The organism is Streptomyces sp. NPDC102259, from assembly GCF_044766465.1.
In the GTDB taxonomy this organism is placed as follows: domain Bacteria; phylum Actinomycetota; class Actinomycetes; order Streptomycetales; family Streptomycetaceae; genus Streptomyces.
This window is the reverse complement of sequence record NZ_JBIWMA010000002.1, coordinates 435,936-549,885: the sequence shown is the minus strand read 5'-3', so window position 1 is coordinate 549,885 and position 113,950 is coordinate 435,936. Positions and strand designations below refer to the sequence as shown.

General features: G+C 73.2%; 93 protein-coding genes and 3 pseudogenes. 53 read left to right on the top strand and 43 right to left on the bottom strand.

Annotated features, from left to right (window positions below; translation table 11 throughout):
* Positions 1-9: 9 nt before the first annotated feature.
* Both ACIRPU_RS06980 and ACIRPU_RS06975 read right to left on the bottom strand, forming a co-directional pair.
* Positions 10-1,254 carry an ROK family protein gene (locus tag ACIRPU_RS06980; RefSeq protein ID WP_403862707.1) on the bottom strand — a complete coding sequence of 415 codons (1,245 nt, stop codon included), beginning with the start codon at positions 1,252-1,254 and terminating at the stop codon, positions 10-12.
* 27 nt (positions 1,255-1,281) lie between these two features.
* Positions 1,282-1,944, bottom strand: coding sequence for an alpha-ketoglutarate-dependent dioxygenase AlkB family protein (locus ACIRPU_RS06975; RefSeq protein ID WP_403862704.1), 663 nt, complete (start codon positions 1,942-1,944; stop codon positions 1,282-1,284).
* Positions 1,945-2,022: 78 nt separating this feature from the next.
* On the opposite strand from ACIRPU_RS06975, the gene ACIRPU_RS06970 reads away from it, so the two are divergent.
* A complete protein-coding gene (locus ACIRPU_RS06970; RefSeq protein WP_384116101.1) occupies positions 2,023-3,162 on the top strand; it encodes a methyltransferase in 1,140 nt (379 codons plus the stop codon).
* Here ACIRPU_RS06970 and ACIRPU_RS06965 read toward each other — a convergent pair.
* Both ACIRPU_RS06965 and ACIRPU_RS06960 read right to left on the bottom strand, forming a co-directional pair.
* Positions 3,149-3,991: a ketose-bisphosphate aldolase gene (locus tag ACIRPU_RS06965; protein WP_403862701.1), complete on the bottom strand. Its 843-nt coding sequence runs from the start codon at positions 3,989-3,991 to the stop codon at positions 3,149-3,151. The genes ACIRPU_RS06970 and ACIRPU_RS06965 overlap by 14 nt on opposite strands.
* Positions 3,992-4,017: 26 nt before the next feature.
* On the bottom strand, positions 4,018-4,899 hold the full coding sequence (locus ACIRPU_RS06960) for an SIS domain-containing protein (protein WP_403862698.1): 882 nt from the start codon (positions 4,897-4,899) through the stop codon (positions 4,018-4,020).
* 94 nt (positions 4,900-4,993) lie between these two features.
* Here ACIRPU_RS06960 and ACIRPU_RS06955 point away from each other — a divergent pair, with 94 nt between their 5' ends.
* Positions 4,994-5,773, top strand: coding sequence for a DeoR/GlpR family DNA-binding transcription regulator (locus tag ACIRPU_RS06955; RefSeq protein ID WP_403862695.1), 780 nt, complete (start codon positions 4,994-4,996; stop codon positions 5,771-5,773).
* A 66-nt stretch (positions 5,774-5,839) separates the two neighbouring features.
* On the opposite strand, the gene ACIRPU_RS06950 is transcribed toward ACIRPU_RS06955, so the two are convergent.
* The 4 genes from ACIRPU_RS06950 to ACIRPU_RS06935 all read right to left on the bottom strand — a co-directional run bounded on the left by ACIRPU_RS06950 (position 5,840) and on the right by ACIRPU_RS06935 (position 12,241).
* Positions 5,840-8,257, bottom strand: coding sequence for an MFS transporter (locus ACIRPU_RS06950; RefSeq protein ID WP_403862692.1), 2,418 nt, complete (start codon positions 8,255-8,257; stop codon positions 5,840-5,842).
* A 294-nt stretch (positions 8,258-8,551) separates the two neighbouring features.
* A complete protein-coding gene (gene htpG / locus ACIRPU_RS06945; protein WP_403862689.1) occupies positions 8,552-10,486 on the bottom strand; it encodes a molecular chaperone HtpG in 1,935 nt (644 codons plus the stop codon).
* Between the two features lie 265 nt (positions 10,487-10,751).
* Positions 10,752-11,390: a hypothetical protein gene (locus ACIRPU_RS06940; protein WP_403862686.1), complete on the bottom strand. Its 639-nt coding sequence runs from the start codon at positions 11,388-11,390 to the stop codon at positions 10,752-10,754.
* A 74-nt stretch (positions 11,391-11,464) separates the two neighbouring features.
* Positions 11,465-12,241 (bottom strand): class I SAM-dependent methyltransferase, encoded by a 777-nt coding sequence (locus ACIRPU_RS06935; RefSeq protein WP_403862684.1) that lies wholly within the window; start codon positions 12,239-12,241, stop codon positions 11,465-11,467.
* A 255-nt stretch (positions 12,242-12,496) separates the two neighbouring features.
* Here ACIRPU_RS06935 and ACIRPU_RS06930 point away from each other — a divergent pair, with 255 nt between their 5' ends.
* The 4 genes from ACIRPU_RS06930 to ACIRPU_RS06915 all read left to right on the top strand — a co-directional run bounded on the left by ACIRPU_RS06930 (position 12,497) and on the right by ACIRPU_RS06915 (position 16,612).
* Positions 12,497-13,759: a sensor histidine kinase gene (locus ACIRPU_RS06930; RefSeq protein ID WP_403862681.1), complete on the top strand. Its 1,263-nt coding sequence runs from the start codon at positions 12,497-12,499 to the stop codon at positions 13,757-13,759.
* Between the two features lie 74 nt (positions 13,760-13,833).
* On the top strand, positions 13,834-14,448 hold the full coding sequence (locus tag ACIRPU_RS06925; protein ID WP_403863569.1) for a response regulator: 615 nt from the start codon (positions 13,834-13,836) through the stop codon (positions 14,446-14,448).
* Positions 14,449-14,639: 191 nt separating this feature from the next.
* Entirely contained in the window at positions 14,640-15,815 is a 1,176-nt protein-coding gene (locus ACIRPU_RS06920; protein ID WP_403862678.1) for an MFS transporter, read from the top strand.
* 50 nt (positions 15,816-15,865) lie between these two features.
* Positions 15,866-16,612 carry a maleylpyruvate isomerase family mycothiol-dependent enzyme gene (locus ACIRPU_RS06915; RefSeq protein WP_403862675.1) on the top strand — a complete coding sequence of 249 codons (747 nt, stop codon included), beginning with the start codon at positions 15,866-15,868 and terminating at the stop codon, positions 16,610-16,612.
* A 13-nt stretch (positions 16,613-16,625) separates the two neighbouring features.
* On the opposite strand, the gene ACIRPU_RS06910 is transcribed toward ACIRPU_RS06915, so the two are convergent.
* Positions 16,626-17,030, bottom strand: coding sequence for a MarR family winged helix-turn-helix transcriptional regulator (locus tag ACIRPU_RS06910; RefSeq protein ID WP_057605349.1), 405 nt, complete (start codon positions 17,028-17,030; stop codon positions 16,626-16,628).
* An 86-nt stretch (positions 17,031-17,116) separates the two neighbouring features.
* Between ACIRPU_RS06910 and ACIRPU_RS06905 the strand changes: the two genes are divergently transcribed.
* The gene (locus tag ACIRPU_RS06905) at positions 17,117-18,607 is read left to right on the top strand and encodes an MFS transporter (protein ID WP_403862672.1); all 1,491 of its coding nucleotides are present in this window, start codon (positions 17,117-17,119) and stop codon (positions 18,605-18,607) included.
* A gap of 180 nt (positions 18,608-18,787) precedes the next feature.
* Positions 18,788-19,078: a DUF6332 family protein gene (locus ACIRPU_RS06900; protein WP_403862669.1), complete on the top strand. Its 291-nt coding sequence runs from the start codon at positions 18,788-18,790 to the stop codon at positions 19,076-19,078.
* Here the strand turns inward: ACIRPU_RS06900 and ACIRPU_RS06895 are convergent.
* The 3 genes from ACIRPU_RS06895 to ACIRPU_RS06885 form a co-directional block, all read right to left on the bottom strand.
* On the bottom strand, positions 19,039-19,704 hold the full coding sequence (locus ACIRPU_RS06895; protein ID WP_403863566.1) for a response regulator: 666 nt from the start codon (positions 19,702-19,704) through the stop codon (positions 19,039-19,041). The genes ACIRPU_RS06900 and ACIRPU_RS06895 overlap by 40 nt on opposite strands.
* An 86-nt stretch (positions 19,705-19,790) precedes the next feature.
* On the bottom strand, positions 19,791-21,041 hold the full coding sequence (locus tag ACIRPU_RS06890; protein WP_403862666.1) for a sensor histidine kinase: 1,251 nt from the start codon (positions 21,039-21,041) through the stop codon (positions 19,791-19,793).
* Between the two features lie 184 nt (positions 21,042-21,225).
* Positions 21,226-21,915 (bottom strand): TetR/AcrR family transcriptional regulator, encoded by a 690-nt coding sequence (locus ACIRPU_RS06885; protein ID WP_355701899.1) that lies wholly within the window; start codon positions 21,913-21,915, stop codon positions 21,226-21,228.
* A gap of 152 nt (positions 21,916-22,067) precedes the next feature.
* Between ACIRPU_RS06885 and ACIRPU_RS06880 the strand changes: the two genes are divergently transcribed.
* The gene (locus tag ACIRPU_RS06880; RefSeq protein ID WP_355701900.1) at positions 22,068-22,526 is read left to right on the top strand and encodes a nitroreductase family deazaflavin-dependent oxidoreductase; all 459 of its coding nucleotides are present in this window, start codon (positions 22,068-22,070) and stop codon (positions 22,524-22,526) included.
* A gap of 15 nt (positions 22,527-22,541) precedes the next feature.
* Here ACIRPU_RS06880 and ACIRPU_RS06875 read toward each other — a convergent pair whose 3' ends face one another.
* Positions 22,542-23,837 carry a geranylgeranyl reductase family protein gene (locus ACIRPU_RS06875; protein ID WP_403862661.1) on the bottom strand — a complete coding sequence of 432 codons (1,296 nt, stop codon included), beginning with the start codon at positions 23,835-23,837 and terminating at the stop codon, positions 22,542-22,544.
* Between the two features lie 193 nt (positions 23,838-24,030).
* Here ACIRPU_RS06875 and ACIRPU_RS06870 point away from each other — a divergent pair, with 193 nt between their 5' ends.
* Positions 24,031-25,386, top strand: coding sequence for a dipeptidase (locus tag ACIRPU_RS06870; RefSeq protein WP_403862658.1), 1,356 nt, complete (start codon positions 24,031-24,033; stop codon positions 25,384-25,386).
* A 61-nt stretch (positions 25,387-25,447) separates the two neighbouring features.
* Positions 25,448-26,164, top strand: a complete 717-nt coding sequence (locus tag ACIRPU_RS06865; RefSeq protein ID WP_403862655.1) for an MBL fold metallo-hydrolase — start codon at positions 25,448-25,450, stop codon at positions 26,162-26,164.
* Between the two features lie 233 nt (positions 26,165-26,397).
* On the opposite strand, the gene ACIRPU_RS06860 is transcribed toward ACIRPU_RS06865, so the two are convergent.
* Both ACIRPU_RS06860 and ACIRPU_RS06855 read right to left on the bottom strand, forming a co-directional pair.
* A complete protein-coding gene (locus ACIRPU_RS06860; RefSeq protein WP_403862651.1) occupies positions 26,398-27,441 on the bottom strand; it encodes an NUDIX domain-containing protein in 1,044 nt (347 codons plus the stop codon).
* Between the two features lie 149 nt (positions 27,442-27,590).
* On the bottom strand, positions 27,591-27,785 hold the full coding sequence (locus ACIRPU_RS06855; RefSeq protein ID WP_403862648.1) for a hypothetical protein: 195 nt from the start codon (positions 27,783-27,785) through the stop codon (positions 27,591-27,593).
* Between the two features lie 118 nt (positions 27,786-27,903).
* On the opposite strand from ACIRPU_RS06855, the pseudogene ACIRPU_RS06850 reads away from it, so the two are divergent.
* Positions 27,904-28,860, top strand: a pseudogene (locus ACIRPU_RS06850) (ADP-ribosylglycohydrolase family protein).
* Between the two features lie 176 nt (positions 28,861-29,036).
* On the opposite strand, the gene ACIRPU_RS06845 reads toward ACIRPU_RS06850, so the two are convergent.
* On the bottom strand, positions 29,037-30,008 hold the full coding sequence (locus ACIRPU_RS06845; RefSeq protein WP_403862645.1) for an ROK family protein: 972 nt from the start codon (positions 30,006-30,008) through the stop codon (positions 29,037-29,039).
* Between the two features lie 233 nt (positions 30,009-30,241).
* On the opposite strand from ACIRPU_RS06845, the gene ACIRPU_RS06840 reads away from it, so the two are divergent.
* The 3 genes from ACIRPU_RS06840 to ACIRPU_RS06830 all read left to right on the top strand — a co-directional run bounded on the left by ACIRPU_RS06840 (position 30,242) and on the right by ACIRPU_RS06830 (position 32,500).
* Positions 30,242-31,279, top strand: coding sequence for a LacI family DNA-binding transcriptional regulator (locus ACIRPU_RS06840; protein WP_403862643.1), 1,038 nt, complete (start codon positions 30,242-30,244; stop codon positions 31,277-31,279).
* Positions 31,280-31,286: 7 nt separating this feature from the next.
* Positions 31,287-32,024 carry a hypothetical protein gene (locus tag ACIRPU_RS06835; RefSeq protein WP_403862640.1) on the top strand — a complete coding sequence of 246 codons (738 nt, stop codon included), beginning with the start codon at positions 31,287-31,289 and terminating at the stop codon, positions 32,022-32,024.
* 86 nt (positions 32,025-32,110) lie between these two features.
* Positions 32,111-32,500 (top strand): VOC family protein, encoded by a 390-nt coding sequence (locus ACIRPU_RS06830; RefSeq protein ID WP_403862637.1) that lies wholly within the window; start codon positions 32,111-32,113, stop codon positions 32,498-32,500.
* A gap of 139 nt (positions 32,501-32,639) precedes the next feature.
* Here the strand turns inward: ACIRPU_RS06830 and ACIRPU_RS06825 are convergent, their stop codons facing one another.
* Entirely contained in the window at positions 32,640-33,944 is a 1,305-nt protein-coding gene (locus ACIRPU_RS06825) for a DUF6986 family protein (protein WP_403862634.1), read from the bottom strand.
* 179 nt (positions 33,945-34,123) lie between these two features.
* On the opposite strand from ACIRPU_RS06825, the gene ACIRPU_RS06820 reads away from it, so the two are divergent.
* Positions 34,124-35,041: an endonuclease/exonuclease/phosphatase family protein gene (locus ACIRPU_RS06820; RefSeq protein WP_403862631.1), complete on the top strand. Its 918-nt coding sequence runs from the start codon at positions 34,124-34,126 to the stop codon at positions 35,039-35,041.
* 63 nt (positions 35,042-35,104) lie between these two features.
* On the opposite strand, the gene ACIRPU_RS06815 is transcribed toward ACIRPU_RS06820, so the two are convergent.
* The 4 genes from ACIRPU_RS06815 to ACIRPU_RS06800 all read right to left on the bottom strand — a co-directional run bounded on the left by ACIRPU_RS06815 (position 35,105) and on the right by ACIRPU_RS06800 (position 38,256).
* Positions 35,105-36,067 carry an electron transfer flavoprotein subunit alpha/FixB family protein gene (locus tag ACIRPU_RS06815; protein WP_355701911.1) on the bottom strand — a complete coding sequence of 321 codons (963 nt, stop codon included), beginning with the start codon at positions 36,065-36,067 and terminating at the stop codon, positions 35,105-35,107.
* A gap of 50 nt (positions 36,068-36,117) precedes the next feature.
* The gene (locus ACIRPU_RS06810) at positions 36,118-36,906 is read right to left on the bottom strand and encodes an electron transfer flavoprotein subunit beta/FixA family protein (protein ID WP_355701912.1); all 789 of its coding nucleotides are present in this window, start codon (positions 36,904-36,906) and stop codon (positions 36,118-36,120) included.
* Positions 36,907-37,124: 218 nt separating this feature from the next.
* Positions 37,125-37,634: a flavin reductase family protein gene (locus ACIRPU_RS06805; protein ID WP_403862628.1), complete on the bottom strand. Its 510-nt coding sequence runs from the start codon at positions 37,632-37,634 to the stop codon at positions 37,125-37,127.
* A 208-nt stretch (positions 37,635-37,842) separates the two neighbouring features.
* Positions 37,843-38,256 (bottom strand): thioredoxin family protein, encoded by a 414-nt coding sequence (locus tag ACIRPU_RS06800; RefSeq protein ID WP_403862625.1) that lies wholly within the window; start codon positions 38,254-38,256, stop codon positions 37,843-37,845.
* A 75-nt stretch (positions 38,257-38,331) separates the two neighbouring features.
* On the opposite strand from ACIRPU_RS06800, the gene ACIRPU_RS06795 reads away from it, so the two are divergent.
* Together ACIRPU_RS06795 and ACIRPU_RS06790 are read left to right on the top strand one after the other, a co-directional pair.
* A complete protein-coding gene (locus ACIRPU_RS06795) occupies positions 38,332-38,748 on the top strand; it encodes a DUF4395 domain-containing protein (protein ID WP_403862622.1) in 417 nt (138 codons plus the stop codon).
* A gap of 189 nt (positions 38,749-38,937) precedes the next feature.
* A complete protein-coding gene (locus ACIRPU_RS06790) occupies positions 38,938-39,666 on the top strand; it encodes a lysophospholipid acyltransferase family protein (protein WP_355701916.1) in 729 nt (242 codons plus the stop codon).
* 94 nt (positions 39,667-39,760) lie between these two features.
* Here the strand turns inward: ACIRPU_RS06790 and ACIRPU_RS06785 are convergent, their stop codons facing one another.
* The 4 genes from ACIRPU_RS06785 to ACIRPU_RS06770 all read right to left on the bottom strand — a co-directional run bounded on the left by ACIRPU_RS06785 (position 39,761) and on the right by ACIRPU_RS06770 (position 43,691).
* The gene (locus tag ACIRPU_RS06785) at positions 39,761-40,354 is read right to left on the bottom strand and encodes a transglutaminase domain-containing protein (protein ID WP_403862619.1); all 594 of its coding nucleotides are present in this window, start codon (positions 40,352-40,354) and stop codon (positions 39,761-39,763) included.
* A gap of 81 nt (positions 40,355-40,435) precedes the next feature.
* Positions 40,436-41,506, bottom strand: a complete 1,071-nt coding sequence (locus ACIRPU_RS06780; RefSeq protein WP_403862616.1) for a threonine aldolase family protein — start codon at positions 41,504-41,506, stop codon at positions 40,436-40,438.
* Positions 41,503-42,249 (bottom strand): SDR family NAD(P)-dependent oxidoreductase, encoded by a 747-nt coding sequence (locus ACIRPU_RS06775; RefSeq protein ID WP_403863563.1) that lies wholly within the window; start codon positions 42,247-42,249, stop codon positions 41,503-41,505. The genes ACIRPU_RS06780 and ACIRPU_RS06775 overlap by 4 nt, the downstream gene beginning before the upstream one ends.
* A gap of 44 nt (positions 42,250-42,293) precedes the next feature.
* Positions 42,294-43,691: a DUF6421 family protein gene (locus tag ACIRPU_RS06770; RefSeq protein ID WP_384120786.1), complete on the bottom strand. Its 1,398-nt coding sequence runs from the start codon at positions 43,689-43,691 to the stop codon at positions 42,294-42,296.
* A gap of 287 nt (positions 43,692-43,978) precedes the next feature.
* On the opposite strand from ACIRPU_RS06770, the gene ACIRPU_RS06765 reads away from it, so the two are divergent.
* Positions 43,979-44,662 carry a glycerophosphodiester phosphodiesterase family protein gene (locus ACIRPU_RS06765; protein ID WP_355701922.1) on the top strand — a complete coding sequence of 228 codons (684 nt, stop codon included), beginning with the start codon at positions 43,979-43,981 and terminating at the stop codon, positions 44,660-44,662.
* Positions 44,663-44,676: 14 nt separating this feature from the next.
* Here ACIRPU_RS06765 and ACIRPU_RS06760 read toward each other — a convergent pair whose 3' ends face one another.
* The gene (locus ACIRPU_RS06760) at positions 44,677-45,216 is read right to left on the bottom strand and encodes a GNAT family N-acetyltransferase (RefSeq protein WP_403863560.1); all 540 of its coding nucleotides are present in this window, start codon (positions 45,214-45,216) and stop codon (positions 44,677-44,679) included.
* A 74-nt stretch (positions 45,217-45,290) separates the two neighbouring features.
* On the opposite strand from ACIRPU_RS06760, the gene ACIRPU_RS06755 reads away from it, so the two are divergent.
* A complete protein-coding gene (locus ACIRPU_RS06755) occupies positions 45,291-45,683 on the top strand; it encodes a VOC family protein (RefSeq protein ID WP_403862612.1) in 393 nt (130 codons plus the stop codon).
* Positions 45,684-45,849: 166 nt separating this feature from the next.
* Entirely contained in the window at positions 45,850-46,614 is a 765-nt protein-coding gene (locus ACIRPU_RS06750; protein ID WP_403862609.1) for a VOC family protein, read from the top strand.
* 43 nt (positions 46,615-46,657) lie between these two features.
* Here the strand turns inward: ACIRPU_RS06750 and ACIRPU_RS06745 are convergent, their stop codons facing one another.
* Together ACIRPU_RS06745 and ACIRPU_RS06740 are read right to left on the bottom strand one after the other, a co-directional pair.
* Complete coding sequence (locus ACIRPU_RS06745; RefSeq protein ID WP_355701926.1) at positions 46,658-47,173, bottom strand: MarR family winged helix-turn-helix transcriptional regulator; 516 nt, start codon at positions 47,171-47,173, stop codon at positions 46,658-46,660.
* A 236-nt stretch (positions 47,174-47,409) separates the two neighbouring features.
* The gene (locus ACIRPU_RS06740; RefSeq protein WP_403863557.1) at positions 47,410-49,080 is read right to left on the bottom strand and encodes an FUSC family protein; all 1,671 of its coding nucleotides are present in this window, start codon (positions 49,078-49,080) and stop codon (positions 47,410-47,412) included.
* 240 nt (positions 49,081-49,320) lie between these two features.
* On the opposite strand from ACIRPU_RS06740, the gene ACIRPU_RS06735 reads away from it, so the two are divergent.
* The 5 genes and pseudogenes from ACIRPU_RS06735 to ACIRPU_RS06715 all read left to right on the top strand — a co-directional run bounded on the left by ACIRPU_RS06735 (position 49,321) and on the right by ACIRPU_RS06715 (position 53,214).
* Positions 49,321-49,866 (top strand): DUF5134 domain-containing protein, encoded by a 546-nt coding sequence (locus tag ACIRPU_RS06735; RefSeq protein ID WP_403862606.1) that lies wholly within the window; start codon positions 49,321-49,323, stop codon positions 49,864-49,866.
* 81 nt (positions 49,867-49,947) lie between these two features.
* Positions 49,948-50,883, top strand: a complete 936-nt coding sequence (locus ACIRPU_RS06730; RefSeq protein ID WP_403862603.1) for a M56 family metallopeptidase — start codon at positions 49,948-49,950, stop codon at positions 50,881-50,883.
* A gap of 187 nt (positions 50,884-51,070) precedes the next feature.
* Positions 51,071-51,742, top strand: a complete 672-nt coding sequence (locus ACIRPU_RS06725) for a phosphatase PAP2 family protein (protein WP_403862600.1) — start codon at positions 51,071-51,073, stop codon at positions 51,740-51,742.
* Between the two features lie 428 nt (positions 51,743-52,170).
* A pseudogene (locus ACIRPU_RS06720) lies at positions 52,171-52,314 on the top strand (hydrolase); the annotation flags it as partial.
* Between the two features lie 216 nt (positions 52,315-52,530).
* A complete protein-coding gene (locus ACIRPU_RS06715) occupies positions 52,531-53,214 on the top strand; it encodes a TetR/AcrR family transcriptional regulator (RefSeq protein WP_403862597.1) in 684 nt (227 codons plus the stop codon).
* Here ACIRPU_RS06715 and ACIRPU_RS06710 read toward each other — a convergent pair.
* Complete coding sequence (locus tag ACIRPU_RS06710; protein ID WP_403862594.1) at positions 53,202-54,704, bottom strand: LVIVD repeat-containing protein; 1,503 nt, start codon at positions 54,702-54,704, stop codon at positions 53,202-53,204. The genes ACIRPU_RS06715 and ACIRPU_RS06710 overlap by 13 nt on opposite strands.
* A 191-nt stretch (positions 54,705-54,895) precedes the next feature.
* Here ACIRPU_RS06710 and ACIRPU_RS06705 point away from each other — a divergent pair, with 191 nt between their 5' ends.
* The gene (locus ACIRPU_RS06705; protein WP_403862591.1) at positions 54,896-55,534 is read left to right on the top strand and encodes a DUF305 domain-containing protein; all 639 of its coding nucleotides are present in this window, start codon (positions 54,896-54,898) and stop codon (positions 55,532-55,534) included.
* A 36-nt stretch (positions 55,535-55,570) separates the two neighbouring features.
* Here the strand turns inward: ACIRPU_RS06705 and ACIRPU_RS06700 are convergent, their stop codons facing one another.
* Positions 55,571-56,203, bottom strand: coding sequence for a DUF6214 family protein (locus tag ACIRPU_RS06700; protein ID WP_403863554.1), 633 nt, complete (start codon positions 56,201-56,203; stop codon positions 55,571-55,573).
* 259 nt (positions 56,204-56,462) lie between these two features.
* Between ACIRPU_RS06700 and ACIRPU_RS06695 the strand changes: the two genes are divergently transcribed.
* Entirely contained in the window at positions 56,463-57,839 is a 1,377-nt protein-coding gene (locus ACIRPU_RS06695; RefSeq protein WP_403862588.1) for an FAD-dependent oxidoreductase, read from the top strand.
* Positions 57,840-57,967: 128 nt separating this feature from the next.
* Entirely contained in the window at positions 57,968-59,374 is a 1,407-nt protein-coding gene (locus ACIRPU_RS06690; RefSeq protein ID WP_403862585.1) for a nucleobase:cation symporter-2 family protein, read from the top strand.
* 40 nt (positions 59,375-59,414) lie between these two features.
* Here the strand turns inward: ACIRPU_RS06690 and ACIRPU_RS06685 are convergent, their stop codons facing one another.
* Positions 59,415-60,716, bottom strand: a complete 1,302-nt coding sequence (locus tag ACIRPU_RS06685) for a PHB depolymerase family esterase (RefSeq protein WP_403862582.1) — start codon at positions 60,714-60,716, stop codon at positions 59,415-59,417.
* 589 nt (positions 60,717-61,305) lie between these two features.
* On the opposite strand from ACIRPU_RS06685, the gene ACIRPU_RS06680 reads away from it, so the two are divergent.
* Entirely contained in the window at positions 61,306-62,109 is an 804-nt protein-coding gene (locus ACIRPU_RS06680) for a pectate lyase (RefSeq protein WP_384123991.1), read from the top strand.
* Between the two features lie 81 nt (positions 62,110-62,190).
* Here ACIRPU_RS06680 and ACIRPU_RS06675 read toward each other — a convergent pair whose 3' ends face one another.
* A complete protein-coding gene (locus ACIRPU_RS06675) occupies positions 62,191-62,943 on the bottom strand; it encodes a PaaX family transcriptional regulator C-terminal domain-containing protein (RefSeq protein WP_403862579.1) in 753 nt (250 codons plus the stop codon).
* Between the two features lie 72 nt (positions 62,944-63,015).
* Between ACIRPU_RS06675 and ACIRPU_RS06670 the strand changes: the two genes are divergently transcribed.
* A complete protein-coding gene (locus tag ACIRPU_RS06670; protein WP_403862576.1) occupies positions 63,016-64,719 on the top strand; it encodes an acyl-CoA dehydrogenase family protein in 1,704 nt (567 codons plus the stop codon).
* A gap of 33 nt (positions 64,720-64,752) precedes the next feature.
* On the opposite strand, the gene ACIRPU_RS06665 is transcribed toward ACIRPU_RS06670, so the two are convergent.
* Entirely contained in the window at positions 64,753-65,334 is a 582-nt protein-coding gene (locus ACIRPU_RS06665) for a hypothetical protein (RefSeq protein ID WP_384123985.1), read from the bottom strand.
* 288 nt (positions 65,335-65,622) lie between these two features.
* On the opposite strand from ACIRPU_RS06665, the gene ACIRPU_RS06660 reads away from it, so the two are divergent.
* The 4 genes from ACIRPU_RS06660 to ACIRPU_RS06645 all read left to right on the top strand — a co-directional run bounded on the left by ACIRPU_RS06660 (position 65,623) and on the right by ACIRPU_RS06645 (position 69,610).
* Positions 65,623-66,708 carry a WD40/YVTN/BNR-like repeat-containing protein gene (locus ACIRPU_RS06660; RefSeq protein WP_403862573.1) on the top strand — a complete coding sequence of 362 codons (1,086 nt, stop codon included), beginning with the start codon at positions 65,623-65,625 and terminating at the stop codon, positions 66,706-66,708.
* An 81-nt stretch (positions 66,709-66,789) separates the two neighbouring features.
* A complete protein-coding gene (locus ACIRPU_RS06655; RefSeq protein ID WP_403862570.1) occupies positions 66,790-67,467 on the top strand; it encodes a uracil-DNA glycosylase in 678 nt (225 codons plus the stop codon).
* Entirely contained in the window at positions 67,464-68,498 is a 1,035-nt protein-coding gene (locus ACIRPU_RS06650) for an N-acetylglucosamine kinase (RefSeq protein WP_403862567.1), read from the top strand. The genes ACIRPU_RS06655 and ACIRPU_RS06650 overlap by 4 nt, the downstream gene beginning before the upstream one ends.
* 188 nt (positions 68,499-68,686) lie before the next feature.
* Positions 68,687-69,610: a hypothetical protein gene (locus ACIRPU_RS06645; RefSeq protein ID WP_355701944.1), complete on the top strand. Its 924-nt coding sequence runs from the start codon at positions 68,687-68,689 to the stop codon at positions 69,608-69,610.
* 221 nt (positions 69,611-69,831) lie between these two features.
* On the opposite strand, the gene ACIRPU_RS06640 is transcribed toward ACIRPU_RS06645, so the two are convergent.
* The gene (locus ACIRPU_RS06640) at positions 69,832-70,872 is read right to left on the bottom strand and encodes a lactonase family protein (RefSeq protein ID WP_403862563.1); all 1,041 of its coding nucleotides are present in this window, start codon (positions 70,870-70,872) and stop codon (positions 69,832-69,834) included.
* Positions 70,873-71,065: 193 nt separating this feature from the next.
* Positions 71,066-72,577 carry an FUSC family protein gene (locus ACIRPU_RS06635; protein ID WP_403862560.1) on the bottom strand — a complete coding sequence of 504 codons (1,512 nt, stop codon included), beginning with the start codon at positions 72,575-72,577 and terminating at the stop codon, positions 71,066-71,068.
* A 254-nt stretch (positions 72,578-72,831) separates the two neighbouring features.
* On the opposite strand from ACIRPU_RS06635, the gene ACIRPU_RS06630 reads away from it, so the two are divergent.
* Entirely contained in the window at positions 72,832-73,308 is a 477-nt protein-coding gene (locus ACIRPU_RS06630) for an Lrp/AsnC family transcriptional regulator (protein WP_384123971.1), read from the top strand.
* 136 nt (positions 73,309-73,444) lie between these two features.
* Positions 73,445-76,231, top strand: a complete 2,787-nt coding sequence (locus ACIRPU_RS06625) for a beta-L-arabinofuranosidase domain-containing protein (protein WP_403862557.1) — start codon at positions 73,445-73,447, stop codon at positions 76,229-76,231.
* Positions 76,232-76,246: 15 nt separating this feature from the next.
* Here ACIRPU_RS06625 and ACIRPU_RS06620 read toward each other — a convergent pair whose 3' ends face one another.
* Positions 76,247-77,053 (bottom strand): LysR family substrate-binding domain-containing protein, encoded by an 807-nt coding sequence (locus ACIRPU_RS06620; RefSeq protein ID WP_403862554.1) that lies wholly within the window; start codon positions 77,051-77,053, stop codon positions 76,247-76,249.
* 58 nt (positions 77,054-77,111) lie between these two features.
* On the opposite strand from ACIRPU_RS06620, the gene ACIRPU_RS06615 reads away from it, so the two are divergent.
* A complete protein-coding gene (locus tag ACIRPU_RS06615; protein ID WP_355701950.1) occupies positions 77,112-77,498 on the top strand; it encodes a DUF5997 family protein in 387 nt (128 codons plus the stop codon).
* A 6-nt stretch (positions 77,499-77,504) separates the two neighbouring features.
* Here ACIRPU_RS06615 and ACIRPU_RS06610 read toward each other — a convergent pair whose 3' ends face one another.
* Complete coding sequence (locus ACIRPU_RS06610) at positions 77,505-78,434, bottom strand: EamA family transporter (RefSeq protein ID WP_403862551.1); 930 nt, start codon at positions 78,432-78,434, stop codon at positions 77,505-77,507.
* Between the two features lie 68 nt (positions 78,435-78,502).
* Between ACIRPU_RS06610 and ACIRPU_RS06605 the strand changes: the two genes are divergently transcribed.
* The 8 genes from ACIRPU_RS06605 to ACIRPU_RS06570 all read left to right on the top strand — a co-directional run bounded on the left by ACIRPU_RS06605 (position 78,503) and on the right by ACIRPU_RS06570 (position 93,273).
* Positions 78,503-79,378: a LysR family transcriptional regulator gene (locus ACIRPU_RS06605; RefSeq protein ID WP_403862548.1), complete on the top strand. Its 876-nt coding sequence runs from the start codon at positions 78,503-78,505 to the stop codon at positions 79,376-79,378.
* An 87-nt stretch (positions 79,379-79,465) separates the two neighbouring features.
* Positions 79,466-79,855, top strand: a complete 390-nt coding sequence (locus ACIRPU_RS06600; protein WP_355701952.1) for a cold shock domain-containing protein — start codon at positions 79,466-79,468, stop codon at positions 79,853-79,855.
* 180 nt (positions 79,856-80,035) lie between these two features.
* Positions 80,036-80,890 carry a DUF4132 domain-containing protein gene (locus ACIRPU_RS06595; RefSeq protein WP_403862543.1) on the top strand — a complete coding sequence of 285 codons (855 nt, stop codon included), beginning with the start codon at positions 80,036-80,038 and terminating at the stop codon, positions 80,888-80,890.
* A complete protein-coding gene (locus ACIRPU_RS06590) occupies positions 80,887-85,902 on the top strand; it encodes a hypothetical protein (protein WP_403862540.1) in 5,016 nt (1,671 codons plus the stop codon). The genes ACIRPU_RS06595 and ACIRPU_RS06590 overlap by 4 nt, the downstream gene beginning before the upstream one ends.
* Positions 85,903-85,937: 35 nt before the next feature.
* Positions 85,938-87,143 (top strand): AAA family ATPase, encoded by a 1,206-nt coding sequence (locus tag ACIRPU_RS06585; protein ID WP_403863551.1) that lies wholly within the window; start codon positions 85,938-85,940, stop codon positions 87,141-87,143.
* A gap of 5 nt (positions 87,144-87,148) precedes the next feature.
* Positions 87,149-90,877, top strand: a complete 3,729-nt coding sequence (locus ACIRPU_RS06580; protein WP_403862537.1) for a DUF5682 family protein — start codon at positions 87,149-87,151, stop codon at positions 90,875-90,877.
* Positions 90,874-92,631 (top strand): hypothetical protein, encoded by a 1,758-nt coding sequence (locus ACIRPU_RS06575; RefSeq protein WP_403862534.1) that lies wholly within the window; start codon positions 90,874-90,876, stop codon positions 92,629-92,631. The genes ACIRPU_RS06580 and ACIRPU_RS06575 overlap by 4 nt, the downstream gene beginning before the upstream one ends.
* An 87-nt stretch (positions 92,632-92,718) precedes the next feature.
* Positions 92,719-93,273 (top strand): DinB family protein, encoded by a 555-nt coding sequence (locus ACIRPU_RS06570; RefSeq protein WP_403862531.1) that lies wholly within the window; start codon positions 92,719-92,721, stop codon positions 93,271-93,273.
* Between the two features lie 23 nt (positions 93,274-93,296).
* Here the strand turns inward: ACIRPU_RS06570 and ACIRPU_RS06565 are convergent, their stop codons facing one another.
* Entirely contained in the window at positions 93,297-93,881 is a 585-nt protein-coding gene (locus tag ACIRPU_RS06565) for a hypothetical protein (protein ID WP_403862528.1), read from the bottom strand.
* Positions 93,882-93,940: 59 nt separating this feature from the next.
* Positions 93,941-94,552: pseudogene (locus ACIRPU_RS06560) on the bottom strand (glucosidase); the annotation flags it as partial.
* A 383-nt stretch (positions 94,553-94,935) separates the two neighbouring features.
* On the opposite strand from ACIRPU_RS06560, the gene ACIRPU_RS06555 reads away from it, so the two are divergent.
* Positions 94,936-97,413 carry a cellulosome protein gene (locus tag ACIRPU_RS06555; protein ID WP_403862525.1) on the top strand — a complete coding sequence of 826 codons (2,478 nt, stop codon included), beginning with the start codon at positions 94,936-94,938 and terminating at the stop codon, positions 97,411-97,413.
* Positions 97,414-97,438: 25 nt separating this feature from the next.
* Here ACIRPU_RS06555 and ACIRPU_RS06550 read toward each other — a convergent pair whose 3' ends face one another.
* Complete coding sequence (locus tag ACIRPU_RS06550) at positions 97,439-98,839, bottom strand: cytochrome P450 (protein ID WP_403862522.1); 1,401 nt, start codon at positions 98,837-98,839, stop codon at positions 97,439-97,441.
* Positions 98,840-99,323: 484 nt separating this feature from the next.
* On the opposite strand from ACIRPU_RS06550, the gene ACIRPU_RS06545 reads away from it, so the two are divergent.
* The 6 genes from ACIRPU_RS06545 (at position 99,324) to ACIRPU_RS06520 (ending at position 109,879) form a co-directional block, all read left to right on the top strand.
* The gene (locus tag ACIRPU_RS06545; RefSeq protein ID WP_403863548.1) at positions 99,324-100,817 is read left to right on the top strand and encodes an acyl-CoA carboxylase subunit beta; all 1,494 of its coding nucleotides are present in this window, start codon (positions 99,324-99,326) and stop codon (positions 100,815-100,817) included.
* A gap of 47 nt (positions 100,818-100,864) precedes the next feature.
* Positions 100,865-102,637: a fatty acyl-AMP ligase gene (locus ACIRPU_RS06540; RefSeq protein WP_403862519.1), complete on the top strand. Its 1,773-nt coding sequence runs from the start codon at positions 100,865-100,867 to the stop codon at positions 102,635-102,637.
* Positions 102,634-106,794 (top strand): acyltransferase domain-containing protein, encoded by a 4,161-nt coding sequence (locus ACIRPU_RS06535; RefSeq protein ID WP_403862517.1) that lies wholly within the window; start codon positions 102,634-102,636, stop codon positions 106,792-106,794. The genes ACIRPU_RS06540 and ACIRPU_RS06535 overlap by 4 nt, the downstream gene beginning before the upstream one ends.
* 9 nt (positions 106,795-106,803) lie before the next feature.
* Positions 106,804-107,748, top strand: a complete 945-nt coding sequence (locus ACIRPU_RS06530) for an alpha/beta hydrolase (RefSeq protein WP_403862514.1) — start codon at positions 106,804-106,806, stop codon at positions 107,746-107,748.
* Between the two features lie 122 nt (positions 107,749-107,870).
* On the top strand, positions 107,871-109,079 hold the full coding sequence (locus tag ACIRPU_RS06525) for a PucR family transcriptional regulator (protein ID WP_403862511.1): 1,209 nt from the start codon (positions 107,871-107,873) through the stop codon (positions 109,077-109,079).
* A 158-nt stretch (positions 109,080-109,237) separates the two neighbouring features.
* The gene (locus ACIRPU_RS06520) at positions 109,238-109,879 is read left to right on the top strand and encodes a cutinase family protein (protein ID WP_403862508.1); all 642 of its coding nucleotides are present in this window, start codon (positions 109,238-109,240) and stop codon (positions 109,877-109,879) included.
* A gap of 90 nt (positions 109,880-109,969) precedes the next feature.
* Here ACIRPU_RS06520 and ACIRPU_RS06515 read toward each other — a convergent pair whose 3' ends face one another.
* The 3 genes from ACIRPU_RS06515 to ACIRPU_RS06505 all read right to left on the bottom strand — a co-directional run bounded on the left by ACIRPU_RS06515 (position 109,970) and on the right by ACIRPU_RS06505 (position 113,936).
* Positions 109,970-111,691: a hypothetical protein gene (locus tag ACIRPU_RS06515; RefSeq protein ID WP_403862505.1), complete on the bottom strand. Its 1,722-nt coding sequence runs from the start codon at positions 111,689-111,691 to the stop codon at positions 109,970-109,972.
* 169 nt (positions 111,692-111,860) lie between these two features.
* The gene (locus ACIRPU_RS06510; protein WP_403862502.1) at positions 111,861-112,301 is read right to left on the bottom strand and encodes an OsmC family protein; all 441 of its coding nucleotides are present in this window, start codon (positions 112,299-112,301) and stop codon (positions 111,861-111,863) included.
* Positions 112,302-112,412: 111 nt separating this feature from the next.
* Complete coding sequence (locus tag ACIRPU_RS06505) at positions 112,413-113,936, bottom strand: DEAD/DEAH box helicase (protein WP_403862499.1); 1,524 nt, start codon at positions 113,934-113,936, stop codon at positions 112,413-112,415.
* Positions 113,937-113,950 lie beyond the last annotated feature (14 nt).

Below are 113,950 nucleotides of genomic sequence, written 5' to 3'. Positions count from 1 at the left end.
CGCCGCGTCTCACACGGGGCCCAGCGCCCTCAGCGGGTCGTCCAGCACCGGCTGCCAGGCCAACTCGGCCGCGCCGACCAGGCTGTTGTGATCGAGGGAGCAGGCGAGGATGGGGACGCTGCCGCTGCGGCCCCACAGGCTCCGGTCCGCGACGACGGCACGCAGCCGGTCGGGGTCGGCGTCGAGCAGGGTTCCGTGCAGGCCGCCGAGGATGATGCGGTCGGGGTTGAGGATGTTCACCAGACCCGCCAGGCCCAGGCCGAGCCGGTCGATCAGGGCTTCGGCGGCCATGCGGACCACCGGATCGCCGTACTCCTCGCCGATCAGCTCGTTGGCCTGCTGGAGCAGGGAGCCTTCGGGGCCGGGTGCACGGCCCGCGGCGTTGAGGAGGGCGAGCGGATCGGCCTCGACGTCGAGACAGCCCCGGCTGCCGCAGTAGCAGGGGCGGCCCTCGGGGTTGACGGTGAGATGGCCGACCTCCAGGGCGAGGCCCGAACTGCCCGTGTGCAGACGGCCGTCCAGCACCAGCGCGCCGCCGACGCCCCGGTGCCCGGTGGCCACGCACAGCAGGTCGCGGGCGCCGCGTCCGGCGCCGTGCCGGTGTTCCGCGAGGGCGGCGAGGTTGACGTCGTTGCCCACGAATCCGGGGCCGGTGAGACCGGCGGCGCGGACCCGCTCGGCGAAGATCTCCCGCACGGGCGCGCCCACCGGCCACGCCAGGTGCAGGGGGTTCAGCGCCAGCCCCTCGGGTTCGGTGACCGCGGACGGTACGGCGAGTCCGGCGCCCACACAGGGCCGGCCCGTCCGGCGCAGCAGTTCGGCGCCGGCGTCGACCGCGGCGCCGAGCACCTTGGCGGGGTCGGCGTCGACGGTCTCGCAGCTGGGCGTGGTGGCGACGATCCGCCCGCCGAGACCGACCAGCGCGGCCCGGAACCCGTCGGCGTGGACCTGCGCGGCGAGGGCGACCGGGCCTTCCTCCGCGACCTCGAGCCGGTGCGAGGGGCGGCCCTGCGAACCGGCGGCGGCGCCCGGCCGCGCGTCGACCCTGATCAGGCCCAGGGCCTCCAGCTCCGCGGCGACCGCGCCGGCCGTCGCGCGGGTGACGCCGAGTTCCGCGGTGAGTACCGCGCGCGTGGGCGCCCGCCCGGTGTGCACGAGCTCCAACGCGGGCCCGAGCGCACCGCGCCCCCGGTCCAACCGCGCTCTCGAGGTGGTCCCATCCCCCGCCGGCCGGGGGTCCGCCTTGCCGCTCATGAGGGCGAGTCTCCCATGATCCGTTCCTCAGGTGGCGTCGGGGAAGCCGCTCACCCGCAGCGTGATGTTCAGCCGTCCCGTCAGGCCGAGGCCGGCCGGCGCCGTGCCCGGCAGGACCCGCGGCACCCCGTGGTACGCGAGCCGCGACGGCCCCCCGAACACGAACAGGTCGCCGCTGCGCAGCTCGACGTCGGTGTAGGGCCGGGTCCGGGTCTCGGGGTTGCCGAACCGGAAGACGCAGGTGTCGCCGAGGCTGAGGGAGACCACGGGCGCGTCGGACCTCTCCTCGGCGTCACGGTGCATGCCCATGCGGGCGTCGCCGTCGTAGAAGTTGATCAGTGCGATGTCGTACGCGGCTCCCCGGGCCCGCGCCGGTCCCAGCGCGTCGGAGACCGCGCGCCGGCCGAGCTCGCCCAGCCAGGCGGGGAAGGGCTTGACGGGCGTGCCGTCGCCGTCGCTGACCGTGCGGGCGTAGGCGTACGGGTACCAGTGCCAGCCCAGGCAGACCTGGCGGGCGGTCATCGTGCCGCCGCCGGGTGTACGGACCGTGCGCAGACCGGCCGGCGGACGGGCCCAGTCCCGGCAGGCCCGGAGCAGCTCACGCTGGTGTGCCGGATCCACCCAGTCGGGCACGTGCACCGCGCCCGGCGCGACCTGCGCACGTTCGCGCGGAAACAGCTCGGAGTCCATGGGCCCATCCTCCGCCATGGGCCCGACACCGGGCCTGAGCTGCTGCTCGGTTAGCCTTGACGCACGATGAACGACCGTATGACGACGCCGTGGGGCGAGGTCACGCTGGCCCGCCACCCCGAGGATCCGCGCGAGACGCTGCGCGCCTGGGACGCATCCGACGCGTACCTGCTCAGACACCTCGCGGAGCAGGAGGTGCCGCTGACCGGCACGGTGGTGGTGCTGGGCGACCGGTGGGGCGCGCTGGTCACGGCGCTCGCCGCGCACCGCCCGACGCAGATCACCGACTCCTGGCTCGGGCAGGAGGCGACCCGGGCGAACCTGGCGCGGGCCGGCGTCGAGACCGGCGCGGTCCGGCTGCTCACCACCCAGGACCCGGTGCCGGAGCGGATCGACGTGCTCCTGGTCCGGGTGCCCAAGAGCCTGGCATTGCTGGAGGACCAGCTGCTGCGGCTGGCCCCCGCCGTGCACGCGGGCACGGTCGTCGTCGGCACCGGCATGGTGAAGGAGATCCACACCTCGACGCTGAGGCTGTTCGAGCGGATCCTGGGGCCGACCCGGACCTCGCTGGCCGAGCAGAAGGCCCGGCTCATCCTCTGCGCACCGGCCCCGTCGCCGCGACGCCCCGCCAACCCGTGGCCGTACGCCTACGACCTTCCCGACGACGTCGGCGGCGCCCTCTCGGGCCGTCCGGTCGTCAACCACGCGGGCGTGTTCTGCGCCGACCGGCTCGACCTCGGCACCCGGTTCCTTCTCCAGCACCTGCCGACGACCAGCGGCACCCGCCGGGTCGTCGACCTGGGCTGCGGCAACGGGATCGTCGGTACGGCCGTCGCGCTGGCCAACCCGGAGGCCGAGGTGCTGTTCACGGACGAGTCGTTCCAGGCGGTGGCGTCGGCGGAGGCCACGTACAAGGCGAACGGGGTGCCGGGGCACGCCGAGTTCCGGGTCGGGGACGGGCTGGCGGGGGTGGCGGACGGCAGTGTGGACGTCGTGCTGAACAACCCGCCGTTCCACTCCCACCAGGCGACGACGGACGCCACGGCCTGGCGGATGTTCACCGGGGCTCGGCGCGCGCTGCGGCCGGGCGGCGAGCTGTGGGTGGTGGGCAACCGGCACCTGGGCTACCACGTGAAGCTGAAGCGGCTGTTCGGCAACAGTGAACTGGTCGCCGGTGACCGGAAGTTCGTGGTGTTGAAGGCGGTCAGGCAAGGGTGAGTCCGACACCGGTGACGATCCGCTCGACGGTGCGCGCCATGGCCTCCCGGCCCGCGCTCAGATAGGTCCGGGCGTCGACCGCGTCCGGATGCGCGCCCAGGTGCTCGCGGATCGCGCCGGTCATGGCCTGGTTGAGCGCGGTGCCGATGTTGACCTTGGCGATGCCGCCCGTGACGGCGGCCGTCAGCTCGCGGTCCGGGACTCCGGAGGAGCCGTGCAGGACGAGGGGCAGGTCGAGGGCCGCGCGGAGCCGCGCGAGCAGGCCGTGGTCCAGGGCCGCGGTGCGGGTGGTCATCGCGTGGACGCTGCCGATGGCGACGGCGAGGGCGTCCACGCCCGAGTCGGCCACGAACGCGCGGGCCTCGTCCGGGTCGGTGCGGGCCCCCGGCGTGTGCGCGCCCTTGCCGCCTATCTCCCCCAACTCGGCCTCGATCCACAGCCCTTGGGCATGCGCCAGCTCGACGGCGGCACATGTCGCGGCGAGGTTCTCCTCGTACGGCAGGCGGGAGGCGTCGTACATGACCGAACTGAAGCCCGCGTCGGCCGCCCGGCGCAGCAGCGGGTCGCTCCGGACGTGGTCGAGGTGCAACGCGACCGGCACGGCGGCTCGTTCGGCCGCGACGGCGGCGGCGCGCGCGAGCGGAAGCAGCTGCCCCCGGCGGTAGGCGACGGCGTTCTCGCTGACCTGGAGGACGACGGGCGCGCCGGCGGACTCCGCGCCGGCGATGACGGCCTCGACGTGTTCCAGCGTGATGATGTTGAAGGCGGCGACGGCGGTACGGGCCGCCTGCGCCCGGGTGACCAGTTCGCCGGTGGTGGTGAGCGGCACGGCAACTCCTCTTCGCGAGTCGGGGCTCAGGGGGTGAGGATCACCGAGCGGGTGAGGTGGCGCGGGCGGTCCGGATCGAGGCCGCGGGCGGCGGCGACGGCCACGGCGAGGCGCTGGGCGCGGACCAGTTCGGCGAGCGGGTCCAGCTCGCCCGGCACCCACAACGCGCCGGTGGCGCCCACCTGCCGGGCCAGCCCGTCGGGCGCCTCGCCGAACATCCAGGTCGCCGTGGCGGCGGTGGCGATGCTGATGGGGCCGTGCCGGTACTCCATCGCGGGATAGGCCTCGGTCCAGGACAACGACGCCTCGCGCATCTTCAGCGCGGCCTCGTTCGCCAGTCCGACGGTCCAGCCGCGCCCGAGGAAGGTGAACTGCCCGCAGTCCACGAGTCCTCGCGGAAGCGGCTCGGCGAGCGCGGTGCGGGCGTCGGTGACCACGCTGTCGCCGTGCAGGCCGAGATGGGCGCGGAGCAGGGTGAGCGCGGTGGTGGCGAACCGGGTCTGCACGACGGAGCGTTCGTCGGCGTAGTCCAGGACCACGACATCGTCGGCCGAGTCCATGACCGGGGTGTGCGGGTCGGCGGTGATCGCGGTCGTGCGGGTGTGTCCGCGCAGACGGCCGAGCAGGTCGAGGACCTCGCTGGTGGTGCCGGACCGGGTCAGGGCGACGACCCGGTCGTAGGAGCGGGCGTGGGGGAACTCCGAGGCGGCGAAGGCGTCGGTCTCGCCGTGCCCCGCTCCCTCGCGCAGAGCGGCCGCGGCCTGGGCCATGAAGTACGAGGTGCCGCAGCCGACGATCGCGACCCGCTCCCCGGACCCCGGCAACTCACTGGCGTATCGGGATACTTCGGCCGCGGCACGGGTCCAGCACGCGGGCTGGTCGGTCAGTTCGTCCTCGACGTGGGTCATGCCCCACCTCTTCCCGACGGTGACTGTTCATGAGTGTTCATGCAAGATAGAGCCACCATTCGAGCAACTTCAAGCATCCGAACGGAGATCGTCGATGTCGCGTGACGCCCGCTGGAAGGCGCTGCTGGAGCTCCTCGTCGAGCGCGGCCGGCTGGACGTCGAGGCGGCGGCGGCCGAGCTCGCCGTGTCGGCGGCGACGATCCGCCGTGACTTCGACCAGCTCGCCGAGCAGCAGATGCTGCTGCGCACGCGGGGCGGGGCGGTGGTGCACGGGGTGTCGTACGAGCTGCCGTTGCGGTACAAGACGGCCCGGCAGGCTTCCGAGAAACAGCGGATCGCGAGGGCGGTGGCCGATCTGGTCGCGCCCGGCGAGGCGGTCGGGCTGACCGGCGGCACGACGACCACGGAGGTGGCGCGCGCGCTGGCCGTGCGGGACGATCTGACGTCCGGCTCCCCCGCGCTGACCGTGGTCACGAACGCGCTGAACATCGCGGCGGAGCTGGCGGTGCGACCCCAGTTCAAGATCGTGGTGACCGGCGGGGTGGCACGGGCGCAGTCGTACGAGCTGGTCGGACCGCTCGCGGACGGGGTGCTGGGTCAGATCACCCTCGACGTGGCGGTGCTCGGTGTCGTGTCCTTCGACGCGACGCACGGCGCCGCCGCGCACGACGAGGCCGAGGCCGCGGTCGACCGGCTGCTGTGCGAGCGCGCCGAACGGGTGGTGGTGGCCGCCGACTCCAGCAAGCTGGGGCGGCGGGCGTTCGCCCGGATCTGCGCGGCCGACGCGGTGGACACACTGGTCACGGACACGGCGGCCGACGCGGCGGCGGTGGAACGGTTCGAGGAGGCGGGCATCAGGGTTCTCCTCGCCTGAACCCGCAGGCCGCCCGCCCCCGCCCGCCACCCGCGTCCTTGCCGCCGTGTCGCGGCCGGCCATGAACTAGTCCCCGGCGTGGGCGAGTTCGACGTCGTGGTCGTCCACGTCACCGCCGCCGAGGCTCACGCCGGTCGCGCGGGGCGGGTAGCCGGTCGCGATGACCGTGTACCGGCCGTCGTCCAGGTCGGCGAAGGCGTACGCCCCGTCGCTGCCGGTCGTGGCGGTCGCCACGACGTTCCCGGCGGCGTCCACCAGGGTCACCCGCGCGTCGCCCAGCGGTGCGCCCGCGCCGCGTACCGTGCCCCGCACCAGCGCGCCGGTCCGCAACGCGACGTCGACCCGGGTGACACCGGTGACGCCGATCTCCACGGGCAGTGCCAGCGGCCGGTGCTTGGGCGAGCTGACCGCGAGGGTCACCGGACCCGGCACCAGTTCGGCGACGGAGAACTCGCCCGTGCCGTCGGTCTGCGTGGTGACCAGCACATCGCCGCGCACGTCGGTGAGGACGACCACCGCCCCGGCGACCGGCGCCCCGCCGTCCACGGAACGTACCGTGCCGACGAGCCCGCTGGTGCCGCCGAGCAGCACGTCGTACGTCACCGGCGCCGCCCCGACCACCACGGTCGTCGCCTGCGGCTGGTGCCCGTCGGCGGCGGCGATGAGCACGTAGGTGCCCTCTCCCGGCGCCTCGACGGCGTAGGAGCCGTCCGTCTCGGCGACCGTCCGGCTCAACTGCCGCCCGTCCAGCGAGATCAGGGTGAGCGCGGCACCGTCCACCGGCGCGCGCTCCGCGCCCCGCACATGCCCGCGTATCGGATGCCCGCCGCCGGCCGGACCGCCGTCGCTCAGCCCGGGGACGACCGCGACCAGGTCCGCGACCGCGCGGGCCAGCGGCACGGCGACCGCGGCGCCCACGACCTGCTCGTCCGGTACGGCGACAGCCGCTACGGCGACGGCCGGTACCGCGACGCCCGGTACGGCGACGGCCTGTTCGGCTCCTGCGGGCCCGGCCTCGGCGGGTACCGGGGAGACAGGTTGGGTGGCCGACGCGGCCGTGCCCGCCGGCCGCTGCCGCGGGATGAACGCGGCGACGACGAGGGCCAGGAGCGCCGCTCCGGAGCCGATGGCCATGACCACCTTGAAGCCGTTCTCCGAGGGCAGTGCGGCGCCGCCGAAGGTGGTGGTCATGCGGGCCAGGATCACGCCGGCGACGGCGCCGGCGGTGGAGGTTCCGATGGACCGCATCAGCGTGTTGAGGCTGTTCGCGGCGGCCGTCTCGGAGGGGTCCACGGCGCCCATGATGAGCGCGGGCATGGCCCCGTAGGCGAAGCCGATGCCGGCGCCGATGACGCAGGAGGCCAGGACGAGTTCCCACACCGCGTCCATCAGCACGAGAGTGAGGCCGTACCCGGCGGCGACGATGACGGCGCCGAGCATGAGGGTCACCTTCGGGCCCCGCACCCTGGAGACCAGCGCGGAGAGCGGCGCGGTGGCCATCATCACCAGGCCCGTGGGCGCCATCACCAGGCCGGCGGCCAGCAGCGACCTGCCCAGACCGTAGCCCGTGGCCTCAGGCAACTGGAGCAGCTGAGGAAGGACCAGGGACATCGCGAACATGGAGAAGCCGAAGGCCATCGAGGCGAGGTTGGTCACCAGCACCTGGCGGCGGGCGGTGGTCCTCAGATCCACCAGGGGTTCCCTGACGCGCAGTTCGAACACGCCCCACAGCAGCAGGACGACGACCGCGGCGGCGAAGAGCCCGAGGGTGGTGCCGCTCCCCCAGCCCCAGTCGGCGCCCTTGGAGATCGCGAGCAGCAGACACACCAGCCCGGCCGCCATACCGAGGGCGCCGACCAGGTCGAAGCGTCCGCCGGTGCGCACCTTCGACTCGGGCACGAAGACCGGGACGAGCACGGCGGCGACGACGCCGAGGGCGGCCGACGTCCAGAACAGCGCGTGCCAGTCGAAGTGGTCCGCGATGAGCGCGGCGGCGGGCAGTCCGAGGGCGCCGCCGATGCCGAGGGAGGCGCTCATGAGGGCGGTGGCCGAGCCGAGCCGCTCGGCGGGCAGTTCGTCCCGCATGATGCTGATGCCGAGCGGGACGACCCCGGAGGCGAGTCCCTGGAGGGCCCGGCCGACGATCACCGGGACGAGCCCTTCGCTGAGGGCGGTCGTGACCGATCCCGCGATCAGCATGAGAAGGCTGACGAGCAGCATGCGGCGCTTGCCGTACATGTCGCCGAGCCTGCCCATGACGGGGGTGGCGACGGCGGCCGCGAGGAGGGTGGCGGTGACCGCCCAGGCGGTGTCGGAGGCCGGGGCGTCGAGCAGCTTCGGCAGCTCGGGGACGATCGGGATGACCAGGGTCTGCATCAGCGAGACCACGATCCCGCCGAAGGCCAGCACCGCCACGACGAGGTCGGCCCGCGGCGCGGCGGATCCCTCCCCCGCCTCCGGGGACCTGGGTTGCGCATGGGACATGGCCGAGCCTCCGTGGGGGGATGCGGTTCTGCACGACTGCGCAGCATCGTAAGCCCGCTTGATTGACTCAAGCAACGAGTACTTTCGGTGTGCGGCAGGTGAAGAAACCGAGCAGAGGGCTCCGGGCGGAGGGCCCAAGGCGGAAGGCGCGGGGCGGAGGGTTGGAGGGCGCAGGGCGCAGGGCGGAGGGCGGAGGGCGGAGGGCTCAAGCGGAGGGCAACGGGGAAGGCGCGGGGCGGAAGGCCTGGCAGCGGGACCGGGCAGCGGGCTCTGCCCGGTCCCCCGCGGCGTCGGCTACAGCGCGCGCTCCAGCTGGTCCGCCACCAGCTTCACGAACCGTCCGGGCTCCTTCGGCCGCCCGCCCTCGGCGAGGACCGCCAGTCCGTGCAGCAGTTCGGCGGTCTCGGCGAGCCCCGCACGGTCCTCCCGCTCCTTGTACGCCTGGTTCAGGCCCTTCACGAGCGCGTGATCGGGGTTCAGTTCGAGGATCCGCAGAGCGCGCGGCACCTCCTGCCCCATCGCGCGATACATGTTCTCCAGCGCCGGGGTGAGGTCGTGCGCGTCGGAGACGATGCAGGCCGGGGACACGGTGAGGCGGGACGACAGCCGCACCTCCTTGACGTCCTCCCCCAGCCGCTCCTTCATCCAGTCGAGCAGACCGGCGTACTCCTCGCCCTGCTTCTCGCGCTCGCCTTCGGCCTTCTCGTCGTCCGCCCCGTCGAGGTCGACCTCGCCCTTGGCGACGGACCGCAGCGGCTTGCCCTCGAACTCGCCCACCGCGTCGACCCACACCTCGTCGACCGGGTCGGTGAGCAGCAGGACCTCGATGCCCTTCGCCCGGAACGCCTCCATGTGCGGGGAGTTCTCGATGCTCTGCCGGGACTCGCCGGTCAGGTAGTAGACGGCGTCCTGTCCGTCCTTCATCCGCTCCACGTAACTCTTCAGCGTGGTCGGCTCGTCCGCGCTGTGCGTGGTCGCGAACGAGGAGACGGCGAGGAGGGTGTCGCGGTTGTCGGAGTCGGACAGCAGTCCTTCCTTCAGGACGGCGCCGAACTCCCGCCAGAAGGTGGCGTAGCGGTCGGGGGCCGCGGTCATCATGTCCTTGACCGTGGAGACGACCTTCTTGGTGAGCCGGCGCTGCATCATCCGAATGTGCCGGTCCTGCTGGAGGATCTCGCGGGAGACGTTCAGCGAGAGGTCCGCCGCGTCGACCACGCCCTTGACGAAGCGCAGGTAGGGCGGCAGCAGCGCCTCGCAGTCGTCCATGATGAAGACGCGCTTCACGTACAGCTGCACACCGCGCTGGTAGTTCTGGTTGTACAGGTCGTGCGGGGCGTGCGAGGGGACGAACAGCAGCGCCTGGTACTCGAAGGTGCCCTCCGCCTGGAGCCGCACGGTCTCCAGCGGTTCGCGCCAGTCGTGGCTGATGTGCTTGTACAGCTCGTGGTACTCGTCGTCGGACACCTCGTCGCGCGAGCGCGCCCACAGGGCCTTCATCGAGTTCAGCGTCTCGGGTTCGGGCGCGGTGGCGGCGGTCCCCTCGGCGTCGGTGGTGTCGGCGGTGGCGCCGTCCACCGCCTTCGGGACGAGCCTGATGGGCCAGGTGATGAAGTCCGAGTAGCGCTTGACGATCTCCTTGATCGTCCGGTCCGCGGTGTAGTCGTGCAGCTGGTCGTCGGCGTCGGCCGGCTTCAGGTGCAGCGTGACCGTGGTGCCCTGCGGCGCGTCGTCCACCCTCGCCAGCGTGTAGGTGCCCTCACCGCGCGACGACCAGCGGGTGCCGTGGCTCTCGCCGGCCCGCCGGGTCAGCAGCGTCATCTCGTCGGCCACCATGAAGCCGGAGTAGAAGCCGACTCCGAACTGCCCGATGAGCCCCTCGGCCCCGGCCTCCTCCTGGGCCTCGCGCAGCTCCTGCGCGAACTTCGCAGTGCCCGAGTTGGCGATCGTGCCGATGAGCCGGCCGACCTCCTCGTACGACATCCCGATGCCGTTGTCCCGCACGGTCAGGGTGCGGGAGTCCGCGTCGATCTCGATCTCGATGTGCGGGTCGGAGACGTCGGCGTCGAGCGTGTCGTCCCGCAGCGCGGCGAGACGTAGCTTGTCCAGCGCGTCGGAGGCGTTGGAGACGAGTTCGCGGAGAAAGACGTCCTTGTTCGAGTAGACCGAGTGGATCATCAGCTGCAACAGCTGACGGGCCTCTACCTGGAACTCAAACGTTTCGGTCGACATGATGAGCGTGTACCTCACAGGTTCGGGAGTCTCCTGGACTGGCTTGAGCCACTGTAAAACACCAAGTCAGCCTGCGACGCTCGCTGTTCGTGATCGCCCGGATGCGAGCGCCCGGGACAGGCGATCGGGGCGGTCCCCTCCGGCGGGGGCGGGCGATCGGGGCGGGCGATCGGGCGGGGAGACCGAGGCGGGAGATCAGCGCGGAAGGTCGACGCGCGAGATCCCGCGGAAGATCAGCGCGGGCGCGGGAGATCAGCGCTGGAGTTCAGCGACGACTCTCCTCCGGCTTCGCGAATCCGTCCGTAGCGCTCCACCGGAGCCGGGTCAGCCACTCGGTGGAGCTGCGGGTGAAGACCAGGTCCCCCGAGCCGCCCACGGAGGCGACCTTCGACCAGCCGTCGAAGCCTCTGGTGAGATTCGTGTCCCACCGGGTGAGATCCCCCTTACCGACGGCGGCGAGCGACTCCATGGGCGGCTCGCCGTCGTAGCAGTAGCTTCCCCAGTCGGCGATGACCGCGACCGTCCCACCGAACACCTTGAGCGTGAGGCTCTGGCACCGGTCGGTCGCGGTCGAGTGCACCACGCGCGGCGCGCTCCACCCGCTGGAGTCCGCGTCCCGGTGCCGTTCCACGAGCCCGCGCCCCTCGACGTACGCCATGCCCACCCGTCGGCCGTCGGGCAACCCGACCTCCGCGTCGAACCGAGGGGCCGGCGCCGTCGGCGAGGCATGGGCACCTGTACCCGTACCTGTACCCGTGCCCGTGCCGTGAGCTGTGGTGGGCGCGGTGGTCGTGACGGTCGCCGGCGTCGCGCCGTCGTCCCCCTGCCCGCCGCATGCCACCGCGACACTCACCACCAACACCGCCCCCGCCAGGGCCCGCAGCCGCTCTCCGTACATCCGCATGCCCCCCATGGTCCCCTCTCCCCGGGGCGAGTCGGGTCAGGCCGGTTCAGGTCAGCCCGGCGGTTCAGGCCGGTTCAGGTCCCATGGGTGACGCGGATCTTGCACTGACCGTGCGGGAGTTCCTCCCAGTCGTCCATGAAGCCGGCTCGCAGGCCGTGCTTCTCGGCCAGGGCCACCAGGGTGTCGGTGCGGTAGTAGAAGTCCTCGCGCAGTACGTGGTGTTCCTCGCCCTCGGTGCGGTCGAAGGTGAAGTCGAACCAGCCGCCGGGCGCGAGCACCCGCCCCACGTTGGCCAGGCACTCCTCGATGACCGGGAGCGGCGAGTGGGAGAAGACGCTGTGCGCGTGCACCACGTCGAAGTGGGCGTCGGGCAGGAACCGCAGCGTCAGGTCGCGCACCGGTGTCAGCGCCGGCAGCCGCTGCTGCAGCCCCATCTCCACGATCGTGTCCTGGGCGGCCACGAGGATGTCGGGTGAGATGTCTATGCCGTGGTAGTGGCCGGGTTCGAGGTGCCGGATGAACCGCCAGCCACCCCGCAGGTTGCCGCAGCCGATCTCCAGCATGCGGTGCTCCGGACGCAGACCGTGTCCGAGCAGGTAGTCGAACTGCATGGCGCCGAGGGCGAGCCACCGTTCACGGCTGCGGCTGCCGACCGCCGCGTCCGGATCGGCCCGGGTGTCGGAGCGCATCACCGCGCGGTAGTAGGAGACGTGATCCTGGTGACAGCGGCTCAGCCACAGATCCCGGGCGGCGCGGGCGACATGGCGGGGCACCTTGTCGGGGTGGCGCAGGGCGTACCCGAGGCGGTGACCGAGGGCCGCGCGGTTGACGGTGAGCTTCTTGGCGGGCATGCGATTCCCGGCCTTTCCGAGCGATGTTCCCGAGGTTCGTGACGTTCGCGAAGTCCCCGTCGATCGCACGGTTCCCGGCGATCACGAAGTTCCCGAACGGCGCCTCCCGCGTGGTGCGGGATCCGGTTCCAGCCTCGGGGGCGCGGGGGCCCGACCACGTCGTTCGACCGTCTCGGCCCGCCGGTCGGTTCGGGCGACCGGGATGTCAGCCGATCGGTTGATGCGTCCGGGCGTCCGTCGCGTTAGACACGGAGGATGGGACACACCGATCCGGACGAGCGCTGGCTGGGCACCGTCGTGCACCTCGCGTTCTTCGTGCTGCTCGGCTCCTCGTTCGTCCGCTTCCTGAGCCGCGACCGGGGCGCAACGCACACCGGATGGGTGGTGGCGCTGTACGCGGCCTTCTGTCTGTTCTACGTCCTCGGACGGTTCCTGGCTCCGGCGCCCCGGCCCGGTTCCGCGCCCACCTCGCGCCATCTGGCCTGGCTGGGCTCGGTCTCGGCCGTCTGGGTGGCGCTCCTGGTGCTCGCGCCGAGCGCGACCTGGTGCGCCATGCCGCTGCTGTTCGCCGGCCTGCACGCGCTGCCGCCCCGGATCGCGGTACCGCTCGCGGCCGTGCTCACCGCGCTGGTCGTGGTCTCGGAGGTGCGCGTGGCCGACGGCGCGCTCAATCCCAACATGGTCGTGGCCCCGCCGGCCGTCGCCGCGGTGGCCACCGCCGTGATGGTTCATCTGCAGCGCCAGGGGGCCCGGCAGCGCGTGCTGATCGACGATCTGGTCCGTACCCGTCGCGACCTCGCGGCCTTTGAGCGGCAGGCGGGTGTCCTCGCGGAGCGTCAGCGGCTGTCCACGGAGATCCACGACACCCTCGCCCAGGGCCTGTCCAGTCAGCGGATGCTGCTGCACGCGGCCGAGCGCGTCTGGGAGTCGGACCCGGACACGGCCCGGGAGCATCTTCGCGAGGCCGCCGAGATCTCCTCCCGGAGCCTCGCCGAGGCCCGCCGGTTCGTGCACGACCTGGCGCCGGCCGACCTCGCCGCGCACTCGCTCCCCGAAGCGCTCACCGCGCTCGCCGCGCGAGAGAGCAGGCCGGGCCTGGCCGTGGAGTTCCGGCTCGACGGTGACCCGGGCCCGCTGCCCGAACGCGTCGAGGCGGCGCTCCTGCGCATCGCCCAGGGGGCACTGGCGAACGTACGCGAACACGCCGCGGCGACCCGCGGTGTCCTCACCCTGACCTGCCTGGACGACCTGGTCTCCCTGGACGTCGCCGACAACGGCCGCGGATTCGCTCCGGGGCCGGGGCCGGAGTCGGGCGGACCGGCTCGCTTGCGCGGTGTCGCCCCGACGCCGGAACAGGACCGCACCCGCGGGCACGGGCTGCCGGCCATGCGGATCAGGGCCCGGCAGGCGGGCGGCACGCTCAGCGTCGAGTCCGTTCCGGGCGAGGGCACCGTCGTCACCGTCGCGGTGCCCCTGACCTCGTTCGTCCCCGATCCTCTCGAGGAGTCCGTCGCGTGAACACGTCCGTACCCCCGCCGCCCGGACCCCCGCCGTCCGCACCCTCACCGCCCGTAGCCTCACCGCCCGTCCGGCTGCTGCTCTGCGACGACCACGCCGTCGTCCGGGCCGGACTGCGGGCCCTGCTGTCCAGTGCCGACGGCATCGACGTGGTCGGCGAGGCGGGCACCGGCGAGGAGGCGCTCGCCCTGGCCGCCCGGCTGCGCCCCGACGTGGTGCTGATGGATCTTCAGCTCGACGGCGGCATGGACGGCGTGACGGCCACGCGGCAGCTGACCGGCGGTCCGGCGGCGGGTCCCCGGGTGCTGGTGCTCACGATGTTCGACACCGACGCCGACATCACCCGGGCCATCGAGGCGGGCGCCACCGGCTACCTCCTCAAGGCCGAACGGCCGGACGAACTCTTCGCGGCGATCCGCGCCGCGGCGGCCGGCCGCACCGCGCTGTCGGCCCCCGTCGCCGACCGGCTGCTGACCAGGCTGCGCAGTCCGCGTCCCGCCCTGTCGGCCCGTGAGCACGAGATCCTCGCTCAGCTGGCCCGTGGTCTGGGCAACCGGGAGATCGCCCGGGCGCTGTTCATCAGCGAGGCGACGGTGAAGACCCATCTCGGGCGCATCTACGGCAAGTTGGGGGTGGAGACGCGGTCGGGCGCGGTGGCGGTCGCCAAGGAGAGACGACTGCTGCCGTGACGACGCGGTACGCGGACGGCGGGTGCCGTCACCTGGCCCGCGCCATCGGTCACGCGGCACCGGGCGACCTCGTCCGCCCGACGCAGACCCCACGGCGGCCTGGTGCGGGCTCGGGCGGCCTTGTTCAGCCCCGGACAAGCACCTAGCCTGAATTTGTGCCGCTAATAAACAAAACCCGAACACGCGACGCGGTGCCGGGTCACGGCAACGACCTCACCCGGCTCCGTATCGCCCTGACCACGTTCTTCGCCCTCGACGGCTTCGTCTTCGCCGGATGGGTCGTCCGGATCCCCGCCATCAAGGAACAGACCGGCGCCTCCCCGAGCAGCCTCGGTCTCGCGCTCCTCGGCGTCTCCGCGGGCGCGGTGATCACGATGATGTTCACCGGCCGCCTGTGCAGCCGCTACGGCGCTCACCCGGTCACCGTGGTCTGCGCGGTCCTGCTCTGCCTCAGCGTCACGCTACCCCCGCTCACCCACTCCGCCGCCGCGCTCGGCGCCGTCCTGCTGCTGTTCGGGGCGGCGTACGGCAGTATCAACGTCGCCTTCAACAGCGCCGCCGTCGATCTGGTCGCGGCACTGCGCCGGCCGGTCATGCCCACCTTCCACGCGGCCTTCAGCCTGGGCGGCATGATCGGCGCCGGTCTCGGCGGGCTGGTCGCGGGATCCCTGTCCCCCACGCGCCATCTGCTGGGCCTCGGGATCATCGGCCTGCTCGTCACCGCGCTCACGGCGCCCACGCTGCTGCGGCAGGAGCCGCCTCGGCCGCCCGAGCCCCGGGATCAGGCGTCCGCGAAGGCGGCAGCGCACCGACCGGCGCCCCGCACCCGTCGTCTCGTCGTCGTCTTCGGTCTGATCGCCCTGTGCACGGCCTACGGCGAAGGAGCCCTCGCCGACTGGGGCGCCCTGCATCTGCGTCAGGACCTGGGGTCCTCCGCCGGGGTCGCCGCGGCCGGGTACGCGTGTTTCGCGCTCGCCATGACCCTCGGCCGGCTCACCGGCACCACCCTCCTCGAACGGCTCGGCCGCACCCGTACGGTGGTGACGGGCGGCGGCGTCGCGGCGGCGGGGATGCTGCTCGGCGCCCTCGCCCCGGCTCTGTGGGCGGCGCTCCTCGGCTACGCCATCGCGGGGCTCGGACTGGCCAACCTCTTCCCGGTGGCCGTCGAACGCGCGGGCGCCCTGGCCGGCCCGAGCGGCGTCGCCACCGCCTCGACGCTCGGTTACGGCGGCATGCTCCTGGGCCCGCCCGCCATCGGCTTCATGGCCGACTGGTTCTCCCTGGCCGCCGCCCTCACCAGCGTGGCCGTGCTGGCCGGGGTGGCCGCGGCGATCGGCTTCGCCACCCGCCGGGCGACGGCCGGCTGAAGACCGCCGCCCCTCCCCTCGACCGCGCTCCATCCGGCACACTCCCCCACATGGATATTGCCGAGTTAATCCGCTCGCTCGACCAGGAGGGCCGGTCGCTGGCCGCCGCGGCGGCGGAAGCGGGCCCCGACGCGAAGGTGCCGACCTGCCCGGACTGGCAGGTCAGGGACCTGCTGCGGCACACGGGCTCCGTGCACCGCTGGGCGACGTCGTTCGTGGCCGAGGGCAGCCCTTCGTTCCGCCCCTTGGAAGAACCACCGGGGCTGGACGGCGACGCGCTGCTGGAGTGGTTCCGCGAGGGTCACCTGCGGCTCGTCGACACCCTGTCCGCCGCCCCGCCCGACCTGCGGTGCTGGCACTTCCTGCCCGCGCCGTCGGCGCTCGCCTTCTGGGCGAGGCGGCAGGCGCACGAGACGGCGGTGCACCGCGTGGACGCGGAGTCGGCCCGTGGCCGCGCACCCGAGGAGCTCGCCAGGGACATCGGCGTCGACTTCGCGGCGGACGGCATCGACGAGCTGCTGCGCGGTTTCCACGCCCGCGAGAAGAGCCGGGTGCGGACCGACGGGCCCCGGGTCCTGCGGGTGCGGGCGACGGACACGTCCGACGCCGTGTGGACCGTACGTCTGTCGTCGGAGTCGCCCGTGACCGAGCGGAACGGCGAAGGGGACGCCGACTGCGAGGTGTCCGGTCCCGCGGCGCCGCTCTATCTGTCGTTGTGGAACCGGCTGCCGCTTCCGGCGGTGACCGGGGACGCCGCACTGGCGACGCTGTGGCGGGAGAAGTCCGCCGTCAACTGACAGTCGACCGTGGTCAGTCCGTCAGCATCCGGGTCAACACCGCGCGCTGCACCGGCCGTACGTCGCCGTGCAGCGCGCGTCCCTTCCCGGTGAGCGCGACCCGGACGCCTCTGCGGTCCTCCGCGCACATGCCGCGCTCGACCAGACCGTCCTTCTCCAGACGGGCGACGAGCCGCGACAGCGCGCTCTGACTGAGATGGACCCGCTCGGCGATCTCCTGGACGCGATAGCTGCACGAGCCGTCCGGGGCCGCGGACTCCGCGAGGACGTCGAGCACCTCGAAGTCGCTGCCGCACAGGCCGTGTTGATGCAGCGCCCGGTCGAGTTCGCACTGGGTCCGCGCATGCAGCGCCAGCATGTCCCGCCACTGTTCCACGAGCGCCTGCTCGGCCTCGGCCTCGCCCTTCTTCGCCGCCATGGGGCGCACCGTAGCAGAGAACGCCAATCATTGCATCGGAATTAAATGCGCTTGCATTCGATGCATGCGCATGTAGTGTCTGCGTCATGACCTCTCCGCTCCCCTCCCCCGCGCCGTCTCTCCCCGAGGGCCGCTGGACCTCGCGGCTGTGGGGCACCCTGCTGGTGCTGTGCGCCGCGATGTTCCTGGACGCGCTGGACGTGTCGATGGTCGGCGTCGCCCTGCCGTCCATCGGCTCCGACCTCGGCCTCACCACCTCGACCCTGCAATGGATCGTCAGCGGCTACATCCTGGGATACGGCGGCCTGCTCCTGCTCGGCGGTCGCGCGGCCGACCTGCTCGGCCGCCGCCAGGTCTTCCTGATCGCCCTCGGCGTCTTCGCGCTGGCCTCGCTGCTCGGCGGGCTGGTCGACTCGGGTCCGCTGCTGATCGCGAGCCGGTTCATCAAGGGCCTGAGCGCCGCCTTCACGGCCCCGGCCGGCCTGTCCATCATCACCACGACGTTCCCGGAGGGCCCGCTGCGCAACCGGGCGCTCTCCATCTACACCACCTGCGCCGCCACCGGCTTCTCGATGGGCCTGGTCCTCTCCGGCCTGCTCACCGAGGCGAGTTGGCGCCTCACCATGCTGCTGCCCGCGCCGATCGCCCTGATCGCGCTGGCGGCCGGTCTGAAGCTGCTGCCGCGCAGCGAACGCGAGAAGGACCACAACGGCTACGACGTGCCCGGCGCCGTCCTCGGCACCGCGTCGATGCTGCTGCTGGTGTTCACCGTGGTGCAGGCGCCGGAGTCCGGCTGGACCTCCGCCCGCACGCTGCTGTCGTTCCTCGCCGTCGCCGTCCTGCTGACCGCCTTCGTGCTCGTCGAGCGCCGCTCGGCCGGCCCGCTGATCCGGCTCGGCGTCCTGCGCTCCGGCAGCCAGGTCCGTGCCCAGCTCGGCGCGATGGCCTTCTTCGGCTCGTACGTCGGCTTCCAGTTCCTGGCCACCCTCTACATGCAGACGCTGCTCGGCTGGTCGGCGCTGCACACCGCACTCGCCTTCCTGCCGGCCGGCGCGCTGGTCGCGGTGTCCTCGACCAAGATGGGCGCGATCGTCGACCGGTTCGGCACTCCACGGCTGATCGCGGCGGGCTTCGCCTTCATGGTCACCGGATACGCGCTGTTCCTGCGCGTCGATCTCGACCCGGTGTACGCGGCGGTGATCCTGCCCACCATGCTGCTGATCGGCGCGGCCTGCGCGCTGGTCTTCCCTTCGCTCAACATCCAGGCCACCAACGGCGTGGCGGACCATGAGCAGGGCATGGTCTCGGGGCTGCTCAACACCTCCGTACAGGTGGGCGGCGCGATCTTCCTCGCGGTGGTGACGGCGGTGGTGACCGCGGGCGCCCCGGCCGACCCCACCCCGCAGGCCGTCCTCGACAGCTACCGGCCCGGTCTGGCGGTGGTGACGGCCGTCGCCGCCGCCGGCCTGCTCATCACCCTCCCCGGACTGCGCACCCGGCGCGCCCGGAACTCGGTCGTGATCGCCAGGTCCACCGTGCCGGAGGCGGAAGCGGAGCCGGTGGGGGCCCGCGACTAGGGTCTGCCGTTTGGATCAGGTCGGCCTGACCCACGGTGCCCTGTCGGCCCTAGGGTCTGTCCGGCGGGTCGGGTCCCCGGGTGATGTCCGGACGGACAGGACCTGAGGAGGAGCCGTCTCCAGGAGTGCGCCCGGCGGGGCCGATTGCCTCGCCGGGCGTACACCTGTGAGACTCGTCGTATGAGCGGTTACGGGGGAGGCCGGCGCACGCAGGCCGAGCGGGACGTGATCACCGTCGAGATCGGATACGCGCTGTTCAGTGCGGTGTTCGCGGCTGCGGTGCTCTTCGGGGCGGTCGCCGGTCCGGCGCTGCTGTTCGAACTGCCGGACCTGGCGGAGAAGTCGCTGCTGCGGGCGGGCCTGGCGCTCGCTCCCGTGGTGTTGTTGGTCCGGGTGGTCTCCGTGCTCGTCCGCCTCCGCGGCGGCGGCGCTCAGCCCAGCCAGCCCGGCCGGACCAGCCCCGACTCGTAGGCCAGGACGACCAGTTGGGCGCGGTCCCGGGCGCCCAGCTTCACCATCGTCCGACTCACATGCGTCTTGGCGGTGAGCGGGCTGACCACCAGCCGGCGGGCGATCTCCTCGTTGGACAGGCCGATCCCGACCAGCGCCATCACCTCCCGCTCCCGCTCGGTGAGCCGGTTCAGCGCGTCGGCCGCCGCGGGCTCCTTGGAACGGGCGGCGAACTCGGCGATGAGGCGACGGGTGACCCCCGGTGAGAGAAGCGCGTCGCCGGCGACCACCGCCCTTACGGCACGCAGGAGTTCCTCCGGTTCGGTGTCCTTGACCAGGAAGCCGGAGGCGCCCGAGCGAATCGCCTCGAAGACGTACTCGTCGAGTTCGAAGGTGGTGAGCATGATGACCTTGACCTGGGAGAGCTCCGCGTCGTCGGTGACCCGGCGGGTGGCGGCCAGACCGTCGAGGCGGGGCATCCGGATGTCCATCAGCACGACGTCGGGCCGCAGTTCACGCACCGCGCGCACCGCTTCCTCCCCGTCGGCGGCCTCGGCCGCCACCTCGATGTCCGGCTGCGCGTCCAGCAGGGCCCGGAACCCCGCGCGGACCAACGACTGGTCGTCGGCGAGCAGTACGCGGATCACCGCGCCTCCCTCGTCCACCCATCCTCCCTCGTCCACCCGTCCTGCCCCGTTCGCCCGCCCTGCCCTGTTGGCCGGTCCCGCCGCGTTCACCGGTTCTCCCCGGCCCTCGTGGGCAGTACGGCCAGCACCCTGAAGCCGCCTTCAGGCCGCGGTCCCGCCTCGATCGTGCCACCGAGGGCCGCGGCCCGCTCCCGCATCCCGGCGAGACCGTTGCCGCTGCCGCCCGCGTCGGCACCGGTCGCCGGACCGTCGTCGTCGATACGCAGCCGCAGCGTTCCACCGCCGTGATCGAGCCGCACGCGCGCGTGGCGCGAGCCCGAGTGGCGTACGACGTTGGTGAGGGCCTCCTGGACGATACGGAAGGCGGCGAGATCCGTGTGCGGCGGCAACCGGGGCGGCCGGCCTGCGACATCGACCGTGAGGCCCGCGCGCGCCGCCTGCTCCACCAGTTCGGGCAGCCGGTCCAGGCCGGGTGCGGGGGCGCGCGGCGCGTCCCCCGGCGTGCGGAGGCTGTCGAGCACCTGGCGCACCTCGTCCAGCGCTTCCTTGCTGGCGGACTTGATGGTGGTGAGCGCGATGCGCGCCTGCTCCGGGTCGGAGTCGAGGAGCGCGAGGCCCACGCCCGACTGCACGTTGATCACCGAGAGGCTGTGCGCGAGGACGTCGTGCAGCTCGCGGGCGATGCGCAGCCGTTCCTCGTCGGCGCGCCGCCGGGTGGCCTGGGCGCGCTCGGCCCGCTCACGGGCCCACTGCTCGCGCCGGATCCGGACCAGCGCCGCGATCGCCACGATCGCCACGGCCCATCCCGCGACGACGATCTCCTGCCCGTAGGAGGCCTGCTCGTCGCCGGCGGGCGGCAGCCACCGGTAGAGCCAGTGCGCGACCAGCAGGTGGACCGCCCACAGCAGGCCCAGCGCCGTCCAGGCGGCCCGCCGGTGCCCGGCGACGACGGCGGTGAAGCAGGCCACGGCGACGGTCACGAAGACCGGTCCGTACGGGTAGCCGGCGCCCAGGTAGAGCGCGGCGGCGCAGGCCGTGCCGAACACGACGGCCACCGGGTGTCGCTGCCGCCACAGCAGCAGCCCGGAGGCGAGCACCAGCAGCACGCGCGCGAAGGCGTCGAGCGGCGCCCGCTGACCCTCCTGCGCGTGGGCCGCGAAGTTCGAGCCGACGAGGACCAGGGCGGTGAGCAGCACGGTGGATCGCCAGGGCCACCGTGCGGCCCGCGACTGCGGGTCCGGCCCGTCCTGACCCTCGCGAGGGTGCAGCCAGGGCAGCGGCCGGTGCGACCACCGCTGCCCCGGGCCGTCGGGCCCGTGCGTCCGCTCTTCTTCCATGTCCGTCACGCTAGACGCCGCCGACCGCGCCGGACGTCCGCCGGGCGAGGTGGTCAGCCGTACTCCCCTGGAAGTACGCCGCCGCCCCTGGGGACGGTCGGCTGCCTTCGTCGACGGCCCCTTCATCGGCCTTCGCCGGCCGCGTGGTCGCCGCGGGGAACTTCCCCACGCCCAGCGGCGTGCTCTAGCGGAGTCCCACCTCACGGGCGAGGCGCGTGACGGCGTACCGGAAGAACGGCTCGCGCTCCTCGACGACGCGGTTGAACTGCCCGAACAGCTCGAACCCGACCAGTCCGTACAGCTGGGCCCACGCCGCCACGAGTGCCGCGACCGCCCCCGGCGGTAGGTCGGGCGCCAGGTCGCCCGCCAGCCGGGCCGCCTCGGGGACCAGCTCGTCCGTGAGGAGCGGCGCCTCCAGCGCGTGGCCGCGGTGTGCGTCTCGCACGATGCCGATGAGGAGCAGGCCGACGCGGGCGGCTGCCGGGACGGTCGTTCGGGGCGCGCTGTAGCCGGGCACCGGCGAGCCGTAGATCAGCGCGTACTCCTGCGGATGCGCCAGCGCCCAGCCGCGCACCGCCTCGCCGACCGCGACCCAGCGCTCGACGGGAGGGGCGTCGGTGACGGCCGCGTGCGCGGTTTCCGCGGCCTCGCCGAGGGAGTCGTAGGCGTCGATGATGAGTGCGGTGAGCAGGTCGTCGCGGCTCGGGAAGTAGCGGTACACGGCGGAGGAGACCATGCCGAGCTCACGGGCCACGGCTCGCAGCGAGAGCTTGGCCGCACCCTCGGACGCGAGCTGTCTGCCGGCCTCCTCCTTGATGGCGGCGGTGACTTCGATCCTGGCGCGGGCGCGGGCCCCTCGAACGGTGCTGCTCATGTGTTCAGTCTGCCACGGAAGCGGAGCACCGCACCCAATATGGATCGGTGCACAAAATAGAGAGCACCGCTCTTGCTCCAGGGCGCCGACCTACGGCAGACTCGACTCGAGCGAGAGCAGTGCTCACACTTTCCGTCCAGGAGGCAGCAGCCATGTCCACCACCCACGTGCAGAAGCCCGGCTGGTTCACCGTCAACGTCTTCAACCGCGCCGTGTCCTGGCTGACCCGCCGGGGTCTGAGCGTGTGGGGCTCACGGGTCCTGGCGGTCCGCGGCCGCAAGAGTGGCGAATGGCGGACGACCCCCGTCAACCTGCTGACCGTGGACGGGCAGCAGTACCTGATCGCGCCGCGCGGTCACGTCCAGTGGACGCACAACATGCGGGCGGCGGGCGGCGGTGAGCTGCGCCTCGGCAAGAACGTGGACGAGTTCACGGCGGTCGAGGTCGCCGACGACGACAAGACGCCGTTGCTGCGCGCCTACCTCAAGCGCTGGAAGGCCGAGGTCGGCGTCTTCTTCAACGGGGTGGGACCCGACTCTCCCGACGCCGAGATGCGCCGTATCGCCCCTGACCACCCGGTGTTCCGGATCACCGTCACGAACCGACGGTGATCCGCGCCCTTCGGGTCAGGAGCCGCTCTCCTCGGCCACCGGCTCGGACACCGGCTCGGACACAGGGCCGGCCGTCGCCGCCTGCCGCCGGTCCACCGCGGTCAGGGCCCGCTGGGCCATCGGGTGCGAGCGGATGAGCTCGCCCAGGGTCGTCCGGCCGCGGGTGATGTCGGTGAACGACCGCCAGGCCGGGCGGAAACCGGTGAGGGCGGCGTGGAAGAGCCCGGGACGGCGCTCGAAGAGCGTGAGCAGCCGCTTGCCGACGCTCATCTCCACGCCGAGGCCGGCCTTGATCGCGAAGGCGTAGTTCAGCGCCTGCCGGCGGGCGTCCACCGCGTCGTGCGCCTCGGCGATACGGACCGCCCACTCGCCCGCGAGCCGGCCCGAGCGCAGCGCGAAGGAGATGCCCTCACGGGTCCACGGCTCCAGCAGCCCCGCCGCGTCGCCGCAGACGAGCACCCGCCCGCGCGAGAGCGGGGAGTCGTCGGCCCGGCAGCGGGTCAGGTGGCCGGAGGAGATGCTCGGCTCGAACCCGGCGAGGCCGAGCCGTCCGATGAAGTCCTCGAGATAGCGCTTGGTCGCCGCGCCCTCGCCGCGCGCCGAGATGACGCCGACCGTCAGCGTGTCCCCCTTGGGGAACACCCAGCCGTAGCTGCCGGGCATCGGACCCCAGTCGATGAGGACACGGCCCTTCCAGTCCTCGGCGACCGTCTCCGGCACCGGGATCTCCGCCTCCAGGCCGAGATCCACCTGGTCGAGCTTCACTCCGACGTGAGCCCCTATGCGGCTCGCACTGCCGTCCGCGCCGACCACCACGCGCGCCAGCAGCGTCTCGCCGCCCTGGAGGACGACCGCGACCGTGCGCCGGTCCGGCACCGTCGAGCCGTGCTGCTCGACCCGCTGCACGGTGACGCCCGTGCGCAGCTCGGCGCCCGCCTTCTGGGCGTGCTCGACGAGCTGCTGGTCGAACTCGGGCCGGTTGATCAGCCCGAACAGCATCTGCCGGGAGCGGCGGGTACGGGTGAAGCGCCCGTTGTTCGAGAAGGTCACCGCGTGCACCCGGTCGCGGAAGGGCAACTCGAAGCCGGGTGGCAGCGCGTCGCGGGAGGGGCCGATGATGCCGCCGCCGCACGTCTTGTAGCGGGGCAGCTCCGCCTTCTCCAGCAAGAGCACCCGCCGTCCTGTGACCGCCGCCGCGTAGGCGGCCGAAGCCCCTGCGGGGCCCGCGCCCACCACGACGACGTCCCACACCTGCCGCGCGTCGTCCGCCGAAGAGTTCTCGTCGTCCGCCGGAGAGTTCTCGCTGCTCACGATGGTCTACTGCTCCTGATCAAGCCGCTTGCCGCACCTGTCCCCCGCATCCTACGGCGGAGATCGCCACGGTCCGCTGTGGGAGGACCGGCGGCGTGGGCGCCCCACATCCCGGCAGGCGCGTACGCTCACACGGTCACCCGTACGGACCAGTACACACCAGTACAACGTCGCACCCACAAGGAGCGTGCCCATGTCGTCGAATCCGGTCGCCGAGACCGTCGCCTCGCTGCTGCCCAGGGCACGGGCGGAGCTCACCGAACTGGTGGCCTTCAAGTCGGTGGCGGACTTCGACCGGTTCCCCAGGAGCGAGAGCGAGGCCGCCGCGAACTGGATCGCGGACGCGCTGCGCGCCGAGGGCTTCCAGGACGTGGCCCTGCTCGACACCCCGGACGGCACCCAGTCGGTGTACGGCTGTCTGCCGGGCCCCGCCGGCGCCAGGACCGTTCTCCTCTACGCCCACTACGACGTGCAGCCGCCGCTGGACGAGGCCGCCTGGACCACCCCGCCCTTCGAGCTGACGGAGCGCGACGGCCGCTGGTACGGCCGCGGCAGCGCCGACTGCAAGGGCGGCGTCATCATGCACCTGCTCGCGCTGCGCGCCCTGAAGGCGAACGGGGGCGTCCCGGTCACCGTGAAGGTGATCGTGGAGGGCTCCGAGGAGCAGGGCACCGGCGGTCTGGAGCGGTACGCCGAGCAGCACCCCGAGCTGCTGACGGCCGACACCATCGTCATCGGCGACGCGGGCAACTTCCGCGTGGGTCTGCCGACCGTCACCTCCACGCTGCGCGGGATGACGATGATGCGGCTGCGGGTCGACACCCTCGAGGGCAATCTGCACTCCGGCCAGTTCGGCGGGGCGGCGCCGGACGCGCTGAGCGCGCTGATCCGCGTCCTGGACTCGCTGCGCGCCGAGGACGGCTCCACGACCGTCGACGGCCTGACCGACGACGCGCGCTGGGAAGGCCTCCAGTACGACGAGGCGCAGTTCCGCCAGGACGCCAAGGTCCTGGACGGCGTCGGCCTGATCGGCTCCGGCACCGTCGCCGACCGCATCTGGGCCCGCCCCGCCGTGACCGTGCTGGGCATCGACTGCCCGCCGGTCGTCGGCGCCACCCCGTCCGTGCAGGCGGGCGCCCGCGCGCTGATCAGCCTCCGGGTGCCGCCGGGCGTGGACGCGGCCGAGGCGACGAAGCTGCTCCAGGCCCATCTGGAGGCCCACACGCCGTGGGGCGCGCGCGTGAGCACCGAACAGATCGGCCAGGGCCAGGCGTTCAGCGCCGACACCGCGAGCCCGGCGTACGCGGCGATGGCGGACGCGATGTCGATCGCCTATCCCGGCCAGAAGATGCAGTACGCGGGGCAGGGCGGTTCCATCCCGCTCTGCAACACCCTGGCCGGCCTCTATCCGAAGGCGGAGATCCTCCTCATCGGCCTGAGCGAGCCGGAGGCGCGGATCCACGCGGTCGACGAGAGCGTGTCGCCCGAGGAGCTGGAGCGGCTTTCGGTGGCGGAGGCCCTGTTCCTGCGCAACTACGCGGCCGGCTGAGCCGCTCTGCCGTCGGCAGAGGGCCTCGCCCGCCGGGCGGGTCCCTCTCTACGGTCGTCCCATGGACGTCATCGAGCTCCTCCCCCGGCTGCACCTCCTGCGCTTCCCGGTCGGCCAGGCCTATCTCTGGCGTGACGGCGACGAGTTGACCCTCGTCGACGCGGGGCCGGCCGGCTCCGGCGCGATCATCGCGGAGGCCGTCACGGCCCTCGGGCACGCCCCCGGGGCCGTACGCCGGATCGTCCTCACGCACTTCCACGCGGATCACGCGGGCGGCGCGGCCGAGTTCGCGGCGCTCGCGGGGTCGGAGATCCTGGCGCACGCGGCGGACGCGGTCGTCCTGCGCGGCGAAGTCCCCGGGCCGCCGCCGGTGTTGGAGGACTGGGAGCGGCCCCTGCACGCTGCCGCACAACAGCGCCTGCCCCCAGGAGAGTTCGCTCGGCCGACCCGGATCACCGAGGTGGCCGACGGAGAAGTCCTGGAGTTCGGTGACGGGGCCCGGGTGGCGCATGCGCCCGGGCACACGGACGGCAGCATCGCCGTCCAACTCCCCGGGCACGGTGTGCTGTTCACCGGGGACTGCGCCGCCGCCTCGCCCGTCGACGGCGCGGTGCTGCCGGGCGTCTTCCACCTCGACCGGCCGCGGGCCCTCGCCTCCTTCCGCCGACTGGCCGACCTGGACACGGACATGGCCTGCTTCGGGCACGGCGATCCGGTGACCGCACGCGCGTCCGCGGTGCTACGGAAGGCGGCGGACGACCTCCCTGCCCCGCAGTGAGGTCGGGGATCACCGACCTGTACGGATACGGGGGTGCGGAGCGCGCGGCCTTCGTGCGTGCGTGCGTCGGAGGTCTGCGGCCCGAGGGCATCCCGGACGGGGCCGCCGCGCTCGTCAGCCGGCACGCTCCGGTCGCCGAGGTGGTGGAAGGGTTCCAGCGGCGGTTCCGGGAGGAGGGCCGGGCGGCTCCGTTTCCGGTGGAGGCGCTGCGGCGCGTCTCCCCGTGGCGGCGCTCACCCGGTCGGCACGCCCGCCTCGAGATACAGCGCCGCCCCGCGCTCGCGGGCGCGCAGCGCCCAGCGCAGGCGCTCGTAGCGGACCGGCGGCAGGAGGTCGGCCGCCTCCTCCTCCGTGACGAAGCGCCAGGCCCGCAGTTCGGGGCCGGGCAGCAGCAGCCCCGCCACGGCGGCGGCGTCGAGCCGGCCGCCGTCGAAGAGGAGGCGCAGCCCACCGTAGGCGGGCGGCGTCGGCCGTTCCCAGTCGACGACCAGCAGCCGGGGTAGGTCGTCCAGCCGGATCCCGGTCTCCTCCTCGACCTCGCGCACGCCCGCGCGCGCGGGCGCCTCGCCGGGCTCCACCACCCCGCCGGGAAACTCCCAGCCGGGCTTGTACGTCGGGTCCACGAGCAGCACCCGGTCCTGCTCGTCGAAGAGGAGGACCCCGGCGGCGACCGTCTCGGCGGTGGGCTCGGGGGTCTGCACGATGTCGCACGCGGCCACGGCGCCGCTGCCCACGGCCTCGGCTATCCGCGCGGCCGTCTCCTGCGGAGTGAGGACTCCGTTGTCGACGGGATGGGCGTCGGCGGTGAGCCAGGAGGCGAGGGCGGCCCGGTACGTCTCGATGTGGTCGTACGACCACTGACGGATCCGTATCTCGCCGTCGGGGAGGTCCGGGGGGACCTCGCGGGCGGCTATTCGCTCGCGCAGGATCGTTTCCCCCGGAGCGAGGAGGACATGCCGGACGGAGATCCGGCGAGCGGCGAGACCGCCGAAGATCTCGTCGCGGTACTCCTGGCGGAGCAGGGTCATGGGGACGACGAGGGTGCCGCCCAGCTCGGCGAGCAGCGCGGCCGCCGTGTCGATCACGAGCCGTCGCCAGATCGGCAGGTCCTGGAAGTCGCCGACCTCGGCGAGACGTTTGGGCGGCAGCAGGTGCGGGAGCGCTCCGCCGATGACCTCGGGGTCGAAGAGCGTGCTGTTCGGGATCAGGTCGATCAATTCCCGTGCGGTGGTGGTCTTCCCCGCACCGAACGCGCCGTTGATCCAGACGACGGTCACAGGTCCCCCTCTTCTGTTGGCCCCCTGTGGCTTGCCCGCTCCACCCTGCCACGGAAACCAGTTCCCGTTGAGGGCGCACGAACGCCGTGGCGCCGGCCCCCTCCCGGTGGGTGCCCGCGCCACGGCGTTCGTGGTCCTGGCCCGGTCCGTCAGTCGTTCTGCCCCAGCGCCTCGTCGTCGATGGCCAGGCTGTCGCCGGCGATGGTGTGGTCGAGCGTGCTGAGCGTGTCGCCCACGTTCAGTCCGTCGAGATCCGCGCCTCCCAGGCTGTGCGAGGGGGTGATCGCCGCCACGACGAAGCCGGTGGCGAGGGAGGCGATGGCGAGCATGCTGCGCTTCTTCATGCGGGGATCAACGGCGACGACGGGCACGGGGTCACGCGTCTTCCGCTGATCCACGCGCACGATCGGCCGGCCCTCGGGGAGAATGCCGGGGTCACCGACGGTTCTGAGGAGTTTCGCCATGATCGGCCCACAGCATGCCCATGCCGCCTTGGACGGCCTTGTGACGGGCGACGCCTTCGGCGACAGCTGGTTCATCCGCTCCGACGAGCCGGCCGAGGAGTTGTGGGCTGCACGCGAGCCGCGTCCCGCGCCGTGGCCGTGGACGGACGACTCGGCGATGGCGTTCGTCCTGTTCGCCCATCTGACGGAGCACGGGGAGGTCCGTCCGGGCGACCTGGCACGGCAGTTCGCCGCCGAGTACCGCCGCGACCCGGGCCGTCAGTACGGCCCGTCCATGCACAGCGTGCTGCGGCGCGTCGGCGAGGGCGAGGACTGGCGGGCGGTGACGACGGGACAGTTCGGCGGACAGGGTTCGTACGGCAACGGCGCCGCGATGCGGGTCGCCCCGCTGGGCGCCTGGTTCATGGACGACCTCGCCGCGGCCCGCGAGCAGGCCCGGCTGTCCGCGCTGGCCACCCATGCCCACCCCGAGGCGGTCGCGGGCGCGGTGGCCGTGGCGGTCGCCGCCGCGCTGGCGGCCGCTGGTGCGGGTGGGGACGTCCCTCCGCGTGCCTCGTTCCTGCGAGAGGTCGCTGACTACCTGCCGGTCAGCGACGTCCGCTCCGGACTGCTGGTGGCCGCGGGATTCCCCGAACGCACCTCGGTGCGCCACGCGGCGTCCGTGCTGGGCTCGGGGACGCTGATCTCGGCCCCGGACACGGTGCCGTTCGCCCTCTGGTCCGCCGCGGGACACCTGGACGACCTGCCCGAGGCGCTATAGCAGACCGTCGGCGGGTGGGGCGACCGCGACACGACCTGCGCCATCGTGGGAGGCGTCGTCGCGTCCCGGACCGGCACGGACGGCGTCCCCGCCGACTGGCGGCAGGCACGCGAGGCCATCCCCGCCTGGAGCGGCTGGACCCCCGTCACGGCAGCCGGCACACCGGTCCGCCACGCCCGCCACGTCACCGAGTAACGCCACCCGGCCGACCGCCACGCAGACGCCCGTCCGCGCCGCCCCCGGTCACCCACGGCGAACACCGACACGAGCACCGGCAGGAGCACCTACACGAACACTGGCAAGCCGGTCCGCCACCGCCCCACACTCCGCCTCGACGCCGGAACGTTCCTTCAGGGGGTCGCCCGTCGGCGTCAGACTCCCGCCGCCGTGGCGCCCGCCGCCGCCCCGGCCTCCGCGCTCCTCGACAGCGCTGCCGCCGCCGCTCCCACCAGGCCCGCGTCCGTGCCCATCTGCGCGGGCGTGACGGTCAGGCGCTGGACGAAGGAGAGGGTGGCGTAGTCGCGGAGCGCCCGGCGCAGGGGGGCGAAGAGCACCTCGCCCGCCTTGCCCACGCCCCCGCCGACCACCGCGATGTCGATCTCGACGAGGGTCGCCGTGGCCGCGATTCCGGCGGCCAGGGCCTGGGCGGCCCGTTCGAAGGAGGCCACGGCGACCGGGTCGCCCGCGCGGGCGGCGGCGGCCACCGCGGCCGCGGAGGTGTCGCCGTCGGGGCCGGGCAGCCAGCCGTTCTCCAGGGCCCGCCGGGCGATGTTGGGGCCGCTCGCGATGCGTTCCACGCAGCCGCGTGCGCCGCACGGGCACACGTCGCCGTCGAGTTCGACGCTGATGTGGCCGATGTGGCCGGCGTTGCCGGTGGGGCCGGGGTGCAGCCGGCCGCCCAGCACCAGGCCGCCGCCGACGCCGGTGGAGACCACCATGCACAGCGCGTTGTCGTGCCCGCGGGCGGCGCCCTGCCAGTGTTCGGCCGCCGTGATCGCCACGCCGTCGCCGATGAGCTCGACCGGGAGGTTCCCCGTCGCCGCCCGGACCCGGTCGACCAGCGGAAAGTCGCGCCAGCCGGGCACGTTCACCGGGCTGACCGTGCCCGCCGAGGCGTCCACCGGGCCCGCGCTGCCGATGCCGACGGCTCGGACGCGCCCCCACAGCGGGGACACGGTCAGCTCCGCCAGCGCCTCCTCGACGGCCCGCATCACGGTGTCGCCGTCCTCCTGAGCGGGCGTGGGGCGCTGCGCGCGGGCCAGGATCGTGCCGTCGCCGTCCACCAGCGCTCCGGCGATCTTGGTGCCGCCGATGTCGAGCGCGGCCACGAGGTCGGTGTACATCAGTCTGGTTTCTCCCGGTCCACCATGGAAAGGGCTGGCCGGTCCAGCGGTTGGGGAACGCGGGCCGGAGATTGCGGTGGACAGTGTCTCCCGCATCTGACAACGTTGTCCAGGCTCTATGCTCGACGCCACATCCTCATACAAACCCCGGGACCTCGCATCCCCGTGCGCAACATTTTGTGGACGGCGTGCATATCCGACCTCCCGTGGACGACAGGACAGGACACAGCATCGTGCCCGAGACGCAGCGCCGGCCCGAGAGCCGCTACGGCAACCGTCCCACCATGAAGGACGTCGCCGCTCGCGCCGGAGTCGGCCTCAAGACGGTCTCGCGGGTGGTGAACGGCGAACCGGGCGTCACGCCCGAGACGGAGCGCCGGGTCCAGGAGGCCATCGACGCGCTCGGCTTCCGCCGCAACGACAGCGCCCGGGTGCTGCGCAAGGGCAGCACCGCCAGTATCGGCCTGGTCCTGGAGGATCTCGCCGACCCGTTCTACGGGCCGCTCAGCCGCGCGGTGGAGGAGGTGGCCCGCGCCCACGGCGCGCTGCTCATCAACGGCTCCAGCGCCGAGGACCCGGACCGGGAGCAGGAGCTGGCCCTGGCGCTGTGCGCGCGCCGGGTGGACGGCCTGGTGGTCATCCCCGCCGGTGACGACCACCGGTACCTGGAGCCCGAGATCAAGGCGGGCGTCGCCACGGTGTTCGTGGACCGGCCGGCCGGGCAGATCGACGCCGACTGCGTCCTGTCGGACAACTTCGGCGGCGCCCACGAGGGCGTGACCCATCTGGTGGCGCACGGGCACCGCCGGATCGGCTTCATCGGCGACATGCCCCGCATCCACACCGCCGCCGAGCGGCTGCGCGGTTACCGGACGGCGATGGAGGACGCGGGCATACCGGTCGAGGACGCCTGGATGTCGCTGGGCGCGACCGATCCCCTGCGGGTGCGCCGCGCGGCCGAGGAGATGCTGTCCGGGCCCGCGCCGGTCACGGCGATCTTCTCGGGCAACAACCGGGTGACGGTCACCGTGATCCGGGTGCTCGCCGAGCGGAGCCGCCCGGTCGCCCTGGTGGCCTTCGACGACCTGGAGCTCGCCGACCTGCTCCAGCCGGGGGTCACCGTGATCGCCCAGGACGCGGCCACGCTCGGCCGGACCGCCGCGGAGCGCCTGTTCGGGCAGCTGGACGGCACGCTGATCACCCCCGAGCGCATCGAACTGCCGACCCGGCTCGTCACGCGCGGCTCGGGCGAGCTGCCGCCGGCCGACTGAGACGGCCATGGACGCCCACGACGAGCACCGCACCCTTCGGGCGCTGGGCCTGGCCGACGCGCCGCGCGACCACCCGCTGAGCTATCCCGGCGCCTGGCCGGCCGCGTCCGGGCTGCTCCGCGGGGACGAGCTGCTGCCGCTGGACCGGCTGACGCATCCCGGCCGTACTCCGGTCGTGGCCGTCGGCTCCAACGCCAGTCCCGCCCAACTGCGGTACAAGATGGCCGAGTTCGCGGTCACCTCACCCGTCCCCATGGTGAGGGCCCGGGTCACGGGGATCGACATCGGCGTCTCGGCGCATGTCAGCCGCCTCGGCTACATCTCCGCGTCCCCGGTCGACGCCCCCGGCGTCACAGCGGAGTTGTTCGTCATCTGGCTCGACCCGGAACAACTCGCCCTCATCGACGCGACGGAGCCGAACTACGACCGGGTCCTGCTGCCCGCGCCGGGCTTCCGGGTCGAGCTGGAGAACGGCGAGGCACTCCTCGACGCGTTCGCGTACGTGAACCATCACGGTGTCCTGCACGACGGCGACGGCGTCCCGCGCAGGCATCCCGGGCAGCGCGTCCTGATCACCGAACTCCTCACGCGGTCACCGGCGTTGCGGCAGCTGTTCGGGACGACGCCGGAGGAGTTCTGCGCCCGCGCGCGGGCCGACGCCGGGCGGTGCGCGGAAGGCACCCGTCTGTTCGCGGAGGAGAAGTTGGTGATCGCGTCCGGCCTGGAACACCTGCGCGTCCGTTAAAGTGATCGAACGGCGTCGCGTGTCGGTCACCGACCGGGTGAGGCATGGAGGCGCCCGTGAGTTTGCCTTACGGAGGCATTCCACACATGTCAGTCGAGTTGAACCACACCATCATCCACTCCCGTGACAACCGGGAGTCCGCCGAGTTCCTCGCCCACGTCCTGGGACTCGAAGTCGGGGCCGAGTGGGGCCCGTTCGTCCCGGTGAGCACCAGCAACGGCGTCACCCTGGACTTCGCCGCCATCCCGGTGGAGTCGATCGTCATGCAGCACTACGCGTTCCTCGTCTCGGACGAGGAGTTCGACGCGGCCTTCGAACGGATCGAGCGGGCGGGGATCACGTACTTCGCCGACCCGCACGGAAAGCAGCCGGGCGAGATCAACCGTCACCACGGCGGCCGGGGCGTGTACTTCATGGATCCGGCCGGGCACGGCATGGAGATCATCACGCGTCCGTACGAACTCCCGCAGCAGTAGTCACCGCTGAACGAAGGCCGGTGGAGCAGGGGTTGCACGACGCCGTCGAACGGTGCCGGTCCTCAACGAGGACGCCTTGCTCCTCCGGCCGGCCACCGCGGGAGCAGGCCTGGCGGCCGCCCCGCGCCGGCCGCCGCCTCTACTGCCCGGAGACCGTAAGATCGCCTCGGCGCGGCGTCGCGAAGCCCTCCAGGGCCGCCCTGGTGAGCCCGGTCGCGTCGGTCACCTCGGCGAGGTCGAGCGCGCCGCAGTCAAGGCCGCGCAGCAGGTAGCCGCTGAGGGCCTTGGCGGTCGCGGGCTCGTCCATCACGTCACCGCCGGCCCGGTTGGCGTACCGCGAGAGCCGCTCGGCGGCCTGGGCGAAGCCCTCCTGGTAGAAGGCGAAGACGGCCGCGTAGCGGGTGGGGATGTGGCCGGGGTGCATGTCCCAGCCCTGGTAGTAGGCGCGGGCCAGGGCGCGGCGGGTGAGGCCGTAGTGCAGTCGCCAGGCGTCGTGGACCTGTTCGGTCGGGCCGACCGGCAGCACGTTCGTGGAGCCGTCCGAGACGCGTACCCCGGTACCGGCCGCCGCGACCTGCATGATCGCCTTGGCGTGGTCGGCGGCGGGGTGGTCGCTGGCCTGGTAGGCGGCGGAGACGCCGAGGCAGGCGCTGTAGTCGAAGGTGCCGTAGTGCAGACCGGTGGCGCGACCCCGGGCCGCCTGGATCATGCGGGCGACCGTCGCGGTGCCGTCGGTGGCGAGGATGGACTGGCTGGTCTCGATCTGGATCTCGAAGCCGAGCCGTCCGGCGTCGAGGCCCCGGGCCCGCTCGAAGGCCTCCAGGAGCCGGACCATCGCGGTGACCTGCTCCGGATACGTCACCTTGGGGAGGGTCAGGACCAGGCCGTCGGGGAGGCCACCGTTCTCCATCAGGCCGGTGAGGAAGATGTCGAGGGTGCGGATGCCCCGGTCGCGTACCGCTGCCTCCATGCACTTCATGCGGATGCCCATGTACGGGGCCGCGGCGCCCTTGGCGTTCGCCTCCGCGATCAGCCGGGCCGCGCGGGCGGCCGTCTCGTCCTCCTCTGCGTCCGGGCGGGGGCCGTAGCCGTCCTCGAAGTCGACGCGCAGGTCCTCGACGGGCTCGCGCTCCAGTTTGGCCCGCACGCGCGCGTACACGGGCTCGGCGAGGTCCCGGGAGAGGCCGAGACAGGCGGCGAAGGAGGCCGCGTCGGGGGCGTGCTCGTCGAGGGCGGCGAGGGCCCGGTCGCCCCAGGAGCGAATCGTGTCGGCGTCGAAGGCGTCGCCGGGGACGTAGACGGTGTGGACGGGCTGACGGGTGCCGGGGTCGCCGGGGTAACGGCGGTCGAGTTCGGCGTCGACCGGGGCGAGGGAGGCGCTGATCTCCTCGCTGACGGCGCCCGCGAGGCTCGTCGCGACCGTCTCCTGCTGGCCCTGACCCATTCCACACCCTCCGACTTTCCGCTGTACGGAATCAACAATCCGTAGAGCGAAGTTATCCGTGCGAGTTCCGGCCGGTCAACACCCTGTCCACGGCGTGGTCCCCGCGCTCACCGCCCCACCGACCCCCCTTCCGCACAACCGTTCTCACCTTCATCCTGTCTCACAAGGGGAGGGGATACATGACCGGCATCACGGGGCCTACCCGGCGGGCGGGGCTGCGCACGGCGTTGGCCGCCCTGGCGACCTTGCCCGTGCTGGGCACGGCGGGGTCTGCCGCCACCCGGCACGAGAGGGCGCGCGGGGCGCTTCAGCCCGCGACCGTGCCGCCGTTGAAGGTCATGACCTTCAATCTGCGTTACCCGGGCGCCAAGGACGCCCATACCTGGGCGGTCCGCCGTCCGGTGATGCGCGCTCTGCTGCGCCGGGCGGCTCCGCACGTCATCGGCACCCAGGAGGGTCTGCCGGCCCAGTTGCGCGACATCGAGGCCGACCTCGGCCCGCACTACGCCTGGATCGGCAAGGGCCGCAGCGTGGAGGACCCGGAGGCGGTGGCGGTGTTCTACGACACCCGTCGGCTCGCCCCGGTCGAGCACGGGCACTTCTGGCTCTCCGACACGCCCGAGGTGCTCGGCTCCAACACCTGGGGGGCGGAGTACCCCCGCATGGTCACCTGGGTGCGCTTCCGTGATCTGCGCGGGCGGCGGGAGTTCTACGTCTTCAACACCCATCTCGACAACGGCAGTCAGTACGCGCGCGTGCGCTCCGCCGACCTGATCGCCGCGCGGATCGCCCGCTCGGACCGCTCCCTGCCGCTGCTGCTGACCGGCGACTTCAACGCCGTCGCGCACGTCAATCCGGTCTACGACAGGCTGCTGGCCGCCGGGCTGGTCGACACCTGGGACACCGCACGCGCGCGTGGCGGGGCCTATGCGACGTACCACGGGTACAAGCCGCTCACGCCGAACGGCGACCGCATCGACTGGATCCTGGCGACTCCGGGCGCCACCGTCCACCGTGAGTGGACCGACACCTTCCGCCTGGACGGCCAGTACCCGAGCGACCACCTGCCGGTGCAGGCCTCGGTGACCCTGGGATGAGCCGAGGCCCCCGTGACCTGTGCGGTCACGGGGGCCTCGGACAGTGCCGCGCCTACCGGGTGATCAGCCCTTGCGGGTGTTGATCTCCTCGGTGAGCTGCGGGACGACGTCGAACAGGTCACCGACGACGCCGTAGTCGACCAGGTCGAAGATCGGGGCCTCGGCGTCCTTGTTGACGGCCACGATGGTCTTCGAGGTCTGCATGCCGGCGCGGTGCTGGATGGCGCCGGAGATGCCGTTGGCGATGTAGAGCTGCGGCGAGACGGACTTGCCGGTCTGGCCGACCTGGTTGGTGTGCGGGTACCAGCCGGCGTCCACCGCGGCGCGGGAGGCGCCCACGGCCGCGCCGAGGGAGTCGGCGAGGGACTCGATGAGGGCGAAGTTCTCGGCGCCGTTGACGCCGCGGCCGCCGGAGACCACGATCGCGGCCTCGGTCAGGTCCGGGCGGCCGGTCGACTCGCGCGGCGTGCGGCCGGTGACCTTGGTGCCGGTGGCCTGGGCGGAGAAGGTCACCGCGAGGGCCTCGACGGCGCCGGCGGCCGGGGCGGCCTCGACGGCGGCCGAGTTCGGCTTCACGGTGATGACCGGGGTGCCCTTGGAGACACGGGACTTGGTGGTGAAGGAGGCGGCGAACACCGACTGGGTGGCCACCGGACCCTCGGCGCCGGCCTCGAGGTCGACGGCGTCGGTGATGATGCCGGAGCCGATGCGCAGCGCGAGCCGGGCGGCGATCTCCTTGCCCTCGGCGGAGGACGGGACGAGGACAGCGGCCGGGGAGACCGACTCGACCGCGGCCTGGAGCGCGTCGACCTTGGGGACGACGAGGTAGTCGGCGTACTCGGACGCGTCGTGGGTCAGCACCTTCACGGCGCCGTGCTCGGCCAGCGCGGCGGCGGTGTTCTCGGCGCCCGCGCCGAGGGCGACGGCGACCGGCTCGCCGATGCGGCGGGCCAGCGTCAGCAGCTCCAGGGTGGGCTTGCGGACGGCGCCGTCCACGTGGTCGACGAAGACGAGGACTTCAGCCATGGGATTGCTCTCCTGCGAAACGAAGTTGAGGGGCGGTCGGCGAAGGGCCTTTAGATGAACTTCTGGCCCGCGAGGAACTCGGCGAGCTGCTTGCCGCCCTCGCCCTCGTCCTTGACGATCGTGCCCGCGGTGCGGGCCGGACGCTCGGTCGCGCTGTCGACGGCGGTCCAGGCGCCCTCGAGGCCGACCTCGTCGGCCTCCAGGTCCAGGTCCGACAGGTCCCAGGCCTCGACCGGCTTCTTCTTGGCCGCCATGATGCCCTTGAACGACGGGTAACGCGCCTCGCCCGACTGGTCGGTGACCGACACGACGGCCGGCAGGGAGGCCTCGAGCTGCTCGGAGGCGGCGTCGCCGTCCCGGCGGCCCTTGACGGTGCCGTCCTCGACGGACACCTCGGAGAGCAGGGTGACCTGCGGGACGCCCAGGCGCTCGGCCAGCAGGGCCGGGACGACGCCCATGGTGCCGTCGGTGGAGGCCAGGCCCGAGATGACCAGGTCGTAGCCGGCCTTCTCGATCGCCTTGGCCAGCACCAGGGAGGTGCCGATGGCGTCGGTGCCGTGCAGGTCGTCGTCCTCGACGTGGATCGCCTTGTCGGCGCCCATGGAGAGGGCCTTGCGGAGCGCGTCCTTGGCGTCCTCGGGGCCCACCGTCAGGACGGTGATCTCCACGTCGTCGTCGGAGTTCTCGGAGATCTGCAGCGCCTGCTCGACCGCGTACTCGTCGAGCTCGGAGAGCAGACCGTCCACGTCGTCCCGGTCGACGGTCAGGTCATCGGCGAAGTGCCGGTCGCCAGTGGCGTCGGGCACGTACTTCACAGTGACAACGATCCTCAAGCTCACGCCGGCTCTCCTACTGCATCGTCAGTTCTCGGCTGCCTTCTTCCAGGCAGCATAGGCGCCACAATCGGCCGATCCCGGTCGGGGCGGCCCGCGCTCCGACCAAAATATTACTCGTCAGTACACCCAGTTCGTTCCCGCTAAGCAAGCGCTTTGAACTGTGACCTTTGCAACGCAGCGTAATCGGAACTCGACGACTTCGCAGGAGAGCCGGGCAGTGATCAATCCCGCAGGGCGGTGAACCGCCCCTGGTGGTAGAGCAACGGACGCCCCGGACCCTGCGGATCGCCCAGGACGACCTCGGCCAGCACGATGCGGTGATCGCCCGCCGGGACCCGCGCGACGACCCGGCACACCAGCCACGCCAGCACGTCGTCCAGGACCGGAACACCCTGCGGGCCGTCGCGCCAGACGGTCGGCGCCCCGAAGCGGTCGGCGCCGCTCCGGGCGAAGGTGGCGGCCAGCGCCTGCTGGTGCTCGCCGAGTATATGGACGCCCACGTGCGTGGCCCGCGACAGCACCGGCCAGCTGGAGGCGCCGGTGCCGACGCCGAAGGAGAGCATCGGGGGTTCGGCGGAGACGGAGCTGAGGGAGGTGGCGGTGAAGCCGACCGGGCCGCTCTCACCGGAGGCGGTGATCACGGCGACTCCCGCGGCATGCCGGCGGAAGACGGAGCGCAGGAGGTCGGGAGAGGCCAGGTGCGGGGAGCCGAGGCCGGGTAGGGCCGTCATGGGGTTGTCCTTCTGCGGGAGGTGGCGAACCGGGCCGTGGGTGCTCAACGGCCCGGACAGCGCGCGCTCGCGGTACGGACCAGGTCGACGTGGACCCGTCCGTGGAGAAGGAGTTCCTCAGGCATACGGTCAGACTGACGATAGGTGGTGCGCGCAGTCAAGTACGTTCCGGCATCTGGGAGATGCCTCACCGTCCCCCGTAGGCGGATCACACAGCCTCCCCCAGGGCCGCGAGGACGTCCGCCTTGCGGGGCTGGCCGGTGGCGCGCCGGACGATGCGACCGTCGGCGTCGAGCACCAGGACGGTCGGGGTCTTGAGGATGTCGAGCTCGCGGACGAGGTCCAGGTGCGCCTCGGCGTCGATCTCTATGTGGGTGACCCCGGGGACCACGCCGGCCACCTCGCCGAGGACCCTGCGGGTGGCCCGGCAGGGCGCGCAGAAGGCGCTGGAGAACTGCACGAGCGTGGCCCGTTCGCCGAGTTCGCCGCCGAGCCGGTCCGCTCCGAGCCGTTTGCCGTCGTCCCGCCCGCGCACCCGCACCCTCCCGCTCCGCCGCTTGTGCAGCACTCCGTAGGCGCTCGCCGCGGCGAGCACCGCCACGCACACCAGCAGTCCGCTCATCAGGTCCTCCAGCGTTCACGAGACTGCAAAGATTCCCGACCCCAGGAATCGTTTCCGTTGCGGAATGCTTGATTCATGGACATCGATGCGAGGGGCCCGCGCTTCGGAGCCGCCGTGACGACCGTAGTACTCGCGGTCGTGCTGATCAGCGGCAACGCCTGGCTGCTGGCGTGGCAGACGCTGGCGTTCGCGCTCGGCGCGGCGGGCGGGGTGGGGCGCTCACCGTACGGCTGGGTGTTCCGCAGGGCCGTGCGTCCGCGGATCGGGCCGCCGACCGACTTCGAGGCTCCGGAGCCGCCGCGGTTCGCGCAGGCGGTGGGTCTGCTGTTCGCGGGGGTCGGACTCGTCGGATTCACGCTGGGTCCGGACTGGTTGGGTCTCGCGGCGACCGGGGCGGCGCTGGCGGCCGCCTTCCTCAATGCCGCTTTCGGGTACTGCCTCGGATGCGAGATGTACCTGCTCGTGCGGCGCGTCGCGGTACGCGCGGAGTAAAGACGACTTAAAAGCCCGAGGTGGATCAAGGGGGCCGAAGTGACGAGTATCTCGCCCTTCCCGGGCACTGGGGCTGGCTCCCCGGCCGTTCTTCGGGCACGATCTGCGAGATGCCGTAAACCTACGGCTGCGTAACTTTGCCGTCGGGAGCGCCTCCCCGGCAAAGAGAAGGAAGGGTCCGCCCCGCCCATGGCAGAGATTGTCTACCGCCCCGTCGTCGGCCTCGCCCAGACATTGTTCAAGGCCTGGGACCTCAAGATCGACTGCAAGGGGTCGGAGAACATCCCGCGCTCTGGTGGAGCCGTGCTGGTGAGCAATCACATCAGCTACCTCGATTTCATCTTCGACGGTCTGGCCGCGCTCCCGCAGAAACGTCTCGTTCGTTTCATGGCGAAGGAGTCCGTCTTCCGCCACAAGATCTCCGGCCCGCTGATGCGCGGGATGAAGCACATCCCGGTGGACCGCAACCAGGGCGAGACGGCCTACGCGCACGCGCTCGAGTCGCTGCGCTCGGGCGAGATCGTCGGGGTCTTCCCCGAAGCCACCATCTCGCAGTCGTTCACGCTCAAGAGCTTCAAGTCGGGCGCGGCCCGGATGGCCCAGGAGGCGGGCGTCCCGCTGATCCCGGTGGCCCTGTGGGGTACGCAGCGGCTGTGGACCAAGGGCCACCCGCGCAACTTCAAGCGCAGCCACACCCCGGTCACCATCCGCGTCGGCGAGGCCGTCGAGGCCTCCCGCGACAAGTACGCCGGCGCGATCACCCGGCAGCTGCGCGAGCGCGTCCAGGAGCTCCTGGAGGCCGCTCAGCGCGCCTATCCGGTCCGCCCCAAGGACGCGAACGACACCTGGTGGATGCCGGCCCACCTGGGCGGCACGGCGCCGACTCCGGAGCAGGTGCGCGAGGCCGAGGCGCGCTGACGCGGTTCGCGCGCTTCACGTTCCCCGGCCGGCTTCGCGCCCGCCGGGGGACGTTCGCACAGCCCCTCGCCCCGCGTGAGCCGCGGCAGGGTGGTCACAGTGCGGCGGGGAGGGTCTTCCACAGGTGCGGCCGGTCGGGGGCGGCCCGCAGCGCGCCGAGGACGGCCGGGTGCGGTGTCGCGTACAGGCCGGGGTAGTCCAGCTCGTCCGCCGCGGGGTCGGGCAGGAAGGCCAGGTGTTCGCCCGCCAGGGAGAACCGCGCGTCCACGCCCGGTTTGTTGCCGCGGGGGTCCTGGCGGTGCCAGGCCCCGTTGAAGCGCACGGCGACGAGTCCGTGCAGGGCGTACCCGTCGCCCTCGTCGTGCACGAACCGCTGGTAGCACAGCGCGGTCGGGATGTCCTCGGCCCGCAGCAGGGCGGCGAGGGCATGCGCCTTGGCGTGACAGATGCCCGTGGCCTGTTCCAGGACGTCCGAGGCGCGCCAGGTCACGCGCGGGTCGCCGACGTCCTGCGAGTGGGGGATGGCGTCGCGGACGAACTCGAAGGCGAGGCGCGCATAACCATACGAGTCCTCCGCATCCTTCGTGAGGCGGGCGGCCGTCTCCCGCACCAGCGGGTGGTGATGGTCGATGGCGTCGTCAGCAGCCAGATAGGCCGAGAGGTCGGGGTTCTCCTGGATCAGCTCCATGACGGGAGAGCATAGGAAAGCGATCACCCGAGAGTCAATGACTTTTCAGGTGACCGCATACCTATGCAATCGATGCCGCTGCTACCGCGCCATCTCCTCCTTGACCGCGGCGACGAACGTGTCCACGTCCTCCTCGGTCGTGTCGAAGGCGCACATCCAGCGCACGACCCCCGCCGCCTCGTCCCAGAAGTAGAACCGGAACTTCTTCTGGAGCCGCTCGCTCACCTCGTGCGGGAGCCGCGCGAACACGCCGTTGGCCTGCACGGGGTACAGGATCTCCACGCCGTGCACGGCCCGCACGCCCTCGGCGAGCCGCTGGGCCATCTCGTTGGCGTGGCGGGCGTTGCGCAGCCACAGGTCCTTGGCCAGCAGGGCCTCCAACTGCACCGACACGAAGCGCATCTTGGAGGCGAGCTGCATGGACAGCTTGCGCAGGTGCTTCATGTGACGGACGGCGTCCTGGTCGATGACGACGACCGCCTCGCCGAACAGCGCGCCGTTCTTCGTCCCGCCCAGCGAGAGGAGGTCGACGCCGGCCGCGTTGGTGAACGTCCGCATCGGGACGTTCAGCGAGGCGGCGGCGTTGGCTATCCGGGAGCCGTCCAGGTGCACCTTCATGCCGTGCGCGTGGGCGTGGTCGCAGATCGCGCGGATCTCGTCGGGCGTGTAGAGCGTGCCGAGCTCGGTGCTCTGGGTGATCGAGACGACCTGCGGCATCGCGCGGTGCTCGTCGTCCCAGCCCCAGGCCTGCTTGTCGATCAGCTCGGGGGTGAGCTTGCCGTCCGGGGTGGGCACGGTGAGCAGCTTCAGGCCGCCCATGCGCTCGGGCGCGCCACCCTCGTCGACGTTGATGTGCGCGCTCTCCGCGCAGATCACCGCGCCCCAGCGGTCGGTCACCGCCTGCAGCGCGACGACGTTGGCGCCGGTGCCGTTGAAGACGGGGAAGGCCTCCGCCGTGGCACCGAAGTGGCTGCGGATGATCCCCTGGAGGTGCTCGGTGTAGTCGTCCTCGCCGTACGCCACCTGATGGCCGCCGTCGGCCAGGGCCAGGGCGGCCATCACCTCCGGGTGGGCGCCGGCGTAGTTGTCGCTGGCGAAACCGCGGACCTCCGGGTCGTGATGGCGTCGCGCGTCGGTCTTCGGAGGGTTCACGGCTTCTCGGTGAGCCACAGACGCTGTCCGTTCACTTCGGGGGCGGGCTTCTCCCAGACTCCGGCGATGGCCTCGGCCAGGTCCTTGACGTCGGTGAAGCCCGCGAACTTCGCGTTGGGGCGGTCGGCGCGCATCGCCTCGTGCACCAGCGCCTTCACCACCAGGATGGCAGCCGCGGAGGTCGGGCCCTCGGTGCCCCCGGCCTTGCGGAAGGCGTCGGCGAGCGCGAGGGTCCAGGCCTCGGCGGCGGCCTTCGCGGCGGCGTACGCGGCGTTGCCCGCGGAGGGGTTCGAGGCCCCGGCGGCGCTGATCAGCACGTACCGGCCGATCTCGCTGCGCTGGAGGCCCTCGAAGAAGGCGAGCGAGGTGTGCTGGACGGTCTTGACGAGCAGCAGCTCCAGGAAGTCCCAGTCGTCCAGGCTGGTCTTGATGAACGTCTCGCTGCCGCGCCAGCCGCCGACGAGGTGGACGACGCCGTCGATCCGGCCGAAGTCCTTCTCGACGCGCTGCGCCCAGTCCCGGGTCGAGTTCAGGTCGAGCAGGTCGACCGGCTCGCCGGTGACGGTGGCGCCCCCGGCCCCGTAGCGGGCCGCGTCGACGGCCTCCGCCAGGCGCTCGGGGTCGTTGTCCGCGCCGACGACGACCGCGCCCGCCTCGGCGAGCCTGAGCAGTGCCGCCCGGCCGGCCGGTCCGCCCGCACCGGCCACCGCGATCACCGCACCGCTGAGAGCCCCGTTCCCCATGGTCTTCGCCTCCTGCTGAGCAGTGTTCTCGGTACGCAGGTCGCTCACGCGGCGATCCGCTCGGCGCCGTCCGCCGTGATGCCCCGGGTTGAGGCGATCACGTTCTTCAGCTTCTTGGACAGTGCCTCATAGAACATGCTCAGCGGAAACTCGTCCGGAAGCACGTCGTCCACGAGTTTGCGGGGCGGCTGGGTCAGGTCCAGGGCGTCGGGACCCTTGGCCCACTTGGAGCCCGGGTGCGGGGCGAGGTAGCCGGAGACCAGCTCGTAGCCGGCGAACCAGTGGACGAGCTTGGGGCGGTCGATGCCGTCGCGGTAGAGCTGCTCGATGTCGGCGCAGAGCTGGTTGGTGACCTGCGGGGCCCGCTGCCAGTCGATGTGCAGCTTGTTGTCGGTCCAGCGGACGACGTCGTGCTTGTGCAGGTAGGCGAAGAGCAGCTGGCCGCCGAGGCCGTCGTAGTTGCGCACCCGCTCGCCGGTGACCGGGAAGCGGAACATGCGGTCGAAGAGCACCGCGTACTGCACGTCACGGGCCTGTGGGACGCCGTCGGCCTCCAGCTTCACGGCCTCCTTGAAGGCGGTGAGGTCACAGCGCAGCTCCTCCAGGCCGTACATCCAGAACGGCTGGCGCTGCTTGATCATGAAGGGGTCGAAGGGCAGATCACCGTGGCTGTGGGTGCGGTCGTGGACCATGTCCCACAGGACGAAGGCCTCCTCGCAGCGCTTCTGGTCGTGGACCATGGCGGCGATGTCCTCGGGCAGCGAGAGCCCGAGGACCTCGACGGCCGCGTCGGTCACCCGACGGAAGCGGGCGGCCTCGCGGTCGCAGAAGATGCCACCCCAGGAGAAACGTTCCGGCGCCTCGCGGACGGCGATGGTCTCCGGGAAGAGGACGGCGGAGTTGGTGTCGTAGCCGGCCGTGAAGTCCTCGAAGGTGATGCCGCAGAACAGAGGGTTGTCGTAACGGGTGCGCTCCAGCTCGGCCAGCCACTGCGGCCAGACCATGCGCAGCACGACCGCCTCCAGGTTGCGGTCCGGGTTGCCGTTCTGCGTGTACATCGCGAAGACGACCAGGTGCTGGAGCCCGTCGCGACGGTTCGCGGCGGGCTGGAAGGCCAGCAGCGAGTCGAGGAAGTCCGGCACCTCGAAGCCGCCGTCGGCCCAGACCCGCAGGTCCTTGGCGAGCGCCCGGTGGTAGTCGGCGTCGTGCGGAAGCAGCGGGGACAGCTCCTCGACGGCCTCGATCACGATCTGGACGGCCTGCTCGGCGTCCGCGCGCGGCGGTGCGCCCTCGGCCGCGAAGTCGATCGACCCGTCCTTCGACTGCCAGGGCCGGATCCGCTCCACGGCATCCTTGAGCACGCGCCACGCCGGGTGCTCCACCACCCTGGACGCCGGAGAAACCTGCTCCCCCGTAGTCGCCTGCACAAGAATTTCCGTCATGTCCCATCCTTCACTGGAGAAGCTCGCGTCAGGACACCGTATGCATAGGGGGTTTCCTCCAGCAAGTGGACCTTCGGGAAATTATCCTGCCCTCCCGCATCTTCACCGCACTTTTTCCTGCCGGACACCGAAGGCGCGGCTACTTCCGCTAGGGCCCGTCCGGCGGGTCGGATCCTCGCACGGGGCGGGTAGAGGAACCCTCGGTGCACGCACATGTCCATGGCGGCCCGGGGCCACTAGGCTGCGTGCTCCTCCGGCCCCAGCCGTCGACGGAAGCGAGTCGTGTCTTGAACTTCCTCACCATCGGTCACCGCGGAGTCATGGGCGTCGAGCCCGAGAACACCCTGCGTTCCTTCGTCGCCGCGGAACACGCCGGCCTCGACGTCATCGAACTCGATCTGCACCTGAGCAAGGACGGCGCTCTGGTGGTCATGCACGACCCCGATGTGGACCGTACGACCGACGGAACCGGGCCCATCGCCGACCAGACGCTCGCGGAGCTGCGCACCCTCGACGCGGGCCGCGGGGAGCGCGTGCCGTTCTTCGAGGAGGTCGTGGACGCCGTGCGGCTCCCGCTCCAGGCCGAGATCAAGGACGTCCAGGCCGCGCGGGCGCTGGCCGAGGTGATGCACGCGCGCGACCTGGTGGACCGCGTGGAGGTGTCCTCGTTCCACGACGAGGCGGTCGCCGAGATCGCGCGCCTCGTCCCCGGGGTGCGCACCGCGCTCATCGGCAGCCGCTTCGGCCTCGACATCGTCGAACGCGCCGTGGAGGCCGGCGCGGCGACGGTCTGCCTCAACCTGCGCCGGCTCACCCTGGAGATCGTCGAGGAGGCGCGGAAGCGGGACCTGCGGATCATCGGCTGGGTGGTCAACACACAGGACCAGCTGCGGCTCGTCCGCGCCCTGGAACTCGACGGCGCGACCACCGACTACCCCGAGATCAGGCGCACGGGCCGCTTCACGGCTTAGGCGGGTCCTGAGGCTCAGCCGAGTTCCTTGACCAGCAGCTCGAACTGGAGGTCGTCGCGCTGCGGAATGCCGAAGCGCTCGTCGCCGTAGGGGAAGGGAGTCATGCGACCGGTACGCCGGTAGCCGCGACGCTCGTACCAGGCTATGAGGTCCTCGCGAACGGAGATCACGGTCATGTGCATCTCGGTGACGCCCCAGTTCTCGCGGGCCTGCCGCTCGGCCTCCGCCATGACCGTCCCGCCGAGGCCGGTGCCCTGGACCGTGGGGCTGACGGCGAACATGCCAAAGTAGGCGTGGCCGCCGCGGTGTTCGAGCTGGCAGCAGGCGACGATCCGGCCCTGCCGCTCGACGGTGAGCAGCCGGCTGTCGGGTGCCTTGATGACCGCGAGCACGCCGTCGGGGTCGGTCCGCTGCCCATGGAGGATGTCCGCCTCGGTCGTCCACCCGGCCCGGCTGGTGTCTCCGCGGTAGGCCGACTCGATGAGCGCGACGAGCGCGTCCACGTCGTCGTCCACGGCGTCGCGGAAGGTGAATTCGGTGGCGGCGGTGTCCATGTGCGCGATCTCCGGTCTCTGACTCGGCTGGGGCATCGCCGAGCGTAGACCCTGCGCCGGTAGGCTCCGGCTGCATGGTGCACGTACTCAGCAGTAGGACCCTGCTCCGGCCGACCGATCCCGAGCGTTCCCACGCCTTCTACGGGGAGCAGCTGGGCCTTGCGGTCTACCGCGAGTTCGGGGCGGGGCCGGAGCGCGGGGTGGTCTACTTCCTCGGCGGTGGCTTCCTGGAGGTCTCGGGCCGCTCGGAGACACCACCGGACCCCGCCGTACGGCTGTGGCTCCAGGTACCGGACGTGGCGGCGGCGCACGACGAGCTGCGCGCCGAAGGGGTGGAGATCGTCCGGCCGCCGGTACGGGAACCGTGGGGGCTGCTCGAGATGTGGATCGCCGACCCGGACGGCACGCCGATCGTCCTGGTGGAGGTGCCGGCGGACCATCCGATCCGGTACCGACCGGGAATCTGAGCAGGGTGGTGCCTGGCGGCAGCCGGGTGGGCGGGGTGGTTCGCCGGTGGAGGGCGAGGCCATCAGGGCAGGCCGGGCCGTGTGTGCGGGCCGCGGCGGCCACCGGATGCCGTGGCGCGGGCCGAGGCATAGCGTGCTGGAGGGGGTCCCTTTCGGAAGGAACGCCATGAAGCTCGACGCGCCCGTGCCCGGCGGGCCCTGCTGGGCCGAGCTGGGGACCAGTGGCCTTGAGGCGGCGAAGCGGTTCTACGCGGAGCTCTTCGGCTGGCGCGCGGAGACCGATCCGCGCCAGGAAGCGGGTGGCTACACCGTCGCGCACCTCGGCGAGGCGGCCGTCGCCGCACTCACCCCCCTGTACCAGGAGGCACAGCCCTGCGCCTGGAACGTGTCGTTCGCGGTGACCGACGCGGACGTCAGCGCGCGGCTGCTCACGGAGGCCGGGGGCAAGGTCCTGATCGGCCCGACGGACGTCTTCGACGTGGGTCGTTTCGTGGTCGCCCTCGATCCGGGCGGTGCCGTGTTCCAGTTGTGGCAGGCGCGGACCTTCCCGGGCGCCGGGCTGTTCAACGCGCCCGGCTCGCTCGGCTGGGTCGAGCTGCTGACCCGCGATCGCCACCGGTCGGAGACCTTCTACACCACGGTGTTCGGCTGGACGGTCCGCTCCTCGGAGAACTACCTCCAGTGGGGCGTCGGCGGAGCGGACTTCGGCGGCATGATCACGATGGACGAGAAGTTCCCGCCCGAGGTGCCCCCGCACTGGCTGCCGTACTTCGCGGTGGCGGACGTGGAGGAGTCGGCCCGGACGGCGGTCGGGGCGGGCGGCACCACGCTCATGGAACCGACCTCGGTGCCGGGCGGGCCACGGATCGCCGTACTGCGGGACCCGCAGGGCGCGGTGTTCGGCGTGTACCGGGCGGCAGACGAGAAGTGAACGTCGACGGATCCCGGGGTCCGGTCCCGCGCCGCTGCGCCGCTCAGACCCGCAGCGCCCGCATGTGTCCCTCGAGTCGGCTCAGCAACTCGCCCAACAGGTCGGCCAGTTCACCCTGCCGGCCGTCGTCCAGGGCGGACAGCACGGCGCTCTCGTAGACGAGCTGCTCGGGCATGATGCCGTCGACGAGGTCCCGCCCGGCGTCGGTCAGCCGGAGGTGGGCGACCCGTCGGTCCCGGGTGTCGACACGACGCCCCACCAGCCCGCGCTCGGTGAGCTGCTTGAGCCGCTTGGTGACGGCGGCCCCGGAGGAGAAGGTCTCGCGGGCCAGTTCGCCGGGGGTCAGCTCATGGCCGGTGCGGCGCAGCGCGCCGAGCAGGTCGAACTCCGCCCGGCTCAGGCCGGCCCGCCGCAGGGGCGCGTCCTCGGCCTGCTGGAGGAGGGCGGCGCAGCGGTTGACGCGGCCGATGATCTCCATGGGGCCGGTGTCGAGGTCGGGCCGGACCGTCTGCCACTGCCGTACGACGGCTGCGACGGTGTCGTTCCTCACCGGCTGCACCGGCTGCACCGGCTGCACTGGATCTACCGGATCTACGGTGTGTACCGGCTGTAGCGGACGCTCCGGGTCGACGGTGCCCTTCCGGTCGCCGCTCCGCCGCCCGTCGCCGCTGTCCGGTCCGTCGCCGCTCCTGGGGCGGTCGCCGGTGGTTCCGGGGTCGTCGGCCGACGGTCCTTCCCCGGTCGCGGGCCCTTCCCCCGTCCCGTTCCCGGCCGCCGCCCGTCCCTGCGTCGCCGTCATCGCCGTACGTCCTCCGCTCCCGTGCTCGCCTCCCGGTCCAGGAGCAGTCCCTGGCGCCGTACCGTCGCCGCGAGCGTACGGTGTCCGGACTGTTCGGCCGACACGACCCGCTCCTCGGGCAGCGCCCGCTGCCACCACTCGCCGGACGCCGCGTCGGCGGTGGCGCGCAGGTCGACCAGGGCGGCGGCGAGGCCGCGGCGGGCGGACTCCAGGGCGCCGGGGGCGGGGCGAGGCTCCGCCAGGAGGCGGGCGGCCTGCTCGCGGGCCCGTTCGACGGCCGTCAGCGCGTGCCCGAGCCGTTCTCCGGCCCTGCGGTTGGTGACGGCGATCGCGGCGACGAAGCCGACCACGGCTCCGACGAGGGTGTCCACCAGCCGTTCGGTGATCAGCCGGCCCGAGTCCTGGACCTGCGCGAACTCGGTGATGAGCAGGGCCATCGGGGTCACGCAGACGCTGCCGAGCCAGTAGTTGCGGCTGATCAGCGCCTCGGCGCCGAAGTTCAGGGCGAGGCAGATCAGGACGAGGGCGGCCTGGGTGAGATGGGCCAGCGGGACGAGCGCGGCGAAGGCGAATACGCCGACCAGGTTGCCGACGACGCGCTGGACCGCGCGACTCCAGGTGAGCGTGATGTTCGCCTGGTAGAGGGACGCGGCGGTGACGAGGGCCCAGTAGGGGCGGCCGATCCCGAGCGCGAGGGAGGCGTATCCGGCGAGGGCGCAGCCCAGGGCGGTGCGTGCGGCGATCGGCGCGAGGGGGCCGAGGCGGAGCCACAGCGGCGGTCGGCCGGTGGCGAGTTCGGCGTCGACGCCGAGGAGTTCGTCGTCGTCCACCAGGTCGGCCGGGTGCGGGACAGGGCCGGTGCCGCGCAGGTCGCGGGCCCAGTCGCGCAGACGCTTCGGGTCGGTGTCGGCGGGGGCGGCGAGGGCGATCTCGGCGCGGACGACGAGACGCTCCAGGGCTCGGCGGGTCTCCGTGGCGCGGGCCGACAGGAGGGTCTGCCAGGCGGCGTGCACGGCGGCGGCCGCGGCGGCGCGGGTCCGGGCGTGGCCGTCGCCGGCGCCGTCCGTGGCGGCGTGGGCGGCTGCCGTGTTCAGGGCGTGGGCGGTGGCGCGGCGCTCCGGGCCGTGCGGCCGCAGCAGCCCGGGGGCCATGCCGATCAGCCAGGCCCAGGCGCCCGTGGCGAGCGCCAGTCCCAGATGGCCGGGGACCTGCCCGGGGCTCTGGGGTATGAACAGTGCGGCGGAGCTGATGAAGGTGAGGACGACGTTGCCGGGCGGGCCGAGGCGGGTCGCGTCGCACAGGGCCTTCTGCGCGGCGGCGAGCAGGGCGCCGACGGTGACCAGGACGACGGCGTCGGTGGTCAGCGAGGCCGTGAGCAGGGCGACCGCCAGGCCGCCGGTCATGCCCAGCACCACCCAGGCCAGGACACGGGCCCGGGCCGCGTAGGGGCGGTTGTGGGCGTACAGCGCGCACAGGGACCCGGCCATCGTGTACATCGCCAGGTCCAGCCGCCCGAGGGCCAGCAGGATCAGGTTCGGCGGGGCGACGGCGGCGATGACGCTCAGGGCGGGCTTGAACCAGATGTCGGAGGGCCGGCCCAGGCGCAGCACTCCGGCGATCGGGAGGCGGCGTCCGGGTCGCCGCCCACGGTGCTTGCCGCCGGGCATGGCGCCGGGCCGACCGCCGCGCAGTGCGGTGGGCGTTTCAGGGCGGGCTTCGGGGCGCGTTTCGGGGCGGGGGCACGGAGGGGTCGCACTGCTCATGGCTACTAATTTAGCATGTGTTTTACCCGTGAAATATATCGTGCTCCGTCGAATGCTCCCCGTGTACACCCTTGCGCCCGCGTGCGCACGGTGTGCCCTGGGCATCGCAACCCTCGATTGCGAACGTCGAGCGGGGAGGTGCGCATGCACGGACCGGCTTCGCCCGGCTGGCTGCTGGTGGCGCTGTGCGCGGCGACCGGGGCCTACTGCCTGCTGCGGATGCGCAGCGCGGTCGAGGAACAGCGCAGGGCCGCGGGCGGCGAGGCGCTGATGGGCTTCGGGATGGCCGCGATGGCCGTGCCCGCGGCCGCGTTCACCCCGCCCCAGTGGGCCTGGCCGGCCTTCGCGGCGGTCTTCGGGGCGGCCGCGCTGCGGGCCCTGTGGGCGGCCCGCGCCGGCGTCCACCATCTGCACCATCTGGTCGGGACCGCAGCCATGGCCTACATGGCGGCCGTGATGGCCGCCGCGCCCGCGCACCAGCACGGACACGGTGGCTCCGACGTCCCGCTGCTGACGGGGGCGCTGCTGCTGTACTTCACCGGGTACGTCCTGCTCGCCGGGGTCCGACTGCTGCCGGTGGCCGGGGCGGGCGGCGGCGCCGCCGTGGCCTGGAGCGACCGGCCCGAGGTGGCGCGGGCGTGCCGGCTGTCGATGGGGATCGGGATGCTCGCCATGCTGCTGACGATGTGAACCGAACTCGGGCGTGGTCTGCGTCACTTCACCGTGACAAGCCGTACCCCTGATCGGTACGCCGCTCATAGGGTGCTGCCCATGATGGTCCCCGCGGTACTGCTGCTGCTCGGTGCCCTGACCGCCGTGATCGCCCCCCGGCTGATCGCCCGGGCCGACTGGCCGGACCACGAACCGGTGGTCGCGCTGTGGGCGTGGCAGTGCGTGGTGGCCGCGGTCCTGCTGTGCTGTGCGCTGTCGATGACGCTCAGCGCGGCGGCGGCCTGGCAGGCGGTGCGCGGGCATGTCTTCGCGCCGGCCCCGCGCTCGGTGGTGGAGGCGTACGCGCTGGGCGCGACCGGCCCCTGGGCGGCGGCGACCGCGGTGGCGCTCGCGTGCGGCGGGCTGTGGAGCGGGGCGATGCTCGTACGGGAGGTACTGCGGAGCCGGGCCGGACGCCGGTCCCGGCACGCCGAACTCCGTTTGCGTGCACCGTTGTTGCCGGGCGAGGAGTCCACGTCCGGCCGACTGCTCGTCCTGGAGGGTGAGCGGCCCGACGCCTGGTGGCTGGCGGGCGCCGCACCCCAACTGGTGGTCACGACTGCCGCGTTGCGGCGACTGAAGGGGCGTCAGCTGGATGCCGTGCTGGCTCATGAACAGGGGCACGCCCAGGCACGTCACGACTGGTTGCTGAACTGCTCGACGGCGCTGGCCACCGGATTTCCGCAGGTACCGGTGTTCGCCGCGTTCCGCGACGAGATGCACCGCCTGGTCGAGTTGTCGGCGGACGACATGGCCTCCCGGCGCTTCGGCCGGCTGACGACCGCGCTGGCGCTGGTCGAACTCAACGAGGACCGGGGCGTGTTCGGCCCCTCCCCCGCCCCGCAGGCCCATGTCTCGCAGCGTGTGCACCGGTTGCTCACACCGCCCGGGCGCCTCACCCCGGCCCGCAGACTGCGACTGACGGCGGCGGCCTCCCTCGTGCCGGTGGTCCCGGTGCTGGTCACCCTGGTCCCCGCCCTCCGGACACTGGGCTGAACCCGACGGCTCCGCGGAAACCACCCCGAAGCCACGACCACCAGCGCCACGAGCCCGGGCCCGGCCCCCCTGCCCGCCGCCCCTGCCCACTACCTGGCCACCCGCCCCCGGGCCCGACCGCGACGGAAACCCGGGGTCGTTCGCGCCGAGTTCGCTTCCGGTACCACCGGTCGGCGAAAATCTCCTTATGCACCATCCGTCCGTCGACCCCCCGCCCCGCCTCCCGGCTCTGCGCGTCACGCTCCGGACCGCCCTGGTCCTGGGGCTGTGCTCCGCTCTGCTCCTCGTCCTGGTCGCGGCCGACTGGCAGCCCCTGATCTCCGTCGACGGCGACGTCTCCCGCACCACCCACCGCTGGGCCGTCGCCGACCCCGACGTGACCCAGGTCTGCCGCATCCTCACGGACTGGGTCTGGGACCCCCTGACCATGCGTCTGCTGGGGGCGGCGGTCGCCGTGTGGCTGGTGTGGCGGCACTCGGACTGGTGGACGGCCGGGTGGCTGGTCGTCACGGCGGCGGTGGGCACGCTGATCCAGCAGTCCCTCAAGGCCGGGGTGGGCCGTGAACGCCCGGTGTGGCCCGACCCGGTCGACTCCGCCCACTACGCGGCGTACCCCTCCGGGCACGCCCTGACGGCCACGGTGGTGTGCGGCCTCCTGCTGTGGCTGCTGCACCGGCACGGCGTCACCCCCGCCGTGTGGCGTACGGCGCTGGCGGTGGCGGTGATCTCCGTGGCGGGCGTGGGACTGACCCGGATCTGGCTGGGCGTGCACTGGCCCTCGGACGTCCTGGGCGGATGGCTGCTGGGCGCCCTTCTGGTGGCCCTGGCGATCGCGACGCACATGCGGTGGCGCCCGTGACCCTGCCGGGGCGGCGCTACGGCTACGTGGGGCCGGAGGACATCCGGCGCGCGGTCACTCCCGGCGCCGGCGGCCGGGTGATCCGCGGTGCCGCGGACCTGGACGCGGGCGCGGGCATGGAGGAGTACGGGGAGCCGTGCACGTACGTCGTCGGGCTCGACGGCCTGCTGCGGCTCGCGCCCCGGCGCAGCGAGCACGTGGCCTGCGCGGGCGGCGAAGACGTTCTCGGCGCGGGCGAGATCTCGTTCCGCCGCACCCCGCACGGGCCGGACGTGCACGAGGTCGGCAACCAGTCGACCGGCTACTGTCCCGAGCCCGACTCCGCGGGATCCGTGAATCCGGCAGGGGCGCGGGCAGGGAGTGCGGGGCTCGTGAGATCCACCCCGATCCACCCGGTTCGTAGACTCGGCCCCGTGCCCACGACCGCCGTGTTGTTCGACTTCTCCGGGACCCTGTTCCGCATCGAGTCCGCCGAGTCCTGGCTGCGGGCCGCGCTGGAGACGGCCGGCGTCGCGCTGCCCGCGTCGGAGCTCGCCGACCATCTGCCGGCGGCCGAACGCCCGGGCGCGCTGCGGACGGTGCTGGACCTGGTGGGGTGACCCGCCGGCATCGGCCCGCTCTCCGGCGACGGTCGCCTGAGGCCACCATTACGGGAAAAGCACGCCCACTCTGGACGATCCCCCGCGTCGCCCAGAGCAGGCGGCAGCCCGGTGTGCTCCGAACCGGAACCCCACCGGGTTGACCCTGAGTATAGTTGGCTGGCAGCCAGTCAACGCAGGAGTTCCAGGATGTCCCCGCGCAGCGCTTCGGTCAATGAGGAATTGCGGCGCCGTTCCCGGGAGCGGCTCCTTCAAGCCGCGGTGGAGCTGGTGAGCGAGCGCGGGTACGAGGCGACGACGCTCGGCGACATCGCGGACCGGGCCGGCTCGGCGCGCGGCCTGGTGTCGTACTACTTCCCCGGCAAGCGGCAGCTGGTCCAGTCGGCCGTGCACCGGCTGATGCACCGCACGCTGGAGGAGGCGCTGGAGCGGGAGCCGCGCACCGAGGACGGCCGGGAGCGGATGGCGCGGGCCATCGACGCGATCCTGGGCCTGGCCCGGGACCGTACGGTGCTGATGCGCCAGCACATGGCGGGCCTCTTGCAGGCCGAGGGGTTCGTGCAGTGTCCGGAGCAGCAGCGGCTGGCCGAGCTGCTGCGGGACACCGCGGCCCGGCGCGGGTCGCAGGACGTCGACCACGACTACCCGATGCTGCGCTCCCAGCTGATGGGCGCCGTCTACGCGATGGTGCTGCCGAACGTGCCCCTGCCGCTCACGACCCTGCGCGCCGAACTGTTCGCGCGCTACCGGCTCGACCGGGAGCAAGGGGTCCCGCCGGACGCCGAGGCGCCCGGCGGGAGGGATGACGCCGATCTGTCGCGCTTCTTCGCGACCGACCCGACGGCTCCGCGGAGCGAGGGTCAGTCGAAGTAGTCCGGCTGGGTCTGGACGTTGAGCTCGTGGACCCGGACCCGCTTGGCGGGGTCGGTGCGCCGGTCGCTGAGCTTCAGCACGTCGAAGCCCTTGGCGATGTCGTTCGAGTAGATGTAACCGTTGTAGTAGTACGCCGACCAGGAGCCGCCGCCCCTCAGCACCTGGGTGTCGAGCGGACCGCGCTCGAAGTAGGCGATCTCCTTCGGCTCGGACGAGTCGGTGAAGTCCCAGACCGAGACACCGCCCTGGTACCAGGCCTGCACCATGATGTCCTTGCCCTTGACCGGGATCAACGAGCCGTTGTGGGCCACGCAGTTCTCGGTGTCCGCCTGGTGGCGGGGGATCTTGTAGTAGCTGCGGAAGACCAGCTTGCGCTTGTCACCCTTGCCGACGATGTCGTAGATGCCGTCGGCGCCCTTGTCCGGCCCGACCGCCGCGTTGCAGGTCGCCGCGCCGCCGCCGCCGAGCTCGTCGGTGAACACGACCTTGTTCGCCTTCTGGTTGAAGGTCGCCGAGTGCCAGAACGCGAAGTTCACGTTGTCCTGGACCTGGTCGATGACCTTCGGGTGCTCCGGGTCCTTGATGGAGAACAGGATGCCGTCGCCCATGCAGGCGCCCGCCGCCAGGTCCTTGGAGGGCAGGACCGTGATGTCGTGGCAGCCGGTCGTCTTGGAGACCCCGGGGTTGGTGGGCGAGCCCGGGTTGCCGCCGCCGTCCGGACCCTCGCCCGGGAACAGCACGGGGAAGCTCACGATCGCGGCCTTCTCCGGCGACTTGCGCGGCACCTTGATGACCGAGATGCCGTCGTGCGGGGGCTGGCAGTCCGGGTAGGCGACGTTCGGCGAGTACGAGGAGACGTAGATGTAGACGTTCTTGCGCTCGGGCACGAGGGTGTGGGTGTGCGAGCCGCAGGCGGTCTCGACGGCCGCGACGTACTTCGGGTTCGCCTTGTCGCTGATGTCGAAGACCTTCATGCCCTCCCAGGAGGACTTCTCGGTCACCGGCTGCGTGGTGCTGTTGCAACTGCTGTCGCTGCGCGAGGAGTCGGTGGACAGGAAGAGCAGGTCGCCCGAGACGGAGATGTCGTTCTGCGAACCGGGGCAGAGCACCTGGGCGACGGTCTTGGGCGACTTCGGGTTGCTGATGTCGAAGACGCGGAAGCCGTCGTAGTTGCCGGAGAAGGCGTACTTGCCCTGGAAGGCGAGGTCCGAGTTGGTGCCGGGCAGGGCGTCCTTGGGGATGTTCGTCAGGTGCTCGATGTTGTCGGAGTGGACGATCTCGTCCTGCCCGGGTATCTCGCCGTCGGCGATCGCCGCCGCCGCCTCGGCCCTGGCGCCCTGGGACACCTCCTGCTGCACGGCGGGACCGTCCCCCGGGTCGGGGGTCGCGGCCGCCGGGACCGCCGTCAGGAGCGCGGCCAGGAGTCCGGTACACGCGGCGGCCACTCCCAGCCGTCTGCGTCGCGTTCGAAGGTCGTTCAACAGGGTCACTGCGTCCTCCCTTGTCGCCGTTCACGTGGAACGGTTCGCGGTGCTCCGAAGTATCGTCTTCATCATGCACATATCAAGGGCTGGCAACGCACTCGTAATGAATCTTTCGGCCCCTTGGTGCGATCCATGGTGCGAAGATCCAGACGAGGACGGCATCCCCGTCCTCAACTCGCCTGCTTCAGGAGGTCGTTGTGCTCGTCCGCCGCGCGCCCCTCGTCTCAGCCTCACTGCTGCTCGCCCTCGCCGTCGCGGGCTGCGACTCCGGGCCGGACACCAACTCGGGTGCCGCGAGCGGCCCTTCGGTGATCGCGCCGGGCAAGCCGGGTGAGACGAACCGGACCCTCTCCGCCCAGGACGCGGCCGAGCAACGCGCCGACGACGACACACCCAACTCCGCCGACGTGGCGTACGCGCGGATGATGATCCAGCACCACGCCCAGGCCCTGGAGATGACCGAACTCGCCGCGAAGCAGGCCGGGTCGACAGCCGTCAAGGGCCTCGCGTCGCGGATCGGCGCCGCACAGGGGCCGGAGATCCAAGCCATGAAGGGCTGGCTCACGACGTACGGCGAGGACGAGACGGGCGGCGAGCACGACCACACAGCGATGCCCGGGATGGCCACCGAGGCGCAGCTGACCCAGCTGCGCGCGGCCCGCGGCAAGGCGTTCGACGCGCTCTTCCTCACCCTGATGATCAGCCATCACGAGGGCGCCCTCACCATGGCCGCGGACGTCAAGGCACAGGGCAACAACGTGCGGATCGAGGAGATGGCGGACGACGTGATCGCGCAGCAGACGAGTGAGATCACCCGGATGCGCGGGATGCAGTAACTCCCCTCGACCCAGGTGTCTCGTCAACGAGCCCTGTCAGCGCCGGGCGTGACGTGGCGTCAGGTAACCCGCGTCACGCGCCTGCGCGATCAGCCTCAGCGACCTGCGGCGGCTGTGTCCCGTCGCGCACATGACCGCGAGGACGGGGTCCACACCCTCCTCCTGGGCCGCGCGGTACTCCTGCGCCACCAGCCACCGCCCCTCGATGCCGCGCGGCCAGGCCGCGCGGGCCCGCCGAGGACCGAACGGCTCGTCGACATCCCCGCCGACGGCCGCGGCCGGCTCCCACAGGTCGTCCGTGCCGTACACGCCACCCGTGCCCTCCGCGTCGTACCCGCCACCCGTGTCGTCCGCGTCATACACGCCGTCGGTGTCATACACGTCGCCCGCGCCGTCCGTGCCGTACACGCCGTCCGTGCCGTACACGCCGTACACGCCGTCCGCTCCGTCCGCGTCCTCCGCGCCTTCCGCGTCCGTCACGTCCGCCGGATCGAGACCGCCGCCCTCGGCGCACCTCTCGAACAGGGGCCCCTCGATCCAGTCCGCGAGCACCGTGAGGTCCACGAGCGACAGGGGCGGCTGCGCACGGACGTCCTCCACCGAGACGCGCCCCCCGCAGACGACTGCCAGCAGCTCCACGCGCGCGGCGTCGACGAACTCCAGCCGCACATGAAACCAGGAAGTGGCGCCCCCGGCTTCCCGGACCTCCCACGCGGGCCACACGGACACCGTGCCGTCCCCGGCGGAACGATCAGAAAGATTAAGAAACGATGCTTCTAGCACACACGCAACGTAACCGCATGATCACTTTCCATACGAACGGACACGCACGCATCGAGCGCGCACAGCACCCTGTCAGCGGAGCCGCCCTGGTGCGATGCTGGAGACACCAGCGATCTCCTCCGTCCCCTTGGGTAAGGAGTTCCGCGTGCTGCGTGTCGCCGTCGTCGGCTCAGGGCCGAGTGGGGTCTACACCGCCCAGAGTCTGGTCCAGCGGGACCCCGAGGTGCTCGTCGACGTCCTGGACCGGCTGCCGTGCCCGTACGGGCTGGTGCGGTACGGCGTCGCTCCCGACCACGAGAAGATCAAGTCGCTCCAGAACACCTTGCGCACGGTGCTCGAGCACGAGCGGGTGCGCTTCCTCGGCGGGATCCTGGTCGGGACGGGCGGGGTACCGGCGGCCCGGCTGCGCGAGCTGTACCACGCGGTCGTGTACTGCGTGGGCGCCGCGACCGACCGGCACCTCGGCGTGCCCGGCGAGGAGCTGCCGGGCAGCTGGTCGGCGACGGAGTTCGTCTCCTGGTACAGCGCCCATCCGGACACCGTCGCCGACGGGTTCCTGCGGGGCGTCCGCTCGGCCGTGGTGGTGGGCGTGGGGAACGTGGCGGTGGACGTCACCCGGATCCTGGCCCGGCGGACGGCCGAGCTCAGCCCGACCGACATGCCCCAGGCGGCGCTGACCGCACTGGCGGCGAGCGAGGTGACCGAGATCCACATGGTCGGGCGGCGCGGCCCGTCCCAGGCCCGCTTCACCACCAAGGAGCTGCGCGAGCTGGCCGGCCTGCCGGACACCGAGGTGGTCGTGGACGAGGCCGAGCTGGCGCTGGACCCGGCGTACGGCGACCCCTCCGCGCTGCCGACGGCGCAGCGGCGCAACGTGGAGGTGCTGCGCGGCTGGGCGGCGACCGCACCGGCCGTCGGCGCCCGCCGGCGGATCCGGCTCCGGTTCTTCCTGCGGCCCGCCGAACTGCTGGCCGACAACGGCCGGTTGGGCGCGGTGCGTTTCGAGCGGACCGTTCCGGACGGACGCGGCGGGGTGACGGGCACCGGGCAGTACGAGGACATCGAGGCGCAGTTGGTGCTGCGGTCGGTGGGCTATCGCGGAGTGCCGCTGGAGGGGCTGCCGTTCGATCCGGAGCGGGGCACGGTGCCGCAGCTCGCGGGGCGGGTCCTGCGCGAGGGGGCGGTGGCGCCGGGCGAGTACGTGGCGGGCTGGATCAAGCGGGGCCCCACCGGGGTCATCGGCACCAACCGGCCGTGCGCGAAGGAGACGGCGACGTCCCTGCTGGAGGACGGACCCGTCCTCGCACGGCGGGAGCTGCCGGGTGATCCGCTCCTGCTGCTGCGGGCCGCCGGGGCCGAACCCGTCGAGTGGGCGGGGTGGCTGGCGATCGAGCGGGCCGAGGCCGCGCTGGGCGCCTCACTGGGGCGGGGCGTGGTGAAGCTGCCGGACTGGGCGGCGCTGTGGACGGCGGCGAGTCCCGCCGGAATCGGTGTACAGGACACACAGCAGCAACACCGGTGAAATCAACAAACTGTTCAATCCCCGTACGTTCTCGTCCTGTCCCGCCTGGTCCGCCCGCTCAGCGTTTTCCGGCTTGCTCGGCCCGTTCAGTCCGTCCGGATGCCCCCGTCGCCCGCTCTGGAGTGCCCATGACCACGACCGCGCCCGTTCATCCCGTCGACGAGGTGCCACCCGCACGCCAGTTGGCCGCCTTCGGCCTCCAGCACGTGCTCGCGATGTACGCGGGCGCGGTGGCCGTGCCGCTGATCGTGGGCGGTGCGATGAAGCTGTCGCCCGCCGACCTGGCGTATCTGATCACCGCCGACCTGCTGGTGTGCGGTATCGCCACGCTGATCCAGTGCGTGGGCTTCTGGCGGTTCGGCGTACGGCTGCCGATCATGCAGGGCTGTACGTTCGCGGCGGTGTCGCCCATGGTGCTGATCGGGACGACGGGCGGCGGACTGCCCGCGATCTACGGGTCGGTGATCGTGGCCGGGCTCGCGATCATGCTGCTGGCGCCCTTGTTCGGCCGGCTGCTGCGCTTCTTCCCGCCGCTGGTCACCGGCACCGTCATCCTGATCATCGGCATCTCGCTGCTGCCGGTCGCGGGCAACTGGGTGGCGGGCGGGGCCGGTTCGGCGGACTTCGGCGCGCCGAAGAACATCGGACTCGCCGCGTTCGTCCTCACGGTGGTGCTCGCCGTGCAGCGGTTCGCGCCGGTGTTCCTGAGCCGGATCGCGGTGCTGATCGGCATCGTGGTGGGGCTCGCGGTCTCGGTGCCGTTCGGGTTCACCGACTTCGACGGGGTCGGGGACGCCGACTGGGTCGGGATCAGTACGCCGTTCCACTTCGGCGCGCCCGCCTTCGAGGCGTCGGCGATCATCTCGATGCTGGTCGTCGCCCTGGTCACGATGACCGAGACGACCGGAGACCTCATCGCGGTCGGCGAGATGACGGGCCGCAAGGTCGAGCCGCGCACCCTCTCCGACGGGCTGCGCGCCGACGGGCTGTCGACCGTCCTCGGCGGCGTCTTCAACACCTTCCCCTACACCGCGTACGCGCAGAACGTCGGCCTGGTGGGCATGACCCGGGTGCGCAGCCGCTGGGTCGTGGCCACCGCGGGCGTCATCCTCGTGCTGCTGGGTCTGCTGCCCAAGCTGGGCGCGGTGGTGGCCGCCGTTCCGTCGCCGGTCCTCGGCGGGGCGGGCCTGGTGATGTTCGGGACGGTCGCCGCGAGCGGTCTGCGGACCCTGGCCGAGGTCGACTTCAAGGGGAACCACAACCTGACGGTGGTGGCCGTGTCGGTGGCGATGGGCGTGCTGCCGGTCGGCGTGCCGACGATCTACGAGCAGTTCCCCGACTGGTTCCGGACCGTGATGAACAGCGGTATCAGCGCGGGCTGCCTGACGGCGATCGTCCTGAACCTGCTCTTCAACCACCTGCCCTCGAAAGCCGGTACGGCGCCGGAGGCGGTCGCCCTGCCGACCGGCGGCGGCGAGGAGCCCGTCGAGGACGTGACGGGCGTGAGGGGCAGGTCCAGGGAAGAGGTCGTCTAGCACCGTGGGCGGCCGGGCTTCCCGGCCGCCCACGCACACGTCAACTCGTGCCGCAGGTGGCGCCGTTGAGCGTGAAGGCGCCGGGCGCCGCACTGTTGCCGGTGTGGTTCGCCTGGTAGCCGATGGTGACGCTCGCGTTGGGGGCGAGCGTGCCGTTGTACGTGGCGTTGGTCGCCGTCACCGCTCCGGAGGCCGGTGCGTAGGTGGCGCCCCAGCCGTTGGTGATGGTCTGGCCGGAGGGCAGGGTGAAGCCGAGCCGCCAGCCGTCGACCGTGGTGGTGCCGGTGTTGGTCAGGGTCACGGAGGCGGTCAGACCGGTGTTCCAGGCGTTGGTCGTCGCGCTCACCCGGCAGCCGCCGGGCTCGGGCTGCGGGGTGGGGCCGGCGGCGTCCAGGCCGAAGAAGGTGATCACGCGGGCGGCCATGCCCCAGGCGTACAGGTTGTGGCCGACGCCCTGGAGGCTGACGGCCTCCACGGGGGCCTGGTCACCCGTGCCGCCGTACCGGGTGCGGGTCCAGCCGGAGGCGGGTGAGTCGGTGGCGGCCGGGGTCTGGCTCACGCCCCGCACATCGGTCCACTGCTTGATCTCCTCACCGAAGTTGGGGTAGCGCAGCACGTCGTCCTCGGTGCCGTGCCAGACCTGCATACGCGGCCGGGGCCCGGTGTAGCCGGGGTAGGCAGCACGCACGAGGTCGCCCCATTCCTGCGCGGTGTGGATCACGGTGCCGCCGGAGCAGGCGCTGTTCCACTCGGATCCGTCGGTGGTCGCGAAGCAGCCGAAGGGAACCCCGGAGAAGGCGGACCCGGCGGCGAACACGTCGGGGTAGTCGCCGAGCAGGACGTTGGTCATCATCGCGCCGGAGGAGATACCGGTGGCGTAGACGCGGCCGGTGTCGGCCGCGTAGGCGGCGGTCACCCAGTCGATCATCGACTTGACGCCGACCGGGTCGCTGCCGCCGCCACGCCTGAGCGCCTGGGGCGAGGAGACGTCGAAGCACTTGCTGCTCCGGGTGACGGACGGGTAGACCACCACGAACCCGTACCGGTCGGCGAGTTGGGAGTACTCGGTGCCGGAGTACATCGCGGGTCCGGAGCCGCCGCACCAGTGCACCGCGACGAGCACCGGCGGGTGAGCGGTGACGGTGGCCGGCGCGTAGACGTACATCTGGAGGTTGCTGGGGTTGGCGCCGAACCCGGTGACCTCGGTGAGGGTGGCCGGGGGGACCGGCGCGGCGGCCTGGGGGCGGGCGGTGGCCGTGGGGGCGGTGAGGAGAGCGGCGGTGAGCAGGAGCAGCAGTACCCCGCAGAACGAACGCAGGGCTCTCCCAGGGGAGTTCGACACGTGCTTGTCCCTTTCTGGTAGCGGCTCGGGGGACGTCGTACGTGGGGTGCGCGAGTGGGAAGCGGCAGCTCGGCAGGTGGCTTCGGCCCGCGTCGGCGGACCCGGACGCAGGCCCCTGTCCGACCGTCATGAGGGAGACGTCCGCACCGCATGGTGGCATGTGCACGCCGGTCATGGAAGCGCTCCCACGCCAACTTCCCGCAAGCCCTTACTGGTTGGCCGGGGCCTGTCCGGGTGGCCGAATGTGTTCTGCGCAAAGCGTTGACTAGAAAGCGCTTGCCCCCTACGTTCCGTTCAGCAGTGTGACCGAGCCGCTCGCATCGACCCCACAAAGGTCACGCTGCCCGCGTAGGCCGTTCGACATGACATACGAGATTCATATACCTGACCGTTTCCCCTCCCCCGAAGGGACGCATCCGCATGCGTGCAGGGCCCCCGCGTACACAGGCGCAAAGGTTCGCCGCCGTCGCGACGGACGCCGCCCGCCCGACGGCGGCGATGCTCGCCCCGCCCCGGTCGGCCGGCGTCGGAACGCCCTGACCGCTCGCCGCACTCTCCCCATCCCCCACCAGGAAGAAGGCATCGGGACATGACTTCACCAGCACTGCCGCGCCGACGGCGCACGCTGACCGGCGCACTCGCCGCTCTCGCGCTCTCGGTTGGCATGATCATGACGACCGGGGCGTTGACGCCGGCGAACGCCGCCACCTGGCCCAGCGCGACCGGCAGTCAGGCGGTCTCCTCGACCATCGCGGTGTCCGGCACCAAGGACTACGGGATGCTCCGCCTCTACGGCACCGGTGACCTGGGCAGCGGCAGTCAGGACGAGGACCAGGGGCCGATCCTGGAACTGGCCGCCGGCGCGGTGCTCAAGAACGTCATCATCGGCGCCCCCGCCGCCGACGGCATCCACTGCAAGGGCGCCTGCACCCTGCAGAACGTGTGGTGGGAGGACGTCGGCGAGGACGCGGCGACCTTCCGCGGCTCCTCGTCGTCCAACGTGTACACCGTCTCGGGCGGTGGCGCGCGGTCGGCCAGCGACAAGGTGTTCCAGTTCAACGGCGCCGGCACGCTGAACGTCTCCAACTTCGCGGTGCAGACCTTCGGCACCTTCATCCGCTCCTGCGGCAACTGCTCGACGCAGTACAAGCGGACGATCAACCTCAACACCATCGAGGCGACCTACTCGGGCAACAAGCTCGTCGGCATCAACACCAACTACGGGGACAGCGCGACCCTGAAGAAGATCACGATCGTCGGGGACAGCAGCAAGAAGATCATCCCGTGCCAGAAGTACATCGGGAACAACACCGGGGCGGAGCCGACCACCAACGGCACCAGCGCGGACGGTACCTACTGCAAGTACGCGTCGTCCGACATCACCTACAAGTAGCCCCCTCCCCATCGGTACCCGCACGGTACGAAGGCGGCCGTACGAAGCGTCCCCGCACGGCGCTTCGCACGGCCGCCGTACCTATGCGCCCGCCCCCGACGCGGTGGCGACGAGTTCTTGTCGGTAGTGACCGTAGGCGGTGCGCAGGGCCGGTCCCGGCCAGTCGGCGGGGAGGAGTCCGGCCGGCAGCACCGGGTCGGCGAGGAGATGCCGTACGACCGCGGCGAGGACCGTGAAGCGGTCGGCGGGCCGCTGGGTCCGCTCGACGTGGGACAGCAGCGCCCGGGCCGTCCGCGCCCACGCCTCGAGGGGCCACAGCCCGGCGACCAGATCGGGGGCGGGCGAGCCGGGGCGGGCGGTGAAGTGCTGGAGCGCGTCCCCGAGATCCCCGGGCCAGGGCCGGCCCAGATTGGCCGGCCGCAGCCAGACCCCCTCGCGGAGCTCGGCGAGCCGCAGGGCGCTCAGCCGGCCGCGCAGTGCGGCGCGCTCGGCGGGGCCGCGACCGGTCGCGGTGATGACGGCCATCTCCCACTCGCCGTCCCACGCGCGCGTGTCCGGATGCACGGCGTCGTCCTGGCGGCGCTGCCGCTCCAGCAGCCGGTCACTGAGCCGGTAGACGCCGTCCGTCCGCCGCAGGTCGCCCGCCGCCACCATCCGGCTGAGCGCGGCCCGCACCGTCGATCCGCCTACGCCGAACGGCTCCACCCCGCGCACCAGGTCCTTCGCCGCCATCTCGGGCGGGTGCGTGCCCAGCAGCAGACTCAGGACCACCGACCGCGCGGACAGCGGGGGCAGGTCGACCTCGCCGGGCTGCGCCGACACGTTCATCCGCATGAGGCCGTACTTTACGTGCGGCTCTGATGTTGCACTATTGCTACAGCCGCATGAGAAGTGCAACATGGCCGCATGGCCCAGACACTCACCCAGCCGCAGCCGCAGCCGCAGGCCCCGGCCGCGCCGCCCGTCTCTGCGCACGTCACGCACGACGTCACCAATCAGCCTCCGCCCCTGGCCCCGTACGACGCCTCCGACGACGTGGCCCTGCTGGAGGGGCTGCGCCGGGAGGGGGCCGGATGGGCGGAGGCGGACGTCCGCCGGATCGGTGTGCGGGCGGGCGGCGTCGAGGCGCAGGAGTGGGGCGAGCTGGCCAACCGGCACGAGCCCGTACTGCGTACCCACGACCGGTACGGGCACCGTGTCGACGAGGTCGACTTCCACCCCAGCTGGCACGAGCTGATGCGGGTCGCGGTCGCGGAAGGCCTGGCCGGCGCTCCCTGGGCGGACGACCGGCCCGGCGCCCATGTGGCGCGCACGGCGGGCGGTCTCGCCTGGGGGCACACGGAGGCTGGGCACGGCTGCCCCACGTCGATGACCTACGCGGCCGTCCCCGCGCTGCGTCGCCAGCCGGAACTCGCCGCCGTCTACGAGCCGCTGCTGACCGGCCGGGAGTACGACCCGGGGCTGCGGGTGCCGACACAGAAGCGCGGGCTGCTCGCGGGCATGGGGATGACCGAGAAGCAGGGCGGCTCCGACGTCCGGACGAACACGACGACGGCCCTGCCCACGGCGGAGCCCGGGGTGTACACCCTGCGCGGGCACAAGTGGTTCACGTCGGCGCCGATGTGCGACGTCTTCCTGGTCCTGGCGCAGGCGCCGGACGGGCTCTCGTGCTTCCTGGTGCCGCGAGTGCTTCCCGACGGCACCCGCAACACGTTCCGCGTGCAGCGGCTGAAGGACAAGCTGGGCAACCGCTCCAACGCGTCCTCCGAGCCCGAGTTCGACGGGACCGTGGCCTGGCTGGTCGGGCCCCAGGGACAGGGCGTGAAGACCATCGTCGAGATGGTCAACTGCACCCGTCTGGACTGCGTGATGATGTCGGCGACGCTGATGCGCAAGACGCTCGTCGAGGCGGGGCATCACGTGCGGCACCGCAGCGCGTTCGGGGCGCGGCTGCTGGACCAGCCGCTGATGCGCAACGTGCTGGCCGACCTGGCGCTGGAGTCGGAGGCCGCCACCACGCTGACCCTGCGGCTGGCCGGGGCGGCCGACCGGGCGCTGCGCGGAGACGACGGCCAGGGGGGCGAACAGGCCTTCCGGCGGATCGCCACCGCCGTCGGCAAGTACTGGGTGACCAAACGCGGGCCGGCCTTCACGGCGGAGGCCCTCGAGTGCCTCGGCGGCAACGGCTACGTGGAGGACTCCGGAATGCCCCGCCACTACCGCGAGGCGCCCCTGCTGTCCATCTGGGAGGGGTCGGGCAACGTCAACGCCCTCGACGTGCTGCGGGCGTTGACCCGCGAACCGGCGACGGCGGACGCCCTGTTCGGTGAACTCGCCCTGGCGCGCGGCGCGGACGCCCGCCTCGACGCCGCCGTCTCGCGGCTGCGGGCCCGGCTGGGCGAGGCGACGCCGACCGGCGCCCGCCGGCTGGTGGAGCAGATGGCCCTCACCCTCCAGGCCTCGCTCCTGGTCCGGCACGCCCCGCCCGCCGTCGCGGACGCGTTCTGCGCGACCCGGCTGGGCGGCGACTGGGGGTACGCCTTCGGCACGCTCCCGGACGGCGCCGATCTCGACGGGATCCTGGAACGGAGCCTTCCCGGCACGAACTGACGTCTCTCCCGTGCGGGCGGGGGCGCGGGGCGATCAGCCCGTCGGGCGGCCCCGGAGCGCGTCGAAGCGGGCCCAGTCGACGTCCCACTGCTCCACCCGTCGGCGTTCCAGTCGGCCCCGCAGGACCCGGCCGCCCGCGAAGGGGAGGGTGGCCGCGCCGACTCCCGCCAGGCCGCCGACGAGGGAGGCGCGCAGTCTGGCCTGGGCGGCGGTGGCCGGTTTCGTCACCAGGCGGCCCTGCCGGTCCGTCCAGACCGTGACGGGGGCGCCCGCGGCGCTGCCGGGGCCGACCCGGACCTGGCCCTGGTGCGCGGAGCCGTCCGGTCCGGTCCAGCCGACCTTCGCCCACACCTGATCACCGGCGGTGGAACCGTTCACGGCCGCCTTGCCCGGGGCCCGCTCGGTCAGCCGCCCCAGCAGAGGCCGCCACTCGACGCGTTCCCGCGCCAGACCGTGCTCGACGGACCCCGCGGTCGCCCACCCCGCCAGCAGCCCGGCGAGGACGGTCAGCGCCCACACGCCGAGCACGACCCAGGCCTCCACCGTGTCGGCGCGCCGCTTGAGCGGGTTTCGCCGCCAGCGCCACAGCCACACCTTCGGACCACGGAACGCCATCGAAGGCTTCCTCCTCTTGAGCACATGAACATCCCGGCCGCCCTCCCATACGGGGCGGGCGGCCCTGATGCTCAGGCCGAATCCCTGGTCATCCCTCGTCCCGACGGTCCCACGGGCCCGGCACCCGCGCAGGCGTCCCGGTGAAAGTGGCCGATGTCATGCGCTCCGGACCCGCCGTCGCCGCTGTGACCTGCGGCAACGGCATTTCCAGGGGTGACTGTCAGTGGCGGGGTGCAGACTGGCCGGTGTCTGGGACAAGGACGTCAAAGACACGCGGAGGTGATCGGCATGACCGAGGCACTACTCGCCGTGGGCACGCGCAAGGGCCTGTTCATCGGGCGTCGGCGCGGTGGCGCATGGGAGTTCGACGAATCCCCCTACTTCAACGCACAGGCGATCTACTCGGTCGCCATCGACACCCGCGGCGACCGGCCGCGGCTGCTGGCCGGCGGCGACAGCGCGCACTGGGGCCCGTCGGTGTTCCACTCCGACGACCTCGGCCGGACCTGGACCGAACCGGCCGCGCCCGCCGTCAAGTTCCCGCAGGACACGGATGCCTCGCTGGAGCGGGTGTGGCAGCTGCACCCGGCGGCCGCCGAGCCGGACGTGGTGTACGCGGGCACGGAACCGGCCGCGCTGTACCGCTCGCGCGACCGTGGCGAGAGCTTCGAGCTGGTCCGGCCGCTGTGGGAGCACCCCACCCGCTCGAAGTGGGTGCCGGGCGGAGGCGGCGAGGGCCTGCACACGGTCCTCACCGACAGCCGCGACCCGCGGTCGGTGACGGTGGCCGTGTCGACGGCCGGGGTGTTCCGCACGAGCGACGGCGGCGCGAGCTGGGCGCCCGCCAACTCCGGTGTCTCCGCGGTGTTCCTGCCGGATCCCAACCCGGAGTTCGGCCAGTGCGTGCACAAGGTCGCCAGGGACGCGGTGGACCCGGACCGCCTCTACCTCCAGAACCACTGGGGGGTCTACCGGAGCGACGACAGCGGCGGGCAGTGGACCGACATCGGCGCCGGCCTGCCGTCCACCTTCGGCTTCGCCGTCGCCGCGCACCCGACGCTCGGGGACACGGCGTACGTGTTCCCGATCAACGCCGACGCGGACCGGGTGCCCGCCGACCACCGGTGCCGGGTCTTCCGCACCTCGGACGCGGGTTCGACCTGGGAGCCGCTCACGGCGGGCCTGCCGCAGGAGGACCATTACGGCACGGTGCTGCGCGACGCGCTCTGCACGGACGACGGGGATCCGGCGGGCGTGTACTTCGGCAATCGCAACGGCGAGGTGTTCGCCTCGGCCGACGACGGCGACAGCTGGCGGCAGTTGGCCTCGCATCTGCCGGACGTCCTGTGCGTACGGGCCGCGGTGGTCGGATGAGCCGACCCATGGGTGAGGGCCGGCCTGCCGGCCTTGGCCATCGGTTGATCACCGCCGTGCGTACGGCAGTAGGGTGACGCCGTGGCACCACGACCCTTGCATGAGATCGTCGAACCCGGCTGGGCGAAGGCCCTCGAACCCGTCGCCGGGAGGATCGCCGAGATGGGCGACTTCCTGCGCGCGGAGATCGCCGCGGGACGCACCTACCTCCCTGCCGGACAGAACGTCCTGCGGGCCTTCCAGCAGCCCTTCGACGACGTCCGCGTCCTGATCCTGGGGCAGGATCCGTATCCGACGCCCGGGCACGCGGTGGGTCTGTCGTTCTCGGTCGCCCCGGAGGTCCGTCCGCTGCCCGGCAGCCTGATCAACGTATACCGGGAGCTGAACACCGACCTGGGCCTGCCCCAGCCCTCCAACGGCGATCTGACGCCGTGGACGCAGCAGGGGGTGCTGCTGCTCAACAGGGCGCTCACCACGGCCCCGCGCAAGCCGGCCGCGCACCGCGGCAAGGGCTGGGAGGAGGTCACCGAGCAGGCGATACGGGCGCTGGCGGCGCGCGGCAAGCCTCTGGTGTCCGTCCTGTGGGGCCGCGACGCCCGCAACGCGCGTCCGCTGCTGGGCGATCTGCCCTCGGTGGAGTCCGCGCACCCCTCCCCCATGTCGGCGGACCGCGGCTTCTTCGGTTCACGTCCGTTCAGCAGGGCGAACGACCTGCTGGTCCGGCAGGGAGGTCAGCCGGTGGACTGGCGCCTGCCGTGACCGTCGGCGCCGGTCCGGGCGAGGGTCCGGGCCCGCGCGACGGCGCCGCGACCGGCTCCGGTGACGGCATCCTCGCCGTGGACTCGGGTGGTTCCGGTCTCCGGGTCGTCCTGGGCACCGCCGAGCGCGGCGCTCTCGCCCGGCGCTCGTCCCAGGTGCCCGTGCGCACCGGCGCACGGGGCATCGACCCCGCCCACCTGATGGCACAACTGACGCCGCTGGTAAGGGCGTTGTCGGCAGAGACCGGTGTCTCGCGGCCCGCCACGGCGGTCGTGGGCGCGGCGGGGCTCAGCACCTTGGGCGAGGCGCTGCGCGCCGAGCTCCCGGGCGCCCTGGCGCGGGAGTTCGGCGTCCGGACGACCGCGCTCGTCGCCGACGCCGTGACCGCCTACGTCGGCGCGCTCGGCCCGCGGCCGGGCGCCGTGGTGGCCGCGGGCACGGGCCTGATCGCGATCGGTACGGACCTGACGGCATGGCAGCGGGCCGACGGCTGGGGCCATCTGCTGGGCGACTGCGGCAGCGGCGCCTGGATCGGGCGGGCCGGTCTGGAAGCGGCGCTGCGCGCGTACGACGGACGTCCCGGCGGCTCGGCCGCCCTGTTGGTCCGGGCCGAGGAGCGGTTCGGGCCGATGAGCGGGCTGCCCGGCCGGCTCTACCCACGCCCGGACCGCCCGGCCGTGCTCGCCTCCTTCGCGCCGCAGGTGGCCGCCTGCGCCGAGGACGACCCGGTCGCCGCCGGCGTCCTGCGCGACGCGGCCCGGCACATGGCCGAGTCGGCCGCCGCCGTCTGCCCGGCCGACGGGGAGCCCCGCATCGCCCTCACCGGCGGTCTGTTCAGGATGGGCGACCCTCTCCTCGTCCCCCTGGAGGAGGAACTCGCGCGGCGGCTGCCGCATGCCCTGCGGGTGCCCGCCGAGGGCGATCCGCTGGACGGCGCCGTGCGCATCGCCACCGCACTCGCGACGGGCGCGCTCACGCTGCCGCGCGAGGAGAGTCTGTTCTCGGTGGAGAGCCCGGTGAACCCCATCTGATGCATCGTGCGTAGGGAACGTACGCCATGCCCCAAAAGGGGGATTACCGCCTTCGAGGGCAAGTCGCCTGGAAAACACGCTGATCACTTCTGATCCGTACGTAACTCATCAGACAAAACCGGACGGATACCGCTCACGTGCACCCTCCCCGAACAGGGGAGCCCAGGAAGCCAGTAACATGCGTCGCCATGAGCTCCCCCACTGGGCCCGCGTCCGGCCTGCCAGTACGAATGCCGCGGCCTCGCCAGCCCGGGCGGCACCGCCGACCCGAGCCGCTGGCGGCTCCCGAGGGCGCGCCCGCGCTCGTCCTCGCGGTGCCTGGTCCGCCGAGCGCCGCCACCCGCGGCCTCGCCGAGGAGATCGTGAGCATCGCCCGCTCCGAGCTGCCCGGCCTCGACGCGCGCATCGGCTACCTGGACGGGGACGACACCGGTTTCCCCACCCTGCAGTCCGTTCTCGCGCACGCCGCCGACGAACGCACCGCCCGCTTCGAGCAGGCCCGTGCCGCCGGACTGGACGTCAAGGAGCCCGACGGCCCGGTCGGCGTCGTCGTGCCGCTGCTGGCCGGCCCCGACGGCGCGCTGCTGCGCCAGGTCCGCCAGGCCGTCATGGAGAGCCGGATCGCGGCCGAGCTGACCGATGTGCTCGGCCCGCACCCGCTGCTCGCCGAGGCCCTGCACGTGCGGCTGTCCGAGGCGGGTCTGGCCCGCGCGGACCGCGCCCGGCTGTTCACCGTGGCCACGGCCGCGGACGGCATCATCCTCGCCTCCGTGGGCGGCGAGGAGGCCGTACAGGCCGCCGGGATCACCGGCATGCTGCTCGCCGCGCGCCTCGCCGTACCGGTGATGGCCGCGGCCCTCGACCAGGAGGGTTCCATCGCCTCCGTCGCGGAGCAGCTGCGCTCCTCCGGCTCCCAGCAGCTGGCGCTGGCGCCCTATCTGATCGGCCCGGAGATCGACGCCACGCTGATCGAGGAGGCGGCCAGGGAAGCCGGTTGCGCCGCCGCCGAGGCGCTCGGCCCGTACCCGGCCATCGGCAAGCTCGCGCTGGCCAAGTACACGACCGCCCTCGGTATCGCCCCGCCGCAGCCCCAGGGCGCGCCGGTCCGCTGAGCCGAACGCAAGGACGCCGTACGAACGAAGGGCCCGCTCCGGGTGAGGAGCGGGCCCTTCGCGTCACCGCGCCGGGTCGGCACGAGGGCCGGTCGGCAGCGCGGAACACCGGCTCCGAACGACGGCGCCGAACAGCGGCTCGGGTCAGCGGCTCGGGTCGGGGCGCGGGTCAGCGGTGCGGGTCAGCGGTGCGGGTCAGCGGTGCGGGTCAGCGGTGCGGGTCAGCCGAGGACGACGCAGGAGGCGGCGGGCACCGCGATCGAGCCGCCGCGCCGGGGCAGGCCGGTCGCGGGGTCGAGGGAGAACCAGGTGACGTCGCCCGAGCGTTCGTTCGCGACGTACAGGAAGCCGCCGGACTCGGCGACGGCCCGCGGCCAGTGTCCGGCGCAGGGCACGGTCCCGACGAGCCGCAGCGCCTCTCCCGCGCCCTCCACGGCGAACACGGAGAGCACGTCCTCGCCTCGGGTGGCGGTCCAGACGAACCGGCCGTCGGGCGAGACGACGAGCCCCGAGGGGTAGGCGTCCCCGGCCGGTGCGCCGGGCAGTACGGCGGCCTCGGCCAGCGGCTTCAGCGAGCCGTCCGAGGCGTCCCAGCGGCAGACGGTGACGGTCGGGGTGAGCTCGTTGACCACGTAGGCGTACCCGCCCCCCGGGTGGAAGGCCAGGTGGCGCGGCCCCGAGCCGGGTCGCAGCGCGTGCTCCCGGTGCAGGACGGGGCTGCCGTCGCGCAGGGCGCACACCCGCACGGAGTCCGTCCCGAGGTCCACGCTGACCGCCCAGCGTCCGCTCGGGTCGGGCTGCACCTGGTGGGCGTGCGGGGCCTGCTGGCGTCGCGTGTGCGGGCCCGAGCCGGTGTGCCGCAGGACGCCGGAGGCGACGCGGGCGAGGGTGCCGTCGGCGCGGACCGGGACGGCGCTGACGCTGCCGGAGCCGTAGTTGGCGGTGAGGACGTGCCCGTCGTACACGCTGAGGTGCGTGGGGCCGCTGCCGCCCACCGGCACGGGCGGCCCGGTCTGCTCCGGCGCGTCGCCCGTCACCCGGTACGCGGCCACCGCGCCGTCCGCCGTCTCGCTGACCGCGTACAGCGTGTCCCCGGTGGCCGACAGGGCCAGATACGAGGGGTCGGGGACGCCGTTCACGCTGCTCAGGACGGTCAGCGCGCCGCTGACCGGGTCCACGGCGGCGGCCACGATCCCGGGCCCTCCAGCCGCCGTGAACGAGCCGATGAACGCCCGCCGTCGCCTTCCGCCGAGGTCTGCCACCGCTGTCCCCTCCCGGGTCGCCGCTGTCGCTGCTGACGCTGCTGCTCGGGGTGACGGTAGCAGTCGATCACCAGCGGTCTAGACCAGGCGCGCTCGCTCGGCCGGGGGACGGCGCCCGGGCGGCGGGCCGCCGCTGCCGGCAGCCCGAACCAAGAACCCGGACCGGCAGCCCGGACCGACGGCCCGGACCGGCTCAGGCGCCGATCGGGACGCGGTCGGCGCCGCGAAGGGGCACGGCGAGTTCGAGGAGGGCCCGCTCCAGGGCGTGGAGGTGGGCCAGCACCGGCTCGGCCGCGGCGCCCGGCGGTACGGCTGCGGCTTCGGCCGGGCGCGGGCGGCCGTCGGTCGGCGGTGCGGTGAGCGCCTCGACCGCGGCCTCCACCCGCCAGCAGGCGGCGACGAGGCGGGCGTCGTGCGAGGCCTCGGGATCCGCGGCGACCGAGGCCAGCCCGCGCACCTCGCGGGCGCAGGCGTCGAGCAGCTCCAGCACATGCCGGGCCCTGCCCTTGCGCGCCCGCAGCGGGCTGAGCGGATGCACCAGCGGCGCCAGGGACAGCCGGACCCGGGCGAGGATCTGCTCCAGTTCGACCACCCGCCCGGCCGGGTCGGCCGCCGGGGAACCCGCGAGCCGGGCGGCGGCCTCGGCGGTGCAGAGGTGCACACAGCGCAGCGCGCGCTCCACCCAGGCGTCGGTGACGGAGTGCGTGGTCACCGGCAGCACCAGCAGCACCGCCAGCACGGCCCCCAGCGCCCCAACGGCCGTCTCGGTCACCCGCAGGGCGAGCAGTGCCGGGTCGAGCAGGCCGAGCAGCCCGTACAGCGCGCTCGCCATGAAGGTGACGGCGAGCATCATCCAGGTGTACGACACGGCGGCCGAGTAGAAGATCCCGAAGACGCCGACGGCGACGACCACGGCGGTCGCCACCGGCTCCCCGTGCAGGGGCAGGGCCACGGCCAGGCCCAGCACGATCCCGAGGACGGTCCCGAGGAATCGCCGGAACCCCCGCACGAGGGTCTCGCCGCGCGAGGTGGTGTTCACGAACACCCACCAGGTGGCGCCCACGGCCCAGTACCACCGCTGGTCCGACAGCGCCTGCCCGACGACGAGGGCGATCCCGGCGCCCACGGTGGCCTGCGCCGCCTGCCGCGTGGTGATCCGCGCCAGCCCCGTCCCGCTCGCGGGCGGGGCGACGGCCGCGGGCGCCGGGAGCCGGCGTTCGTAGGGCCACACCCCGAACCGCACCGCGGACGACGCGGCGATCGACAGCAGGACGGCAGCGCACAGCTCGGGCAGCTGACCGGGGACGGTGTGCAGGAACTGGGCGGCGAAGAAGGTCATGAACGCGAACACCCCGAGCGCGTGCCCGCGCGGCCCCCAGCGCCGCGCGTACACCCCGGCTCCGACCACGGCGAGGAAGGCCGCGTCACGGGCGACGGGCACCTCGTGCAGGAGGGCCGCGAGGGCGAGCACCGGCAGCCCGACGACCGGGAGCAGGGCGGTGGTCACGGCCTGTGCGCGCACCGTCGCGTCCGTCACGCTGAACAGCGCGAGCAGCGCGGCCAGACCACCGGTGATGGCCGCCACCAGCGAGTGTCCGGCCAGCCCGCACAGGACGACGGCGAGCCCGATGCCGAGCACGGCCCGGGAGGCGAACCGCAGTCGCACCCGTCCGGGATCCGGTGCCACGAACGCCCTTTTCAGCAAGCTGCCCCGCCCTTCCCCACCCTGACACGTCGCGGATGTACCGCGACATGAGAAAAGCGCCGCGGAGGTCCGCAGCGCCATCGACTCCGCCATTTGAGCATCCGGAGGGCTGCTGGTTCAACAGGGGCCGGTTTTACTGAGCCAATGGTCCAGTCAGGAATAGTTTCACCTGGCCATCAGGTTGCCAACGGCACACTCGCGCCGACGCCGGTACAGTCGGCGCTGATCACGAAACGTGCGAGGAGGCCCGCCGGATGGCCGTGGACGAGCTGGACACCCGCATCCTGCGCCTGCTGCTCGAGCAGCCGCGGACGAGCGTGCGGGAGTACGCCCGGCTCCTCGGCGTCGCGCGCGGCACCCTTCAGGCCCGCCTCGACCGACTGGAACGGGACGGCGTGATCACCGGCGCGGCGCCCTCGCTCTCCCCCGCCGCACTGGGCCACCCGGTGCTCGCGTTCGTGCACGTCGAGGTCACCCAGGGGCACCTCGACGACGTGGGCGACGCGCTGGCCGCCGTACCGGAGATCGTCGAGGCGTTCTCCATCACCGGCGGCGGCGACCTCATCACCCGGGTCGTGGCGCGCGACAACGGCCACCTGGAGGACGTGATCCAGAAGCTGATCAGTCTGCCGGGCGTGGTCCGCACCCGCACCGAGGTCGCGTTGCGCGAGCGCGTGCCGCACCGGCTGCTGCCGCTGGTGGAGTCGATCGGGCGAGGGGCCTCGAAGTAGCGCCCGCTTTCGCAACTTTCCGTCCCGTCAGGACCGTTGACGCTCCCCCGTCACACCTCTAACGTCTGGTCGACCATCCGTACGTCGTTCGTGATATCGAACGATGTCGATCACCTGTGGCCCGGAGGAGCAGCACATGGCACCGCCCCTCACCCGACGGATCCTTCTCCAGAGCGCGATGCTCGCGACGGCCGTTCCCGCGCTCTCCGCCACGGCCGCCGCGGGGGCCTCGGCGGCCGCGCTCCCGCCCTCGGCCGCCTGGTCCCTCCAGCCCTTCGGCCTCGAGGACGTCACGCTCGGCGCCGGCGTCTTCGCCGCCAAGCGGCAGCTGATGCTCGACCACGCCCGCGGCTACGACGTGAACCGGCTGCTCCAGGTCTTCCGCGCCAACGCCGGCCTCTCCACCTTCGGCGCGGTCGCCCCCGGCGGCTGGGAGGGCCTGGACGGGGAGGCCAACGGCAATCTGCGCGGCCACTACACCGGGCACTTCCTGACGATGCTCTCCCAGGCGTACGCGAGCACCGGCGAGCAGGTGTTCGCGGACCGGATCCGCACCGCGGTCGACGCCCTGACGGAGGCGCGCGAGGCCCTGCGGCACGACCCCGCCGTCCTGAGCACCGACGGGAGGTTCGGTACGGCCGTGGAGAACGTCCGCGGCTCCTACCGGTACGTCGATCTGCCCTCCGGCGTCCTCGGCGGCGCCACCGAGGTCACCCTCGCCGCCTGGGTGAAGCCCACCCATGACGCCGCCTGGACCCGGATCCTCGACTTCGGCAACGACACGACCCGCTATCTGTACCTGGCCGCCCGCAACGCGAACGGGGTGCCCCGGTTCGCCGTCACCACCGGCGGGCCGGGCGGTGAGCAGGGACTCGACGGCACGGCCGCGCTGCCCCTGAACCAGTGGAGCCACGTCGCGGTGACCCTCGCCGGGGGCACCGGCACGCTGTACGTCGACGGCACGGCCGTGGCCCGCAACACCGCCATGTCGCTCACCCCGGCCGCCCTCGGCACCCTCACCGGCCACTGGCTCGGCCGGTCCCACTACACCTCCGACCCCGTCTTCGCGGGCGCCTTCGGCGGCTTCGACGTCTGGTCGCGCGCGCTGACCGCCGACGAGGTCGCCGGGCTGCGCAGCGCCCGGGCAACCGGCGACCTGGCCTCGTACGCCTTCGACGAGACCTCGGGGAGCACCTTCGCGGACGCCTCCGGACGTGGCCTGACCGCCACCCTGCGCCGCACCTGGGACGGGCCCAGCCATCCCGGATTCCTCGCGGCCTACCCGGAGACCCAGTTCATCCAGCTGGAGTCGATGACCGGAAGCGACTACACGAAGGTGTGGGCGCCCTACTACACCGCCCACAAGATCCTCCGGGGCCTGCTGGACGCGTACCTGGCCACCGACGACGACCGCGCGCTCGATCTGGCGTCCGGGATGTGCGACTGGATGTACTCACGGCTGTCCAAGCTGCCCGCGGCGACGCTCCAGCGCATGTGGGGCATCTTCTCCAGCGGCGAGTTCGGCGGCATCGTGGAGGCGATCTGCGATCTGCACGCGCTCTCCGGCAGGGCCGAACACCTCGCGCTGGCCCGGCTGTTCGACCTCGACAAGCTCATCGACGCCTGCGCCGCCGACACCGACACGCTCGACGGACTGCACGCCAACCAGCACATCCCGATCTTCACCGGACTGGTCCGGCTGTACGACGCGACGGGCGAGGCGCGCTACCTCACCGCCGCGAAGAACTTCTGGCGCATGGTCGTACCGCACCGCATGTACGGCATCGGCGGCACCAGCACGGCCGAGTTCTGGAGGGCGAGGGACGTCGTCGCGGGGACGATCGGCGCGACCACCGCCGAGACGTGCTGCGCGTACAACATGCTCAAGCTGAGCCGGATGCTCTTCTTCCACGAGCAGGACCCGGCCTACATGGACTACTACGAGCGGGCCCTGTACAACCAGGTCCTCGGCTCCAGGCAGGACACCGCGGACGCGGAGAAACCGTTGGTCACGTACTTCATCGGGCTCACTCCGGGCCATGTGCGCGACTACACCCCCAAGCAGGGCACGACCTGCTGCGAGGGCACCGGCATGGAGAGCGCCACCAAGTACCAGGACTCGGTGTACTTCAGGGCGGCCGACGGCGGCGCGCTGTACGTCAACCTCTACAGCCCGTCCACGCTCACCTGGGCCGAGAAGGGCGTAACCGTCACGCAGAGCACCGACTTCCCGCGCGAGCAGGGCAGCACCATCACCGTCCGGGGACGCCGGGCCGCCTTCGCGCTGCGGCTGCGCGTGCCGTCCTGGGCGACGGCAGGCTTCGGGGTGACGGTCAACGGGCGGAAGGCCGGCGGGACGCCGGTGCCCGGCAGCTACTTCACGGTGTCCCGGACCTGGCGCGACGGGGACGTCGTCCGGGTGACGACGCCGTTCCGGCTGCGGGTCGAGAAGGCGCTCGACGACCCGTCCCTGCAGACCCTGTTCCACGGTCCGGTCAACCTCGTCGCCCGCAACTCCGCGACGACGTATCTGGAGTTCGGCCTCTACCGGAACGCGGCCCTCTCCGGCGACCTGCTGCCCTCCCTCACGCCGGTGAGCGGCAAGCCGCTGCACTTCACCCTCGACGGCACCGAGTTCGCCCCCTTCTTCGAGGGCACCGAGGATCCGACCCACGCCTATGTACGGCGGGCCGAGCCCACGATCGTCTTCGGCGCCGACGACTCGGGGGTGGCCAATCCGGCGAGGGCGGACGGCACCACCCTGCTCGACGAGGTGTGGGCGGGGGCGCCGTTCCGCGGGAAGCCGGCGCTGGTGGCGCGGGTGCGGACGGTGGTGGACGCCTGGGTGGCCGCGGGGCTGCTCGGCGCGGCCGACGGAGCGAAGGCGGTGAGCACCGCACGCGGGGCGACGTACGTGCGCTGACGGTGGGCGGGATCGCTACGACCGGCGGCGGGGCTTGCCGCCGCCGGTACCGCGCCGGCCGCCGCCGCCCTTCGCGCCACCGCCCTTGGCACCACTACCCTTGGCGCCACCGCCGCGACCTCGGCCACTCGCGGCCGTGCCCTTGCCCGCACCGGAGCCCGACTGCGGCTTACGGCGCTCACCCTTGCGCTCCGTCGCCGGAGCCTGCTGGGCGCGGCCCCGCGTGCTGTTGACGGTGCGGCCGCGGACGATGCCGATGAAGTCCTCGACCAGCTCGGTGGTCGCGTCCTCGGGCCAGGCGAGGCCGATGTCCGACCGGGGGGCGTCGACGACCGTGCGGTAGGTGAGGTCCTTGCGGTGGTGCAGGCGGGCCAGGGACTGGGGCACGACCAGCACGCCGATGTTCGCCGCGACCAGCTCGATCGCGTCCTCGGTGGTCGCCGGACGCTCGAAGGCGGCCTCGCCGGGCGGCCGCTCCCAGCCGAGGACGTCGTCCAGCGGGTGCAGGACCACCTCGTCGGCGAGGTCGGCCACCGTGACCTCCTCGGCCGCGGTGATCAGGTGGTCCCTGGGGACCACGACGACGGTGGTCTCCGTGTACAGGGGGATCGCGCTGAAGACCGTACGGTCGACCGGAAGCCGTACGAAGGCCGCGTCCGCGGCGCCCTCGCGCAGGACCTCGGAGGCCTCGGCGGGGGTCGCCTGGAGGAGGGTGAGGGGGGTGTCGGGCAGGCGCTCCGCCCAGATCCGCACCCACTTGGCGGGCGTCACTCCGGGGACGTACGCGAGCCGGAACGAGGGGGAGTCCGCCGAGTCGGTCATCCCGCCAGGCTACCGGCTGTGGTCGGAGGTCTCCGCCGCGGCCGATACCCTGGACTGTATGAAGTCCCAGCAGAGCACCCAGACGATGAAGCCCGCCACCGCGGCGAAGAAGCTGGGTGTGCACCTCCCCGCCACGCCCGCCGAGTTCCAGGAGGGCGTCGTCTCGCGCGCCGAGCTGACCGAGCTCCAGGCGAACCCGCCCGAGTGGCTGATCAAGCTGCGCGAGACCGGCCCGCACCCCCGTCCGGTGGTCGCGGCCAAGCTGGGCGTCTCCATCGCGGGCCTGGCCCGCGGCGGGGTGACCGAGGCGCTCACCACCGAGCAGATCGAGGCCGTCAAGGACGCCAGGCCCGAGTGGCTGGAGAAGGAGCGCGCCACGCAGGCCGAGGTCCGCAAGGAGACCGTCCGCATCAAGAAGCGCAACGCGGAGCGAGCCGAGTCCTGACCCCGGTCAGCGGCGCGGCACGAGGATGCTGAGGGCGTTGGCGCAGACGACGGCGGCGATCGCCGACCAGTCGACGAGACCGAGGTCCTGCCCCAGCCCGAACCGGCCGACCAGCGCGGCGAGCACCGGGTTGACGCTCATGAACAGGCCGAACGCGGCGGCGGGCACATGCCGCAGCGTGAACAGATCGGCCAGGTAGGGCACCGCGGAGGAGAGGACCCCGGCGGCCACGGCGTAGCCGACGCACTGGACGGTCGGCGGGTGGCGCAGGACCAGGACGACGCCGACCGGCAGGAACAGCACGGCGGAGACGGTCGCGGCGGCCGCCGCGCCCTGCGCGCCGGGGATCCGTCGGCCGACCGTGCGGTTGAGCAGGATGTACGACGCCCAGCAGACGGCGGCCAGCAGGCCGAGCCCCATCCCCAGGTAGTCGGTGGTGGGCTGCGGGCGCATCAGGGTGACCGCGCCCGCCGCCGCGATCAGCGCGCAGCAGGCGTCGACCCGGCGGCGCGCGGCGGCCAGCGCGATGGTCAGCGGCCCGAGGAACTCCAGGGTCACCGCGAGACCGAGGCCGATGCGGTCGATGGCCGTGTAGAGCGACAGGTTCATCGTCCCGAAGACCAGCGCCAGCAGCAGGACCGGACCCCACTGCCGCCGGGTGAAGGACCGCAGCCGGGGGCGGCCCACGGCCAGCAGGACGAGCGCGGCGACGTACTGGCGTACCGCGACGACCCCCGTGGGACCGAGCACGGGGAACGCGAGGGAGCCGATCGCGGCGCCCGTCTGGTTGGACAGACCGCTGCCGACCATGGCGCCCGCCCCGGCGAGTCGCCGCCGGCTCCCGGACTCGGGTACGGGAAGGGCGACGGGACCCGCCGCGGGGACGGTCGACGAGGGGGCGGTCGACGGGGGCGCGGGTATGGGCACGGTCGGCATGCCCGGATCGTCCTCCCGGTCCGGCCTTGCGCAAAATGCATGACCAGCTCCATCTATACGATGACGTCATGGACAGGAGCGATCGGGGGCCGGGCGTGGAGCTCAGGCAGCTGCGGTGTCTGGTCGCGATCATCGACGAGGGCGGTTTCACCGACGCCGCCGCGGTGCTCGGAGTCTCCCAGGCGGCGGTGTCCCGAACCCTTGCCTCGCTCGAACAGGCCCTGGGGGTAAGGCTGTTGAGGCGCACCTCCCGGGTGGTGGCGCCGACCGCGACCGGGCTGCGGGTGGCGGCGCACGCGCGACGGGTGCTCGGCGAGGTGGACGCCCTGGTGCAGGACGCGGCCTCCGGGCACACCCGGCTGCGCATCGGCTACGCCTGGTCGGCGCTCGGCCGCCACACCCTCGCCTTCCAGCGTCAGTGGGCGGTGCGGCGCCCTGGGACGGAGCTCCGGCTGGTGCGTCTGAACTCCGCCAGCGCCGGTCTCGCGGAGGGCGCCTGCGACCTGGCGGTGGTGCGCAGGCCGCTGGAGGACCGGCGGTTCGACGCGGCGATCGTCGGCCTGGAACGGCGGCTGTGCGCGCTGGCCGCCGACGATCCGCTGGCGCGGCGCCGCTCGGTGCGGCTGGCCGACCTCGGCGTACGGACCCTCCTGGTCGACCGTCGTACCGGCACCACCACCGCCGAGCTGTGGCCGCCCGACGCGCGCCCCGCCACGGAGGAGACCCATGACGTCGACGACTGGCTGACGGTGATCGCCACCGGCCGCAGCGTCGGGATGACCGCCGAGGCGACCGCCGACCAGTACCCGCGGCCCGGCGTCGTCTACCGGCCGGTGCGGGACGCCGAGCCCGTCGCCGTCCGTCTGGTGTGGTGGCGCGACGACCCGCACCCGGCGGCCCAGGCCGTCATCGAACTGCTCACCACGCTGTATCGCACGCAGTGAATCCCGGAGTCGCCCGGGGCCCGTAGCCTTGACTACCATCTGGGCAGGTTCACCGACGTGGGTGTTTCGAGGTTGCTGGGGGTTGGGATGGTTGCTGGTCGTGTGGTGCGCTTCGACAGTCAGCGGGGCTACGGCTTCATCGCTCCCGACGACGGCGGGGAGGATGTCTTCCTGCACGTCAACGACATGCTGATGCCCGAGTCGCAGGTGCGCCGGGGCATCGTGGTGGAGTTCGAGATCGAGGACGGCGAGCGCGGTCCGAAGGCGTCCGACGTACGGCTCGCGCGGGGTGCGGACGGCAAGCCGCTGGCCGCCGACGACGACGTCCTGTGCGATGTGCTGAGCACCGAGGAGTTCACCCGGGACGTCACCGAGACGCTGCTGACGGCGGCGCCCTCGCTCACCGGTGAGCAGATCGTCCAGGTGCGGGCCGGCCTGGCGCAGTTCGCGAAGAACCACGGCTGGGTCGAGGGCTGACGCCCCGGGCCGGCCGAGGGCGCGCGAGGACCCCGGCGAGGCCCGCTACAGCGCGCCGACCTGGGGTTCCGTCCTGCCGGACCCCGGGGTGCCGCCCGCCCCTTCGCCGTCCCGAACCCGTTGTCAGTGGCCTGTTCTACAGTTCCCGTCACTTGATCACTGCGGGTGCGGGAGGCACACATGGGGTGGGTGTCGGCCGGCGACTACGAAGTCGCCCTCGATGACGGCAAGGTGGTGTGCCGCAACGCGGCGGGGCGGCGGTTGAAGTCCGTGCCGCCCAAGATCGCCGACGAGCCCGCGGTGGTGGGCCTGCGTCAGCTCACCGAGTGGCTGGAACGGCACGAACGCCAGTGCCTGGCCGACGTGGAGCGGTGGATGGTGCGCTCGCTGCCGGTGCCGTTCGCCGTCGTCGCCCAGGTGTGGCCCGACCCCGCCTGGCAGGCCGCCCTGCGCGACCTCGTCGTCACCGGGGCCGACGGCGAGGTGGCCGGGTTCCTGCGGGACGCCGACACCCGGCGCGGACTCGGCCTGGTCGATCTCGACGGCGACACCGTCCGCATCACCCCCGACCTGGTCCGCCTCCCGCACCCCGTACTCCTCGACGACCTGGAGGAGCTGCGGGAGTTCGCCGTCGAACTCGGCGTCGAGCAGCGCGCGCAGCAGCTGTTCCGCGAGGTGTGGCGGCGTCCCCCGACGCTCGACGAGGAGAGCACCGCGGTCGAGGAGTACGCGGGCGGCGTGTTCAAGGAACAGCGTTTCCTGCACGGCCGGGTCACCCAGCTCGGCTACCGCGTGCGCGGCGGCCACGCCGTCACCTCCGTCCTCGAGGAGCACCGCACCGTCGAGGCCCGCGTGTGGGTCGGCGACTACGAGGGCTACGAGCAGGCGGAGACCGGTCCCCTGGTGTTCACCGACCCCGCCGGCCGGGTGCTGAAGCTCGGCCTGATCGGGCCGGTGGCCTGGTCCGAGGGCCTGCGCATGGCGGCCGCGCTGTACGCCGGGCGCGACATCGAGGACGAGGAGCGGGCGGCATGACGACCTACGACGAGACCACCGCGGGCGCGCTGCTCGACGCGGGCGCCGTGCTGCCCCCGGGGAGCACCACCCGCGAGGACGCCGACACGCTGACCGTCCGCAGGTACTCCCACCCCGCGCTGGACGACCGGCAGATCGTGCGGCTCGTGCCCGGCACGCTGGGCGAGGCCGAGGACCTGGCGCTGGACTTCCTCGGGCTGGCCCGCGACCCGGAGACCCCCGAGGTCGGTCAGGTGCGCCGGGAGACGCTCGGCTTCCCCGCCTGGGCGCTGGTCAACGACCCGGCGAACGGCCACCACGCGCTGGCGCTGGTCAAGGACGTCGAGCGGCTCGCGCGGCAGGCCAAGTCCCGCCCCGGCAACGCCAAGGACGGCTTCGAGGCGCTCGGCACCCGGCTCGGCCGGGCGGTGCCGCACTTCCTGCCCACCTTCTACGAGCAGGCCGCCCGCGTCTTCCTCCAGCACGAGAACACGACGTACGCCTCCGCCTTCTTCGGCAAGGCCCGGGAGGCCGAGCGGGTGCACGCGCTGAAGGTGGACGAGGAGCGGCAGCGGGCCGTGTTCCTGGAGTTCGCGTTCGCCGGGGCGCTCACGGTCAAGGCGCTCAAGGAGCACGTCAAAGCCCTCGCGGCGCGGCTCCACGCGGCCGAGGCCTGGGCGCAGTTCCGGCAGTTGACCGTGGAGCGCTGCGCGGCCGGGATGCCGCCGTACGCGTCCCTGCCGCAGGACGCGCGCGGGCTGATCAAGGCCGCCGGCCTCGACCGGGTCACCGAGGAGTGCGCGCTGGTCGCCGACCTGCTCTCCTCGCCCGCCGCGGTCCGGGCCCCCGCGTCCTTCTGGAACGCCTACCGGGGGACGCTCGCCGTCCTCGCCGAGCGGCGACCCGAGGTGCGGGCGCGACTGCTGGAGATCATGCCGGCCGGCCTGGGGCGTTCCGTCGAGGACGACGAGTTCTGGCTGGCCCTGCTCGCGGAGTGCGGGGCGGATCTGCTCCTCACCGGTGAGACGGCGGCCGACGTGGACCCCGCCGACGTGGACCCGGCGGAGTGGCTCGGCCGGTGGGCCCTGCACCGCAAGCACGGCGGCAATGTCAGCGGCCGTTCCCCGGCCACCCTGGCCCTCGTGGAGCGGATGGGGCCCCGGCTGCGTGACCTGGGCCGTCCCGTCGATCTGTGCTCGGGCCGCTGGCACGCCGGCGCCGATCTCGACCTGCTCGACCTCTGCGCGGCCCAGGGTGTGCCGCTGACGCTGCCCGGACCCGGCCAGGTCGTGTACCTCTCCGTCGACCGCTGGTTGCGCGAGACCGTTCCGGGCCGGCGCGACCTCACCGCGACTGCCGCGGACCCCCGCCTGCGCCACCTGCTGTACACCGACATCAGCACCCTCAGCGGCCTCCGCCCCGCACCGGAGGTGCTGGAGAAGCTGGCCGCCCACCCCGTGCTCGCCGAGGTGCTGCGCGAGTGGCTGGACGACGCGGCCGGGGAACTGGCCTCGGCGGTCGGCCTGCCCGCCGCGCGGGCCGCGCTGGAACGGCTCCGCCCCTTCCGTACGATCGCCGCCCGGGTCAGCCCGGCGGCCGTCGCCGTGGTCTGCGCGCACGCGGTCGCGCCGCTGCTCGGGCACACGCTGCGGGCGGGCCTGCTGGACGAGCTGGGCTGGCCCGCGCTGGACGAGGCGCTGCGCCGCCTCGACGCCGAGACCAGGCGCGACCGCGACGACACACTGAGCGTCAGCGAGGCCTGGCCCGCGCTGATCCTGGCCCGCGCGCACAAGGTGATCGTCGTCGGCCCCGAGGAGATCCTGCTCGAGCACGACCTTCGGCTGCCCGTGACACTGGACCGCTGGCAGCGCCCGAGCTACCGCTACACGGACGGCGAACTGCTCGTCATGTGGCGGCAGGACGGCAAGCAGCTCGGCTACTGGTCGGCCCGCCCCGCCGACGTCTTCCCGCTCGGCGGTGAGCAGCTTCCGCACTGGTACGGCGGCAACGACGCGGGCGAACCGTCGATCCCGGTCCCCGGCGGCGGTCGCGCCACCGGTGGACGCACGCTGCACGCCGGTGACACCGTCGTGCCGCCGAGCCGCCGCATCCTCGGCGACGGCACCTCCTTCTGGCGCCAGGGCAGGCAGGGCCGGCAGCAGGTGTGGCTCGAGTACGACCCGGCCACCGGCACCCACGGGCGTGCCTCGCTGCCCGCGTTCCTGTCCTCCGGCATCCGGGAGGACGCGAGCCTGCTGCAGCAGCACTGTGAGGTGCTGCCGCTCCAACACGGCCTGGAGCGGAGCCCGTTCGGCACGGACGGCGTCGTGCTCGGCCGCTGGGTGCGCACCGAGGGCGAGGGCGCCGAGGCCCGCACCGTCGCCGGTACCCCGGACGGCCGCACCGTCACCCTGCCGTGGGCCGACGGGCGGGCGCCCGGCGTCCTGCTCGGCGCGCTCCGGCTGCCGGGCGGGGCCGCGCCCGTGGCCGTCGCCCTGCACCGGCAGATCGCCCTCTACGCGGGCGACGACCCGTCCGCGGCCGGGGAGCTGGGCCGAGTGACACCGATGGAGCGCGGCGGCGAGTTCGCCGCCGGCACCCGGTTCGTGCCGCCGGTCGCCTTCTGGCACGCCCTGCGCCCGCGCGACGAGAGCGCGTCGGCGGTGCTGCGCGCCCTGACCGACGAGCAGGCGGCCGAGCTGCTGCGGGCCGCGCAGGAGGCGCTGACGCGACGGCAGGCGAAGCTGGCGGCGGCCAAGGTGGTCGACGGGACCGCGGAGGGCGCTGCCGTCGTGCCGCCCGCGGACGAGGTCGTCCAGGAGATCGTGTCCCACGCCCTGCCCTCGCTCGGCGACGGGAGCCTCGTCACGGGTGTCGCCGCCCTGGTGCGCGCGGCGCTGCGGCTCGCGGAGTCGACGGCCGCGTTCGTGGCGCCGCCGGTCGAACGGCCGAAGGCGGAGCGCCGTCGGATCGACGGCATGTTCGCCGACCTCAAGCCCGAGTACGGCGACGACGCGACGCTGCGCGAGGCCACCACCGGTCTCACCGAGGTGCACGGGTGGTGGGGCAGCGAGGTCCGCTGGAGCACGCTGCGGCAAGTCCGCGCCGTGAACCACGTGCTGTCCGGGAAGCCGGCCGACGGCAAGGCCCTGGCCGAGGCCTCCCGGTCCACCGGGGCCGCCGACGGATGGCGCAGCGACGAGTTCACCCTGCCGGGCATCGGGCTGGTGTGGACGCCGGTGCTCGACATGCTGCGCCCGCTCGCGTACCGCGCCGCCTCCGCCACGGTGACCGAGGCGCACCGCGAGGCGCTGCTGCTGCTGTTCGAGGCGATCGCGGACGGTCCGTTGGCCGCTCCCGGTGCCGCTCTGCGCGAGGTCGTGCTGAGCGAGCCGCACGAGAAGCAGGAACGCGTCGGTCAGGTGCTGCGCCGGGACGGCCGTATCGTCGTCGTCCTCGGCTGCCAGAACCTGGACCGGCAGGCGGGGCGGGTGCACTGGCTCGCCCTGGACCACGATCCGGCCGGTGTCTTCGGCGCCATCGCCCACTTCACGCTGGAGCGGGAGACCGCGCACCCGGCGCTGTTCCCCGCCGACGCGCTGAGCGCCGTCACGGGGCTCGTCCGGGACAAGGGCCCCGCGCCCTGGCAGCCGGAGGCGCCCGCCGCCCTCGCCGCCGCGACGCACGGCGGACTGGGGCCCATGCAGGCGGCGCTGCTGCTGGCCGGCCGGCCGAAGCAGCTCACCGCCGAGGTGATCGCCGCGACCGGTCTGAAGCCGCGTCAGAAGGAGCTGGCCGACGCCCTGCTGTCCTCGGTCGGGAGCGGCGACCGGGCGGCCCTCGTCGGCGCCCTGCTGCCCGGGAACCCCGGCGACCTGTGGACGGCCGGGCCGGACACGGCGGCGGCGGGCCGGGTGTGGGCCGAGCGGCTCGGCGAGGTCGTCCGGCTGCCCGAGGATCTCGCCGGGGAACTCTCCCTGGGCGGCCTGCCCACCGGCTCCGCCGAGGAGGTCCTCAACCCGGCGCTGACCCCCTGGATCAGCCGCACCACCGTCCAACGGCCCGACAAGGACGGCAACCTGGTCGCGGAGGACCCGGCGGCGCTGCCCGGCCGGAACAACCTGACGGGCGCCGTGACCGCGCTGGCCGGACTCGCCTACTCCCTGCCGTATGGGCACCCGTTGCGGACCCTCCTGCCGGCGAGCCTCGCCGCGCTGCGCCGCCGCGTCGCCGACCGGGGCCTGCTGCTCGACCTGGACGTCGCGTGGACGGAGAAGGGCTCCTCGTCCGCCGTCGAACTGCGCAAGGCGTACGGGCTGCCCGCCACCGGGGGCGCCGACGCCCATGGTCTGACACCCGTGGGCGAGGCGCTGGTGCTGCGCCCCTGGTACGGCGACCAGGAGACCGTCCTGGTCCGGGCGGGCGCGCTCAACAGCCCCGACGACCCCGTGTTCGGGCTCGTCGAGGGGCTGGTCGGGCGCGGGCGGGGGGAGGGCATGTGGGCCCTGCGGACCCTCCTCGACGACGAACTGGCCCGCGCGCTCGCGGCCGGGGGCGATCCCGAGGGGCCCTCCGGACACGCCCAGGACCCGACCTTCAGCGTGCCGGGCCTGGTCGCCGAGGTCGCCGAACGGCACGGCCTCGGCGAGGACGCGGCGGCGCTCTATCTCCAGCTGCTCGCCCTCCCGGACCCCACGGACCGCAACTGCGCCCGCTGGACCGGCTGGAAGCCCGCCCGGATGAAGAAGGCCCGCGCCGAACTCGCGGCGAGCGAGCTGGTCGTCGAGGCCAAGCGGGCGCGCGCCGGACGCACCCTGTTCCTGCCGTGCGGCTGGCTGGACCTGACGTCGCCCGCGCTGCCGGTGGAGATCTGGAAGGAGGGCCTCTACCCGGTCCGCTTCTACTCGCGTGTGGTGCCGTTGGTGCCGGTGCCCGAACTGTTCACGCGCGCGTGGGACCGCGTCCGCTCCGGCGACGCCCCGGCCTACGAGCAGCTCACCACCCGCGCCACCCGTAAGGGCCGCCGCCGATGACCACCGTCCCGCCCCACCTGGAAGAGCGCGCGCCGATGACCACCACCGCCCCGTCCCCCGACTCCGACTCCGCCTCCGTCCCCGCCTCCCCCGGCCCGGTTCGCCAGATCGTCCCGCCCGAGGACCGGTACGCCGGCGAGCTGGCCTTCCTGGCCGCCTACGACGACGGGCCGCGCCCGCCCGCCTGGCGGCTCACCCCGCGTGCCGTCGTCACCTTCGTCATGGGCAGCGACGGCCGCGCCCTGAAGCTGCCCGAGGACGCCGGGGCGCCGGACGGGGTGCCGCGCCGGCTGGTCGTGGAGGGCAAGTTCGTCGGCGACCGGGCGCTGGTGGAGCGGTGTGTGGTCACCCTCGCCGGCGAGCGCGGGCTGCTGCTCGTCGGCGAGCCCGGTACCGCCAAGTCGATGCTGTCCGAGCTGCTGTCCACCGCCGTGTGCGGCACCAGCGGGCTGGTCGTGCAGGGCACCGCGGGCACGACGGAGGACCAGCTCAAGTACGGCTGGAACTACGCCCTGTTGCTGGCGCAGGGGCCGAGCCGGCAGGCGCTGGTGCCCTCGCCGGTGCTGACCGCCATGTCGCGGGGCGCCATCGCCCGGGTCGAGGAGGTCACGCGCTGTCTGCCCGAGGTGCAGGACGCGCTGGTCTCACTCCTGTCGGAGCGGCGCATCGCCGTGCCCGAACTGGCGGGCTCGGACGACGCGTTGGCGCATGCCGCGCCCGGCTTCAACCTCATCGCCACGGCAAACCTGCGGGACAAGGGCGTCTCGGAGATGTCCGCGGCCCTCAAGCGCCGCTTCAACTTCGAGACGGTCGGGCCGATCCCGGACCTCGACGCGGAGACCGCCCTGGTGCGCAGCCAGGCACGGGCCTCGGTGGAGCGGGCCGGCGCGCCCTTCCAGGTCGACGACGCCGTGCTGGAGGCGCTCGTCACCGCCTTCCGTGATCTGCGTGAGGGTCGGTCGGCGGAGGGCTGGGAGGTGGAGCGGCCGTCCACGGTGATGAGCACCGCGGAGGCCGTGTCCGTCGCGGGTGCGCTGGCGCTCGCGGCGGCGTACTTCCCGGGCGACCGTGATGTGCTCGGGCTGCTGCCGGGCCATCTGCTGGGCGTGGTCCGCAAGGACGACCCGGCCGACGCGGCCCGGCTGCGCGGCTACTGGGACGGGCCCGTCCGGCGCCGTGCCGAGCAGGGTTCCGCCACCTGGCGCACCCTGTGGGACCTGCGCACGGTCCTGGAGGGCTGACGGCCGTGTCCCTGGACCCCACCACCGCGCCGGACGCGCCGGACTCCCCGGGCTCCCCGGGCTCCCCGGACGAGGCTCTCGCCGCCCTCACGGACCCGGCCGCGCCCTACCTCATCGGGGTACGGCACCACGCGCCCTCGCTGGCCGCCGCCGTGCCCGCGCTGCTGGACGAGGCGAAACCCGACGTGCTGCTCGTCGAGCTGCCGGCCGAGATGCAGGAGTGGCTGCCGTGGCTCGGACACGAGGAGACCCGTGCCCCGGTCGCGCTCGCCGCGGCGCCCGGTGACGGCGGGGGCGGCGCGGGCCCGGCGTTCTATCCGTTCGCCGACTTCTCGCCCGAGCTGGCCGCCGTGCGCTGGGCCGCCCGGCACGGCGTCCCGGTGCTCGCCTGCGACCTGCCCCTCGCGGACCGGGCGTGGGGCGAGGGGCGCGACGGCACCGCGCGGGAAGCGGCGCCCGGACTCGCCGACGCGCTGCGGGCCCGGCTCACGGGCCGTCCCGGGGACGACCTGTGGGACCGGCTCGTCGAGGCCACCGCCCCGGGTTCGCCGCCCGAGGCGCTGCGCCGGGCGGCCCTGCTGACGGGGTGGGCGCTGCGCGCGGACGCGGTCGCCTCCGGCGGGGTGCCCGAGCTGGACCTGCGGCGAGAGCGGTGGATGCGGTCCCGGATCATCGAGGCCACCGCGCGGGGCGAGCGTGCCGCCGTGCTCGTCGGCGCCTTCCACGCACCTGCGCTGACCGGCTCGGCCCTCGCCGGACGAGGCGACGGCTCCGCCCCGGGCGTCGACGAGCGTGTCGGAGCCATGGCCCCGGCCGATGACGGACAGGGCGACGGCGCCGTCCCGAATGCTGGCGAGCAGGGCGACAGCGGCGCTCCAGCCCACGGCGGCCCGGGGGCCGGTGGGTCCTGGGAGGGGGCTGTGGGAAGTCGGGTGGGGTGGATCACCTCGTTGATTCCGTATGCCTATGCCCTTCTGGACGAGCGGTCCGGTTATCCGGCCGGTATCCGGGACCCGGAGTGGCAGGACATGGTGCTGCGGGCCGCGGGCGATCCGGCGGCACTGGAGGAGGCGCTGACGGGGGCGGCCGTGCGGGTGTGCGCGGCGTTGCGGGACCTCGGACATCCGTCCGGGCCGGCCGACGCGCGCGAGATCACCCGGCTGGCCTCGGATCTGGCCCGGCTGCGCGGGCTGCCCGCGGCGGGCCGGGGCGAGTTGGTCGAGGCGGTGCAGACGGTCCTCGCCCAGGGTGAGCCGTACGGGCGGGGACGGGCCGTGGCGCGGGCGATGGAGCGGGTGCTGGTGGGCACGCGCACCGGCCGGCCGGCGCCGGACGCGCCGCGCAGCGGTCTCGTCCCGGCGGTGGAGGCCGAGGTGGCGGGGCTGGGTCTGCCCGGCCCCGAGGACGTCTCGGGCCCGGCGCGGGATCTGCGGCTCGACCCGCTGCGGTCGGACCTCGACCGACGCCGTGAGTTGCTGCTGCGCCGGCTGACGGTGTGCGGTGTGCCCTACGGCGAGGCGAGGGAGGTCGTCGGCGCGGGCGGCGCCGAGGCTCTCACCTCGCGCTGGGAGGTGCGGTGGACGCCGGCGACGGCGGCCATGCTGACCGCGGCCGGCGTGCGCGGGGTCACCGCGGCGCAGGCCGCCGAGGGGGTGCTGCGGGAGCGTCGGCGCGCGGAGCGGGACGCGGGCGGGCCGACGGTCGCACAGGTGCTCCAGGGTCTCGCGGAAGCCGCGGAGTGCGGCCTGCCGACGCTGGCGGACGAACGGCTCGACGATGTCGCCGAGGTGCTGCCGCCGGCCGGCACGCTGTCCGAACTCCTGGCGGGGCTGGCCCTGTCGGACCGGCTGCGGGCCGGTCATGTGCCCGGTCTCGGCGCCGACGAGGACCGTGGGACGCGGGCGGCCGCCGTGGCCGAGCTGCTCACGGCGGCCGCGGTGCGGCAGGTGGACGGACTGACCGGTTCCGAGGACCCGGCCGACGCCCACGCCCTTCTCGAACTCGCGCACCGGGCCGACCTGTTGGGCGGTATCCGGCTCACCGACGCCCTCGCCCGGCTGGCCGCCGACGGCTCCCCGCTGATGCGCGGTGCCGCCGGAGCGGTCCGGGTGCTGCTCGGACAGGAGAGCGCCCGGGTCTTCGGCGACCGGGTGGCGTCCTGGGTGGACGGTGCCGTCGACGCCGACTCGCGGTCGGCGCTGACGGCCCGGCTGAGCGGGCTGCTGGCCGCCGCCGGTCCGCTGCTGGAAGCGGCGGCGCCCGCGCTGGAGCCGCTGCTGGGCCGGGTGGCGGAGCTGCCCGACCGGGAGTTCCTCGACCGGCTGCCCGCGCTGCGGGGCGGCTTCGAGACGCTGAGTCCCGCGGCCCGCGACCGCCTTCTGTCGGCCGTCGAGGAGCGTCTCGGGACCGGCCGCGTCGCCGACACCGACGGGCTGGACCCGGCCGCGCTCGCCGCCTGGGCCGGGGCGGACCTCGCGGCCCGCGCCGCCCTGCGGTCACTGGGGCTGCTGCCCGCTCCGGGCGGCGACGAACGGACCCCCGCCGCCGGGACCCCCACCGCCGGGGCCCCCACCGCCCAAACCTCGGCCGACGAGTCGGCGCCTGCCGGGGAGGACCGCCTCGACCGGCGGCTCGCACCCGCCGACCGGTGGCGGCTCCTCCTGGGCCGTCGCAGTGATCGACTCCCGCCGTCCGCTCGCGCCTTGGCAACGGCGCTGGACGAGCTGTACGGCAGCGGGCGCGGCGAGGGCAGCCGCGGGGACCTGACGGGACCGGGGGCCGGCGGTGGCCGGGAGGCGTCGTATCCCGGGGTGCGGGAGTGGTCGCAGGAGCTGGCCGCCCTGTTCGGTCCTGGCATCCGGGAGGAGGTGCTGGCGGCGGCCGCCGCGTCGGGCCGCAGGGACGTGCTCTCGGAGCTGGACGCGGACAGTGTGCGCCCCTCGGTCGATCTGCTGCGTACCGTGCTGCGGCATGCGGGCGGGCTGCCCGAGGCACGGCTGGCGGCGCTGCGTCCGCTGGTGCGGCGGTTGGTCGAGGCGCTGACCCGGCAGCTGGCCACCCGGCTGCGCCCCGCCCTGCACGGCACGGCGCTGCCGCGCCCCAGCCGGCGTCCGGGCGGCGGTCTGGACCTTCCGCGTACGCTGCGCGCCAATCTGGCGACCGCGCGGCGTGGCCCGGACGGCACGGTCCGGGTCGTCCCCGAGCGCCCGGTGTTCCGTACCCGGGCGCGGCGGGCCGCCGACTGGCGGCTGATCCTGGTCACGGACGTGTCGGGGTCCATGGAGGCGTCCACGGTGTGGGCCGCGCTGACGGCTTCGGTGTTGGCCGGGGTACCGACGCTGTCGACGCACTTCCTGGCCTTCTCCACCGAGGTCATGGACCTCACCGGCCATGTCGAGGACCCGCTGTCGCTGCTGCTGGAGGTCAGCGTGGGCGGCGGCACGCACATCGCGGCGGGGCTGCGGCACGCCCGCGAGCTGGTCACCGTGCCGTCGCGGACGCTGATCGTGGTCGTCAGCGACTTCGAGGAGGGCTATCCCCTCGGCGGGCTGCTCGGGGAGGTGCGCGCGCTGGTCGGTGCGGGCTGCCACGTGCTGGGCTGCGCGAGCCTCGACGACACGGGCCGGCCGCGCTACTCCACGGGCGTCGCGGGGCAGCTCGTCGCCGCGGGCATGCCCGTCGCCGCTCTCAGTCCGCTCGAACTCGCCCGCTGGGTAGGGGAGAAGATCGCATGAGCCAGGACCTGTTGCCGCCGGTCGCGCCGTCCGTCACCGCCGAACTCGTCGAGGCGCTCTCGCCCCGGCTGCGCAAGCGGCTGGACGCGGGGATCGCCAAGCTGACGGCGCGTCCGGTCGTCCGTGAGGGCGACACCGCGCGGATCGCCGTCGACGACGACACCGACCTCGAACTGCACGCGCCCGGGGGCGCGGTGACCAGCGCGGACGCGATCCGCTGCGGTTGCCTGCTCGCCCCGGACTGTCTGCACCGCGCGGCGGCGGCCTCGGCCGCGCCGGTGGCCGAGGACACTCCCGACAGCACGCCCGCGCAGCCGAGGGGCGAAGGGGCGTCGCAACCGTCGGCCGCCGAGACCGCCGAGCCTGCCGAGACCGCCGACCCGGCCCAACTCACCGCCGCGCGGGCCGTGTACGACGCGGCGGCCGCCGTGCTCGAAGCCGGTGCGGACGGATCCGGCGCCGTGCTCCAGGCGGAGCTCCTGCGCGCCGCGCACACCGCGCGACTCGCGGGGCTCCCCCGGGTCGCCGCCGCCGCGGTCTCCGTGGTCAACGGGGTACGCGCGGCCCGCTCCGCCGACCCCGCCCACCGGCTGCCCGACCTCGTCGAGGCGCTGCGCACCGTCCTCGGCATGGCGCACCGTCTGCCGTTCGCGACCGGCCCGGACCTGGCCGAACTGCGCGGCGGCGTACGCCGGCCGTACACCCCGGACGGCTCGCTGCGGCTGTACGGACTGTTCTCCGAGCCCGTCCTGACGACGACCGGATACGCGGGCGCCGTCACCTGGACCGCCGCCGCCGACGGCCGCCTCCACACGGTCTCCGACGTGGCTCCGGGCGGCCCCGGCCGGGCGACCGGCGCCGCCGACCGGGCCGTGCGGATCGGGGACACCGCCCTGACCCACCGTGAGCTGTCGCGCGCGGGCCTCGCGGTCTCCGGTGCGACGGTGTCCCCGACCGGTCGGCTCGGGGCCGGGGCCGGGGTGCGGGCGGTGCGGGCGTCCGGTGCCGCCTGGAGCGCCGAGCCGCTCGACCGGCTGTGGGCGGTGCCGGTCGCCGAGCAGGTCGCGCGCGCCCTGGGCGGCGGGCACGGCCTGCTCTTCCTCGACGTCACCCTGGTGGGCACGGTCCGGGAGGCGACGGGCGACCATCTGCTGGCCGACTGCGAGGGACGCGCGGTCCGGCTCGCCGTGGCCCACGACGATCCCGCGCTCCCCTACCGCGACAACCTCCGCCTCCTGGCCGCCGCCCGGGGCAGTCGGCTGCGGGTCGTCGCGCGGCTCGCGCCGGGGCCGCTCCCGCGCGCCCTGCTGCTCGCCGTCGAGCACCCGACCCGGGCCGGCGACCGGGTGGATCTGGGCCTGGACCGTCTCCAGCACGCGGACCTGCCCGCGGCGACGGCCGCGCCCGCCGCCCCCGCTCCCCCGGCGGACGAGGCGCCGTTGCACCTTCTGCGTCGCCGCGTGCACCAGGCGGTGTCCGGGGGCCGCCGGGTGCTGGGCTTCCCGGACAGCGGGGCGGGCGACGGGGGGCGGCTGCGTCGCGTCGGTCTGGCCACCGCGGGCGATCTGCTCGGCGAGCTCCGGGCCGCGGCGGCGGACCGTTCACGCGACGCCTTCGGTCGGCTGCTCCCGGCGGACACGGGCCGTTTCGCCCGCGCCTGGCTGGCCGCGGCCGTCTACACCGGCGAGGTGGAGCGAGCGCTGTGCGCGGCGGCCTGGGGTGCGGACGCGGAGGCGGTGGCGACTTCGCGGTGAACTCGGCGCCTTTAGGACAGGATCTGACCTCTATCGCTCCTAACGTGGTACTCGATCGCGGAACAGCACTCACGGAAGAAGGCGACCATGAGCAAGCCCACCTCCCTCGACGAAACCACCGCAGCCCCCGCCGTCGGCGGCGAGCGCGCCGATCTGCTGGAGTCGCTCGCCAAGCAGCGGCACTTCCTGCGCTTCACCACCCGCGACCTCACGGACGAGCAGGCCGGCCTGCGGACCACCGCGAGCGCACTCTGTCTCGGCGGCCTGATCAAGCACGTCACCTCGGTCGAGCGGGGCTGGGCGGCGTTCATCCTGGAGGGCCCGTCCTCGATGCCCGACTTCACGCGCATGACCGAGGCGGACTTCGCCAAGCGGGCCGACGAGTTCCGGATGCTGCCCGGCGAGACGCTGGCAGAGGTGCTGAAGGAGTACGAGGAAGTGGCGCACCGTACCGACGAACTGGTCGTGTCCCTGCCCGATCTGGACGCGGACCACGCGCTGCCGCCGGCGCCGTGGAACGAGCCGGGCGCGCGCTGGTCGGCCCGCCGGGTCCTGCTGCACATCGTCGCCGAGACCGCCCAGCACGCGGGTCACGCGGACATCATCCGCGAGTCCCTGGACGGGGCGAAGAGCATGGGCTGAGGCGGCCCCGGCGCGAAGGGCCGTCACCCGACCTCGAAGACATGCGTCTGCCAGGCCTCCAGGGCCACGAACAGTCCGGGGTCGGCCAGTTCGCCGCCGTCACGGTCGTACGCCTGTGAGGTCAGCAGGTCGGTCAGACGGTGCTCCAGCCCGGGCAGGTCGTCCCAGGGCAGGGGCAGCCGTGCCTGGGCCGGGCGGTCGGAGTGGTTGACGACGACCAGGTGGCGTACGTCCGCGTGCGTCCAGGTCCAGGCGAGCAGGTTGCGGTGGGTGTCGTTGTCCGGCCAGCCGGTCGGGACGAGCGGTCGCCATGCGCCCCGGCGGACGGCGGCCGCGGCCGTCAGCAGCCGGTGGTGAAAGGCGCGCAGCGGCTCGTCGACCGGCTCCTGCGGTCTGCGCGCGAGGAACACCGGCGGGCGGACCCGGCGCCCCTCGAACTGCCCCTCGTGCCACGGCCGCCGCCCGCCTGGCCAGACGGTGTCGATGCCGGGCAGTGCGATCTCGTTCCAGGCCTCGCCGGGCACGTCCCCCAGCGTGACCCGGCGTCCGTACAGGCCGCTCAACTCGCCCAGCCAGACAGCCGTGTTGACCTCGTAGAGCACCGTCATGACAGGGGCTCCTCGCGGTCGCCGTCGCTCTTCGGCCGCAGGGACTCACGGCCGCCGCGGTGGAGGAGGGCCTCGTCGGGGCCCCGGTTGTGCGCCGTGATCTCGACCAGCAGATCCTCCGGCCCGGCCTTCGCGTACTCGACGAACACGTCGAAGCAGCGGTTCTCGTCGAAGACGCCGGTGTCGAGCAATTCGTACTCGAAGTCGCCGCGCCCCCGGGCCCGGTTGGTGTCGACGAGGTCGGCGTAGGGGAACTCGCCCTGCGGGTACTTGTAGAGGTACTTCATGTACGAGTGCGTGGGCGTGTTGTCGAGGTGGACGGAGTACTCCTTGACGTCCTCGCCGTGGTTGCCCTCGGTGTTGGTGAGCCCGAACATCCGCTCCTTGAGGATCGGGTCGCGACCGTTCCACAGCGCCAGGGCGAGACACAGCCGTTGCTTGTCGTCGCTGACGCCGGCGATGCCGCCCTCGCCCCAGCGGTAGGCGCGGCTGCGCGCCTGGTCGTGGGTGAAGTGCGACCAGGCGTCGCCGTCGGCGCTGTAGTCCTCCCGGACCGTGCCCCACTGCCGCTCGCTCAGGTACGGCCCCCAGCGCCGCCAGGGCGCCACGCCCTCGTCGGCCTCCGCCAACCGCCGCCGCTCGGCGTCCGCCGCGCCGTCGCCGTCCGTCATCGCCCGTCCTCCTCGCCGCCGCCCGCCACCTGGCTCCACCCTCGGGCGTCCGGGGGCGGGCCGCAATGACAGGTCGTGGACACGGGCACGACATGGGCCGAACGACTGACGCGCGGCGGGGCCGAACCGGTCACCTCACCAGGCCGGCCTGCGTCGGCCACTCCTTCGTCGGCCACTCCTTCATCAGCCGATCCTTTGCGACCGCGCCGGCCCCTCGACGTCGGCCGCCCCGACTTTCCCGGCCTCCCCAGCTTCCGTGGCCTCCCCAGCTTTCCCGGCCTCCCCGACCTCCCCAGCCACCCCGGCCACCCCGGCCACCCGCAACCGCGTCCCCTCGTCACGCTCCATTGACGGTCTCGGTACGACCGGCCACAATCTCCCCCATGAATGTGACCGGTCACACCTCGCTTTCGACAGCAGACGCCGCAGCCGCCCCGCAGCGCCTCACCGTCGACCTCGCCGCCTCCGAGGGCCCGGTGCTGCTCGGCGCCAACGGCGCGCTGTACGGGATCGGCGACGACGGGGTGCCCGGCGACGCCGTACTCGCGCCGCTGAAGATCACCAGCATCACGCAGAAGCCGGAGGGCGGCGCCCAGCACCCCAACGGGGACGCGCTCTCCGTCGCCGGCTCGTTCTTCCGCAACGGCGGCGGCGAGATCAACGTGATGATGCAGGACGTCTACGCCCGGTGGCCGTACGAGAACCTGGGCATCGACGACTACCTCCCCAAGGTCGAGGCGATCGTCGAGGAGGTGTCGGCGGACCCGCACGGCGACCGCTTCGTCTACATCCCCTTCAACGAGCCCGACTGCATCTGGTACGACCTCGGCGTCCCCGACCGGGCGCGGTACGAGGTCAACCGTGACCGGTTCTTCGAGGACTGGAGAACGGTGTACTGGCGCATCCGCGCCATCGACCCCGAGGCGAGGATCGCCGGGCCCAACGAGACGGGCTACCACACCCGTCTGATGGCCGACTTCCTCGCCTTCGCCCAGCGGGAGGACGTGCTGCCCCAGGTGGTGACCTGGCACGAGTTGAGCCCCGACTCGCTGCGGGACTTCCAGCGTCACCACGACGACTACCGTGCGATCGAACGCCGGTTGGGCATCGCACCGCTGAGGATCAGCATCGACGAGTACGCCAACCGCCGCGATCTGTCCGTGCCGGGACGGCTCGTGCAGTGGGTGTCGATGTTCGAGCGGAACAAGGTGTACGCCAACCAGGCCTACTGGGACGCCGCCGGCACCATGGACGGCAACGTGGCGCGTACGAACATCCCCAACGGCGGCTGGTGGTTCTTCCGTTGGTACGCCGGACTGACCGGCGACACCGTCGAGGTCACCCCGCCGCGGCCGCACACCGCCGACACCCTCCAGGGCCTCGCCTCCCTCGACATCTCGCGCCGCCAGGCCCAGGTGCTGCTCGGCGGCTCGGACGGCGACGCGGACGTCGTGGTGCGCGGCGTCCCCGGGGCCGTCTTCGGCCGTACGGTCGTCGCGACCGTCGCCGAGGCCGCCTGGTCGGGTTACGAGGGGCAGCATCCCGCTCCACGGGTCCTCACCCGCGTCGGGCTCGAGGTGGCGGCCGACGGTTCGGTGACCGTGCCGCTGCGCGGCGGGCGCAGGATGTCCGCGTACCGGATCGTCCTCACCCCGGGCGGCGCCGGCGCCCCCTCCGCAGCGTCCGTGCCCTGGTCGGCGTCGTATCGGGCCCAGGACGCGACGATCACCGGAGGCCGGGTCCGCGCACAAGGGGCGGTCGCCGACACCGACGGCTACGCCACCTCCGGCACGCGGGACGCCGGTTCACCCGACACCGTCGCCGACCGGGTCGACTTCACGGTGACGGTGCCGGCGGACGGGACGTACGACCTGTCGATCCTCTACGGCAACGAGTCCGGCGCCCCGGCCACCCAGACGCTGCTCGTCGACGGCGCGGACCCGGTCACGGTGACGTACCCCTCCACCCAGAACCGGGCCTACCTCGCCCGGAAGGACCTCGGCGTCGAGCTGTCGGCCGGCCCTCGTGTACTGACCCTCGCGAGGGGCGACGCCGAGGTCTCCCTCGACCGCCTCGATCTCACGGCGCGCACCGGCGCACCCGCGGCGTCGTACGAGGCGACCCTCGCGGACATCGGCGGCAGCCCGTCGTACGACTACTCCTCGTCGGCCGGAGTGGGCACCGGCGCCCTGGTCCTGCGGGACGGCGACCGGGCCGTCTTCGACGTCCACGCCCCTCGCGACGGCTACTACACGGTCGTGCCGCGGTCCTCGGCGACGGTGCGGCTCACGCTGCACGGCGAGCGGGTGACGGCGGCGCCGGACCGGCCCCTGCGGCTCTACCTGGTGGCGGGCAACAACCGCGTCGCGCTGACCGCGGGGCACGCGGCCGTCCGGTCCCTCGACGTCTCGGGGGCGGGCTCGACCGCCGGCACCCTCTCCTACGACGCCGCGTCCGCCGCCCTCACCGGCGGGGCGAGACTCGTCGACTCCGCCCATGCCTTCGGCGGTTCCTGCATCGACGACCTCGGCAACAGCCCCGACAGTTCCGCCGAGTTCACGGTGCACGCGCCCGACCCCGGCCGCCATGTGCTGGTCGTCCACTACGCGCACGACGACCGCCGCGACAACGGCCACGCGTACAACACCGACATCCTGTCCCGTACGGCGGATCTCACCGTCGGCGCCGGAGCGCCGCGGCGGGTCACCTTCAAGAACACCTGGAGCCGGGACGACTACTGGACGCTGGGCGTCCCCGTCGACCTGCGGAAGGGCGCCAACAGCGTGACCTTCCGCAACGCGACGGGCCCGGCCCCGCGCATCGGCCGCATCGAACTGGGCCGGGTGTTCCGACGGCCGTAGTCCGCCGCGCGCCGACGCCCCGAGGTCAGCGGCCGACGCCTATCAGGCCCGTCAGATAGCGCCACAACGACGAGCGCTGCCGGACCGCCGGATCGGGCAGTCCGGTCCCGGCCGGTTCCTCGACCGGGGCCGGCGAGGACGGCGGCTGCGGCATCGCGGCCAGTTCGTACTGGACGGGCAGCGAGCGCAGGCCTCGCATGAAGGGCGAGGAGCGCCACGGCAGTTGGTCGACGGGAAGGGCGAGGTCCAGGTGGGCGAACCGCTCGAACAGCCGGCTCACGCCGACCGCCGCGACCGTCGACGCCAGCTCGCGCGCCGGGCACTGTCGACGTCCCGCGCCCCAGGCCAGATGCGCCCGGGTGCTGACCGTGGTGCCGGACTCCGCGTGGGCGGCGAAGAGGGGGTCCGCGTGCGCCGCCGCGGAGGAGACCCACACCGGGTCGCCGGCCCGGATCGTGTAGTTCCCGAGCGGGGTGTCCTGGGCCGCGAAGCGCGGCACGAAGTTCACCAGCGGCGGCTTGCGCATGACCACCCGGTTCATGCTCTCCCGGACCATCCCGGCGGACAGGCTGGCGCGCACGCCGCCCTCACCCGAGAGGACCTCGACCACCGTGTTGGAGATGAGGATGCCGACATGGTCGGAGGTCATGCCCAGCAGCATGAACAACTCACGGGCGAGCTGGTCGAGCGAGAGATCGGGGTGCGCGGCCAGCAGGTAGGAGGGAAAGTCCTCCCCCGGCTTCTCCCGCTTCCCCGCGGCCAGTTCGGCCAGCGCCGCCAGCAGCCGTTCCAGGGCGGGCTCCGCGTCCGGACCCGCGTCCAGTACCCGCCACATGTCCATCAGCGCGTCGTCGCCCTGCGAACCGGGGAAGCCGAGCAGATGGCTGGCCACCATCAGCGGCAGCGGCCGGGAGAACTGGGCGGACAGGTCCGCCCAGCCCGTGCCGCCGGCCTGCCCCACCAGGCTGATCAGTTCGTCGGCGTAGGCGCCGACGGCCGTCTTCAGCCTCTTGGCCTGCGGGTGGCGCGGGTCCTGGAACGGCTTGAGGGCCGCGTCCCACGCCGTCCGCAGCGGCCGGTAGCCGGGTCCGCCCTGGATCAGCACATGGTTGACCTCGAGGGACGGTCCGAGCGGCCAGTCGGCCGGCACCCTGCCCTCCGAGCGGGCCCGCCAGTTCTCCAGCCCCTTGGGCCACCCGGCGTCGTCCTGGAGCACCTCCAGCGACTCGCGGTAGCCCAGGACGAGCCAGGCGGGCACCCCCAGCAGGTCGACCGGCGCGACCGGACCGTGCCGCTGTCTGAGCCGCTCGTACACGAGCGAGGGGCGCGTCTCGTAGTCCCGGGTCAGCAGCGGTTCCGGAGTCATCGTCTCCAGCCGTGCGCCGTCCAGGTCCACGGATCCGCCGTCGCCCACCTGCGATGCCATCGCTCTGCCACCCTCCGACACTCGCCGTACCGGCGCGTCGTCATTCGGTAGCCGGAACCGGTCGGACCCTATCCCAGGACCCCGCCACCGGTGAACGACGGGGCACTGCTCGGCGGGATCCCCGGAACCGCTGCCACCGGGTGCGACTGCCTCGCAACTCGGCTCGTCGAGACGTCGGTTGATTCCCCGGTGCCGGACCCCGCGCGGGCGTGCGGCGCCGTCGACCTTGTCACGCCAGCACGAACCCGGGTCCTCGAGGACTCAACTCCCGCAAACAGAACGGTGATCCCTCCGGTTCGCTCCCGGGTCGCTGCCATATTCGAGAACCACTTCGGAGGTGGCTGTGACGCGAGAGGCGACAACATCCCTGGCTACGGCGACGACTACGGCTACGGCTACGGCGAAAGAGGCAGGGACAGCGACGAGCACGGCGGACCGTACCACCGACCGCACCGCCGACCGCACCGCCGACCGCGTCGCGGACCTGGCTCGCCGTCAGGCCCAGGCGGTGGCGCCGGGCACGCCCAGGAGACCCGGGGCCCTCGGTGCGCGGGCGCGCGTCGAACGGCTGCTGGACGAGGGCTCCTTCACGGAGACCGGCGGGTTCGTCCGGGCCCGGTCCACGGGGGACGGCGCCCGCAGGCCCTATGGGGACGGAGTCGTCACCGGGTACGGCACGGTCGACGGACGGCCGGTCTGTGTGTTCGCCCAGGACTCCACGGTCTTCGGCGGCAGCATGGGCGAGGCGTTCGGCGAGAAGACCGTGGCCCTCATGGACCTCGCGCTGAAGACCGGCTGCCCGGTCATCGGGCTCAACGACTCCGGCGGCGCCCGGATCCAGGAGGGCGTCGCCTCGCTCGCCCTCTACGCCGAGCTGGTGCGCCGCAACGTGCGGGCGTCCGGGGTCATCCCGCAGATCTCGGTCGTCCTCGGCCCCTGCGCGGGCGGCGCCGCGTACTCGCCGGCCATCACGGACTTCACCGTGATGGTGGACGGCGTCTCGCACATGTTCGTCACCGGGCCCGACGTCATCGAGGCCGTCACCGGTGAGCGCACCACGGCCGAGGAGCTGGGCGGCGCCCGCGCCAGCAACTCCGTCAACGGCAACGCCCACTTCCTGGCCGTCGACGAGGAGGACGCCCTCGACACCGTGCGCGACCTGCTGTCGTACCTGCCCGCCAACAACCTCGGGCGACCGCCCGAGTACGCGCCCACGCCCGCTCCCGACGGGGCCCGGCTCGACACGCTGGTCCCCGACCGGACCGGGCAGGTCTACGACATGCGCGACCTCCTGCACACGGTCGTCGACGACGGCGAACTGCTCCAGGTGGCGGAACTGTTCGCGCCGAACATCATCTGCGCCCTGGCCCGGGTCGAGGGCGCCAGCGTCGGGATCGTCGCCAACCAGCCGATGCACGCGGCCGGCGTCCTCGACATCGACGCCTCCGAGAAGGCCGCGCGGTTCGTGCGGTTCTGCGACGCGTTCGGCATCCCGCTGCTGACCTTCGCCGACGTCCCCGGCTATCTCTCCGGGGTCAGCCAGGAACAGGCCGGCATCATCCGGCGCGGCGCCAAGCTGCTGTACGCCTACGCCGAGGCGACGGTCCCGAAGATCACCGTGGTGGTGCGCAAGGCGTACGGGGGCGGCTACGCGGTGATGGGCTCCAAGCACCTGGGCGCCGACCTCAACCTCGCCTGGCCCACCGCCCGTATCGCCGTCATGGGCGCGGAGGGCGCCGTCGGCGTGCTGCACCGGCGTGAACTCGCCGCGGCCGACGATCCCGAGGCGCTGCGCGCCCGTCTCGTCGCCGCGTACGAGGCCACCCACGGGACGCCCTACCCCGCCGCCGAACGCGGGTACGTCGACGCCGTCATCGCCCCCCGCGACACCCGCGCGCACCTGTGCCGTGCCCTGCGGGCGCTGCGCGGGAAGCGCGCCCCGATGCCGGAGCGCCGGCACGGCAACATCCCGCTCTGATCCGCCCGACCCGTCAGCCGACACCGCGCCGTGAGGAGCCACGCCCGATGGACAGCCGCCCACCGCTCGCGCCCCCGTACCGGACTCTGCCCGAGTATCTGCGGCACTGGGCCGAAACCGCCCCCGACCGAAGGGCGTTCACATTCGTCGACCACCCCGCCCCGCACTCGCGGGGCGTCCACCGCACACTGACCTGGCGGAGTCTGGATCTGCGCGTGCGGGCGCTCGCCGCCCGGCTCGCCGAGGAGGCCGAGCCCGGGGCACGGGTGGCGCTGCTGTGCCCGCAGGGGACGGAGTACGTCACCGGTTTCCTGGCGGCGCTGACCGCCGGGCTGGTCGCCGTACCGCTGTATCCGCCCGGTCTGCCCGGGCACGGGGACCGGCTCGCCGGGGTGCTGGCCGACGCGCGCCCCGCCGTCGTGGTGACCACGAGCCGGGCCATGGCGGAGGTGGCCGAGCTCTCCGCGCGCGGGGGCGTGCCGGCCGTCACGGTGGACCGGGTCCCCGACGCCGCCGCCCGGGTCCTCGACGCCGCCCGGGACCGGGCGGTGGCCGCGCCGGACCCCGGGGCGACCGCCTATCTCCAGTACACCTCCGGGTCCACCCGCGCGCCGGCGGGCGTGGAGATCACCCACGCCAACGTGGTCGCCAACGCCCGTCAGGCGCTGACCGCCTACGGCGCCGACACGGCCCCGGTGACCTGCGTGGGCTGGCTGCCGCTCTACCACGACATGGGGCTCGTGCTGAGCGTCGCGGCCCCTGTCGTCCAGGGTCGCCCGTCGGTCCTCATGGACCCGGCAGCGTTCCTGCACGAGCCGGCCCGCTGGCTGCGGCTGCTCGCCGCGCATCCGCGGGCGGTGAGCGCCGCGCCCAACTTCGCCTACGACTACTGCGTCTCCGCCGTCACCGACGCGCAGAAGGCGGAGCTGCGCCTCGACGGCGTCGCCGCGATGATCAACGGCAGTGAACCGGTCCGGCCCGGCACCGCCGACCGCTTCCACGCGGCGTTCGCCGGCCAAGGTCTCGCCGCGGACGTCCACTGTCCGTCGTACGGGCTCGCCGAGGCCACCGTCTTCGTCAGCGCCGCCCGGCCCGGCGAGCCGCCGCGCCGGTTCGCCCTCGACCGGGACGCCCTCGCCGCCGGAAAGGCCCTGCCCGCGCGGCCCGACGACGCCGACGCCGTACAGCTGGCCGGCTGCGGCGCCCCTGCGGGCCAGGAGGTCCGCGTGGTCGATCCCGTCTCGTTCGACTCCCTCTGCGAGGGCGAGGTCGGCGAGATCTGGGTGCGGGGCCCCAACGTGGGGCGCGGCTACTGGAACAACGAGGCTCTGACCAGGCGCGTCTTCGGCGCCCGGCCGTCCGGCGCCCCGGGCGGCTGGCTGCGCACCGGCGACCTGGGGACGGTGCTGGGCGGACAGCTGATCGTCACCGGCCGGCTGAAGGACCTCATCGTCGTCGACGGCCGCAACCACTACCCGCAGGACGTGGAGGCCACCGTCCAGGACGCGCATCCGGCCGTACGGCGCGACCGGCTCGCCGCGTTCGGCGTCCCGGGCGACGGAGACGGCGCGGGGGACGCGGGTGAGCGTGTGGTCGTCGTGGCCGAGCACACGCGGGCCACCCGCCTGGACGGGATCGACGTACCGGCCCTGGCGCGGGCCGTGCGCGGGGCCGTCGCCGCCCGGCACGGGCTGCGGCTCGCCGACGTCGTCCTCGTCGCTCCCGGCGCCGTGCCCCGGACGTCCAGCGGCAAGGTGGCGCGCGCCCTCACCCGGGCCCGGTATCTGGAGGGCGCCTTCGGGGCGGGGACCGCGCGATGAGCGCCGTCGACGAGGGCGCGCTGCGCCGCCTGATCGCGGAACGGGTCGCCACCTGGAACGGCACCGGCGGCGAGGTACCGAGGGACGACGGGGTACCGACGAGCGACGGGGTACCGATGGACCTGCCGCTGGCCGACCTCGGCATGTCCTCGCGGGACGCGGTCGCGCTGGCCGGGGAACTGTCCCGGCTGACGGGCCGCGAGCTGCCGGCGACGCTGCTCTGGTCGGCCCCCACGCTGGAGGCGCTGGTGGCACAGCTGCGCGGCCCGGCCGCACGGCACCTGCCCGCGACGCCCACGGCCCCTGTCCCGGCAGCGCTCGACGAGCCCGTCGCGGTCATCGGGGTCGGGTGCCGGCTCCCCGGCGGGGTGCGCGGCCCGGCCGACTACTGGCGGCTGCTGGGCGACGGGACCGACGCGATCGGGCCGGTCCCCGCGGACCGGTGGCGGGACTTCACCGCCTTCCCGCCCGCCGACGCGCCCGCGTACGGCGGCTACCTCGACGACATCGCCGGGTTCGACGCCGACTTCTTCCGCATCACACCGCGCGAGGCCACGGTGATGGACCCGCAGCAGCGGATGCTCCTGGAGGTCGTCCACGAGACGCTCGACCACGCCGCCGTCCCGGCCGCCGCCCTCGCCGGCACGGCCACCGGCGTCTTCGTCGGCGTCTGCGCCCCGGAGTACGGGCAGCTCACCGGCGCCCGAGCGGCCGCCGTCGACCCGTGGGCCCCGGCGGGCGCGGCGCTCGGTGTGACCGCGGGCCGGCTGGCCTACGTCCTGGACACCCGCGGGCCGAGCATGGCCGTCGACACCGCCTGTTCGTCCTCCCTCGTCGCCGTGCACCACGCCTGCGTCAGCCTGCGCACCGGCGAGAGCGACCTGGCGATCGCGGCCGGGGTCAACCTGCTGCTGTCGCCGGTCGTCGGCGTCGCGTTCGCGCGGGCGGGCGCCCTCGCGCCGGACGGCCGCTGCAAGCCGTTCGCCTCGGCGGCCGACGGCATCGGGCGCGGCGAGGGGTGCGCGGCCGTGCTGCTGAAACGGCTGTCCGACGCCGAGCGCGACGGTGACCGCGTCCTCGCGGTCGTCCGTGCCACCGCCGTCAACTCCGACGGCCGCTCCAACGGCCTTCTCGCCCCCAACCCGTCAGCCCAGCAAGCCCTGTTGAGCACCGCCTACGCGCGGGCCGGGCTGGACCCGGCGCACATCGACCACGTCGAGGCGCACGGCACCGGCACCCCGCTCGGCGACCCGATCGAGGCGGGCGCGCTCGGCACGGTCCTGGGCCCGGGCCGCGACCCCGACCAGCCGCTGCTGCTCGGCTCCGTCAAGGGCAACCTCGGGCACCTGGAGTCCGCCGCGGGCGTCGCGGGACTGGTGAAGACGGTCCTCGCACTGCATCACGACCGCATTCCGCCGTCACTGCACTGCGCGCACGGCAGCGCCCTGGACGACGTACGGCTGCGGGTGGTGACCGAGCCCGAGCCGTGGCCCCGCTACGGCGGCACGGCCACCGCCGGGGTGTCGGCCTTCGGGTTCGGCGGTACCAACGCCCATGCCGTACTGGAGGAATGGCGTCCCGACACGCTGCCGCCGTCCCCGGCCGAGGAGCCGGCCGCCCGGCTGCACCTGCTGTCCGACGTCGACACCGAGCGGGTCCGGGACACCGCGGCCCGGCTCGCCGACTGGCTCCGCACGCCCGGGGGACGAGCCGCCCGTCCGGCCGACGTGGCCCGCACGCTCGCCGGACGCACCGGACGCGGGCCGATACGGGCCGCGGTCGTCGCCCATGACCCGGAGGAACTGGCGGACGGACTGGACGCGTTGGCGCAGGGCCGGCCGCAGGCGCGGGTGCTGACCGGCGACCGCGATCGCGTGGGGCGCGGCCCGGTGTGGGTGTTCTCCGGGTACGGCAGCCAGTGGCCCGGCATGGGGCGCCGACTGCTGGCCGAGGAACCCGCCTTCGCGGCCGCCGTGCAGAAGCTCGACGCGCAGCTCGCCGTCGCATGCGGCTTCTCGCTGCACGACCGGCTGGCCTCCGGAGCGGCGCTCGACCAGGTGGAGATCGCCCAACCCGTGTTGTTCGGAATGCAGTTGGCGCTCGCGGAGTTGTGGCGCTCGTACGGCGTGGAACCGGTGGCCGTGATCGGTCACTCCCTGGGCGAGGTGGCCGCCGCCGTCTGCGCGGGCGCCCTGGAGGTGCCGGACGCGGCCCGGGTCGTCGCGGTGCGGGCCCGGCTGCTGAGCGGGCTGCGTGGCGGCGCGATGGCCGTCGTCGACCTGGACGACGGCGAACTGGCCGACCTGGAGGACGAGTTCCCGGGCGTCCAGGTCGCCGTTCACTCCTCGCCCCGGCAGAAGGTCGTCACCGGGGACGCGGACTCGGTCACCCGGCTCGTGCGCCGGCTCGAGGAACAGGGGCGCGCCGCCCGGGCCATGCGGGTCGTCGGCGCCGGACACTCGCCCCAGGTGGACCCGCTGCTGCCGGAACTGACCGACGCCCTCTTGGACGTGCCGGGCCGGCCCGCGCGCATCCCGGTCTACTCCACCGTCCTCGACGACCCGCGCGGCGACTGCCGGTTCGACGCCGCCCACTGGGCCGCCAATCTGCGCCGGCCCGTGCGCCTGGACCGGGCCCTCGCGGCGGCCGCCGCCGACGGCCACACCACCTTCGTCGAGATCTCGCCGCATCCGGTGCTGGCCCGGCCGGTGACCGACACGGTGCCCGGCGCCCTCGCGGTGGGCACCCTGCGCCGCGACGCGGACGGCTGCGCCGGGTTCCTCGCGGAGGTGGGCGCCCTGTACGCCGCCGGCCTGCCCCTGCCGCGTCCGCCCGGCCGGGTCGTCGACGTGCCCGTACCGCGCTGGCGGCACACCCGGTACTGGTGGACGGACGGCCGGGCCCCCGTCGCGGCGACGGCAGCGACGACGGCGGCGGGACGGTGGGCCGAACCCGCCGCACCGGGCGAGGAGGCCGAGGGCCCTGGCGAAGAGACCGAAGGACCGGGCGAGGAGACTGAAGGACCGGTCTCGGTCACTTCTCGCCTGAGCCACCACATCGCCGCCGTCACCGGCCACCCGACGGCCCGCGTCACGCCTGCCACGGCGCTGGCCGACCTCGGCCTGGACTCGCTGATGGCCGTCCGCATCCGCACCGCCCTGGAACGCGAGTTCCGGATCGACCTGCCGCTGCGCGACCTGCTCGGCGCCGCCACCGTCGACGAGGTGGCCGACCGCATCCGACAGGCCCTCCCCGCGACAGCTACAGCGACAGCGCCGGTCACGGCGACGCCGACGGCCACGGCGACCACCGGGGACGAGAAGGAGGGGACCTCTCCGCTCCGGGCCCTGCGCACCGGCGGCTCCCGGCCGCCGTTGTTCCTGTTCCACGCGGCCGGCGGCCGCTGCGACGTCTACCGCGCGCTCGCCGAACGGCTCGGGGACGACCGTCCGGTGCACGGGCTGGAACGGCTGGAGGACGCCCGTACCGTGCCGGAGAAGGCCCGCCGCTATGCCGAGGCGATCATCGCCGCCCACCCCGACGGGCCCTGTCTGCTGGGCGGTTGGTCGTTCGGCGGTTTCCTCGCCCAGGAGACGGCACGACAACTCGCCGCCGCCGGACGTCCCGTCCCGTTGGTCGTGCTCATCGACTCGGTGCGGCCCCTCCCGCGCCCCGACCATGCGCCGGCCGATCGTGTCCGCGCGCACTTCACGGGCTTCGCCCGGCACGTCGCCGACACCTACGGGGTGCGGCTGCGGCTGCCGTACGAGGAGCTCGTGGCGATGGACGACGACCGCGAGCGCATCGACCTCGCGCTGCGGAGCCTGCGCGGGGCCGTCGAGGTACCGGCGGCCGCGTGGGAGCACCAGCGCGCCTCCTACCTGGACCTGAGGGTCGGCGAGGCCCACCGGCCGGGCCGTCACGAGGGCCGCGTGGTCCTGTACCGGGCCACCGAGCCGGCTCCGCACACCGTGCGCGACCCGGCGTACGAACGGGACGACGAGACCCTCGGCTGGGACGAGGTGTGCCCGCGTCTGACGGTCGTACGGGTTCCGGGGCACCACCTCTCGCTGCTCGACCCGCCGCACGTCGACGAGATCGCCGCCCATCTGCGGCGGGTGCTCGCGACGCCGAGCGGACCCGCTGAACCGGACTGAGGAGCCGCCATGCCGCAGCACACCGCCCGACCGTCCCGACGCGCCGTCACCAGGGCCGCGGCGGCCACCGGCCTGGCCGCCCTGTTCGGCGCCGCCGGCGCCGCGGGACGGGCCCGGGCCGCGACCCCGCTGGGGCCGCGGACCTTCGACGTGTCCGTGTCCTCCCCCGCGCTGGGCCGCAGCGCGCCGGTCCGGCTGATCCTGCCGTCGGACTTCGCCGCCCGGCCCACGCGGAGCTACCCCGTCCTGTATCTCCTGCACGGAGCCCACGACGACTACACGTCCTGGACCCGGGAGACGGACATCGAGGCCTTCACCGAGGGCCGCGACCTGATCGTGGTGATGCCGGACGCGGGCCCCACGGGCATCCCCACCGCGTGGCGCGGCGGCCCCGACTACGAGACCTTCCAGCTCCAGGAGGTCCCGGCGCTGCTGGCCCGCGACTACCGGGCGTCCGGCGTGCGGGCCGTCGCCGGGGTATCCACCGGTGGCTACGGCGCGATGGCGCACGCGGCCCGGCACCCGGGCACCTTCACCGCCGCGGCCTCCTACAGCGGCATCCTCGACACCACCGCCCCCGGCGTGCCCGCCCTCCTGGACGCCATCGTGGCCCGGGAGGGCCTGGCCCCGCACTCGCTCTGGGGCAGTCCGCTGCTCAACACCCTCACCTGGCGCGACTTCAACCCGCGGGCCCGGGCCGCCGGGCTGCGCGGCACTCCCCTGTACGTCTCCAGCGGCAGCGGGGTGGTCGGCGGCATCGGCGACTGGCTGCCCGAGGCGCTGGAGAGCACCCTGTGGCCCTCCGCGCACGCTTTCACCGACCTGCTCGCGCTCCTCGGCATCGCGGCCACCACCCACTACTACACGGGAGGAGGACACAGCTGGACCTACTGGAAGCGGGAGTTCACCGCCTCGTGGCCGATGCTCGCCGGTGCGCTGGGGGTGCCGGAGTGATGTCGGTGCAGCCGGGGCACGGAACGGAGCGCAGGGGACGTCCGTCCAACACGGGACGTCCCCCTCGTCCCACGGGCAACGGTGCCTGGGCGAGCCGCCTCCGGGTGAAAGGAGTGTCCGTCGTGGCCGTCCCCACCCCGCGCGGCGTGCCCACCGATCCCGGGACCGTTTCGGTTCCGCCCGACCTGGCCGAGTTGCTGCGCGCCCAACTGGAGGGCGTCGCCGACGAGGTGGAGGAGGAGGTCCGCCGGCAGGTGCCCGAGTACGCCAGGCCGGCCGACGGGACCTACGGCCGGAATCTGCGGGCCGGGGTGGTGCAGGCGCTCACGTTGTTCGTCGACCTCATCGCCGACCCGCGCGGCCAGGGAGCCGCCATCGCCGCGACGTACTACGAACTCGGGCGCGGCGAGGCCCTCGAAGGCCGCAGTCTGGACGCCTTGCAGTCCGCGTTACGGGTGGGCGGGCTGCACGCCTGGCGGCTGATGGGCCGTACGGCGGAGGAACTCGGGCTGGACTCGACGGTCGTGGCCGCACTCGGCGAACTGGCGTTCCGGACCGTGCACGAGGTCGCGGAGGCGGCGGCCGCGGGCTATGCGGAGGCACGGTCACACAGCGCGGGCGAGCTGGAGCGGCGCCGCCGACGCCTGCTCGATCTGCTGCTGGGCGACGGGCCGGTGTCCCCGGAGGCGGTGCAGGACCTGGCGCACGGGGCACGCTGGCGGGTGCCGTCGCGGGTCGCCGTCGTCACGCTGGCGGCCACCGCGGACCCGCACGCGGCGGACGGGCCACCGGCGATGCCCGGGGCGCTGACGGACATGGGATCACGTCCGCCGCGCGTGCTGGTGCCGGACCCGGAGGGCTCCGGGCGGTTCGGCGGCCGGTCGTTCCTGCTGGGCCTCCAGGGCCGTCCGGCGGCGATCGGCCCGACGGTCCCCGTCACCGAGGCCGCGCAGTCGCTGCGCTGGGCCACGCGGGCCCTGGGGCTGATGGGCCGCGGGATCCTGCCCCGGCAGGGCGTGGTGCGGTGCGCCGACCACCTGTCGACCCTGCTGCTGTACGGCGACGAGCCGCTGCTCGCCCATCTGCGGACGCGGGCCCTCGCGCCCCTCGACGCCGCTTCCGAGGGACAGCGCGCCCGGCTGGCCGAGACGCTGCTGGCCTGGCTGCTCAGCGGCAGCAACGTGCCCGACGTCGCCGCCCGGCTGCACATCCACCCGCAGACGGTCCGCTACCGCCTGCGCCAGCTGGAGAAGCTCTTCGGCGACGCCCTGCACGACCCCGACGCCCGCCTGGATCTGATCCTCGCCCTGCGCTTGGCGCACTGCTCCTGACGGTCACCGGCACCGCCCGGCCCGGCCCACTCACCACGGAACAAAAACAAGCGGAATTTCTGAATTCCCGTCCATAACACTCGGCAAGGGAACGCGAATACCTTCGGGATCGTCCTTTTCTTCAGGCGCTTCACGCGCCCCACCCGCAAAGGATCCCCATGCGTATCCGCTTGTGCCTCGCCGCGCTCTCACTCGTCGGCGGGGCCGGAATAGTCACTCTCTCGGCACCCACCGCATCGGCCGCCGCCTGCTCGGACATCGACGTGGTGGCCGCTCGCGGCACCTTCGAGCCGGGCACGCTCGGCCTGATCGTCGGCGACCCGGTGTTCTCCGCGCTCCAGAAGAAACTGACGGGCAAAAGCCTGTCCAGCTACGCGGTGAACTATCCCGCCGACCTTTCCCTGACATCGGCCGCGCAGGGAAACGCGGATCTGGTGAACCACGTCAAGGCGCAGTCGACGGCCTGCCCGAATCAGCGTTATATCCTCGTCGGATATTCACAGGGCGCGAATGTCGTCGACAATTCCATCGGCATCAGCAGTGCGGGCGCGGTGGTCGGCAGCCCCATCGTCGCGACCCTCCCCACGGCGGTCGAGCCGAGGGTCGCCGCGGTCCTGCTGTTCGGCAACCCCATCCGGGCCCTCGGCAAGAGCGTCACCGGCACCTACCAGAGCCGCACCATCGACTTCTGCGCTACCGGTGACCCCGTCTGCGAGAACGGCGGCGACGACGTACTGGCGCATCTCGGCTACACCGCCGACGCCACCGCCGCGGCCACGTTCGCCACCGGCAAGGTCTGACCGCGTCCGACCGTACCGGCACGCCGGCCCACGGCAGGGCCCGGGAGGGGATCCTCCCGGGCCCTTCGGACGTGCGCGACCCCCTCGCGGCTACCGGGGAGTGCGGGCGAACGCCGACAGCGCGCCGGACACGGGTTCGGGCAGCCCGTCGTTCTGCACCGGCGCCGCGGTCAGCACGTCGAGGTGCTGATAGCCGGCGGCGACCACGGGGTGCAGGTCGGCCGGGATCCGGCCCGCGAGCAGCCCGTCGCCCGCCAGCACGGTGAGCGTCGGACGGGCCGTCAGCCCTGTGGGATGGACGACGAGCCTCTTCACCTGCGGTGAAGCCGCCAGCTGGAGGTCGGTGACCAGTTTGGTCGGGAAGTACTGCTCGGTGAAGTCGAGCGGCTGCTCCGCCAGACTGCGGGCCAGCTCCTGGAGGTCGGTGACCTCCTTGCCCGCGTCGGTGAACGGCGTACCGTCGGCCGACCGGTACCCGGGGTCGTCGGCGTCGCCGACCCGGTCGTAGTCGCGCCAGGTGTACAGCGGCCCGTGGGGCTGCGCGGGGATGGCCTTGTAGCCGACGCCGAACAGCTGCGTCGGCTGCGTGCCGCCGTTGGCCACGGGGAAGCTCTTGTCCGTGACCGGCCCGCCGTCGAAGAAGCCCACGCTGCTCTGGAGGAACGCCAGCGGTACGGAGTTGTCGTCCATCAGCGCCCCCAGCACCGTGGCGTTGGTGAGCCGGAAGTCCTTCACCCCGGGTGAGCCGGTGAGGAAGGCCGCGGCGTCCTTCGAGAACAGGAAGCGGTTGGTGGCCTCGATGTTGATGCCGGAGGGCAGATAGGCCGGCAGGTCCGCCTCGCCGTCCGGGTCGCGCACGGCGCCCACGCCGGCGATGGCGAGCAGGGTCATGGTCTCCGGGTTGAGCAGCACCGGCGCGGACAGCGAGCGCGGCACCAGCCCGGTGTCGAGCCCCGCCTGCACCGCCGCGTAGCCGAGCCCGACGTCGGGCAGGCCGGTGTCGTCGGGCAGGCTGCCGCTCAGGTCGGCCAGCGAGGTGGAGACCGTCGTGTCGAGGGCGAAGTAGCCGGCGCACTGGTTGTGCCCCGCGTCCGCCAGGGTGGCGGGGTCGCCGTCGAAGTCGGCCGCCGCGAAGTACCCGGTGACGACCCCGCCCAGCGAGTGTCCGCCGCACAGCACCTTGCTCCGGCGCAGGCCCTGGTCGGGCAGTTCGTGGGTCAGCAGGTCGTATTCGTCCCGTACGGTCTGCTCGATGCCGAGCTTCGCCATCCACCCGAGCCGGTCGTCGCCGACGAAGCCCCCGAAGACCCGGCCGTCGACCGGCTTGGCCCGGTAGTAGTAGTCGACGGCGGTGTGCTGGTCGCCGGAAGCGATGCCGGTGCGGTCCTCCAGGCAGTTGGAGCGCCGGTCCAGGGCCCAGAACTCGATGTGCCGCCCCTGCGCGGCGGCCTTCGCGACGGTGCCGCGGGCGACGCTGTCGAAGGCTCCGGCGCCCTCCAGGATGCCCGGCTGGGCCAGGAGGATCCGGTCGGCGTCGGCCGACGCCGCCGGTCCTTCGGCGGAGCGATAGCGCAGATACGACAGCTGGTCGCAGGCCGCCGGCCGGTCCCCGAAGGACCGCGGCAACGGCACCTTCACCCGTACCACCGTCTCGGTCACACCGTCGGCCGGGTGCGTCGACGGCACGGGCGTCTCGGTCCGCGCGCCGTCCCCCTGAGCGTCCGGGGCGGCCGCGGTGAGCGCCCCCGTGGTCAGCAGCACCGCCAGCGCGGCGCCGCGCCACGTCCTTCCTCTGCTTCGGGTCGTCTTCATAGCCGGACCGTAGGGCCGTGGAAGGCGGGTGCTCGGGAAGTGCTCACAAGAACGCAGCGCTCGGCGGCACGCTTGTCACCGGCCCGCAGAGAACGGGTCGGGGTGGCGTGGCGGGTCAGGCGTCCATGCTGCGCGTCAAGCATCCATGCGCGCAAAGCGTCCGTGCGGGTCAGGCGTCCGTGACGGTCGCGGTGACGGGAGTGCCGATCTCGACGGTGCGGCTGACGGTGCACAGCCGGTTGTGGGAGACCGTGACGGCCCGCGGCAGGATCGCGCGGGCCCGGTCGCCCGAGGCGCCTTCGGGGAAGCTGACGGAGAAGGTGACCGCGAGGTCGGTCATCCGGTTGCCGAAGTCGTCGCTGATCTTGTCGCCGGTCACGGTGACGGTGAACTCGACGGGTTCGGCGTGCCGCCCGGTGGCTACGTCGACGTCGGCGGCGGTGCAGCCGCCGATCGCCGCGAGCAGGAGCTCGACCGGCGTGAAGTCGGTGCCGCCGTCGGCATCGGATCCGGTACCGAAACCGGTGGTGCCGCCGCGGACGTTCGTCGCGGTGAACCGGCCGGCGCCGGTCCGCTCGATGCTGACGAGGCGCTGGGAGTCTTCGCTCATGCCGACGACATTAGTGCCGCGCCCCCGGCACGCCACGCGGGCGGAACTCCGTCACGGCACCGCCTCGCCCTGCCCTACCGGGCAGTCCAGGGGGCGAGGCCGGCCCGAGGGCTAGGCGCCCCGGCGCACCCGGGCGGCCGCGCGGGCCTCGGCGGCCTGACGCGCGTCGGCGGCCTTGCGGGACTCGCCACCGCGGCCGGGCCGCCCCGGGCGGGTGCCCATACCGCCGAAGGGAGCGCCGCCGCGCTTCGGACGCTCCGTAGCGGCCGGCCCGCCGCCGCCGACGGGGACGCCGGAGGGAGCCTGGGCGCCGGTGATGCGGCTCAGCTCGGCCTCCCCGGAGCGGATCGGTGTGATCTGCGCCCTGATGCCCGCGTCGGACAGCAGCCGCGCCATGTCCCGGCGCTGGCTGTGCGTGACCAGTGTGACGACGCTGCCGGACTCGCCGGCGCGTGCGGTGCGGCCGCCGCGGTGCAGGTAGTCCTTGTGGTCGGCGGGCGGGTCGACGTTGACGACGAGGTCGAGGTCGTCGATGTGAATGCCGCGGGCCGCCACGTTGGTCGCCACCAGCACCGTGACGCGGCCGTTCTTGAACTGGGCCAGGGTGTGGTTGCGCTGGGGCTGCGACTTGCCACCGTGCAGCGCGGCGGCCCTGACGCCACTGCCCAGCAGGTGCCGGGTGAACTGGTCGACGGCGTGCTTGGTGTCCAGGAACATGAGCACGCGCCCGTCGCGGGCGGCGATCTCGGTGGCGGTGGCGTACTTGTCGGCGCCGTGCACCTGAAGGACGTGATGCTCCATGGTGGTGACCGCGCCCGCCGACGGGTCGACCGAGTGGACCACCGGGTCATGGAGGTAGCGACGGACCAGGAGGTCGATGTTGCTGTCGAGCGTGGCGGAGAACAGCATGCGCTGGCCGTCGGGGCGTACCTGGTCCAGCAACGCGGTGACCTGCGGCATGAAGCCCATGTCGGCCATCTGGTCGGCCTCGTCGAGGACGGTGATGTCCACCCGGTCCAGGCGGCAGTCCTTGCGCTCGACGAGATCCATGAGGCGGCCCGGAGTCGCCACGACCACCTCGGCGCCGGCCCGTAGCGCGCCGGCCTGCCGGCCGATCGACATGCCGCCGACCACGGTGGCCAGCCGCAGCTTCAGCAGCTGGGCGTACGGGGTGAGCGCGTCGCTGACCTGCTGGGCCAGCTCGCGGGTGGGGACGAGGACCAGGGCGAGCGGCTTCCGCGGCTCGGCACGCCGGCCGGCCGTGCGCACCAGGAGTGCCAGGCCGAAGGCGAGCGTCTTGCCCGACCCGGTGCGCCCGCGGCCCAGGACGTCGCGGCCCGCGAGCGAGTTCGGCAGCGTGGCGGCCTGGATCGGGAACGGTTCGTTCAGGCCGTGCCCGGCGAGCACCTCCAGCAACGCGGCGGGCATGTCCAGTTCACCGAAGGTCGCGGCGGCGGGGAGTGCGGGGGTGACGGTGACCGGGAGCGCGAACTCGGAACGGTCATTCGTGCGAGCTGAACGGTTCAAGGGAGAACCTTCCTCGACGGGGCACGCATCGAGGAATTCCCGGCCGGAGTGCGAACGAGCCGGATGAATTGCAAGCACGAGCCGAAAATGAGACTGAAAGAATTCCATCAGAGTCTTCGGAA

Bases quoted from the DNA above. Each gene is read 5' to 3' on its own strand.
- ACIRPU_RS06980 (WP_403862707.1), bottom strand. From the start codon at position 1,254: ATGAGCGGCAAGGCGGACCCCCGGCCGGCGGGGGATGGGACCACCTCG.
- ACIRPU_RS06975 (WP_403862704.1), bottom strand. From the start codon at position 1,944: ATGGACTCCGAGCTGTTTCCGCGCGAACGTGCGCAGGTCGCGCCGGGC.
- ACIRPU_RS06970 (WP_384116101.1), top strand. From the start codon at position 2,023: ATGACGACGCCGTGGGGCGAGGTCACGCTGGCCCGCCACCCCGAGGAT.
- ACIRPU_RS06960 (WP_403862698.1), bottom strand. From the start codon at position 4,899: ATGACCCACGTCGAGGACGAACTGACCGACCAGCCCGCGTGCTGGACC.
- ACIRPU_RS06955 (WP_403862695.1), top strand. From the start codon at position 4,994: ATGTCGCGTGACGCCCGCTGGAAGGCGCTGCTGGAGCTCCTCGTCGAG.
- ACIRPU_RS06950 (WP_403862692.1), bottom strand. From the start codon at position 8,257: ATGTCCCATGCGCAACCCAGGTCCCCGGAGGCGGGGGAGGGATCCGCC.
- htpG (WP_403862689.1), bottom strand. From the start codon at position 10,486: ATGTCGACCGAAACGTTTGAGTTCCAGGTAGAGGCCCGTCAGCTGTTG.
- ACIRPU_RS06940 (WP_403862686.1), bottom strand. From the start codon at position 11,390: ATGCGGATGTACGGAGAGCGGCTGCGGGCCCTGGCGGGGGCGGTGTTG.
- ACIRPU_RS06935 (WP_403862684.1), bottom strand. From the start codon at position 12,241: ATGCCCGCCAAGAAGCTCACCGTCAACCGCGCGGCCCTCGGTCACCGC.
- ACIRPU_RS06930 (WP_403862681.1), top strand. From the start codon at position 12,497: ATGGGACACACCGATCCGGACGAGCGCTGGCTGGGCACCGTCGTGCAC.
- ACIRPU_RS06915 (WP_403862675.1), top strand. From the start codon at position 15,866: ATGGATATTGCCGAGTTAATCCGCTCGCTCGACCAGGAGGGCCGGTCG.
- ACIRPU_RS06910 (WP_057605349.1), bottom strand. From the start codon at position 17,030: ATGGCGGCGAAGAAGGGCGAGGCCGAGGCCGAGCAGGCGCTCGTGGAA.
- ACIRPU_RS06905 (WP_403862672.1), top strand. From the start codon at position 17,117: ATGACCTCTCCGCTCCCCTCCCCCGCGCCGTCTCTCCCCGAGGGCCGC.
- ACIRPU_RS06900 (WP_403862669.1), top strand. From the start codon at position 18,788: ATGAGCGGTTACGGGGGAGGCCGGCGCACGCAGGCCGAGCGGGACGTG.
- ACIRPU_RS06890 (WP_403862666.1), bottom strand. From the start codon at position 21,041: ATGGAAGAAGAGCGGACGCACGGGCCCGACGGCCCGGGGCAGCGGTGG.
- ACIRPU_RS06885 (WP_355701899.1), bottom strand. From the start codon at position 21,915: ATGAGCAGCACCGTTCGAGGGGCCCGCGCCCGCGCCAGGATCGAAGTC.
- ACIRPU_RS06880 (WP_355701900.1), top strand. From the start codon at position 22,068: ATGTCCACCACCCACGTGCAGAAGCCCGGCTGGTTCACCGTCAACGTC.
- ACIRPU_RS06870 (WP_403862658.1), top strand. From the start codon at position 24,031: ATGTCGTCGAATCCGGTCGCCGAGACCGTCGCCTCGCTGCTGCCCAGG.
- ACIRPU_RS06865 (WP_403862655.1), top strand. From the start codon at position 25,448: ATGGACGTCATCGAGCTCCTCCCCCGGCTGCACCTCCTGCGCTTCCCG.
- ACIRPU_RS06855 (WP_403862648.1), bottom strand. From the start codon at position 27,785: ATGAAGAAGCGCAGCATGCTCGCCATCGCCTCCCTCGCCACCGGCTTC.
- ACIRPU_RS06845 (WP_403862645.1), bottom strand. From the start codon at position 30,008: ATGTACACCGACCTCGTGGCCGCGCTCGACATCGGCGGCACCAAGATC.
- ACIRPU_RS06835 (WP_403862640.1), top strand. From the start codon at position 31,287: ATGGACGCCCACGACGAGCACCGCACCCTTCGGGCGCTGGGCCTGGCC.
- ACIRPU_RS06830 (WP_403862637.1), top strand. From the start codon at position 32,111: ATGTCAGTCGAGTTGAACCACACCATCATCCACTCCCGTGACAACCGG.
- ACIRPU_RS06825 (WP_403862634.1), bottom strand. From the start codon at position 33,944: ATGGGTCAGGGCCAGCAGGAGACGGTCGCGACGAGCCTCGCGGGCGCC.
- ACIRPU_RS06820 (WP_403862631.1), top strand. From the start codon at position 34,124: ATGACCGGCATCACGGGGCCTACCCGGCGGGCGGGGCTGCGCACGGCG.
- ACIRPU_RS06815 (WP_355701911.1), bottom strand. From the start codon at position 36,067: ATGGCTGAAGTCCTCGTCTTCGTCGACCACGTGGACGGCGCCGTCCGC.
- ACIRPU_RS06805 (WP_403862628.1), bottom strand. From the start codon at position 37,634: ATGACGGCCCTACCCGGCCTCGGCTCCCCGCACCTGGCCTCTCCCGAC.
- ACIRPU_RS06800 (WP_403862625.1), bottom strand. From the start codon at position 38,256: ATGAGCGGACTGCTGGTGTGCGTGGCGGTGCTCGCCGCGGCGAGCGCC.
- ACIRPU_RS06795 (WP_403862622.1), top strand. From the start codon at position 38,332: ATGGACATCGATGCGAGGGGCCCGCGCTTCGGAGCCGCCGTGACGACC.
- ACIRPU_RS06790 (WP_355701916.1), top strand. From the start codon at position 38,938: ATGGCAGAGATTGTCTACCGCCCCGTCGTCGGCCTCGCCCAGACATTG.
- ACIRPU_RS06785 (WP_403862619.1), bottom strand. From the start codon at position 40,354: ATGGAGCTGATCCAGGAGAACCCCGACCTCTCGGCCTATCTGGCTGCT.
- ACIRPU_RS06775 (WP_403863563.1), bottom strand. From the start codon at position 42,249: ATGGGGAACGGGGCTCTCAGCGGTGCGGTGATCGCGGTGGCCGGTGCG.
- ACIRPU_RS06770 (WP_384120786.1), bottom strand. From the start codon at position 43,691: ATGACGGAAATTCTTGTGCAGGCGACTACGGGGGAGCAGGTTTCTCCG.
- ACIRPU_RS06760 (WP_403863560.1), bottom strand. From the start codon at position 45,216: ATGGACACCGCCGCCACCGAATTCACCTTCCGCGACGCCGTGGACGAC.
- ACIRPU_RS06755 (WP_403862612.1), top strand. From the start codon at position 45,291: ATGGTGCACGTACTCAGCAGTAGGACCCTGCTCCGGCCGACCGATCCC.
- ACIRPU_RS06750 (WP_403862609.1), top strand. From the start codon at position 45,850: ATGAAGCTCGACGCGCCCGTGCCCGGCGGGCCCTGCTGGGCCGAGCTG.
- ACIRPU_RS06740 (WP_403863557.1), bottom strand. From the start codon at position 49,080: ATGCCCGGCGGCAAGCACCGTGGGCGGCGACCCGGACGCCGCCTCCCG.
- ACIRPU_RS06735 (WP_403862606.1), top strand. From the start codon at position 49,321: ATGCACGGACCGGCTTCGCCCGGCTGGCTGCTGGTGGCGCTGTGCGCG.
- ACIRPU_RS06730 (WP_403862603.1), top strand. From the start codon at position 49,948: ATGATGGTCCCCGCGGTACTGCTGCTGCTCGGTGCCCTGACCGCCGTG.
- ACIRPU_RS06725 (WP_403862600.1), top strand. From the start codon at position 51,071: ATGCACCATCCGTCCGTCGACCCCCCGCCCCGCCTCCCGGCTCTGCGC.
- ACIRPU_RS06715 (WP_403862597.1), top strand. From the start codon at position 52,531: ATGTCCCCGCGCAGCGCTTCGGTCAATGAGGAATTGCGGCGCCGTTCC.
- ACIRPU_RS06690 (WP_403862585.1), top strand. From the start codon at position 57,968: ATGACCACGACCGCGCCCGTTCATCCCGTCGACGAGGTGCCACCCGCA.
- ACIRPU_RS06680 (WP_384123991.1), top strand. From the start codon at position 61,306: ATGACTTCACCAGCACTGCCGCGCCGACGGCGCACGCTGACCGGCGCA.
- ACIRPU_RS06675 (WP_403862579.1), bottom strand. From the start codon at position 62,943: ATGCGGATGAACGTGTCGGCGCAGCCCGGCGAGGTCGACCTGCCCCCG.
- ACIRPU_RS06670 (WP_403862576.1), top strand. From the start codon at position 63,016: ATGGCCCAGACACTCACCCAGCCGCAGCCGCAGCCGCAGGCCCCGGCC.
- ACIRPU_RS06665 (WP_384123985.1), bottom strand. From the start codon at position 65,334: ATGGCGTTCCGTGGTCCGAAGGTGTGGCTGTGGCGCTGGCGGCGAAAC.
- ACIRPU_RS06660 (WP_403862573.1), top strand. From the start codon at position 65,623: ATGACCGAGGCACTACTCGCCGTGGGCACGCGCAAGGGCCTGTTCATC.
- ACIRPU_RS06645 (WP_355701944.1), top strand. From the start codon at position 68,687: ATGAGCTCCCCCACTGGGCCCGCGTCCGGCCTGCCAGTACGAATGCCG.
- ACIRPU_RS06630 (WP_384123971.1), top strand. From the start codon at position 72,832: ATGGCCGTGGACGAGCTGGACACCCGCATCCTGCGCCTGCTGCTCGAG.
- ACIRPU_RS06625 (WP_403862557.1), top strand. From the start codon at position 73,445: ATGGCACCGCCCCTCACCCGACGGATCCTTCTCCAGAGCGCGATGCTC.
- ACIRPU_RS06620 (WP_403862554.1), bottom strand. From the start codon at position 77,053: ATGACCGACTCGGCGGACTCCCCCTCGTTCCGGCTCGCGTACGTCCCC.
- ACIRPU_RS06615 (WP_355701950.1), top strand. From the start codon at position 77,112: ATGAAGTCCCAGCAGAGCACCCAGACGATGAAGCCCGCCACCGCGGCG.
- ACIRPU_RS06610 (WP_403862551.1), bottom strand. From the start codon at position 78,434: ATGCCGACCGTGCCCATACCCGCGCCCCCGTCGACCGCCCCCTCGTCG.
- ACIRPU_RS06605 (WP_403862548.1), top strand. From the start codon at position 78,503: ATGGACAGGAGCGATCGGGGGCCGGGCGTGGAGCTCAGGCAGCTGCGG.
- ACIRPU_RS06600 (WP_355701952.1), top strand. From the start codon at position 79,466: ATGGTTGCTGGTCGTGTGGTGCGCTTCGACAGTCAGCGGGGCTACGGC.
- ACIRPU_RS06595 (WP_403862543.1), top strand. From the start codon at position 80,036: ATGGGGTGGGTGTCGGCCGGCGACTACGAAGTCGCCCTCGATGACGGC.
- ACIRPU_RS06590 (WP_403862540.1), top strand. From the start codon at position 80,887: ATGACGACCTACGACGAGACCACCGCGGGCGCGCTGCTCGACGCGGGC.
- ACIRPU_RS06585 (WP_403863551.1), top strand. From the start codon at position 85,938: ATGACCACCACCGCCCCGTCCCCCGACTCCGACTCCGCCTCCGTCCCC.
- ACIRPU_RS06575 (WP_403862534.1), top strand. From the start codon at position 90,874: ATGAGCCAGGACCTGTTGCCGCCGGTCGCGCCGTCCGTCACCGCCGAA.
- ACIRPU_RS06570 (WP_403862531.1), top strand. From the start codon at position 92,719: ATGAGCAAGCCCACCTCCCTCGACGAAACCACCGCAGCCCCCGCCGTC.
- ACIRPU_RS06565 (WP_403862528.1), bottom strand. From the start codon at position 93,881: ATGACGGTGCTCTACGAGGTCAACACGGCTGTCTGGCTGGGCGAGTTG.
- ACIRPU_RS06555 (WP_403862525.1), top strand. From the start codon at position 94,936: ATGAATGTGACCGGTCACACCTCGCTTTCGACAGCAGACGCCGCAGCC.
- ACIRPU_RS06550 (WP_403862522.1), bottom strand. From the start codon at position 98,839: ATGGCATCGCAGGTGGGCGACGGCGGATCCGTGGACCTGGACGGCGCA.
- ACIRPU_RS06540 (WP_403862519.1), top strand. From the start codon at position 100,865: ATGGACAGCCGCCCACCGCTCGCGCCCCCGTACCGGACTCTGCCCGAG.
- ACIRPU_RS06535 (WP_403862517.1), top strand. From the start codon at position 102,634: ATGAGCGCCGTCGACGAGGGCGCGCTGCGCCGCCTGATCGCGGAACGG.
- ACIRPU_RS06530 (WP_403862514.1), top strand. From the start codon at position 106,804: ATGCCGCAGCACACCGCCCGACCGTCCCGACGCGCCGTCACCAGGGCC.
- ACIRPU_RS06520 (WP_403862508.1), top strand. From the start codon at position 109,238: ATGCGTATCCGCTTGTGCCTCGCCGCGCTCTCACTCGTCGGCGGGGCC.
- ACIRPU_RS06515 (WP_403862505.1), bottom strand. From the start codon at position 111,691: ATGAAGACGACCCGAAGCAGAGGAAGGACGTGGCGCGGCGCCGCGCTG.
- ACIRPU_RS06510 (WP_403862502.1), bottom strand. From the start codon at position 112,301: ATGAGCGAAGACTCCCAGCGCCTCGTCAGCATCGAGCGGACCGGCGCC.
- ACIRPU_RS06505 (WP_403862499.1), bottom strand. From the start codon at position 113,936: ATGGAATTCTTTCAGTCTCATTTTCGGCTCGTGCTTGCAATTCATCCG.